The 110,447-nt window shown below is 68.2% G+C and carries 106 protein-coding genes and 5 pseudogenes; 48 read left to right on the plus strand and 63 right to left on the minus strand.

From position 1 onward, the window contains the following. Window positions 1-607 precede the first annotated feature (607 nt). Together A5692_RS20850 and A5692_RS20855 are read right to left on the minus strand one after the other, a co-directional pair. Window positions 608-1,837, minus strand: a complete 1,230-nt coding sequence (locus A5692_RS20850) for a CaiB/BaiF CoA-transferase family protein (protein WP_067928010.1) — start codon at window positions 1,835-1,837, stop codon at window positions 608-610. 69 nt (window positions 1,838-1,906) lie between these two features. Further along, complete coding sequence (locus tag A5692_RS20855) at window positions 1,907-3,049, minus strand: acyl-CoA dehydrogenase family protein (RefSeq protein ID WP_067928013.1); 1,143 nt, start codon at window positions 3,047-3,049, stop codon at window positions 1,907-1,909. 644 nt (window positions 3,050-3,693) lie between these two features. On the opposite strand from A5692_RS20855, the gene A5692_RS20865 reads away from it, so the two are divergent. Further along, window positions 3,694-4,083: an acyl-CoA synthetase gene (locus A5692_RS20865; protein ID WP_231984392.1), complete on the plus strand. Its 390-nt coding sequence runs from the start codon at window positions 3,694-3,696 to the stop codon at window positions 4,081-4,083. Here A5692_RS20865 and A5692_RS20870 read toward each other — a convergent pair. Next, entirely contained in the window at window positions 4,026-4,661 is a 636-nt protein-coding gene (locus tag A5692_RS20870; protein ID WP_369829030.1) for an integrase core domain-containing protein, read from the minus strand. The two genes, A5692_RS20865 and A5692_RS20870, sit on opposite strands and share 58 nt — an antisense overlap. A gap of 243 nt (window positions 4,662-4,904) precedes the next feature. Then, entirely contained in the window at window positions 4,905-5,162 is a 258-nt protein-coding gene (locus A5692_RS20875; RefSeq protein WP_067928021.1) for a hypothetical protein, read from the minus strand. A gap of 319 nt (window positions 5,163-5,481) precedes the next feature. Here A5692_RS20875 and A5692_RS20880 point away from each other — a divergent pair, with 319 nt between their 5' ends. The 5 genes from A5692_RS20880 to A5692_RS20900 all read left to right on the plus strand — a co-directional run bounded on the left by A5692_RS20880 (window position 5,482) and on the right by A5692_RS20900 (window position 12,479). Further along, window positions 5,482-6,666 carry a CaiB/BaiF CoA-transferase family protein gene (locus A5692_RS20880; protein WP_067928024.1) on the plus strand — a complete coding sequence of 395 codons (1,185 nt, stop codon included), beginning with the start codon at window positions 5,482-5,484 and terminating at the stop codon, window positions 6,664-6,666. Between the two features lie 23 nt (window positions 6,667-6,689). Beyond that, window positions 6,690-7,847, plus strand: coding sequence for an acyl-CoA dehydrogenase family protein (locus A5692_RS20885; protein WP_067928027.1), 1,158 nt, complete (start codon window positions 6,690-6,692; stop codon window positions 7,845-7,847). A gap of 44 nt (window positions 7,848-7,891) precedes the next feature. Next, on the plus strand, window positions 7,892-8,689 hold the full coding sequence (locus A5692_RS20890; RefSeq protein ID WP_067928134.1) for a GntR family transcriptional regulator: 798 nt from the start codon (window positions 7,892-7,894) through the stop codon (window positions 8,687-8,689). Between the two features lie 823 nt (window positions 8,690-9,512). Beyond that, a complete protein-coding gene (locus tag A5692_RS20895) occupies window positions 9,513-11,114 on the plus strand; it encodes a GMC family oxidoreductase (protein ID WP_067928136.1) in 1,602 nt (533 codons plus the stop codon). A gap of 582 nt (window positions 11,115-11,696) precedes the next feature. Continuing rightward, window positions 11,697-12,479 carry an SDR family oxidoreductase gene (locus A5692_RS20900; protein WP_067928030.1) on the plus strand — a complete coding sequence of 261 codons (783 nt, stop codon included), beginning with the start codon at window positions 11,697-11,699 and terminating at the stop codon, window positions 12,477-12,479. A 277-nt stretch (window positions 12,480-12,756) separates the two neighbouring features. Here A5692_RS20900 and mftD read toward each other — a convergent pair whose 3' ends face one another. Together mftD and A5692_RS20910 are read right to left on the minus strand one after the other, a co-directional pair. Next, entirely contained in the window at window positions 12,757-13,941 is a 1,185-nt protein-coding gene (gene mftD / locus A5692_RS20905; RefSeq protein WP_067928032.1) for a pre-mycofactocin synthase MftD, read from the minus strand. A gap of 34 nt (window positions 13,942-13,975) precedes the next feature. Beyond that, entirely contained in the window at window positions 13,976-14,788 is an 813-nt protein-coding gene (locus tag A5692_RS20910; protein ID WP_067928035.1) for a mycofactocin-coupled SDR family oxidoreductase, read from the minus strand. 159 nt (window positions 14,789-14,947) lie between these two features. Here A5692_RS20910 and A5692_RS20915 point away from each other — a divergent pair, with 159 nt between their 5' ends. Beyond that, a complete protein-coding gene (locus tag A5692_RS20915) occupies window positions 14,948-15,526 on the plus strand; it encodes a TetR family transcriptional regulator (protein ID WP_082962961.1) in 579 nt (192 codons plus the stop codon). A gap of 453 nt (window positions 15,527-15,979) precedes the next feature. Here the strand turns inward: A5692_RS20915 and A5692_RS20920 are convergent. After that, a pseudogene (locus A5692_RS20920) lies at window positions 15,980-16,774 on the minus strand (mycofactocin-coupled SDR family oxidoreductase). 339 nt (window positions 16,775-17,113) lie between these two features. Between A5692_RS20920 and A5692_RS20925 the strand changes: the two are divergent. The 3 genes from A5692_RS20925 to A5692_RS20935 are packed head-to-tail and all read left to right on the plus strand — an operon-like array spanning window position 17,114 to window position 20,385. Next, window positions 17,114-19,108, plus strand: coding sequence for an SDR family oxidoreductase (locus A5692_RS20925; RefSeq protein WP_067928040.1), 1,995 nt, complete (start codon window positions 17,114-17,116; stop codon window positions 19,106-19,108). 49 nt (window positions 19,109-19,157) lie between these two features. Further along, a complete protein-coding gene (locus tag A5692_RS20930; RefSeq protein WP_197509461.1) occupies window positions 19,158-19,580 on the plus strand; it encodes a VOC family protein in 423 nt (140 codons plus the stop codon). A gap of 49 nt (window positions 19,581-19,629) precedes the next feature. After that, a complete protein-coding gene (locus A5692_RS20935; protein ID WP_068059264.1) occupies window positions 19,630-20,385 on the plus strand; it encodes a 2OG-Fe dioxygenase family protein in 756 nt (251 codons plus the stop codon). A 19-nt stretch (window positions 20,386-20,404) separates the two neighbouring features. On the opposite strand, the gene cmaA1 is transcribed toward A5692_RS20935, so the two are convergent. Then, a complete protein-coding gene (gene cmaA1, locus A5692_RS20940) occupies window positions 20,405-21,292 on the minus strand; it encodes a cyclopropane mycolic acid synthase CmaA1 (RefSeq protein WP_068059475.1) in 888 nt (295 codons plus the stop codon). A 39-nt stretch (window positions 21,293-21,331) separates the two neighbouring features. On the opposite strand from cmaA1, the gene A5692_RS20945 reads away from it, so the two are divergent. The 3 genes and pseudogenes from A5692_RS20945 to A5692_RS28560 form a co-directional block, all read left to right on the plus strand. Then, window positions 21,332-22,381, plus strand: a complete 1,050-nt coding sequence (locus A5692_RS20945; protein ID WP_068059266.1) for a nucleoside hydrolase — start codon at window positions 21,332-21,334, stop codon at window positions 22,379-22,381. Continuing rightward, entirely contained in the window at window positions 22,362-22,820 is a 459-nt protein-coding gene (locus A5692_RS20950; protein WP_068059268.1) for a hypothetical protein, read from the plus strand. The genes A5692_RS20945 and A5692_RS20950 overlap by 20 nt, the downstream gene beginning before the upstream one ends. Window positions 22,821-22,865: 45 nt before the next feature. Further along, window positions 22,866-23,373: pseudogene (locus tag A5692_RS28560) on the plus strand (alpha-hydroxy-acid oxidizing protein); the annotation flags it as partial. On the opposite strand, the gene A5692_RS20955 reads toward A5692_RS28560, so the two are convergent. The 3 genes from A5692_RS20955 to guaA form a co-directional block, all read right to left on the minus strand. Beyond that, complete coding sequence (locus A5692_RS20955; protein ID WP_068059478.1) at window positions 23,372-24,916, minus strand: DNA polymerase Y family protein; 1,545 nt, start codon at window positions 24,914-24,916, stop codon at window positions 23,372-23,374. The pseudogene A5692_RS28560 and the gene A5692_RS20955 overlap by 2 nt on opposite strands. A 38-nt stretch (window positions 24,917-24,954) precedes the next feature. Beyond that, a complete protein-coding gene (locus A5692_RS20960) occupies window positions 24,955-25,644 on the minus strand; it encodes a hypothetical protein (RefSeq protein ID WP_068059270.1) in 690 nt (229 codons plus the stop codon). A 226-nt stretch (window positions 25,645-25,870) separates the two neighbouring features. Beyond that, a complete protein-coding gene (gene guaA, locus A5692_RS20965; RefSeq protein WP_068059272.1) occupies window positions 25,871-27,430 on the minus strand; it encodes a glutamine-hydrolyzing GMP synthase in 1,560 nt (519 codons plus the stop codon). 115 nt (window positions 27,431-27,545) lie between these two features. Here guaA and A5692_RS20970 point away from each other — a divergent pair, with 115 nt between their 5' ends. Together A5692_RS20970 and A5692_RS20975 are read left to right on the plus strand one after the other, a co-directional pair. After that, entirely contained in the window at window positions 27,546-28,286 is a 741-nt protein-coding gene (locus A5692_RS20970; protein ID WP_068059274.1) for a beta-phosphoglucomutase family hydrolase, read from the plus strand. Continuing rightward, the gene (locus tag A5692_RS20975; RefSeq protein ID WP_068059276.1) at window positions 28,283-30,649 is read left to right on the plus strand and encodes a glycoside hydrolase family 65 protein; all 2,367 of its coding nucleotides are present in this window, start codon (window positions 28,283-28,285) and stop codon (window positions 30,647-30,649) included. Before A5692_RS20970 ends, A5692_RS20975 begins: the two co-directional genes overlap by 4 nt. Window positions 30,650-30,652: 3 nt before the next feature. On the opposite strand, the gene A5692_RS20980 is transcribed toward A5692_RS20975, so the two are convergent. Beyond that, the gene (locus A5692_RS20980) at window positions 30,653-31,219 is read right to left on the minus strand and encodes a TetR/AcrR family transcriptional regulator (RefSeq protein ID WP_068059279.1); all 567 of its coding nucleotides are present in this window, start codon (window positions 31,217-31,219) and stop codon (window positions 30,653-30,655) included. 60 nt (window positions 31,220-31,279) lie between these two features. Here A5692_RS20980 and A5692_RS20985 point away from each other — a divergent pair, with 60 nt between their 5' ends. Next, window positions 31,280-32,173 (plus strand): TauD/TfdA family dioxygenase, encoded by an 894-nt coding sequence (locus A5692_RS20985; RefSeq protein ID WP_068059480.1) that lies wholly within the window; start codon window positions 31,280-31,282, stop codon window positions 32,171-32,173. Window positions 32,174-32,285: 112 nt separating this feature from the next. Here A5692_RS20985 and A5692_RS20990 read toward each other — a convergent pair whose 3' ends face one another. The 3 genes from A5692_RS20990 to guaB are packed head-to-tail and all read right to left on the minus strand — an operon-like array spanning window position 32,286 to window position 36,805. Then, complete coding sequence (locus tag A5692_RS20990) at window positions 32,286-34,022, minus strand: GMC oxidoreductase (RefSeq protein WP_068059281.1); 1,737 nt, start codon at window positions 34,020-34,022, stop codon at window positions 32,286-32,288. 49 nt (window positions 34,023-34,071) lie between these two features. Then, complete coding sequence (locus A5692_RS20995; RefSeq protein ID WP_068059283.1) at window positions 34,072-35,199, minus strand: GuaB3 family IMP dehydrogenase-related protein; 1,128 nt, start codon at window positions 35,197-35,199, stop codon at window positions 34,072-34,074. 7 nt (window positions 35,200-35,206) lie between these two features. Next, window positions 35,207-36,805: an IMP dehydrogenase gene (guaB, locus tag A5692_RS21000; protein ID WP_068059285.1), complete on the minus strand. Its 1,599-nt coding sequence runs from the start codon at window positions 36,803-36,805 to the stop codon at window positions 35,207-35,209. A gap of 183 nt (window positions 36,806-36,988) precedes the next feature. On the opposite strand from guaB, the gene A5692_RS21005 reads away from it, so the two are divergent. Then, the gene (locus A5692_RS21005) at window positions 36,989-37,396 is read left to right on the plus strand and encodes a DUF5319 domain-containing protein (RefSeq protein ID WP_046186907.1); all 408 of its coding nucleotides are present in this window, start codon (window positions 36,989-36,991) and stop codon (window positions 37,394-37,396) included. Between the two features lie 15 nt (window positions 37,397-37,411). On the opposite strand, the gene A5692_RS21010 is transcribed toward A5692_RS21005, so the two are convergent. From A5692_RS21010 to A5692_RS21020, 3 genes are all read right to left on the minus strand, one after another. Continuing rightward, window positions 37,412-38,173: an anti-sigma-D factor RsdA gene (locus tag A5692_RS21010; RefSeq protein WP_197514526.1), complete on the minus strand. Its 762-nt coding sequence runs from the start codon at window positions 38,171-38,173 to the stop codon at window positions 37,412-37,414. Beyond that, a complete protein-coding gene (locus A5692_RS21015; protein WP_066945594.1) occupies window positions 38,160-38,735 on the minus strand; it encodes a sigma-70 family RNA polymerase sigma factor in 576 nt (191 codons plus the stop codon). The genes A5692_RS21010 and A5692_RS21015 overlap by 14 nt, the downstream gene beginning before the upstream one ends. Before the next feature lie 90 nt (window positions 38,736-38,825). Continuing rightward, a complete protein-coding gene (locus A5692_RS21020) occupies window positions 38,826-39,653 on the minus strand; it encodes a hypothetical protein (RefSeq protein WP_156766201.1) in 828 nt (275 codons plus the stop codon). A gap of 354 nt (window positions 39,654-40,007) precedes the next feature. Here A5692_RS21020 and whiB3 point away from each other — a divergent pair, with 354 nt between their 5' ends. The 6 genes from whiB3 (at window position 40,008) to A5692_RS21050 (ending at window position 43,799) form a co-directional block, all read left to right on the plus strand. Further along, complete coding sequence (whiB3, locus tag A5692_RS21025; RefSeq protein ID WP_068059292.1) at window positions 40,008-40,316, plus strand: redox-responsive transcriptional regulator WhiB3; 309 nt, start codon at window positions 40,008-40,010, stop codon at window positions 40,314-40,316. 179 nt (window positions 40,317-40,495) lie between these two features. Beyond that, window positions 40,496-41,380 carry a Rieske 2Fe-2S domain-containing protein gene (locus A5692_RS21030; protein ID WP_068059295.1) on the plus strand — a complete coding sequence of 295 codons (885 nt, stop codon included), beginning with the start codon at window positions 40,496-40,498 and terminating at the stop codon, window positions 41,378-41,380. Continuing rightward, window positions 41,377-41,856 (plus strand): hemerythrin domain-containing protein, encoded by a 480-nt coding sequence (locus A5692_RS21035; protein ID WP_068059298.1) that lies wholly within the window; start codon window positions 41,377-41,379, stop codon window positions 41,854-41,856. The genes A5692_RS21030 and A5692_RS21035 overlap by 4 nt, the downstream gene beginning before the upstream one ends. A 37-nt stretch (window positions 41,857-41,893) precedes the next feature. After that, window positions 41,894-42,631 carry a superoxide dismutase family protein gene (locus A5692_RS21040; protein ID WP_068059304.1) on the plus strand — a complete coding sequence of 246 codons (738 nt, stop codon included), beginning with the start codon at window positions 41,894-41,896 and terminating at the stop codon, window positions 42,629-42,631. A 64-nt stretch (window positions 42,632-42,695) separates the two neighbouring features. Next, window positions 42,696-43,097: a hydrogenase gene (locus tag A5692_RS21045; RefSeq protein WP_068059306.1), complete on the plus strand. Its 402-nt coding sequence runs from the start codon at window positions 42,696-42,698 to the stop codon at window positions 43,095-43,097. 51 nt (window positions 43,098-43,148) lie between these two features. Next, window positions 43,149-43,799 (plus strand): DUF1345 domain-containing protein, encoded by a 651-nt coding sequence (locus A5692_RS21050; protein WP_068059483.1) that lies wholly within the window; start codon window positions 43,149-43,151, stop codon window positions 43,797-43,799. A gap of 33 nt (window positions 43,800-43,832) precedes the next feature. On the opposite strand, the gene A5692_RS21055 is transcribed toward A5692_RS21050, so the two are convergent. The 3 genes from A5692_RS21055 to A5692_RS21065 form a co-directional block, all read right to left on the minus strand. Then, a complete protein-coding gene (locus tag A5692_RS21055) occupies window positions 43,833-44,762 on the minus strand; it encodes an LLM class F420-dependent oxidoreductase (RefSeq protein ID WP_068059309.1) in 930 nt (309 codons plus the stop codon). Between the two features lie 107 nt (window positions 44,763-44,869). Continuing rightward, window positions 44,870-45,199 carry a hypothetical protein gene (locus A5692_RS21060; protein ID WP_156766198.1) on the minus strand — a complete coding sequence of 110 codons (330 nt, stop codon included), beginning with the start codon at window positions 45,197-45,199 and terminating at the stop codon, window positions 44,870-44,872. A gap of 235 nt (window positions 45,200-45,434) precedes the next feature. After that, window positions 45,435-46,634 carry a cytochrome P450 gene (locus A5692_RS21065; protein ID WP_068059315.1) on the minus strand — a complete coding sequence of 400 codons (1,200 nt, stop codon included), beginning with the start codon at window positions 46,632-46,634 and terminating at the stop codon, window positions 45,435-45,437. A 299-nt stretch (window positions 46,635-46,933) separates the two neighbouring features. Here A5692_RS21065 and A5692_RS21070 point away from each other — a divergent pair, with 299 nt between their 5' ends. Next, window positions 46,934-47,617 (plus strand): TetR/AcrR family transcriptional regulator, encoded by a 684-nt coding sequence (locus A5692_RS21070; RefSeq protein ID WP_068059318.1) that lies wholly within the window; start codon window positions 46,934-46,936, stop codon window positions 47,615-47,617. Between the two features lie 161 nt (window positions 47,618-47,778). Here A5692_RS21070 and groL read toward each other — a convergent pair whose 3' ends face one another. The 14 genes from groL to glmS form a co-directional block, all read right to left on the minus strand. Beyond that, window positions 47,779-49,410 (minus strand): chaperonin GroEL, encoded by a 1,632-nt coding sequence (gene groL / locus A5692_RS21075; protein WP_068059321.1) that lies wholly within the window; start codon window positions 49,408-49,410, stop codon window positions 47,779-47,781. 88 nt (window positions 49,411-49,498) lie between these two features. Further along, window positions 49,499-49,801: a co-chaperone GroES gene (groES, locus tag A5692_RS21080; protein ID WP_007167930.1), complete on the minus strand. Its 303-nt coding sequence runs from the start codon at window positions 49,799-49,801 to the stop codon at window positions 49,499-49,501. Between the two features lie 200 nt (window positions 49,802-50,001). Continuing rightward, window positions 50,002-51,027 carry a tRNA (adenosine(37)-N6)-threonylcarbamoyltransferase complex transferase subunit TsaD gene (tsaD, locus tag A5692_RS21085; protein WP_068059324.1) on the minus strand — a complete coding sequence of 342 codons (1,026 nt, stop codon included), beginning with the start codon at window positions 51,025-51,027 and terminating at the stop codon, window positions 50,002-50,004. Next, a complete protein-coding gene (rimI, locus tag A5692_RS21090; RefSeq protein WP_068059327.1) occupies window positions 51,024-51,491 on the minus strand; it encodes a ribosomal protein S18-alanine N-acetyltransferase in 468 nt (155 codons plus the stop codon). Before rimI ends, tsaD begins: the two co-directional genes overlap by 4 nt. Beyond that, a complete protein-coding gene (tsaB, locus tag A5692_RS21095; RefSeq protein ID WP_068059487.1) occupies window positions 51,488-52,111 on the minus strand; it encodes a tRNA (adenosine(37)-N6)-threonylcarbamoyltransferase complex dimerization subunit type 1 TsaB in 624 nt (207 codons plus the stop codon). The genes rimI and tsaB overlap by 4 nt, the downstream gene beginning before the upstream one ends. Then, window positions 52,108-52,599, minus strand: a complete 492-nt coding sequence (tsaE, locus tag A5692_RS21100; protein WP_156766202.1) for a tRNA (adenosine(37)-N6)-threonylcarbamoyltransferase complex ATPase subunit type 1 TsaE — start codon at window positions 52,597-52,599, stop codon at window positions 52,108-52,110. The genes tsaB and tsaE overlap by 4 nt, the downstream gene beginning before the upstream one ends. Window positions 52,600-52,621: 22 nt before the next feature. Further along, window positions 52,622-53,677: an alpha/beta fold hydrolase gene (locus A5692_RS21105; protein WP_197514527.1), complete on the minus strand. Its 1,056-nt coding sequence runs from the start codon at window positions 53,675-53,677 to the stop codon at window positions 52,622-52,624. Window positions 53,678-53,729: 52 nt separating this feature from the next. Further along, window positions 53,730-54,905 carry an alanine racemase gene (gene alr, locus A5692_RS21110; protein WP_068059337.1) on the minus strand — a complete coding sequence of 392 codons (1,176 nt, stop codon included), beginning with the start codon at window positions 54,903-54,905 and terminating at the stop codon, window positions 53,730-53,732. A 269-nt stretch (window positions 54,906-55,174) separates the two neighbouring features. Then, window positions 55,175-56,557, minus strand: coding sequence for a glutamate decarboxylase (locus A5692_RS21115; protein WP_068059340.1), 1,383 nt, complete (start codon window positions 56,555-56,557; stop codon window positions 55,175-55,177). Window positions 56,558-56,572: 15 nt separating this feature from the next. After that, complete coding sequence (locus A5692_RS21120; protein ID WP_068059490.1) at window positions 56,573-57,994, minus strand: NAD(P)H-hydrate dehydratase; 1,422 nt, start codon at window positions 57,992-57,994, stop codon at window positions 56,573-56,575. Between the two features lie 45 nt (window positions 57,995-58,039). Beyond that, window positions 58,040-58,717: a rhomboid-like protein gene (locus A5692_RS21125; RefSeq protein WP_068059344.1), complete on the minus strand. Its 678-nt coding sequence runs from the start codon at window positions 58,715-58,717 to the stop codon at window positions 58,040-58,042. Between the two features lie 74 nt (window positions 58,718-58,791). After that, on the minus strand, window positions 58,792-59,664 hold the full coding sequence (locus tag A5692_RS21130; protein WP_068059493.1) for a DUF4436 domain-containing protein: 873 nt from the start codon (window positions 59,662-59,664) through the stop codon (window positions 58,792-58,794). A 264-nt stretch (window positions 59,665-59,928) separates the two neighbouring features. Further along, window positions 59,929-60,819, minus strand: coding sequence for a DUF4436 domain-containing protein (locus A5692_RS21135; RefSeq protein ID WP_068059347.1), 891 nt, complete (start codon window positions 60,817-60,819; stop codon window positions 59,929-59,931). 91 nt (window positions 60,820-60,910) lie between these two features. Beyond that, complete coding sequence (gene glmS, locus A5692_RS21140) at window positions 60,911-62,776, minus strand: glutamine--fructose-6-phosphate transaminase (isomerizing) (protein WP_068059350.1); 1,866 nt, start codon at window positions 62,774-62,776, stop codon at window positions 60,911-60,913. A 65-nt stretch (window positions 62,777-62,841) separates the two neighbouring features. Between glmS and A5692_RS30485 the strand changes: the two are divergent. The 5 genes and pseudogenes from A5692_RS30485 (at window position 62,842) to A5692_RS21165 (ending at window position 66,206) form a co-directional block, all read left to right on the plus strand. After that, window positions 62,842-63,234: pseudogene (locus tag A5692_RS30485) on the plus strand (DUF2510 domain-containing protein). A gap of 418 nt (window positions 63,235-63,652) precedes the next feature. Further along, on the plus strand, window positions 63,653-63,874 hold the full coding sequence (locus A5692_RS21150) for an Rv1535 family protein (RefSeq protein WP_068059354.1): 222 nt from the start codon (window positions 63,653-63,655) through the stop codon (window positions 63,872-63,874). Window positions 63,875-63,897: 23 nt separating this feature from the next. Beyond that, a complete protein-coding gene (locus A5692_RS21155) occupies window positions 63,898-64,737 on the plus strand; it encodes a dienelactone hydrolase family protein (RefSeq protein WP_068059357.1) in 840 nt (279 codons plus the stop codon). Between the two features lie 25 nt (window positions 64,738-64,762). Continuing rightward, window positions 64,763-65,113, plus strand: coding sequence for a nuclear transport factor 2 family protein (locus A5692_RS21160; protein ID WP_068059360.1), 351 nt, complete (start codon window positions 64,763-64,765; stop codon window positions 65,111-65,113). Window positions 65,114-65,162: 49 nt separating this feature from the next. Continuing rightward, window positions 65,163-66,206: an LLM class F420-dependent oxidoreductase gene (locus A5692_RS21165; protein ID WP_068059363.1), complete on the plus strand. Its 1,044-nt coding sequence runs from the start codon at window positions 65,163-65,165 to the stop codon at window positions 66,204-66,206. Window positions 66,207-66,210: 4 nt separating this feature from the next. Here the strand turns inward: A5692_RS21165 and A5692_RS21170 are convergent, their stop codons facing one another. From A5692_RS21170 to eccCa, 9 genes are all read right to left on the minus strand, one after another. Continuing rightward, the gene (locus A5692_RS21170; RefSeq protein WP_068059367.1) at window positions 66,211-67,548 is read right to left on the minus strand and encodes a hypothetical protein; all 1,338 of its coding nucleotides are present in this window, start codon (window positions 67,546-67,548) and stop codon (window positions 66,211-66,213) included. Window positions 67,549-67,550: 2 nt separating this feature from the next. Then, window positions 67,551-67,880 (minus strand): hypothetical protein, encoded by a 330-nt coding sequence (locus A5692_RS21175; protein ID WP_068059370.1) that lies wholly within the window; start codon window positions 67,878-67,880, stop codon window positions 67,551-67,553. A 43-nt stretch (window positions 67,881-67,923) separates the two neighbouring features. Next, complete coding sequence (gene glmM, locus A5692_RS21180; protein WP_068059373.1) at window positions 67,924-69,261, minus strand: phosphoglucosamine mutase; 1,338 nt, start codon at window positions 69,259-69,261, stop codon at window positions 67,924-67,926. 138 nt (window positions 69,262-69,399) lie between these two features. Then, complete coding sequence (gene rpsI / locus A5692_RS21185; protein ID WP_082962962.1) at window positions 69,400-69,888, minus strand: 30S ribosomal protein S9; 489 nt, start codon at window positions 69,886-69,888, stop codon at window positions 69,400-69,402. Further along, the gene (gene rplM / locus A5692_RS21190; protein ID WP_068059376.1) at window positions 69,885-70,328 is read right to left on the minus strand and encodes a 50S ribosomal protein L13; all 444 of its coding nucleotides are present in this window, start codon (window positions 70,326-70,328) and stop codon (window positions 69,885-69,887) included. The genes rpsI and rplM overlap by 4 nt, the downstream gene beginning before the upstream one ends. Before the next feature lie 233 nt (window positions 70,329-70,561). Continuing rightward, a complete protein-coding gene (locus tag A5692_RS21195) occupies window positions 70,562-70,858 on the minus strand; it encodes a WXG100 family type VII secretion target (RefSeq protein WP_068059379.1) in 297 nt (98 codons plus the stop codon). A 16-nt stretch (window positions 70,859-70,874) separates the two neighbouring features. Further along, window positions 70,875-71,192, minus strand: coding sequence for a WXG100 family type VII secretion target (locus A5692_RS21200; RefSeq protein ID WP_068059383.1), 318 nt, complete (start codon window positions 71,190-71,192; stop codon window positions 70,875-70,877). A 49-nt stretch (window positions 71,193-71,241) separates the two neighbouring features. Continuing rightward, window positions 71,242-72,462 (minus strand): type VII secretion-associated protein, encoded by a 1,221-nt coding sequence (locus A5692_RS21205; RefSeq protein WP_068059499.1) that lies wholly within the window; start codon window positions 72,460-72,462, stop codon window positions 71,242-71,244. Further along, a complete protein-coding gene (eccCa, locus tag A5692_RS21210; RefSeq protein WP_068059386.1) occupies window positions 72,459-76,145 on the minus strand; it encodes a type VII secretion protein EccCa in 3,687 nt (1,228 codons plus the stop codon). Before eccCa ends, A5692_RS21205 begins: the two co-directional genes overlap by 4 nt. A 92-nt stretch (window positions 76,146-76,237) precedes the next feature. Between eccCa and eccD the strand changes: the two genes are divergently transcribed. Both eccD and mycP read left to right on the plus strand, forming a co-directional pair. Beyond that, window positions 76,238-77,647 (plus strand): type VII secretion integral membrane protein EccD, encoded by a 1,410-nt coding sequence (eccD, locus tag A5692_RS21215; RefSeq protein WP_068059390.1) that lies wholly within the window; start codon window positions 76,238-76,240, stop codon window positions 77,645-77,647. Beyond that, window positions 77,644-78,945 carry a type VII secretion-associated serine protease mycosin gene (mycP, locus tag A5692_RS21220; RefSeq protein WP_156766199.1) on the plus strand — a complete coding sequence of 434 codons (1,302 nt, stop codon included), beginning with the start codon at window positions 77,644-77,646 and terminating at the stop codon, window positions 78,943-78,945. The genes eccD and mycP overlap by 4 nt, the downstream gene beginning before the upstream one ends. On the opposite strand, the gene eccB is transcribed toward mycP, so the two are convergent. Continuing rightward, window positions 78,910-80,277 (minus strand): type VII secretion protein EccB, encoded by a 1,368-nt coding sequence (eccB, locus tag A5692_RS21225; protein ID WP_068059393.1) that lies wholly within the window; start codon window positions 80,275-80,277, stop codon window positions 78,910-78,912. The genes mycP and eccB overlap by 36 nt on opposite strands. Window positions 80,278-80,396: 119 nt before the next feature. Between eccB and A5692_RS21230 the strand changes: the two genes are divergently transcribed. Then, window positions 80,397-81,254, plus strand: coding sequence for a cutinase family protein (locus A5692_RS21230; protein ID WP_068059396.1), 858 nt, complete (start codon window positions 80,397-80,399; stop codon window positions 81,252-81,254). 57 nt (window positions 81,255-81,311) lie between these two features. Beyond that, the gene (locus tag A5692_RS21235) at window positions 81,312-81,932 is read left to right on the plus strand and encodes a cutinase family protein (protein ID WP_068059506.1); all 621 of its coding nucleotides are present in this window, start codon (window positions 81,312-81,314) and stop codon (window positions 81,930-81,932) included. Here the strand turns inward: A5692_RS21235 and truA are convergent. The 8 genes from truA to infA form a co-directional block, all read right to left on the minus strand. After that, on the minus strand, window positions 81,929-82,789 hold the full coding sequence (gene truA / locus A5692_RS21240; RefSeq protein WP_082962964.1) for a tRNA pseudouridine(38-40) synthase TruA: 861 nt from the start codon (window positions 82,787-82,789) through the stop codon (window positions 81,929-81,931). The two genes, A5692_RS21235 and truA, sit on opposite strands and share 4 nt — an antisense overlap. Then, the gene (rplQ, locus tag A5692_RS21245; RefSeq protein WP_068059398.1) at window positions 82,767-83,417 is read right to left on the minus strand and encodes a 50S ribosomal protein L17; all 651 of its coding nucleotides are present in this window, start codon (window positions 83,415-83,417) and stop codon (window positions 82,767-82,769) included. Before rplQ ends, truA begins: the two co-directional genes overlap by 23 nt. Before the next feature lie 107 nt (window positions 83,418-83,524). Continuing rightward, the gene (locus A5692_RS21250; RefSeq protein WP_068059401.1) at window positions 83,525-84,568 is read right to left on the minus strand and encodes a DNA-directed RNA polymerase subunit alpha; all 1,044 of its coding nucleotides are present in this window, start codon (window positions 84,566-84,568) and stop codon (window positions 83,525-83,527) included. A 78-nt stretch (window positions 84,569-84,646) separates the two neighbouring features. Beyond that, the gene (rpsD, locus tag A5692_RS21255; protein ID WP_068059404.1) at window positions 84,647-85,252 is read right to left on the minus strand and encodes a 30S ribosomal protein S4; all 606 of its coding nucleotides are present in this window, start codon (window positions 85,250-85,252) and stop codon (window positions 84,647-84,649) included. Between the two features lie 9 nt (window positions 85,253-85,261). Beyond that, the gene (rpsK, locus tag A5692_RS21260; RefSeq protein WP_007167901.1) at window positions 85,262-85,678 is read right to left on the minus strand and encodes a 30S ribosomal protein S11; all 417 of its coding nucleotides are present in this window, start codon (window positions 85,676-85,678) and stop codon (window positions 85,262-85,264) included. Between the two features lie 6 nt (window positions 85,679-85,684). Continuing rightward, on the minus strand, window positions 85,685-86,059 hold the full coding sequence (gene rpsM, locus A5692_RS21265; RefSeq protein WP_007167900.1) for a 30S ribosomal protein S13: 375 nt from the start codon (window positions 86,057-86,059) through the stop codon (window positions 85,685-85,687). A gap of 229 nt (window positions 86,060-86,288) precedes the next feature. Further along, a complete protein-coding gene (gene rpmJ, locus A5692_RS28565) occupies window positions 86,289-86,402 on the minus strand; it encodes a 50S ribosomal protein L36 (RefSeq protein ID WP_003879483.1) in 114 nt (37 codons plus the stop codon). Window positions 86,403-86,444: 42 nt separating this feature from the next. Next, on the minus strand, window positions 86,445-86,666 hold the full coding sequence (gene infA / locus A5692_RS21270; RefSeq protein WP_003418601.1) for a translation initiation factor IF-1: 222 nt from the start codon (window positions 86,664-86,666) through the stop codon (window positions 86,445-86,447). A gap of 274 nt (window positions 86,667-86,940) precedes the next feature. Between infA and A5692_RS21275 the strand changes: the two genes are divergently transcribed. From A5692_RS21275 to A5692_RS21315, 9 genes are all read left to right on the plus strand, one after another. Continuing rightward, on the plus strand, window positions 86,941-88,626 hold the full coding sequence (locus tag A5692_RS21275; protein ID WP_068059407.1) for an FAD-dependent oxidoreductase: 1,686 nt from the start codon (window positions 86,941-86,943) through the stop codon (window positions 88,624-88,626). Further along, complete coding sequence (locus A5692_RS21280) at window positions 88,620-90,095, plus strand: ATP-binding protein (RefSeq protein ID WP_082962967.1); 1,476 nt, start codon at window positions 88,620-88,622, stop codon at window positions 90,093-90,095. The genes A5692_RS21275 and A5692_RS21280 overlap by 7 nt, the downstream gene beginning before the upstream one ends. Before the next feature lie 29 nt (window positions 90,096-90,124). Further along, entirely contained in the window at window positions 90,125-90,967 is an 843-nt protein-coding gene (locus tag A5692_RS21285) for an LLM class F420-dependent oxidoreductase (protein ID WP_068059413.1), read from the plus strand. A gap of 32 nt (window positions 90,968-90,999) precedes the next feature. Beyond that, window positions 91,000-91,866, plus strand: coding sequence for an LLM class F420-dependent oxidoreductase (locus A5692_RS21290; protein ID WP_068059416.1), 867 nt, complete (start codon window positions 91,000-91,002; stop codon window positions 91,864-91,866). A 26-nt stretch (window positions 91,867-91,892) separates the two neighbouring features. Beyond that, window positions 91,893-92,888, plus strand: a complete 996-nt coding sequence (gene rfbB, locus A5692_RS21295) for a dTDP-glucose 4,6-dehydratase (protein ID WP_068059419.1) — start codon at window positions 91,893-91,895, stop codon at window positions 92,886-92,888. 1 nt (window position 92,889) lies between these two features. Continuing rightward, the gene (gene rfbC / locus A5692_RS21300; protein WP_068059422.1) at window positions 92,890-93,498 is read left to right on the plus strand and encodes a dTDP-4-dehydrorhamnose 3,5-epimerase; all 609 of its coding nucleotides are present in this window, start codon (window positions 92,890-92,892) and stop codon (window positions 93,496-93,498) included. A gap of 231 nt (window positions 93,499-93,729) precedes the next feature. Beyond that, complete coding sequence (locus A5692_RS21305; protein ID WP_068059425.1) at window positions 93,730-94,914, plus strand: acyltransferase; 1,185 nt, start codon at window positions 93,730-93,732, stop codon at window positions 94,912-94,914. 87 nt (window positions 94,915-95,001) lie between these two features. Further along, window positions 95,002-96,126 (plus strand): acyltransferase, encoded by a 1,125-nt coding sequence (locus tag A5692_RS21310; RefSeq protein WP_068059428.1) that lies wholly within the window; start codon window positions 95,002-95,004, stop codon window positions 96,124-96,126. A 102-nt stretch (window positions 96,127-96,228) separates the two neighbouring features. Beyond that, entirely contained in the window at window positions 96,229-97,344 is a 1,116-nt protein-coding gene (locus A5692_RS21315) for an acyltransferase (RefSeq protein ID WP_068059431.1), read from the plus strand. On the opposite strand, the gene A5692_RS21320 is transcribed toward A5692_RS21315, so the two are convergent. Genes A5692_RS21320 through A5692_RS21350 form a run of 7 tightly spaced genes read right to left on the minus strand, consistent with a single transcriptional unit; the run spans window position 97,301 to window position 102,333 of the window. Beyond that, window positions 97,301-97,693, minus strand: a complete 393-nt coding sequence (locus A5692_RS21320; RefSeq protein WP_068059434.1) for a hypothetical protein — start codon at window positions 97,691-97,693, stop codon at window positions 97,301-97,303. The genes A5692_RS21315 and A5692_RS21320 overlap by 44 nt on opposite strands. Continuing rightward, a complete protein-coding gene (locus A5692_RS21325; protein WP_068059437.1) occupies window positions 97,690-98,613 on the minus strand; it encodes a metallophosphoesterase in 924 nt (307 codons plus the stop codon). The genes A5692_RS21320 and A5692_RS21325 overlap by 4 nt, the downstream gene beginning before the upstream one ends. Continuing rightward, window positions 98,610-99,002 (minus strand): cupredoxin family copper-binding protein, encoded by a 393-nt coding sequence (locus A5692_RS21330; RefSeq protein WP_156766200.1) that lies wholly within the window; start codon window positions 99,000-99,002, stop codon window positions 98,610-98,612. The genes A5692_RS21325 and A5692_RS21330 overlap by 4 nt, the downstream gene beginning before the upstream one ends. A gap of 30 nt (window positions 99,003-99,032) precedes the next feature. Further along, window positions 99,033-99,734, minus strand: coding sequence for a Rieske (2Fe-2S) protein (locus A5692_RS21335; protein ID WP_068059443.1), 702 nt, complete (start codon window positions 99,732-99,734; stop codon window positions 99,033-99,035). After that, on the minus strand, window positions 99,731-100,279 hold the full coding sequence (locus tag A5692_RS21340) for an RNA polymerase sigma factor (RefSeq protein ID WP_068059447.1): 549 nt from the start codon (window positions 100,277-100,279) through the stop codon (window positions 99,731-99,733). The genes A5692_RS21335 and A5692_RS21340 overlap by 4 nt, the downstream gene beginning before the upstream one ends. 45 nt (window positions 100,280-100,324) lie before the next feature. After that, a complete protein-coding gene (locus tag A5692_RS21345) occupies window positions 100,325-101,740 on the minus strand; it encodes an NAD(P)-binding protein (protein ID WP_068059449.1) in 1,416 nt (471 codons plus the stop codon). A 20-nt stretch (window positions 101,741-101,760) separates the two neighbouring features. Beyond that, window positions 101,761-102,333: a TetR/AcrR family transcriptional regulator gene (locus A5692_RS21350; protein WP_068059452.1), complete on the minus strand. Its 573-nt coding sequence runs from the start codon at window positions 102,331-102,333 to the stop codon at window positions 101,761-101,763. Between the two features lie 85 nt (window positions 102,334-102,418). Between A5692_RS21350 and A5692_RS21355 the strand changes: the two genes are divergently transcribed. The 5 genes and pseudogenes from A5692_RS21355 to mmsB form a co-directional block, all read left to right on the plus strand. Next, window positions 102,419-103,297 (plus strand): SDR family oxidoreductase, encoded by an 879-nt coding sequence (locus tag A5692_RS21355; protein ID WP_068059456.1) that lies wholly within the window; start codon window positions 102,419-102,421, stop codon window positions 103,295-103,297. A gap of 15 nt (window positions 103,298-103,312) precedes the next feature. After that, entirely contained in the window at window positions 103,313-103,804 is a 492-nt protein-coding gene (locus A5692_RS21360) for a pyridoxamine 5'-phosphate oxidase family protein (RefSeq protein WP_068059459.1), read from the plus strand. Between the two features lie 73 nt (window positions 103,805-103,877). Continuing rightward, a complete protein-coding gene (locus A5692_RS21365) occupies window positions 103,878-105,398 on the plus strand; it encodes a CoA-acylating methylmalonate-semialdehyde dehydrogenase (RefSeq protein WP_068059462.1) in 1,521 nt (506 codons plus the stop codon). Between the two features lie 4 nt (window positions 105,399-105,402). Next, window positions 105,403-106,572, plus strand: coding sequence for an acyl-CoA dehydrogenase family protein (locus A5692_RS21370; RefSeq protein WP_068059465.1), 1,170 nt, complete (start codon window positions 105,403-105,405; stop codon window positions 106,570-106,572). A gap of 10 nt (window positions 106,573-106,582) precedes the next feature. After that, window positions 106,583-107,462: pseudogene (gene mmsB / locus A5692_RS21375) on the plus strand (3-hydroxyisobutyrate dehydrogenase); the annotation flags it as partial. 40 nt (window positions 107,463-107,502) lie between these two features. Here the strand turns inward: mmsB and A5692_RS21380 are convergent. From A5692_RS21380 to A5692_RS21390, 3 genes are read right to left on the minus strand one after another with little or no spacing between them, the layout of a single operon-like run. Continuing rightward, window positions 107,503-108,009, minus strand: a complete 507-nt coding sequence (locus tag A5692_RS21380; RefSeq protein WP_068059468.1) for a MarR family transcriptional regulator — start codon at window positions 108,007-108,009, stop codon at window positions 107,503-107,505. Window positions 108,010-108,015: 6 nt separating this feature from the next. Continuing rightward, a complete protein-coding gene (locus tag A5692_RS21385; protein WP_068059471.1) occupies window positions 108,016-109,041 on the minus strand; it encodes a histidinol-phosphate transaminase in 1,026 nt (341 codons plus the stop codon). After that, entirely contained in the window at window positions 109,041-110,060 is a 1,020-nt protein-coding gene (locus A5692_RS21390) for a 3-oxoacyl-ACP synthase III family protein (RefSeq protein ID WP_068059472.1), read from the minus strand. Before A5692_RS21390 ends, A5692_RS21385 begins: the two co-directional genes overlap by 1 nt. A gap of 126 nt (window positions 110,061-110,186) precedes the next feature. On the opposite strand from A5692_RS21390, the pseudogene A5692_RS21395 reads away from it, so the two are divergent. After that, a pseudogene (locus tag A5692_RS21395) lies at window positions 110,187-110,447 on the plus strand (SRPBCC family protein); the annotation flags it as partial.

Consider the following 110,447-nt stretch of genomic DNA (forward strand, 5'->3'; position numbering starts at 1 on the left):
ACCCGCCGCCTGTCCGCCGAAGACCCGAGGCATACCGATGTCGGGCGTGATCCCTACGTAGGAATCGCTTGCGACGAATCGGACGTCAAGCAGGTCGATCAAGGAGGCGACAGTCGCGACCACTTAACCGCCCTCTCGCAGCTCGGATTTCCGAGTGGCGTGCGCGACGCCCGTTGCGCGTGTACAAGTCACAACACGCCTCCGAGATGTCCGCCCGCTTGCCCTGCAACCTTTTCACGGACCCCGAATCTACTGCAGAAAATTACGGTATACCGGCGCGGACGAGATAATCCAGCCCTTCCGAACTCGCGTCACCCGGAACTGATCGCCTGCAGCGGCCGATAGCGCAGTTCGCGATGGCAGCAACATGTTTGAGCGTCAAAGGTGGTACCCAGCCTGTCGCCGCCAAGCGTACGCGGGCCTCCATGCGCATCCAGAGATCGAGTGAATACTTTCACGAGGTTGGCGCGTTGCCCATAAGATATATATATATATATATATATATATCTGGCTAGATGCTGGGCATGACGGGGTGACCGCGGTATCAGTAGATTCCAACTCAGGCTAGTACAGCGCGACAACGAACTCTCAGAGGCGAGCGGCCACCTTAAGCGATGACGCCTTCCATCTTGAGCTCGCCGAACGTGACATCGTCAACCCCGATCTCGCGCAAGATGGCGTCGGTGTGTTCGGCGAATTGCGGCGCCCGCTTCGACGGAACAGTCGCAACGTCGAACTGAACCGGATTCGCCACCAGCTTGCGCCGAACACCCTGCGCGTCAACGACTTCGATGATCCCACCGTTGGCGACCAGGTCCTCGTCGTTGGCGAGGTCCCAGCTGTCCTGCCACACCGTCCACGCGCCACTACATCCGTTGAGCCGTCGCTCGCATTCGTCGAGGGGATACCGGCCGATCAACTCCGCGACGATCCGACATGCGGAGTGGATATTCTCGGCGATACCGTCGATTGTCGCAAAGCGCTTGTCCGCGGCGGCTTCCGGGCTGCCCATGCACATGCAGAACTCCGACCAATAGGACAACGGGTCGAGCATTGTCAACTGAATGAACCGGCCGTCGCGCGTGCGGTAGCTCGCGACCAGCGGATTGCCTGCCATGGGCGTGTCGAGTTCCACCTTTGGCAGGTGCCCGCCGCTCATCAGCGCCATGTTGACATCGAACTGCGTCGCCCATGCCCCGACGCCCAGCAGTGACACATCGATCACCGACGGTTGTCCGGACATGCGACGCCGGTAGAGCGCGGCGGCCACGCCGCCCGCGATAGCCAGCCCGCCGATGTTGTCGCCATACGCACCGCACGGCATATAGGTCGGCCGATCGGCGAGGCACGGCGTCGCCCCGTCTGCACTTCCTCCCCTCGCCCAAAATGCGGTGGAGTCATAACCCGGCCGGTCCCTGCCAGGACCACGACCGCCGAATCCACTACCCACCACGTAGATGATGTCGGGATTGATGCTCCGAACATCATCGACATCGATACGCAACTTGGACCGGACAACAGGCAGGTGGTTGGTGAGGACGACGTCGCTGCGCCGGAGCAGCGCCTCCAAGATTGGCCGCGCCAACGGGGATGTCAGACCCAGCCCGATACTCCGCTTACCTCGATTGGGTGCCTCGATGTGGGGTGAGAACTGGCTCGATTGCTCTGACGACTCGCCGTGCGACGCCATGAAAAGCTGACGCTGGGCATCGCCCGTCAGCGGATTCTCCACCTTGATGACGTCAGCACCCCAGTCGGCGAGTATGGCACCTGCCGACGGCACGAAGGTGAACTGCGCTATTTCCAGGACTCGTACGCCCGTCAGGGGTTTATCCATATCGACACCCTCTTGATCTCGATCAACTGGTCGCAGATGTGTAGCGACGTCATGTCGTCTGCTGCGAAGTCAAAGCCCGAGGTCACGCCCGATCAGGTCCTTCATGATCTCGGTCGTCCCCCCGAGGATGGTCTGGATGCGTACGTCCGCGTAGTCGTTGGTCACCCGGTACTCCCTCATGTAGCCGTAGCCGCCGTGAAGCTGCACGCAGCCGTCGACGACCTTCTTCGCAACTTCCGTGCACCACCACTTGGCCTTTGCCGCCTCGACCGCCGATAGGTCGCCCTCGACGACGGCGGCCAAGCATCGGTCGATGTACTGCTCGGAGACTTCGAGTTCGGTATCCATCTCGGCCAGCAAGAATCTGTTGTGCTGGAAGCTGCCGATGGACTGACCGAACGCTTTGCGATCCTTCGCATATTGCAGCGTCTGACGCCAGGTCTCGCGGGCGCCGGCAATCGCGGAGATAGCAATCGACAGTCGCTCAGAGGGAAGGTTGTGCATCAGATGGTAGAACCCGCGGCCTTCTTCGCCCAAGACATTCGCCACGGGCACCCGAACGTTCTCAAAATGCAACTCGGCAGTGTCGTGTGTGTGCAGACCGAGCTTGTCGAGCTTGCGACCGCGGATGAAGCCCGGCATGTCACGCTCCACCACAAGGAGCGAGAACCCCCGGTGGCCGGCAGAGGGATCGGTTCGCGTCACGACGACGACGAGATCTGCGTTGATTCCCGAGGAGATGAAGGTCTTCGACCCGTTCAGGACCCATTCGTCGCCCTCCCGCACCGCGGTGGTGCGGATCCCGGCAAGGTCGCTACCCGCACCCGGCTCGGTCATCGCAATCGCGACGATGGTTTGTCCGCTAACGATTCCCGGCAGCCAACGGCGCTTCTGCTCATCAGTCGCCAAAGACTTGAAATACGGGCCGACAACGTCGTTTTGAAGCGTGAGAGCGGGGACGCGGGTTCCGAACTTCGACAGCTCCTCGTTGATCACCGCGTTGAAGCGGAAGTCGTCGCTGCCGCCACCGCCATACTCCTCAGGCATATTGAAGCCGATCAGACCGTATTTGCCGGCGGCGATGAACGCTGATCGGTCAACGATGCGCCGCATCTCCCATTCGTCGGCGTAAGGCGCGACCTCACGTTCGATGAAGTTCTTAGTCGTCGCACGGAGTTGCTCGTGCTCGGCACTGAAAATGAGACGTCTCATCCGATATCCTCTGCGCTTCGTCAGCGGTCCGTCATGCGGCTGTCGCGTATTTCGTCGGCATGCCCGCCGGCCAGATTTTTGGTTTCTAAACAGATTAGACTAGCGAGTCGAATTTGCCTACGTCCCTGTTCCCTCTTATTCGGCTTCTCGCGATCACAAACCACGCCGACGTGCGGCATGCGATGCTCGTGCCTCTCCGCCAACGTCTCGACGGGTGCGTCGACCGATGATGACGTGCCGAGTTGGAAGGTGGGGCCAGCGTCGCAACTGCGCGGCCGGGCCCGCTCTGCGGGCCAGGATCGTGGCGGCGTGCGCCGACGGTGGCAGCAACGTCGAGGCCGCCGATCACTTGGAGTTGGATCGGAACACGTTTTCCAAGTCGCGCAACCGTTTCGCCGCCAAGCGCCTGGCCTACCAGAGCGTACTGGCCGTCGCTCGACCGATCGTGCTGTTCCTCAAACGCCCAGGTGGACAGTCGCAGGACCGAGCTCGCCTTCGCTTGGCACAATTGCATCATCGACGGATTGCATCGTAGGCATCGATCACCTCACCAATAACCAGATAATTATTTAGTTATATAGAACAACGCCATCCTGTCGCTTATATGATGGGCCCCAGAGGCGCGTACAGGGATGGAGATGGCGATGACGGACTTCGTCGAAGGAACGGCCCAAATACGGACGGACCGCGACAGGTTGGATGAGGACGACCACGACCTGCTGACGTTCGTGGAGGCCGGTGAACGGCTACGAATCGAAATTGCCTCCGTCCAATGCCAGCTTGAACAATGCCGGCGGCTCGGCACTCCGCAAGAGGTTGATTCGGCGCAGAGGCGTCTGGATGCGTTACGCGCAGCCGCTCAACGCAACTCCGCGCAACCCATCAACGACGAGAACTTCGAGAAATTCTTCGGCTACCCGGGTAAGGCGCGGCGGAATGCGTCCGCTGGCGATGAACAGGTGTCTCGGGACATCATTTACATGTGGGGCCTGTTGGTGGGGCTGTTTCCGGGTTTTACTCCGCGTGGTTGGTAGTCGCGGGTGGGATCGAGTGTGAGTTTGCGGATCAGTTGGCCGGTGTCGCGTGCCAGGACGCGGATGTCGAGGTCGTTGATGAGAACGATGACGTGGGTGCCGCGTAGGTGTTTGGACAGTCCGATGTGGTGGAGGCGGCTGCTGTAGCGCACGGTGATGGCGCCGGCGGCGTCGATGGTGTCGTGGCGGACGCGGAAGTGCGGCGGGATGTGGTAGCCGGTGGGGAAGGCTTTGGGTCGGCCGGCGAAGGCCTGGCGTGGGGTGTTGCGGCGTAGGGCTCGGTGGGGTCGGGTGGTGTTGTAGTAGTCGACGAATTCGTTGAGGTGGCTTTGTAATTCGGCGATGGTTGCTGCTGGGGGCAGGGCGGTGAGCCGCTTTTTGAGTGTTTGGTGGAAGCGTTCGACCTTGCCGCAGGTTTGTGGGTGGTAGGGCCGGGAGTTGATGTCCAATTCGCCGAGCAGGATTTGCAGTGCGGTGCGTCCGCCGCGGCGCGGTGTGGCGGTGAAGACCGCACCGTTGTCGGTGAGCAGGGCTGCGGGGGTGCCCCAGGTGGTGAAAGCGTGGGTGAAGGCGTGCACGACGTCGGGGCCGAAGCGGTGGTGCTGGAGTTGCGGCGGTCACGGCCATATTGGTGGCCGCTCGCTCAGTCTCGTCTGCGCGTCGTCGGTGAGGTGCGGCGCGAATTCCGCGCCGTACGCGCGGGTCGCCGCGTTCGACGCGGTTGGCCAGCTCGGCATGCCACGCCGCATACAGCCCACACACGTACCACCGCGTGCGCGGACGGTTCCCGAGAGCCGTTGGGGGCCCCCATATTACGCGTCTCAGCACGGCGCTCGCACCATCGCGCGTTGGCCGCTCGGCGCGACAGAAATCGTCTTCTGCGACCCCCGTTGCGGCAGTCCGGTCTTGATCGCCTTGAGCAGCCGCATGATCGCGGTGTCACACTGCCTGATCTCGGCGGATAACTTGATGCGCGTCTTCGTGTAGCGCGTTCGCGGATACTTGACGGCGCTGGCGGCCAGCTCGGCGTCGACGTCGGCCAGCACCTTGCGGGCTGCCTCACAATGCTCACCGGGCATGATGGTGTCCTATCGCTGAGGTTTCGCTGATGCGTGCGGGCAGGGGAAAGACCAGTCTTGGCCGCGCGTCCTGGCTCCGCGGGCCATCACAGCCGCTTAGCACTCCATCCCACAGCCGCCAGACAAATTGCCAAATAGGGTTAACGTTTATCCTTCGCCGTACCGGAGGTGCAGCTGGGCCTATAACACCAGCTCAGAGGATCCATGCGACGAACTTGAACCGTGGCTGGCCTACCCATTGGCAAATCGAAATTCGGCCAAATGTATATTTGGCCGTACATCGCCAGTAGGCCTTCATCGCCCCAGGAGATCGACGACGTTGCAGGAATCATTGCCATTAGAGGGAACCACCGTGGTCAGCGTTGAGCAGGCCGTCGCCGCGCCATTCGCGACCCGGCAACTGGCGGACCTGGGTGCCCGGGTGATCAAGATCGAGCGGCCCGACGGCGGCGACTTCGCTCGCCACTATGACAAGACGGTGTTGGGCCAATCCAGCTACTTCGTGTGGCTCAACCGGTCCAAGGAGTCCCTTACTATCGACCTCAAATGCGCAGCGGGCCGGGCAATCTTGGAAGCGCTGTTGTCCAAAGCCGATGTGCTGGTGCACAATCTGGGCCCAGGGGCCGCAGGGCGGATCGATCTGGATGCCGACGCGGTGGCCCAACGTCACCCGAACATAATCGTCTGCAGCATTTCGGGTTATGGCGCCGTCGGCCAGGACGCCCAGCGAAAAGCCTACGACCTGCTGGTGCAGGGCGAGTCTGGCCTGCTGTCGCTGACCGGCACGCCGTCATCACCGGCCAAAGTAGGCATTTCCATCGCCGACATCGCCGCCGGAATGTACGCCTTCAGCGGCATCCTGACGGCGTTGCTGCGCCGCGCGAAAACCGGCCAGGCCGGCCCGGTCGAGGTGTCGTTGTTTGACGCCATGGCCGAATGGATGGGTGCGCCAATGTATTACAGCCACTACAGCGGCCGTCAACCGGCCCGCTTTGGCGCCCAGCACGCCACGATCGCCCCATACGGCCCCTATGAAACCGCCGACGGCTCCATACTGCTGGCGGTTCAAAACGAACGCGAATGGGCCAGCTTCTGTCGAATCGTGTTGGCGCTGCCCCAACTAGCGCACGATGAACGCTTCGCGAGCAACTCCGCCAGGGTGGCCCACCGCGACGAGTGCAATGCTATCATCGCCGGCCGATTGTCCAAGCTGAAGACCATCGATGCCCTCGCCCTGCTGGACGAAGCAGCCGTCGCCACCGCATCGATAAACTCGATCGCGGACCTCATCGCGCACCGATCCCTGGCCCAACGGCACCGTTGGGGTGAGGCGGGCACCCCCAACGGCCCGATACACGCACTGTTGCCGCCTGCGACCTTGCCCGGTGTCCCGGTGGTGCTGGGACCCGTGCCAAGCCTAGGCCAGCACACCGATTCAGTCCTCGCCGAATTGGGTTACACCAGTGAACAAATCGTCGACCTGCGCACTTCGCGCACCGTATAAACCCTCGCAAAGAAAGAACCACCATGGCGTCTTTAACCGAAGAAGAGGAACTGCTCATCAAGACCGTGCGGCGCTTCGTCGACCGCGACGTCAAGCCGGTCGTCACCGAACTCGAGCACGCGAACACCTATCCGGAAAAACTTATTGAACAGATGAAGCGGATCGGCATCTATGGTCTCTCCATACCCGAACAATACGGTGGCGCCGAGGTCTCGATGCCCTGCTACGTGCACGTCACCGAAGAACTCGCCCGAGGCTGGATGAGCCTGGCCGGTGCGATGGGCGGGCACACCGTCGTGGCTAAGCTGCTGTTGGATTTCGGCACCGAGGAGCAGAAACAAACGTATTTGCCGCACATGGCAACTGGCGAATTGCGCGCCACCATGGCCCTCACCGAACCCGGCGGTGGGTCCGACCTGCAAGCCATGACGACGACCGCATCACTGCTCGGCGACAACTATGTCATCAATGGAGCCAAGACATGGATCAGCAACGCTCGCCGTGCCGGCCTCATCGCCCTGCTGTGCAAAACAGATCCCCAAGCAAAGCCCCCTCACACGGGCATGTCAATTCTCCTTGTGCAGCACGGGCCCGGCCTCGAAGTCTCCCGCGACCTACCAAAGCTCGGCTACAAAGGCGTCGAGAGCTGTGAGTTGCGCTTCACCGACTACCGGGCCAGCACAGACGCCGTTCTCGGCGGCGCCACCGGCAAAGGGTTCAGTCAAATGATGAAAGGCCTGGAGACGGGCCGCATCCAGGTCGCCGCACGAGCGCTGGGAGTCGGACGCGCGGCTCTTGAGGACGCGCTGGCATACGCCCAAGTGCGCGAGAGCTTCGATAAACCCATCTGGAAACACCAGGCCGTGGGTAACATGCTGGCTGACATGGCCACCAAACTTGCCGCCGCGCGCCAACTCACCTTGCTGGCTGCTGAACGCTTCAACAGCAACCAGCGCTGCGACATGGAAGCGGGAATGGCAAAACTGTTCGCCTCCGAAGCCGCCATGCAGATCGCCTTGGACGCCGTGCGCATCCACGGCGGCTATGGGTATTCCACGGAGTATCCAGTCGAACGCTATTTCCGCGACGCCCCGCTGATGATCGTAGGAGAGGGCACCAACGAGATCCAGCGCAACGTCATTGCCACACAACTCATCGAGCGCGGCGTCGATGCCATCTGATGGATCGACCGCAATCCCGGCAAGCGGCTAATACCCACGAGACGATGACACTCAGCCGATCAGACAGCGGACCGGCGTACCGGCAAGTCGCGCGTGACCTGCGCGCCCAGATCACCTCCGGCCGCTACTCAAACGGCGAGCAATTACCTACAGAATCCGAGCTCTCGCAGTCTTACGGATTGAGCAGGCAAACAATTCGACATGCCTTTTCCGAATTGGTTGCCGAGGGCCTGGTCTACCGAGTCCCTGGCAGAGGCACGTTCGCCGCAGAGGGAAGGGCCGGCCGCTACCTGCGCCAACTGGGTTCAATTGAAGACCTGATGTGTCTGTCCCTAGACACCACCATGCGGGTCGTCAGCCCACTGCAGCGCCGCATCGACATCGAAGCCGCGGGCCGACTGCGCCTCGAATCCGACGCCCAGTACACGATCGTGTTTATACGACTGCACGACGACGTCCCCTTCGTCGTGACAACTGTTCACCTCACTCCCCAGTGCGCCAAACTTCTAGCAGATGTCCCCGAACTGAAAGCCGGCGCTGTCAGCACCGCCACCGTGATCGGATTGCTCGATCCCCGCCTCGACCGGCCTATTGCCCAAGCGGCGCAGTCCATTACCGTGGCGCTGGCTCCTGACCAGGTCGCAGCCGAACTGCGCTGCCCCCTCAGCCATCCCGTCTTGCGGGTGGACCGGCTTTACTCCAACGACCTCGGTGAACCCGTCGAATTATCGATTAGCTATTTTTTGCCCGAGCACTACACCTACCGCGTGACACTACGGCGAGATTCTGTATCGCTGGCAGGTTCGCACACACCCCGCCAACTCCACCACGACGGCACCTAACGACTGGCCTGTTGTAGTAGCGGTAGGTCCGCCGGGAATCCGGCGGCAAGCTCCGCACCTGAGATGTCCGCATGGGCCGGCCTACCACTTCGCGCCGCCCTCTGCCCAATCTCAGGGCCGTCACGATTTCAAACATGCCGCACCCCGCCAGCGTTGCCGATCGGACTCAGACCTCCAGCCGACACAGTGGTCCTTTGAGCGCCGATCCGCACCTGCGGCAAGCAGGCCACAAGCACTGGCCCTAAACAGATAAATATATACACTGTACGGGTTGACTTGAATCTCCGTGGAGGTGACCCTTGGATCCCAGTCCGGACGACGAGGTCAGCTATGAGGTTGAATTCGGGGTCTCCTGGACCAGTTGCCCACTGAGTCCTCAAATCATAGAGTCTCCGAATTATGGCCAGACAAACCGCGATCGGCGGCAGCACGCCGAACACGGTGATGCGCTGAAAGCGATGCGACCGTCGCGGCGAAACATCACGATCGTGCCCTAGCCAGAATCTGGCAGTTGCGCAACTCGGCCGCACACTACCAACCGCCACCCGCGTAGTCGCCCCTGTCATCGGCGAGCGTACTTGCGCAAATGCCTTCGCGTCACGACACTGCCCACGCGCCCCATCACCTGACCTGACCTGACAGAGGCCAACACGTTGGACACGATCCCGATTCGACGCAGCGCCCGATGGCCCAAAAAGGGCCCGCCGCTACCAAATCAGTAAAGAGTGTACTATAAGTGTCACGCCAGTAGCGCTCGCTATTCACACCGCGTACTCGCTCCGCAGCGCAAGAGTCACATCTCACAGAGGAGGACGTGGCCAAAATGAGCCACTTCGACTACATCATCGTCGGTGCCGGTTCGGCGGGATGCGTCCTGGCGAATCGGCTGTCTGCAGATCCCGCTAACCGAGTGCTGCTTGTCGAGGCCGGCCCGCGCGACCGCAGCCCATTGGTGCGGATTCCGAAGGGTTTTGGCAAGCTCGTGGGTCATCCGACGCTTGCCTGGCACTATCCCGTCCGGCCGATCGGCCCGTCCCATCTAGTCGAGCAATGGACGCGCGGCCGCATGCTTGGCGGATCGAGTGCTATCAACGGCATGGTGTACAACCGGGGAGCCGCAGCCGACTATGACACGCTGGTGAATCTCGGCAACCCTGGCTGGGGATGGAACGACATTCTGCCCATCTATCTACAGATGGAAAACCACGGGCTCGGTGCAGCCCCCGCCAGGGGTGTCGGCGGCCCACTCGATGTGTCCATCGACGAACACCTCCCCGCCATCTGTGCCGAATTCATCAGCTCGGCCGCGGGATTGGGGATGACGGTCACCGACGATCTCAACGCCGACGACTCGTGCCGGGTCGGGCCGGCGACTCGGACCATCAAGAACGGACGCCGGATCAGTTCTGCGTGGGCGTTTCTGCGCCCCGCCCGCAAACGCCCCAATCTGACGATCTCGGTGAATACACAAGTCACCGGAGTGGTGTTCGAGGGCGATAAGGCGACTGGCGTCACTGCCGTCAACAAAAGCATGCCGGTCACATTCACTGCCGATCGCGAGGTCATCCTGTGCCTTGGCAGCCTGGCGACGCCAAGGCTGCTGCAGCTGTCCGGGATCGGTGATTCCGCCGAACTGCGACGCCTCAAGATCGACACCATTGTCGACAGCCCCAACGTCGGGCGCCGGATGCGAGAACACCGTTGTTGCGCGGTTCAATACCGGCTCAAGCGCGACGTCGGATACAACCGGAAGTTGGCAACACCGCTGGCACAAGCGCTCAGTGGCATCGAGTATCTCGCCACCCACAAGGGGCCGATGTCTACCTCGGCATACGACGTGCTGGGCTTCTTCAAGACGTCCCCCGATAAAGACCGTCCGGACGCTCAACTGCTCATGGCACCTTTCTCCGCCAAACCGCTCGAGCCCGGACAAGACGTCGGTGTGGAGCGCCAACCGGGCCTACAAGCGATCGGGTTCATCTCTCGGCCCGACAGCGAAGGCTCAGTGACGATCACATCCCGCGATCCCAATGCGCCGATGGACATCGACCCCAACTTCTATGCGACTCGACACGATCGGGACACGATCACGGGCCTGTTCCGCACACTGCGTACCATCTTCGAGCAGTCGCCCATCGCCGACGAGATCGTTGAGGAAACGCGGCCCGGACCTGAAGTGATTTCCGATCAGGAGATCATCGACGCCTCGCTCGATCAGGGCTATTGCGGCTACCACGCCGTAGGCACCTGCGCCATGGGCCCCGCCGACGATGATGTCGTCGACGCGACACTGCGGGTGCGTGGAGTCGACGGTCTGCGCGTCATGGACTGCTCCGTCATGCCGACAATGGTGTCGGGCAATCTGAACGGGCCGGTGATGGCGATGGCCTGGCGGGCTGCAGACCTCATCCTCGCCGACCGCTGAAGCGGCCGGTATCGGAGGAGGCGCTCGCCAAACCCGTCAGCAGCCGCCATCAATCTCCGCCGGAACACTTCGCTCGGCGCGGCGGCTCGCTGCTTGATCCCATTCGGGATACTGATCGTCTCCCAAGTCGGCAGCGACCCGATGCCGCTGGACAGGGCAACGCGCGCCCACTCGGGCGCACACAGACCCGGCTACGTGGCGCGGGCCCCGCACCACCAACGCCGCAAGCTGGCCGACGAGTCGGCAACCGCTAGCCGGGCAAACTAGCCGCCCGGGTTGTGCCGCAAGATCGGTGCCCCGGCCCGTCGAGAGGCACTGCTGGGCCGTTGTTCACAGCCTCCGGCCACCCACGGTGTGCGAGACCAGGCGCCGGCGGCTGAATCGCCTCTTGTTCGGCATCGGCACGAGATCGTCGTCGCAAACCACGCCCCCAAACATCGCACACGCGGCGAGGGTCGACCCCAGGGGCGGTGCACGAGCGCATCGCAATGCGTTATATGGTTTAGATGATATGGGCCACCATGAGTTTTGGAACGCGCCCAGCGACATCGCGCATGGCTTCACCGACACAAGGAGTTCGCATTGACCCAGCCAGTTTTCAGCGGCGCATCGGCCATCGTGACCGGTGGTGCGGGCGGGCTGGGGGAGGCCACCGTTCGACGGCTTCACGCCGACGGTCTCAAGGTTGTCATCGCCGACCTAGCCGACGACAAAGGCCGCAAGCTCGCCGACGAGCTTGGTGAGGGGGCAGTCTTCGTCAACACCGACGTCGCCAACGACGACAGCGTCGCTGGCGCCATCGCTAGGGCCAGCGAACTCGACACGCTCAGGTACGCCGTCATCGCCCACGGCGGCTTCGGTGGTCGCCCCGAGCGGATTGTGGGCCGCGACGGGACACCAGCGGATTTCGAAGCATTTCGCAAGACAATCGACCTCTACCTCGGCGGCACATACAACGTCACTCGGCTGGTCGGATCCGCGATCTCTCAAGCCGAGCCGAACAGCAATGGCGAACGCGGCGCGATCGTCATGACCGCCTCCATCGCCGGCTACGAGGGCCAGATCGGTCAGAGCGCCTACGCCGCCGCCAAGGCCGGCGTCATCGGTCTTACCCTCGCGTTCGCGCGCGACCTCAGCTCCGCGGGCATCCGCGTGAACACCGTAGCGCCAGGCACCATTCTCACACCGATGATGGCGTCGGTCGGCGACGAGGCACTCGCCCGGTTCGCAGCCACCGTGCCATTCCCCAAGCGCCTCGGGCAACCCAACGAGTACGCGCACGCCGCGTCATTTCTGCTGGCAAACACCTACGTCAACGGCGAAGTGCTTCGTCTTGACGGTGCGCAGCGTTTCCAACCCAAATAGGCGGCCCGCCTGTCAGATCACCATGGCGAGGACCCTCATCGTCCTCAACTCGCGGCCACCACTGGCCGGTTGAAACGCAACCCTTGGACTGCAACCCGCACCCCATCGACAATGCACAGCGATCAGGCCTGGGTGGCCGCCCACCGCGGCGCACTGCGAGTGACGCTGCAACCGAGAGCCGGTGCGGCCGAGTCGATTGCGTGCAGTTGCCGTCGTCTGACTTGACTGCCTCCCCGTCGAGGCTGCGTCGACCGACCGTGACCCTGCGACCCGCAGGTCAGGCAGAAACGCCCAGCGCAGACTCGAATCCTGCGGGGACGATGATGTGTTCGCGGTTGACCTCCTGGACCCTGCTGCAGCTCAGCCCCATCAGCGTCGAATCGATGCCCATGCGTAGCAGATCCAGCACGTTCTCCACTCCGGCCTGGCCGTTGGCCGCCAGGCCCCACAGGTAGGCGCGCCCGATCATCACCGCGCGCGCACCCAAGGCGAGTGCTTTGACCACATCACTACCTCGGCGCACGCCGCCGTCGAGAAGGACTTCGACCTCGTGGCCTACCGCGTCTGCGACAGGACCCAGAGCGCGGATCGTCGCCGGCGTTCCGTCGAGGTTGTTCCCACCGTGGTTGGACACCGAGATGGCAGAGGCGCCGATGTCGACAGCCCGCCTGGCGTCGTCGATACGGGTGATTCCCTTGACCATGAACGGTCCATCCCACTGCTCGCGTAGCCATCGAAGGTCATCCCACGTGGGCGGCGGGGTGTTCATCCACTGACCGTAGGCTTCGAAGAAGGTTGGCGCGGGGGCGTTTTTGCCATTGATGTTCGGGACAGTCAGATCCGGGATGGTGACCTTTCCCCCGCGCACCCAGCGCAACGCGTATCGCGGCCGCACCGCAATCTCGGGTGCGAGCTTCATCAGTGCCCTCAGATTGACCCGCTCGGGTATTTCGGGGCTGCCCCAGTCGCGGCCGACGTTGAAAACCCAGTCGGTGGTGACGATCAATCCTGTTGCGCCGGCTTGCTTGGCGCGCACGGCCCTGGCCAGAATCTCATCGCGCGATCCCACCCAATAGAGTTGGAAGAGCGTCTTGTCGTTGGCCGCAACCACCTCCTCGATCGGCTTGGACGCGAAGCTTGAGAGCCCCATGGCGATCCCGCGCGCAGCGGCGGCGCGGGCCACCGCGACCTCGCCGTCGGGATCGACAGCCTGAACTCCGGTGGGGGAGATCAAAACCGGCATGGAAAGGTGTTGATCCAATACCGTCGTGGTTAGATCGCGTTGGGCCTGAACACCGATCACGTGTGGTGCGAATCCGAGTTCGGCGAAGGCTTTTTCGTTGTCATTGACAGTAACGCCAGCCTGGGTTCCGGCGATCAAGGCGGAGTATACCGAGCGCGGCAGTCTGCGTTTCGCGCGGCGCTGAGCTTCGCCGACGGTTTCGAACCATGGATTTGCCATGACTAGAGGTCCTTCTTTGCGGTGGGGTTTGAGATCAGATCTTGGTGGCGCCGTTGTCGACGGTGATCTGCCCGCCGGTCATCGTCCGTGACTCGTCGCTGGCCAGAAATACCACGACATTGGCGATGTCGTCGGGCTCGGAGATTGCCGGATCGAACCAGTACTGTGCCATCGCGGCGGCGTAGGAAGGGTTGTCGGAGAAGATTTTCTGCATTTCGGTCCCGTGTTGACCCATGGCCGTGTTCACTGCCCACGGGTGCACGGTGTTGACCCGAATCCGGTATGGGGCGAGTTCGATGGCGGCAGACTTGGCCAGGCCAACAACCCCGTGTTTGGCGGCGCTGTAGTGGGCCTGCCCCGGTAGGGACTTGATTCCGGCGACCGAGCTGGTGGCGATGATCGATCCACCGTTACCGGCTTCTATCATCGCCGGCGCGGCTGCGCGCAACGTGTTGTAGACCCCGGTCAGATTGATATCGATCATGTCTTGCCACCTTTGTGGGCTCATCTCCCAAAACCGGCCCCAACTAACGATCCCTGCGTTGGCCACGACAATGTCCAATCGCCCGAGTTCTGCAACACCCTCGCGCACAAGGCTTTCCAACGCGGCAAGGTCCCGTACGTCGGCAACCGAATGAACAACCCGCTGACCGGTCTTCTCCACCAGCCGAGCGGTTTCGGCGAGGTCTTCGACAGTGGCTGGCGGGTAGTCGGTCTCGGTGGCCCGGGCGCACACGTCGGTGATGATCACATCGGCGCCCTCCTGGGCGAGCTTGACCGCCTCGGCTCGACCCTGCCCGCGCGCCGCGCCTGTAACGAGAGCGACCTTGCCGACTACCCGGTTCATGGGTGCCTCCTCCTGTTGTCATCTGATGCCTGACGCCTCGACGCCAGGGTTCTTGCATCCGGCCGCGTTGCAGGTCCGCATCCACCAACCGCAGCGACTTCACATTACGCCACCTTGGCAGAAAGTGTCATGATGGCGTAATGTGTGTATCATCACTGCATGATGGAGTTGGGTGACTTACGGCATCGCCGACGACAGGCCACCGAATTAGAGATCTCGACAGTCGCTTTGGCGTTGTTCGCCGCCAACGGCTTCGACAACACCACCGTCGAAGCCGTCGCCGCCGCCGCGGGCGTGTCCGTGCGCACCTTCCATCGGTACTTCCGCACCAAAGCTGACGCGATCGCGCCCATCCTGGACACCATGTGGAGGACCTGCATTCAAGCGTTCGCAGACACCGATCCAGACGCCCCGCTGGTCGAGAACCTCATCGCCGCCTTCGCGCAAGCGGCAGAGGGCGAGTACTCCGAGCGGTATCGCGAGTTTCTCGTCACACTGCCCAACTCACCCGAACTCGAGCCGACCTGGCTGCGTATCCACGCCGACTCTCAACGCGCGTTGCGGCCATTGCTGGCCGCGCGCCTGGGACTTCAGCCAGACTCGCCCACCGCTGATTTCCTGTCATCAGTGGTGATCAGCGCATTCCGGGTTGCGCTGCAGGCGCATCACGACGACTCGAAGATCTCCGAATATATCCTCGCTCGCCAATTCCTATCGGCCTTGCACCCCTACCTGTAAGAGGATCTGGCCGACGGTGACCAGCACGCCAACAGTGCAGCTGTGCGATCTAAGCTGCGGTGGTGAAGTGCGCACGCCCAAGCAGTCGACGCGCGGGCGGGGCAGGCCACCGCCCCTCTCAACCTGAAGTAACAGAAACGCCCCTCTTTCCATGTTCCCCACAGCGTGCCGGGCATGCCGATGGTGTGGATGCTTTGACGCTGCGCGAGATCGGCGACGACCTCAGGCGCTAGCGGATCAGCCGGGCCAGCGCCGCGCGGGGCGGACATCGCCCCATCAGAGGCCGCTACGCACCGCCACACCGTCGCGCGCAACACCGCCGGATCGGGGCCGAACACTCGCTTCGACAATCGATTTCGGGTCATCAAACCGCCATCACCAACACTGCCGATCTGGACACGACGGCATGATGAGACGGATCGTCCGTGTGCCAACATCATTGACGCCGCGACATCACCCGATGACGAAGCCAGCGTCGACGGGCATGGCAGCACCGGTGATGAAACGCCCCGACTCATCGCACAGATACACCATGGCCTCGCTGATGCCCATGGTTCCACAATGCCGACGGGGAGCAGATTCCGCATCGTGTCACCGAACTGGGGATGGCGTGGCCGCGTACTCGGCCTACTGTTCGTTGACGACCATGGGTGTATTGACAGCGCGTTTGCGTAATACCGCATGATGCCGACGGTGCCATGCCATGCTTGGCGGCGGCGTAGCCAGCACCACCATGGCTTATCGTGCTGAACCTGACACCCGCCACCTTCAGCCCGGCGGCCGAGCTCGTGATCACAACGGCTCCGCCATCACCTGACCCAGCATGGTAGGCAGCGCCGCTTCGATGGTCTGGTACACACCGGTGAGCATGACGTCGATGGCATCACGAAATGCCGAGAGTTGTTGTGCCGGTTCGCCGATACTGGGCATGATCCCGGCATTGGCCAAGACGAAGTCCAGCCGTCCCAATTCATCAACTCCCCGATCGACCAGTGCCGTCAAATGATCCCAATCGCGAACGTCGGCCTGTCCGGCCACGATCCGGCGCCCGGTCTTCTCGACCAGCCGGTAGTCTCGTCCAGATCCTCAGGGGTGGCCATCGGATAGACGACACTGGGCAGTTGCGCGCACACGTCAAGTGCGATGATGTCCGCGCCTTCTTCGGCGAAACGCACTGCGTGCGAACGCCCTTGCCCACGTGCCGCTCCCGTGATGAAGGCCACCTTTACCCTCGAAACGCTTGGTCATGTCCTCGCATCCCTTTTGTTGGGCCTGTAGATGGGTGGGGCCGACCGCCCGCATGCTTGTGCGCCGATGGACCCGGTCGGCCTGACAGACGCTGCGCTCTCTCACCCGTCACAAGCCTCAGAACCAGAACGAGTTGGCCGCGCGGTTGTTGTTCGAAGCGCCCGAGGGTAGACCTACCGGCATGGCAACTCCTGTCAGCGCCCGCCCGCAACAGGTTTACAGAGAACTCAATTTAGGATGAGATTAATGCCATCGCTCACCCCATTCATAGGGATAACCTGTGCGCTTGCGATCGCCACTGGGTTGACGGGGCCCCCGACCACCCGCCACGATGGCTCCATGCGGTATGTCGTTACCGGCGGTACCGGGTTTATTGGTCGCCGCGTCGTGGATCGTCTGCTGGAGACCAGGGCCGACGCGCAGGTGTGGGTGCTGGTGCGCCGGCAGTCGCTGGGCCGCTTCGAGCGGCTGGCGGCCGAATGGGGCGAGCGGGCCAAACCGCTGGTCGCCGGGCTACCGGAGCTGGACCTGACCGACCAGACCCTCGCCGAGCTGGGCCCGGTCGACCACGTCGTGCACTGCGCCGCCGTCTACGACATCACCGCCGGCGAGGCCGAGCAGAAGGCCGTCAACGTCGAAGGGACCCTCGCCGTCATCGAGCTGGCGCGGCGCCTGGGCGCGACGCTGCATCACGTGTCCTCGATCGCGGTGGCGGGCGACTTCCCCGGCGAGTACACCGAGGACGACTTCGACGTCGGCCAGCAGCTGCCGACCCCGTACCACCGGACCAAGTTCGAGGCCGAACAGCTGGTGCGCTCGACGCCCGGGCTGCGTTACCGGATCTACCGCCCGGCGGTGGTGGTGGGCGACTCGCGCACCGGCGAGATGGACAAGGTCGACGGGCCGTACTACTTCTTCGGCGTCTTGTCGGCGCTGGCCGGCCTGCCGAAGCTGACGCCCATCCTGCTGCCCGACACCGGCCGCACCAACATCGTGCCGGTCGATTACGTCGCCGACGCGCTCGTCGCGCTCATGCACACCGAGGGGCGCGACGGTCAGGCGTTCCACCTCACCGCGCCCAAAACCGTTGGCCTGCGCGGGATTTACCGCGGCGTCGCCAAGGCGGCCGGCCTGCCCCCGGCCCGCGGGTCGCTGCCCGGCTCGGTGGCCGCCCCGCTGCTGAAGGCGCGCGGGCGCGCCCGGGTGCTGCGCAACATGGCGGCCACCCAGCTGGGGATCCCGGCCGAGGTCTTCGACCTCGTCGACCTCAAGCCCACCTTCGTCAGCGACAAAACCCGGGAAGCCCTGGCGGGCACCGGGATCGAGGTTCCGGAGTTCGCCGGCTACGCGCCACAGCTGTGGCGGTACTGGGCCGAGCACCTCGACCCCGACCGCGCCCGCCGTAACGATCCGCTGCGCGGCCGGCACGTGATCATCACCGGCGCATCCAGCGGGATCGGCCGGGCGGCGGCGATCGCGGTCGCGGAGCGCGGCGCGACGGTCTTCGCGCTGGCCCGCAGCGCCGACGCGCTGGATCAACTGGTCGCCGAGATCCGCGCGGGCGGCGGCGACGCGCACGCGTTCACCTGCGACGTCACCGATTCCACCTCGGTCGAGCACACCATCAAGGACATCCTGGGCCGCTTCGACCACGTCGACTACCTGGTGAACAACGCCGGGCGGTCCATCCGCCGCTCGGTGGTCAACTCGACCGATCGGTTGCACGACTACGAACGGGTGATGGCGGTCAACTACTTCGGCGCGGTGCGGATGGTGCTGGCGCTGCTGCCGCACTGGCGCGAACGCCGTTTCGGCCACGTGGTCAACGTCTCCAGCGCCGGCGTGCAGGCCCGCAACCCGAAGTACAGCTCGTACCTGCCCACCAAGGCGGCGCTGGACGCGTTCGCCGACGTGGTCGGGTCCGAGACGCTGTCCGACCACGTCACGTTCACCAACATCCATATGCCGCTGGTTCGTACGCCGATGATCGCGCCGTCGCACCGGCTCAACCCGGTGCCCGCGATCAGCCCGGAGCACGCGGCCGCGATGGTGGTCCGCGGCCTGGTCGAGAAGCCCGCGCGCATCGACACCCCGCTGGGCACGCTCGCCGAAGTCGGCCACTACTTCGCGCCGCGGACGTCGCGGCGCATCCTGCACCAGCTCTACCTGGGATACCCCGACTCGGCCGCCGCACGCGGCCTGCCCACCGAACCGCCCGCGGCCACCCCGGCGCGGCGCAAGCCGAGGCGGCCGGTCCGCGCGGTCACCGGCGGCATCCGGACACCGCGGGGAGTCAAGCGGCTGGTGCGGTTGGTGCCCGGCGTGCATTGGTAGGCGGGACCGCGTTTGAGTCCCGCCCCCGGGCGCGGGGACAATGGTCGGCATGCACCTCGAGGTCCACGTCGTCCCCGTATCGGACGTTGACCGCGCGAGACAGTTCTACGACAGCCTGGGGTGGCGCTTTGACGGCGACACCACGCCAGGACATGGCGTCCGCGTCGTCCAGTTCACGCCGCCGGGCTCGTCCTGCTCGGTCACGTTCGGCGACGGAATCACCCCGTCGGCGCCCGGCTCGGCCCAGGCGGTGCTGACCGTCTCCGACATCGAAGCGGCCCACGACGACCTCCTCCGCCGCGGCGTCGGCGCGAGCGACATGTGGCACGGCGTGCCGTTCCCGGCCGAAGCACGGCTGCCCGGGCCCGATCCCGAGCACACCAGTTACCAGTCGTACTTCTCCTTCGCCGATCCCGACGGCAACACGTGGCTGGTCCAAGAGGTCACGACGCGGCTGCCCGGCCGAGACTGACACGGCAGCACAACGTTTCGGGCCCACCCGATTGCGGTATTCCGGCGCGATGACCCGGATTCTTTCCCAGACGCGGGCGGACGCCGACCCGGTGGCCGCGGCGACCCGGCTGGTCGCCACGACGGGCGCGGCGGTGATGAGCGCGTTCGACGTGACGCGCAGCCTGGACGCCGGCCGCGAGGAGTGGACCCGGTTCGCGCGGCACTGGCAGCAGCTGGGCCCCGACCCCTATGCCGCGGAGCTGGGTGTGCGGCGGCTGCGTCGGTACGGCCAGTACTCGTTTCGCGATCACGAGCTGCGCCCGATGCCCAGGACCACGTTCGCGCAGCCGGAGAACTCCAATCCCCTCTACATCGGCAGGGACCGCGACTTCGAGCCGCTGACCGACGCGTTCGCCCGGGACCCGTTGCTGCACAAGCTGATCGGGCTGTTAGCCCGGGCGGCGGCGGCCCTCGATGACGTGGCGGACTGGAACGTCAAGGTGCATCCGTTCCGCATCCGGTCGTCGACGGACCCCTCTGGAGTCGACGGCGCCCACCCCACGCCCGAGGGCATGCACCGCGACGGCGTCACCCTGGTCAGCTCGCTGCTGGTCGGGCGGCGCAACGCCATCGGCGGCGAGAGCACGGTGTGCGACCTGGGCGGGCGTCAGTTGCTGGCGACGACGCTGGCCGAGCCGGGCACGCTGATGCTGGGCGACGACCGGCGCACCCTGCACGGGGTCTCCCCGATCCGGCCGATCGACGGCTCGGGCCCCGCGCAGCGCGACGTCCTGGTCATCACCTTCGCCTCGGCGTGGCCGTAAGGGTCGGGTGCACTGGTAGTCACTTCTGCAGCGTGAACTGGTTGACGTCGATGTATCCGATGCGGAACGCGTCGGCGCAACCGGTCAGGTATTTCATGTACCGCTCGTAGACTTCCTCGGACTGCACCGCGATGGCCTCGTCCTTATGGGCCTGCAGCGCGGCGGCCCAGATGTCGAGGGTCTCCGCGTAGTGCGGTTGCAGCGACTGCACGCGGGTCACGGTGAACCCGTTGGCGGTGGCGCGCTCTTGCACCATCGGTATCGACGGCAGCCGCCCACCCGGGAAGATCTCGGTGACAATGAATTTGATGAATCGGGCGAAGGTGAACGAAAGCGGCATCCCACGCTCGGCCATCTCCATCGGGTGCAGCCCGGTGATGGTGTGCAGCAGCATGACCCCGTCGTCGGGCAACAGATCATGCGCCAGGGTGAAGAACGCGTCGTAGCGCTCGTGCCCGAAGTGCTCGAACGCGCCGATGCTGACGATCCGGTCGACCGGCTCGTCGAACTTCTCCCAGCCCTCAAGCAGGATCCGCGCCGAACGAGGGCTCTGCGACTTCGCGATCAGCCGCTCGACGTGATCGGCCTGGTTGCGGCTCAGGGTGAGGCCGACGACGTTGACGTCGTACTTTTCCATCGCGCGCATCATGGTCGCGCCCCAACCGCAGCCGACGTCGAGCAATGTCATGCCCGGTTGCAGCCCAAGTTTGCCGAGGGCGAGATCGATCTTGGCGATCTGCGCTTCTTCCAACGTCATGTCGTCGCGCTCGAAGTAGGCGCAGCTGTAGGTCTGGGTCGGGTCGAGGAACAGCCGGAAGAAGTCGTCCGACAAGTCGTAGTGCGCCTGCACATCGTCGAAGTGCGGCGTTAGGTCCGTCCCCTCGGGGGGCTCCGACGTCGGTGGCATCGTCACAGCCTAATCGCCGGTCTGGGTATCTTGGACACAATGAAGTCGCCCGTTTTCGTCGACGTCGACACCGGCGTCGACGATGCGCTGGCCCTGATGTACCTGTTCGCCAGCCCGGACGCGGACGTGGTCGGCATCGCCTCCACCGGGGGAAACGTTGCGGTGCAACAGGTTTGCGAGAACAACCTGGGCCTGCTGCAGCTGTGTGGCGTCACCGGCGTCCCGGTCTCCAAGGGCTCCGACGAGACCCTGACCGGTCCGATGCGCCTGCCGTCAAAGGTGCACGGCCCCAGGGGTTTGGGCTACGCCGACCTGCCGCCCACCGATGGGCGGCTCACGAGTCACGACTCGGCAACCGCCTGGGTGCGCGCCGCCCATGCCTTCCCCGGCGAGCTCGTTGGCGTGGCGACCGGCCCGCTGACCAATCTGGCGCTGGCGCTGCGCGCCGAACCGGCGCTGCCGACGCTGCTGCGCCGACTGGTCGTCATGGGCGGTTCCTACGACCACCGCGGCAACACCACCGCGGTGGCCGAATGGAACATCAGCGTGGACCCCGAGGCCGCGGCCGAGGTGCTGGCCGCCTGGGACCCCGAAGTCGTTGGGCAAGAGCGCCTTCCGGTGCTGTGCGGTCTGGACCTGACCCGCAAGGTGGCGATGACGCCGGACCACCTGGCCAGGCTGGCGGCCGCCGCCGAATCGAGCACGACGCCGATGAGCGCGGACGACGAGCACGGCACCCGCTCGACGGCGTCCAACCCGCTGATCCGGGTGATCGAGGACGCGATGCGGTTCTACCTGGAGGCCTATCACGAGATCGGCCACGGATACCAGGCGCATCTGCACGATCCGCTGGCCGCCGCCGTGGCGCTGGACCCGGGGCTCGTCGCCACCCGTCCCGCGACGGTGGACATCGAGCTGACGGGCACCCTGACCCGCGCCATGACGGTCACCGACTGGTCGGGCCGGCGGGAACCCAACGCGCTGATCGGCGTGGACGTGGACGCGGCGGCCTTCTTCGACCGGTTCATCGACCGGGTTGGGTCCTTCGCGCGCGGGCTATTCACATCGCATGAAGGTTCGGTTCATTGAAGTCCTGCGCGCCGGCTGGGGCGCCGTGCTGCTGACCGCCCCGTCCGAGGTGCTGGATCACATCCACGGGGTGGAAGTCGACCGCAAGGCGCTCGTCGTCACCCGCATCCTGGGCGCCCGCCATCTCGGCCAGGCGTTGCTCTCAGGCGTCAACCCCGGCCCGGAGGTGCTGGCGGCGGGCGTCTGGGTCGACGCGGTGCACTCGGCCACCGCGCTCGGCCTGGCCGCGGTCGACCGGCGCCGGGCACGCGGCGGGGTGACCGACGCCGCCGTCGCGGCGTCATGGGCCGGCCTGGGCTGGCACCACCTGCGCGCCGGCAAGGCCAGGACCGACGGCGTCCGCGGGCGCGACCGGTTGGCCCGCACGGTCGTGGGCGCGCTGCCCGGCGGCGCCGGGTTGATGGCCCGGGCGGAGGCGGTGCGCGCGGCGCGGCCCTAGGCGACGATTCGTTTGGCCCCCGGGGCGTCGGGTACTGCCACGGTCATGGCCTTCGCCGACTACCAAACCGAGCTGTACGACCAATCGCTGCACAATCAGCCGCAGTACCCGATCAGATTCGATGAGCTGGAGGAAAAGGCGTCGGCGGCGATGCCCCCCGAAAGTGCTGGGGTATGTCGCGGGCGGCGCCGGCGACGAGCACACCCAGCGCGCGAACTGCGAGGCCTTCAAGCGGTGGGGCCTGTATCCGCGCATGGGGATCGCCCCCGAGCAGCGCGACATGTCCATCGAGTTGTTCGGGATGAGGTATCCGTCTCCGATTTTCATGGCGCCCATTGGCGTCATCGGGGTGTGCGACCCGGACGGCCACGGGGACATCGCCTGCGCACGGGCCTCGGTCCGCACGGGCGTCCCCTTCTTCGTGGGGACACTGACGGCCGACCCGATGGAGGACCTCGCCGCCGAGCTGGGCGATACCCCGGCGTTCTTCCAGCTGTACACGCCACCGGACCGGAAGATGGCCACCAGCCTGGTGCACCGCGCGGAGGCGGCTACTCGTAGCTGCCCTCGAGGTACCAGCGCCGCTGGCGGTAGCACAACAGGAACGCCCGCTCGCCCTCCAGCAGTACCTGCGCGCGGGCGGTGCGACCACCCCCTTGACCGCCTGCAGGGCGGTCATCCCACCACCGCTCGTCGACCGGCCACGGCCCGGCCCACCAGTCCAACCGCTCGTCCCGACCGCGCACCGTCAGCCGCACCGGGTCGGCGGAGAACAGCCCCCGGTTGGTCACCCGCACCGGATTCCCTTGGGCGTCAAGCATTTCCACCGGATCATCGAGCAGCACCGCCGGTGACGGCTCGGGTAGCCGGCCGGGCCACGGCACCCCCGGGTCGGCCCGCGGGAGAAGTTCGTCGCCCAGCGGGGTCAACGTGATGCGTTCGGCCGGCCCCCGCCCGCCGGACAGCACCGGCACCCGCACCGCCTCCGGGCCAAGCAGACTCTGCACCCGCACCAGGGCCCGGCGGGCCCGCAACCGGTCCTCTTCACCCAAACCACCCCACAGCGGCAACTGCAGCGCCTCGGCCGACACCACCTCCACCGCCCGCAGCCGCAACCGCGTCACGGCCGCCGTCGGGCGCGGGTTGCGCGCGGTCCGGCTGCTCAACCAGCCGTCCAGTTGCCAGCGCACCCGGTCGGCGGTGGCGTCCTCGGTCAACGGCTCGGCGCACCGCCACACCCGGTCCAGTTCTTCGCCGTTGGCGGTGACGGCGTGGATGGCCAGCCTGGTGCAGCCCACCCCGGCGGCCATCAGCGTCCGATGCAGCGCGTCGGCCAGCGAGCGCCCGGCGAAGGCCGCGGCGTCGACCCGGTCGATCGGGGGGTCGCAGTCCAGCACGGCCTCCAGCTCCTCGGGCGGCTCCCGCCCGGACGGCCCCCGCTCGGGTTCGCCGCGGGCCATCCGGTGCGCGGTCACCCCGTCGGCGCCGAACCGGGACGCCACGTCGGTGGCCGGCAGCGCGGCGAATTGGCCGACGGTGCGAATCCCCAACCGCCACAACAGGTCCGTCAGATCTTCGCGCCCGGGACCGCACAGGCTGGGCTCGGTGGCGAGTTGGCGGATCGACAGCACCGACAGAAACTTCGCGTCACCGCCCGGCGGGACCACCCGGCCCGCCCGCGCGGCGAAGACCGCGGTGGACAGCCGGTCGGCGATCCCGACCTGGCACTCGGCGCCGGCTGCGGCCACCGCGTCGATCAGCCGCTCGGCGGCGGCGGCCTCGGAGCCGAAATAGCGGGCCGCCCCGCGCACCGGCAGCACCAGGAGCCCGGGTCGCAGCACCTCGGCGCGCGGCACCAGGTCGTCCACCGCCGCGATGACCGCTTCGAAGAAGCGGGCGTCACGGTCCGCGTCGGCGGCGCTGACGTGCAGCCGCGGGCACCGGGCCGCGGCCTCCCGGCGCCGCAGGGCCCGCCGCACCCCCGCCGCGCGGGCGGCCGCCGAGCAGGCGATCACCCGGTTGGCCAGCGTGACCGCCACCGGGGCCGTCGCGGGCAGACCGGCGGCGGCCGCCGCGGCGACCGCGGGCCAGTCCATGCACCAGATGGCCAACACCCGGGATGCCACTTCAGAATTCACCCGGCTCGCGCCCGGGCGGTCACCCGTCGTCCCGCACACACCCCGCTGACCTGCAGCCGCACCCGGCTGATCCGGCCGAATCCCGGGCGGCTTCCCGGGGTGATCTCGTAGCCGCAGACCCGGGCCTCCAGTCGCGTGGGCGCCCCCTGCCAGTCACCGTCGGTGACCAACACGGTGCATCCCCTGGCGCGGGCCCGCGCCACCACCGCCCGCGCCCGGGTATGCAGCACCCGGCGCCCGCCCAGGCCGAGGACCACCAGATCCATGCCGTCGACGAGCACCGCGGCCACCTCCACCGGATCGTTGCCGGGATCCGGTATCACGGCGAGGCGGCTGAGGTCCGCACCCATCTCCGCGGCGGCCAGCAGCCCGATGTCCGGCTGGCCGACGATTGCCGCGTTGCCGCCCGCCGCCGTCACCGCGGCCACCATGCCCAGCAGCAGCGACCTGGCACCCGAGAGCACCGCCACCGTCCCCCTGGGCAACGGCGCGGGAAGCGACTCCGCCAGCCACCCCGGCAGCGCCAGCTGGGCTTCCGACTCCGGCAGCAGGTCGTCGGCGGGGGCGGCGGGGCCGGATGCGGGCCCCGGCGCCTTGCCGGTGATCACGGCCATCCGCCGGCGCAGCGATTCCAGCTGCTCAGCACGTGTTTCCTGCCGGTGATCGGGCGCGAAAGCCGCAGTCATGTCAGCCTCCTAGCACCGCTCCCACAACGACTATTTTCGAAAGTATGTTCGACTGAGGGAGAGTAAACACCCGCCCTCCGACAACCGTCAAGAAACGGAAGGGACGCTTTATGCGATCGGTACGGATGGGGTGAATGAGGCGCAAAATGCGGCGAGATTGCCGCTATGGCCGCGGTCGGGGCTCACCCCACAACCGTGGCGGCAATCTCGCCGGCGGGCGCCGAACCTACTCCCACTCGATGGTGCCGGGGGGTTTGCTGGTGATGTCCAGCACCACGCGGTTGACCTCGGCCACCTCGTTGGTGATGCGGGTCGAGATCCGCTCCAGCACCTCGTAGGGCACCCGGGTCCAGTCGGCGGTCATCGCGTCCTCGCTGGACACCGGCCGCAGCACGATCGGGTGTCCGTAGGTGCGGTTGTCGCCCTGCACACCGACCGAGCGGACGTCGGCCAGCAGCACCACCGGACACTGCCAGATCAGCTTGTCCAAGCCGGCGGCGGTGAGTTCCTCGCGCGCGATCGAGTCGGCGCGACGCAGGGTCTCCAGCCGCGCCGCGGTGACCTCGCCGACGATCCTGATGCCCAGGCCGGGGCCCGGGAAGGGCTGGCGCGCAACGATTTCCTCCGGGAGGCCGAGCTCACGCCCGACCGCGCGCACCTCGTCCTTGAACAGCAGCCGCAGCGGCTCGACGAGCTTGAACTTCAAGTCGTCGGGCAGGCCGCCGACGTTGTGGTGGCTCTTGATGTTGGCGGTCCCGCTGCCCCCGCCGGATTCCACCACGTCCGGGTACAGCGTGCCCTGCACCAGGAACTCGACCTCAGACCCGGTGTCGCTCAGGATGTCTCGCACCGCGCCCTCGAACGCGCGGATGAACTGGCGGCCGATGATCTTGCGCTTGCCCTCGGGATTGGTCACCCCCGACAGCGCCCGCAGGAAGGTGTCCGCGGCGTCGACGGTGACCAGGTTGGCGCCGGTGGCCGCCACGAAGTCGCGCTGCACCTGATCACGCTCGCCGGCGCGCAGCAGCCCGTGGTCGACGAAGACACAGGTCAGCCTGTCGCCGATGGCGCGCTGCACCAGCGCGGCGGCGACGGCCGAGTCCACGCCGCCGGACAGCCCGCAGATCGCGTGGCCGTCCCCGATCTGTTCGCGCACCTGCTCGACGAGGGCGCTGGCGATGTTGGCCGGCGTCCACTGGGCGTCGAGGCCGGCGAAGTCGTGCAGGAATCGGCCGAGCACCTGCTGCCCGTGCGGGGTGTGCATGACCTCGGGGTGATACTGCACCCCGGCCAGGCGACGGGCCCGGTTCTCGAAGGCGGCCACCGTCGCACCCGAGGTGCCGGCGACCACGTCGAACCCGTCCGGCGCGACCGTTACCGCGTCACCGTGGCTCATCCACACCGGCTGGACGCTCGGCAGTCCCGAATGTAGTTCGCCGCCAAACACTTTCAGCTCGGTGCGGCCGTACTCACTGGTTCCGGTGTGGGCGACGGTCCCGCCCAGGGCCTGCGCCATGGCCTGGAACCCGTAACAGATGCCGAACACGGGCACACCGAGGTCGAACACCGCGGGATCGAGCTGCGGGGCGCCCGGTTCGTACACGCTGGACGGTCCCCCGGACAGCACCAGCGCCGCCGGCTCGCGGGCCTTGATCTCCTCGATCGAGGCGGTGTGCGGGATGACCTCGGAGTAGACCCGCGCCTCCCGGACGCGCCGGGCGATCAGCTGCGCATATTGGGCGCCGAAGTCGACCACCAACACGGGCCGGGGCGAGGGTGTTTCCACGGCAGCCAGCTTAGTGGCCGCCGTTGTCCGCCCCCCAACGCTGGCGACAGACATGTCGGCATGGTGGAGTGGGTATCGCTTGACTAGTCCGCTCAGACCAGGAAGCGAGGTCCCCATGCTGGGTCTGCCCGAGAAGGTGCACGCCTGTCTGTTCGACCTCGACGGGGTGCTCACCGACACGGCCAGCGTGCACACCAAGGCCTGGAAGGCCATGTTCGACGACTACCTGTCGGAGCGGGCTAAGCGCACCGGGGAAGAATTCGTCCCCTTCGACGCGGCCGCCGACTACCGCAAATACGTGGACGGCAAGAAGCGCGAGGACGGGGTCCGGTCGTTCCTGCAGAGCCGCGGGATCGAGTTGCCCGACGGCAGTCCCGACGACCCGGACGACGCCGAGACGATCTACGGCCTGGGCAATCGCAAGAACGAGATGTTCCAAAAGGTCCTGCGCGAGGACGGCGTCGAGGTCTTCGAGGGGTCCCGCCGATATCTGGAGGCCGTCTCGGCGGCCGGCCTGGGCATCGCGGTGGTGTCCTCGAGCGCCAACACCCGCGACGTCCTCGAGATCACCGGCCTCGACCGGTTCATCCAGAAGCGGGTGGACGGCGTCACGCTGCGCGACGAGCACATCGCCGGCAAGCCTGCGCCCGACTCCTACCTGCGGGGAGCCGAGTTGCTCGGCGTCGGCGCCGACGCCGCGGCCGTGTTCGAGGACGCGATCTCGGGCGTGCAGGCCGGTCACGCCGGAAAGTTCGGCTACGTGGTGGGCGTCGATCGAGTGGGCCAGGCCGACGATCTGCGCCGCAATGGCGCCGACGTGGTGGTCACCGACCTCGCCGAGCTGCTGCAGTCATGATCGACGACGAAGCCTTCCCCGTCGCTCCCTGGCACGTCAGCGAGACCAGGCTCGACCTGAACCTGCTGGCTCAGTCCGAATCGCTGTTCACCCTGTCCAACGGGCACATCGGGCTGCGCGGCAACCTCGACGAGGGCGAGCCCTACGGCCTGCCCGGCACCTACCTGAACTCCTTCTACGAGATCCGGCCGCTGCCCTACGCCGAGGCCGGCTACGGCTACCCGGAAGCCGGCCAGACCATCGTCGACGTCACCAACGGCAAGATCATCCGCCTGCTGGTCGAGGACGAGCCGTTCGATGTCCGCTACGGCGAATTGCTCTCGCACGAGCGGGTTCTCGACATGCGCGCCGGGACGATGACCCGCCTCGCACACTGGCGCTCCCCCGCGGGCAAGGAGATCAAGCTGGTGTCCACCCGGCTGGTGTCGCTGGCCCAGCGCGGCGTGGCCGCCATCGAATACGTCGTGGAGGCGGTCGGCGAGTTCGTTCGCGTGACGGTGCAGTCCGAACTGGTCACCAACGAGGACCAGCCCCAGACCTCGGGTGACCCTCGGGTGTCGGCCATCCTGGAGAGCCCGCTGGTGGCCGTCGACCACGAAAACACCGAAACCGGCGCGCTTCTCATGCACCGCACCCGCAGCAGCGCCCTGATGATGTCGGCCGCGATGGACCACGAGATCGACGTGCCCGGCCGCGTCGAATTCAGCACCGACGCCCGCGACGACCTGGCGCGGACCACGGTGATCTGCGGGCTGCGCGCCGGACAGAAGCTGCGCATCGTCAAGTACCTGGCGTATGGCTGGTCCAGCATGCGATCGCGCCCCGCGCTGCGCGACCAGGCCGCCGCCGCGATCCACAGCGCCCGCTACAGCGGATGGCAGGGCCTGCTGGACGCGCAGCGGAAATACCTCGACGACTTCTGGGACAGCGCCGACGTCGAGGTCGAGGGCGACCCGGAATCGCAGCAAGCGGTGCGGTTCGGGCTTTTTCACCTGTTGCAGGCCAGCGCGCGCGCCGAGCGCCGCGCGATCCCGGCCAAGGGCCTCACCGGGACCGGCTACGACGGTCACGCCTTCTGGGACACCGAGAGTTACGTGCTGCCGGTGCTCACCTACACCGCGCCGCACGCGGTGGCCGACGCCCTGCGGTGGCGGGCGTCCACCCTGGACCTGGCCAGGGATCGGGCGGCCGAGCTCGGCCTCCAGGGCGCCAGCTTCCCGTGGCGGACCATCCGCGGGCAGGAGTGCTCGGCCTACTGGCCCGCCGGCACCGCGGCCTGGCACATCAACGCCGACATCGCCATGGCGTTCGAGCGGTACCGCATCGTCACCGGCGACGAGGAACTCGAAAAGCATTGCGGCCTAGGCGTACTCGTCGAGACCGCCCGGCTCTGGGTTTCCCTCGGCCACCACGACCGGCACGGCGTGTGGCACCTGGACGGCGTCACCGGCCCCGACGAGTACACGGCGATCGTGCGCGACAACGTCTTCACCAACCTGATGGCCGCGCACAACCTGCGCACCGCCGCCGAGGCCTGCAACCGCCACCCCGAGGCGGCGGAGGCGATGGGCGTCACCACCGAGGAGACGGCGTCGTGGCGCGACGCGGCCGACGCCGCCAACATTCCCTACGACGCCGGCCTGGGGGTCCATCAGCAGTGCGAGGGGTTCACCACCCTCGCCGAGTGGGACTTCAAGGAGAACCACGCCTACCCGTTGCTGCTGCACGACCCTTACGTGCGGCTCTACCCCGCTCAGGTGATCAAGCAGGCCGACCTGGTGCTGGCGATGCAGTGGCAGAGCCACGCGTTCACCCCGGAGCAGAAGGCGCGCAACGTCGACTACTACGAGCGGCGCATGGTGCGCGACTCGTCGCTGTCCGCGTGCACCCAGGCGGTGATGTGCGCCGAGGTCGGGCACCTGGAACTGGCGCACGACTACGCCTACGAGGCCGGGCTGATCGACCTGCGCGATCTGCACCACAACACCCGCGACGGCCTGCACATGGCCTCGCTCGCCGGCGCCTGGACGGCGCTCGTGGGCGGCTTCGGCGGCCTGCGCGACGACGAGGGCATCCTGTCGCTGGATCCCGCGTTGCCCGATGGCATCTCGCGACTGCGGTTTCGCCTTCGGTGGCGCGATTTCCGGGTGACCGTCGACGTGAACCATTCCGACGTCACCTACACGGTGCGCGACGGCCCGGGCGGCCAGCTCACCATCCGGCACGCGGGCGAAGAGGTCACCCTGAGCACCGACGCGCCGAAAACCATTGCGCTGCAACCTCGCAAGCCGCTGTTGCCGCCCCCGCAGCAGCCGCCGGGCCGCGAGCCGCTGCACCGCCGCGCGCTCACCCGCAACAAGTGAGCATCAGCCGGGATTGAGGATCCGCCCCACCTCGGCGCCGGCCGCCTGGCGTATCTCGGCGTCCGTCAGCTCCTCGATCCCCGTCGCCGACCGCAGGATCGGCGCGAAGAGCCGCCAACCGAATTGCAGCGCAAGGGCGTTGGCGACGGCCAGCCGCCCTTCTGTCTCGTTGTCGTGAAGCGGCAGCACCCACTCGAGTAGCGCCGCGATGTTGGGGAAGCGCTTCTGCAGCTGCCCCGCCGGATACCCGTCCAGCACGGTGCGGGCCATCACGCGCATCTGCCGGTCGAGGGCACGGTCCAGTTCCTCGGCGGGCGCGCCGGCGTTCAGCAGCGCGGTCAGGGTGGCGCCCAGGTGATCGAGCACCGCGCCGACCAGATTCTCCTTGGTGCCGAAGTGCCGAAACACCAGCCCGTGGTTGACGTTGGACCGAGCGGCGATGTCCCGGATCGACGTCGCGGCGGGGCCGCGCTCGGCGAACAGGTCGGTGGCGGCCTCCAGGATGGCCGCGGCCACTTCGGCCCGTCCGGTGGGCATGTTCGCGCGGCCACTTGCGGGGGCTGTAGTCATGTGTCTACACTACTCGATGTAGTCAGTTGACTACACACCTTTACGCAAGGACTGATGAAAATGATTGGTCAGGTAACCGTCACCAAGCTGGGCAGCCGCATCGGCGCTCGGGTCGACGGGGTGCGCCTCGGGGGCGACCTCGACGACGAGGTGGTCGAAAAGATCCGCCAGGCGCTGTTGGCCCACAAGGTGATCTTCTTCCGCCACCAGCACCACCTCGACGACGAGGCGCAGCTGGCGTTCGCCGGCCTGCTGGGCACCCCCGTCGGCCACCCGGCCGCCGAGCTGCTCGCGGCCAAGAACGCGCCGGTCATCACCCCGATCAACTCCGAGTACGGCAAGGCGAACCGCTGGCACACCGACGTCACGTTCGTGGCCAACTATCCGGCGGCCTCGATCTTGCGCGCCGTCACCCTGCCCCGCTACGGCGGGTCCACCCTGTGGACCAACACCGCGGCGGCGTACGACGACCTGCCCGAACCGCTGACGTGGCTCGTCGACGACCTGTGGGCCCTACACACCAACCGCTATGACTACATCACCCCGCAGGCACTGACCGACGCGCAGCGCGCGTTCCGGCAGGCCTTCGAAAAGCCGGACTTCCGGACCGAACATCCCGTGGTGCGGGTGCACCCGGAGACCGGCGAGCGCACGCTGCTGCTGGGAGATTTCGTGCGCGGGTTCGTCGGCCTGGACAGCTACGAATCGGCCGTGCTCTTCGAAATGCTGCAACGGCGAATCACCATGCCGGAGAACACCATTCGCTGGAACTGGGCGCCGGGCGACGTCGCCATCTGGGACAACCGGGCCACCCAGCACCGGGCCATCGACGACTACGACGACCAGCCCCGGCTGATGCACCGGGTCACCTTGATGGGCGACGTGCCGTTCAACGTGCACCGGCAACGCAGCCGGGTGGTCAGCGGCGCACCGCTCGAGGCGATCGCAAGCTAGGCCTAGCCGAGCGCTGCGGGTCGCCGACCGACCAACCAGCGAGGCGATCGCAAGCTAGGCGTAGCCGAGCGCTGCGGGTCGCCGACCGACCAACCAGCGAGGCGATCGCAAGCTAACCGGCCGAGCTCACCGGGGTGATCGGCAACCAGCGCAGCGCACCCGGCGCGTCAACGGGCACCACCGGGTGCTCGGGCGCGATCGGGTCCATCCGGCGGTACGGCTGCCCCTGCGTCGGGCGCTGATCGGTCTCGCCCTTGTTCGGCCACAGCGACGCGGCCCGTTCGGCCTGCGCGGTGATCGACAGCGACGGGTTGACGCCCAGGTTCGCCGAGATCGCGGCGCCGTCCACGACGAACATCGTGGGGTAGCCGTAGACCCGGTGGTACGGGTCGATCACCCCTTGCTCGGCGCTGTCGCCGATCGCCGCGCCGCCGAGGAAGTGCGCGGTCAGCGGGATGTTGAACAGCTCGCCCCAGGTGCCGCCGGCCACGCCGTCGATCTTCTCGGCGATGCGCCGGGTGACCTTGTTGCCGACCGGGTTCCACGCCGGGTTGGGGTCGCCGTGGCCCTGCTTGCTGGTGTACCACCGGATGCCCAACTTCCCGCGTTTGGTGTAGGTGGTGATCGAGTTGTCCAGGTGCTGCATGACCAGGGCGATCAGGGTGCGCTCGCTCCACTGGTGGACGTTGAGCATCCGCATCATGCGCCGCGGATCCTCGCGGGCCTGGTCCAGCAGCTGCTTCCAGCGCGGCACGTCGGTGCCCTCCGGGCCGGTGCCGTCGGTCATCAGGGTCTGCAACAGGCCCATCGCGTTGGAGCCCTTGCCGTAGCGGCAGGGTTCGACGTGCGTGTCGGCGGTGGGGTGGATCGACGACGTGATGGCCACCCCGTGGGTCAGGTCCAGGTTCGGGTCGACCTCGAGCTTGCCGGCGCCGACGATGGACTCGGAGTTGGTGCGGGTCAGCACGCCCAGCTTCTCGGAGAGACGCGGCAACGTGCCCTTGTCGCGCATCTTGAACAGCAGGTGCTGCGTCCCCCAGGTGCCCGCCGCCAGGATCAGGTGCGTCGCGGTGTAGGTACGCCGGTCCCTGCGCAACCAGCTGCCGGTGCGCACGGTCCGGACCTCCCACGTCCCGTCGGGCCGCTGCTGGAAGCCCTTGACGGTGGTCATCGGGATCACTTGCGCCCCGGCCGATTCGGCGAGGCCGAGGTAGTTCTTCAGCAGCGTGTTCTTGGCGCCGTAGCGGCAGCCCGTCATGCAGCAACCGCACTCCAGGCAGCCGGTGCGCTCCGGTCCCGCGCCGCCGAAGTACGGGTCCGGCACGGTCTTGCCCGGGGTCTTGGCGCCGTCGGGGCCGAAGAACACCCCGACCGGGGTGGACACGAAGGTGTCCCCGCAGCCCATTTCGTCGGCGACCTCCTTCAGGATGCGGTCCGCGTCGGTGAAGGTGGGGTTCGTGACCACCCCGAGCATCCGTTTCGCCTGCTCGTAGTGGGGCATCAACTCGTCGCGCCAGTCGGTAATGTGCGACCACTGCCGGTCTTTGAAGAACGGCTCCGGCGGCACGTAGAGGGTGTTGGCGTAGTTGAGGGAGCCGCCGCCGACGCCGGCGCCGGCCAGGATCATCACGTTCTTGAGCGGGTGGATCCGCTGGATGCCGTAGCAACCCAGCCTCGGCGCCCACAGGAACTTGCGCAGGTCCCAGGACGTCTCCGCGAAATCCTCGTCGGCGAAGCGTCGCCCCGCCTCCAATACGCCTACGCGGTAGCCCTTTTCGGTCAGCCGCAGCGCACTGACGCTGCCCCCGAAACCCGAACCGATGATCAGGACGTCGTAATCCGGCTTCATCGCACCAGTATGGCCTTACTCACAGGTAACAAGCCAGCGGCCCCCGGGCTCAGCTGCCGACCGTCAGCCCCACCTTCTGGAACTCTTTTAGGTCGCAATAGCCCGCCTTGGCCATGGACCGGCGCAGGCCGCCGACCAGGTTCAGGGAACCGAACGGGTCATCGGAGGGCCCGTTGAGCACCCGCTCCAGCGGCGGCCGCTCGCCCAGGGCGATCTGCAGCAACGCCCCGCGCGGCAGCGACGGGTGCGCCGCCGCGGCGGGCCAGAACCAGCCCTCACCGAGCGCTTCGGCGGATTCGGCGAGCGGCGTGCCGAGCACCACCGCGTCGGCCCCGCAGGCGATCGCCTTGGCCAGCTCGCCGGAGGTGTGGATGTCGCCGTCGGCCAGCACGTGCACGTAACGGCCGCCGGTCTCGTCGAGGTACTCGCGCCGCGCGGCCGCGGCGTCGGCGATGGCGGTGGCCATCGGCACGCTGATGCCCAGCACCTCGTCGCTGGTGGTCACACCCCGGGTCGAGCCGTAGCCGACGATCACGCCGGCGGCGCCGGTGCGCATCAGGTGCAGCGCGGTGCGGTGATCGAGCACCCCGCCGGCCACCACCGGGACGTCGAGCTCAGAGATGAAGGTCTTCAGGTTCAGCGGTTCCCCGTCGCTGGCCACCCGCTCGGCGGACACGATGGTGCCCTGGATCACCAGCAGGTCGATGCCGGCCTGCAGCAGCACCGGGGTCAGCGCCTGGGCGTTCTGCGGGCTGACCCGCACCGCCGTGGTCACCCCGGCCTCCCGGATGCGCGCGACCGCGGATCCCAGCAGGTCGGGGTTCAGCGGGGCGGCGTGCAGCTCCTGCAGCAGCCGGATCGACACCGACGGCTCGGGCTCCTTGGTGGCGGCCTCGACCAGCTGGGCGATCTTGCCCTGCACGTCGGCGTGCCGGCCGATCAGCCCCTCCCCGTTGAGGACGCCCAGCCCGCCGAGGCGGCCGAGCTCGATGGCGAACTCCGGGGACACCAGCGCGTCGGTGGGGTGGGCCACCACCGGGATCTCGAACCGGTAGGCGTCCAGCTGCCAGGCCGTCGACACGTCCTGCGACGACCGGGTGCGCCGCGACGGCACGATGCTGACTTCGCTCAGCTCATAGGTGCGACGGGCGTTGCGGCCCATCCCGATCTCGACCATCCCGGCCTCAGCGCGCAAAGTAGTTCGGCGCTTCGACGGTCATCGCGACGTCGTGCGGATGGCTTTCGCGCAGTCCGGCCGAGGTGATCCGGACGAACTGCGCCTGTTGCAGCGCCTCGATGGTCGGCGCGCCCGTGTAGCCCATCGCGGCGCGCAGCCCGCCGGTGAGCTGGTGGATCACCGAGGACAGCGGGCCGCGGAACGGCACCCGGCCCTCGATTCCCTCCGGCACCAGCTTGTCCTCGCTCAAGGCGTCGTCGGCGAAGTAGCGGTCCTTGGAGTACGACTTCGCGCCGCCCCGGCCCTGCATGGCGCCCAGCGATCCCATGCCGCGGTAGCTCTTGAACTGCTTGCCGTTGACGAAGATCAGCTCGCCGGGCGCCTCGGCAGTGCCGGCCAGCAGCGAGCCCAGCATGGCCGTCGAAGCACCGGCGGCCAGCGCCTTGGCGATGTCGCCGGAATACTGCAGCCCGCCGTCGGCGATCACCGGCACGCCCGCCGGCCCGCAGACCGCGACGGCCTCCAGAATCGCCGTGATCTGTGGCGCGCCGACCCCGGCCACCACCCGGGTGGTGCAGATCGAACCCGGCCCCACGCCGACCTTGACCGCATCGGCACCGGCGTCGATCAGCGCCAGGGCCGCGGAGCGGGTGGCGACGTTCCCGCCGATCACCTCGACCTTCTCGCCCACCTCGGCCTTGAGCTTGCCGACCATGTCGAGCACCAGCCGGTTGTGCGCGTGCGCGGTGTCGACGATCAACACGTCGGCCCCCGCGTCGACCAGCATCATCGCCCGGACCCAGGCGTCGCCTCCGACGCCGACGGCGGCGCCCACCAGCAGCCGGCCGTCGCTGTCCTTGGTGGCCAGCGGGTGCTGTTCGGTCTTGACGAAGTCCTTGACGGTGATCAGCCCGGTGAGCCGGCCGTGGCCGTCGACGACGGGCAGCTTCTCGATCTTGTTGCGCCGCAACAGCCCCAGCGCGGCGTCGGCGCTCACCCCCTCCTGGGCGGTGATCAGTGGCGCCTTGGTCATCACCTCGGCGACCTTGCGGGTCTGGTCGACCTCGAACCGCATGTCGCGGTTGGTGATGATGCCGACCAGCGCCCCGGTGTCGTCGACCACCGGCAGGCCGGAGATCCGGAAGCGGGCGCACAGCGCGTCGACCTGGGCCAGGGTGTTGTCCGGGCGGCAGGTGACCGGGTCGGTGACCATGCCGGCCTCCGAGCGCTTCACCATCTCGACCTGGCCGGCCTGTTCGGCCACGGGCAGGTTGCGGTGCAGCACGCCCATGCCGCCCGCCCGGGCCATCGCGATGGCCATCCGCGACTCGGTGACCGTGTCCATCGCCGAGCTGACCAGCGGCACCTTGAGCCTGATCTTCTTAGTGAGCTGGCTGGACGTGTCCGCGGTGGCGGGAACCACATCCGACGCGGCCGGCAGCAGCAAGACGTCGTCGAAGGTGAGGCCCAGCATCGCGACCTTGTGCGGGTTGTCACCCCCGGTGGGCACCGGGTCGTCGATCAGCCCCCCGATGCGTGGATCGCGCACGTAGGGGCTGCCGACGAGGTCGGAGCTGTCTTCCAGGTGGGACATGCCACGGGTCATCGGTGGGGCCCTCCATACGATGCGGCGCGAGAACCCCATCCTATCGGCTCGGCCGCCCCCTCCAACCGCTTGCCGGGGCGCGCCGCGGGGGCCAACCGGCCCAAACCGGCCCAAACCGGCACGGAAACGACGGGCGGCTTGCCTGCTGGCGTTATCCCGGCCCGGCTGCGTAGGCTAGTGTGCGTGCGCGATCACCTCCCACCGGGTTTGCCGCCCGACCCCTTCGCCGACGACCCCTGCGATCCGTCGGCTGCGCTGGAAGCCGTAGAGCCGGGGCAACCCCTGGACGCCCAGGAGCGGATGGCGGTCGAGGCCGACCTGGCCGACCTGGCGGTTTACGAGGCCCTGTTGGCGCACAAGGGCATTCGCGGCCTGGTGGTGTGCTGCGACGAATGCCAGCAGGACCACTATCACGACTGGGACATGCTCCGGGCGAACCTGTTGCAGCTGCTGATCGACGGCACCGTCCGCCCGCACGAGCCGGCCTACGACCCCGAACCGGACGCCTACGTGACGTGGGACTACTGCCGGGGATACGCCGACGCCTCGCTCAACGAGGCCACCTCGGACGCTGACGGCTACCGCCGCTGACGGTTCGGCCCCTCGTCAGGGATCGTTCGGCGCCACCGCCGATGTCTGGCCGTGATGCCGGTGCTTGCTCCACGACTGACTCGGCGACGGCGTCGCTGATGGGCCCGCGGAGGCCCCGGACGCGGACGGCGTAGCGGCCACCGTGGGGATCGGGGTGGTCGGCGTCGACCAGGCCGACGGGGTGTTCGCCGGGGGCGGCAGCGTCGCGTTCGGGTTGCGCGTGGCCACCCGAAGATTCAGCAGGGTCAGCTGGTTGGTCAGCTCCTGTTTGCTGGCCGGGTCGTCGATCGACTGGACCAGGCTGCTCACCTCGGTCAGCTGATTGCGCGCCTGGTCCCACTGGCCTTGATCGATCGATTCCTGCACCTTGGCCAGGTCGGCCCTGGCCGACAGCAGCGCCTGGTGCTTCTCGTTGACCCGCGGCTGGTCGAAGAACATCGCGTGCAGCCCGTACAGCGTGGTCCCGGGGCGGGCCTCGACCACCATCGCGCCGAAGCCGCTCAGCACCAACAGCGCCGCGGCCACCGAGCCGATCGTCGCCATGCCGCGCCGGGCGCGGCGGCGGTCGGCCAACCCGGTGCGCAGGGCGCCGACCGCCTCTTCGGCCGACACCAGCGCGCTGGCCGGCGGCCACCGCAGGTTGTCGCGCCAGTCCTCCAGCAGGGTGGCCATCGCGTCCATGTCGGGGTCACCGACGTGCACCGGCCGCCGCTCGGCGAGCGCGTCGAGAAGCAGGTCGGTGCGGGCGAATTCGTCCAGGGATTCAGGCACAGTCACCTGCCGCGATCATCTCGGACTTCAACCGGGACAGCGCGCGATGCTGGGCCACCCGGACCGCTCCGGTGGTGCTGCCGACGGCGGACGCGGTCTCCTCGGCGGACAGGCCGACGACGACGCGCAGGATCAGGATCTCCCGCTGCTTGGCGGGCAGGATTTCCAGCAGTTCACTCATCCGGCTGACCGAATCGGCCTCGATGGCCCGCTGTTCCGGGCCCGCGTCGGACGACCAACGTTCGGGGATCACCTCGGTCGGGTAGGACAGATCGCGGCCCGCGGCGCGATGGGCGTCCGCGACCTTGTGCGCCGCAATGCCGTACAGGAAGGCGAGGAACGGACGTCCCCGGTCCCGGTAACGCGGCAGCGCCGTGATAGTCGCCAAGCACACCTCCTGTGCCACGTCATCCGCTGACAGGCCACCCCGCTCGACTGTCCCGACCCGCGCGCGGCAATATCGCACGACAATCGGACGGATGGTCTCCAGCACCTCCCGTAGTGCGTTGCTGTCCCCCGCCACGGCCTTGGCCACCACGGCGTCGAGACGATCCCCTTGAATTGTCATCGACGGTGGTATCTCCAACGTTACGAACCGGACACATCGCGGGCTAACCGGGCTAACTAACTAAATGACAATAACGGCCGGGAGGCCATTTCAAGCGGAACGCCACGTCGCACCGGCGCGCCGCACTTGGCCTGCGCAGACATCGCGAATTTCGTGCAGCTGCTGTGTCGAATACGTGACGCTGCCGAGATCAATCAGCAAGCACGCCAACGCCCACCGCAGCGGGACCAGCCCAAGCATGCCCGCGGCGTCCAGGGCCGCCTCCGCCACCGCGCGGGCGCGCTCGACGGCCCCGGCGCTGCACAGGGCGGCAGCCAGCACCACCTCACTCTTGACCGCGTGCCGCGCCGACGGGACGGCCATGGCGCCCGCGAGCCGCACCGCTTCGGTGGCCTCGCGGACGGCGAGGGTTCCGTCGCCGCGGGCCATCGCCAGTTCGGCGGCCACCCACGCGCGGCGCACCGGCTGCCGGTCGGGCACCGGTCCGGCGTCGAGCTCCGTGTCCGCGCGGGACAGCAGTGTTGCCGCGGCCGCGAACCGGCCGACGCCCAACGCGTCGGCCGCCAACCCGATCAGGGCGTCGGCCCGCGCGTCGGCCGCGTCGTCGTCGCTGCCGGCCAACGCCAGGGCGCGCCCATCCCAGCCGCGTGCCACCACGTGCCAACCGAGCTGGCGCAGAAACGATCCCTGTGTGCTGTGGGCCAGGGAGACCAGTCGTCCGGCGGGCGCGCTGCGCCGCAGCACCGCCAGATCGCGGTAGGCGCTACCGTAGCGGCCCTGCCCGCCCGCGGCCACGGCGCGCAGCCACAAGTCCTCCGGCGTGGCCGCGCTCGGCAGCGGCCACGTTCCGGGCTGGTCACCGAAGGCGGCGACCGCCAACTTTCGACCAATCACGAAAGTGTGACGAGTTTCAATCAGCACGATGGGAGTAAACAGTTTGTGCTGTTCGCGTTACCGAGCTGTTAATCACGCTAGGTCCTGTACTAATCGCGGTTGGCCCTTCCTTGGCCTGTGAGCTGGGAAATCTCGTTTCGGTCAAGCGCCTGGTAGCACGGTGCGTGTTTCGCCATCGGGCAGCAGATGAACGCGACGTTAATTCTTTTATAACCATTACATACTTTGTTGGGCTAAGTGGCTATTGACGCAAATTCGCCGTCCGCCCTAACGTCTACGCATGACGGGTAGTCATCGGTGACTCCGCTTCATTTCAGTTGCACAATCGCTTCGCGATCCTGACCTTACTGGGCGTGCCGTGCAGAGAGGGAAACACCAATGCCACAGCCGGAGCAGCTACCTGGACCCAACGCCGACATCTGGAACTGGCAACTGCAGGGCTTGTGCCGTGGCGTTGACTCGTCGATGTTCTTCCACCCGGACGGTGAGCGCGGACGCGCCCGCATGCAGCGTGAGCAGCGCGCCAAGGAGATGTGCCGGCGGTGCCCGGTGATTGAGGCCTGCCGTTCTCACGCGCTCGAAGTCGGTGAGCCCTATGGGGTTTGGGGTGGCCTGTCCGAATCGGAGCGCGACATGCTGCTGAAGGGCGACATCGGTCGCACGCGCGGCATCCGCCGCACGGCCTAGCGGTTTCATCAACCCGCCCGCCGGGGCGGCACTCCTTCTGCACGGCGCGGTTGAACGATTCGCCGTCGCGGTCCGTGTATCAGTCATGGGCTGGGCCGCGACCGGCTGAGTCCGTTTTCGGGCGTTCCGTCGTGTCGGGGACCCCGCGTCGGTTCGCTCACGCGCACAGGAGGGGTGCCGTGAAGCAACTATTACAAGCAGCAGTAACCGCCCTGGAGCAACAGAAATGGCTCGATCGACCGAGCTATCGGCTCGAGCATGGCCTCACACTCCTATTCGCGGCCACCGGCGGATATCGGGACCGGGTGAGCAATGCGCTGCACGGCACCTGGCTCGGCCACCCGCTGCACCCGGCGCTCACGTCGGTGCCGACGGGAGCGGTCACGACGACGGTCGCTATGGATGCGGCCAGCGTGCTGCCGGGGCGCGCCGCTCAACTGCGTGACGCGTCCATGTTCGCGTTGGGCGTCGGACTCGTCGGAAGCCTCGGCGCGGCCGCGACCGGCCTGACCGACTGGCAACACACCCACGAGCAGGCGCGACGGGCCGGCCTTGTGCACGGCTTGCTGAACGGGGTCGCGACGAGCCTGTACGCGCTGTCGTGGTGGGATCGCCGGCACGGGCGCCACGCGCGCGGGATGGCGACCAGCGCGCTGGGTTACGGCCTCACCCTGAGCGGCGGCTACCTGGGTGGCGTCCTGGTGTTCGGGTCGGGCACCGGGGTCGACCGCTCCGGTCATCGGCTGCGTCGGGGGCACTGGACGCCGGTGCTGCCGGCCACGGCCCTCGACGGCCAGCCGCGGCGGGTCGAGGTGGACGGCGTCGGCGTGGTTCTGTACCGCACCGACGACCGGGTGCTGGCCGTCGGCGCGCGCTGCCCTCACCTGGGTGCGCCGATGGACGACGGCTGGATCGATCGCGACCGGATCGTCTGCCCGTGGCATGGCTCCCGCTTCGCCTGCGAATCGGGAGAAGTGCTGCGCGGACCGGCGACGGTGGCGCTGCCGCATTACCCGACACGCATCCGCGAAGGATTCGTCGAGGTGCGCGGGTCGGTGACATGAACGCCTACGACGTGCTTTTCGAACACCACAAGGTCTTGCGGGCGTTCTGCGAGAAAATCACCGCGCTGCCTCCGGACAGCGACGAGCGCCAAGACACCCTCGATGAATTGTTGGTCGAGCTCGACATCCACATGCGGATCGAGGACGACTTGTTCTACCCGGCGGTGTCGGCGGCAAGCGGCCTGGTCGCGATCGCCCACGCGGAGCACCGCCAAGTCTGGGATCAGCTGGCCGTGCTGCTCCGAACCCCCGCGACCGCGCCGCAGTACGAGGACGAGTGGCACTCCTTCGTCACGGTCCTGGACGCCCACGCCAGCGAAGAGGAGCGTGACTTGTGCCCGGCCCCAATAGATTTGAGCGCCGATATGCTCGAAGCACTGGGTGAGCGGATGCGCGAGCGCATGGACCGACTACGTCGTTCCACCGTCAACACGCTCCGCGTCCGCGGCCGAGCGGCGATGCTGAGTTTGCTGTAATCGTTTCGACCGCGACCAATCGGGGTACGACCGGCCCATGAAGAGCAAGGGCGTATCCTTCACGACCGCGGTGCTTGCCGCGACCATTGCACCGTTGGCCGCATGCGCAAATCAGCAGGGTGGCCAGGCCACCAGTTCGACGTCCTCGAGCGCGCCGCCCGGCACGGAGCGGATGACCACGCAGTTGAAGAGCGCCGACGGAAACCAGGTCGGCACCGCCACCATCGATTTCGCGAACGGCTACGCGTCGGTCACCGTGGAGACCGGAGCCAATCAGGTTCTTAGCCCGGGCTTTCACGGGCTGCAAATCCATTCGGTGGGCAAATGCGACGGTGACTTCGAGTCCGCGGGAAGCGTCTACCAGGCGCCGGACCACACGGGTTTTCCGGCCAGCGGCGACCTGACCGCGTTGCAGGTGCGCAACGACGGCTCGGCCAAGCTCGTCACCACCACCAACCTGTTGACGGCATCGGACCTGCGCAGCAGCTCGGGGACCGCGCTCGTCGTGCACCAGACCGCGGACAACCTGAGCACCAGCTCCACCGGTGAATCCGGCAAGCGGGTGGCCTGCGGCGTGTTGGCCGCGGCGTCCGCGACGACGACGTCGTCCACGTCGACAACGACCAGCGTCACGACGATCACGACGACGACCGAAGTGCCGCCGCCGTCCACGAGCACGAGCACCGTCACCGTGACCAGCAGCCCCGGCTACACGTCGACACTGCCAACCACGACCGCGACGACGCCGCCGAGCCTTCCGCCCGGCACCCGCTGACGGCAGGCGGCGCGGATCACGCTAACGGCAGACATGCGCTGCACCGCGCCCCTAGGGTGCTGACATGCAGACGGTGCTGTTCACGCTCGGGCTGGTCCTCTTCCTGATCGGCCTGCTCACCGGATTCGCCGTCACGGCGCTGAAGAATCCGCGCATGGCGCTGTCGAGCCACCTCGAGGCCGTCCTCAACGGCATGTTCCTCGTGCTGATCGGCCTGCTCTGGCCCCACCTCCACCTGAGTTACGCCTGGGGCGTTACGGCCGTCGTGCTGATCGTGTACGCCGCCTACGCGAACTGGCTCGCGACCCTGCTCGCGGCGGCGTGGGGCGCCGGCCGCAGGCTCGCGCCGATCGCGGCGGCCGATCACGAGGCCTCGGCGGCCAAGGAGCGGGTCGTCAGCTTCCTGTTGCTGTCACTGGCCGTGGCGATCATAGTGGGCGTGGTCATCGTCATCGTCGGGATCTGACGGCCTGGGATTTTGGCGCCGGCCGACGAACGCTCGTGCTTAGGTCGGGTGGTGGAAAACCTCGTTCAGTTGTTTCGCGACACGGTCGCGGCCCGGATCGCGGTGGCCGCCCTGCTCGGAGTCGCCGCGGCACTCGCGGTGGGCAACGCGTTGGGGTGGCGATTCGCGCTGATCGGCTGGATCGTCACCGCGGGTGTCTACGTGGTGTGGACGCGGCTGCTGCTGGGCGGTATGGACGCCGATCAGACCTGCAGATACGTGACGAGGGAGGACCCCACTCGGTGGGTGGCCGACGCGGTCATCGTGTCCGCGAGCGTCGCGAGCCTGGGCGGGGTCGGTTACGTGGTGGCCGCTGCATCGCATTCGGGCCCCGAGAAGGTAGCGGCCGCCGTCGTCGGCGTCTTGACCGTTGCGGCGTCCTGGTTCGCCGTACACACCTTGTTCACCGTGCACTACGCGCGCCTCTATTACTCCGACGGGCCAGGGGGAATCAACTTCCACGACCCGGAGCCACCCCGCTTTCGCGACTTTGCCTATGTCGCCTTCACCGTCGGCATGACCTTTCAGGTGTCGGACACCGAGATCGGACTGACATCGATCAGGGCGACGGTGTTGCGCCACGCGTTGCTGTCTTACCTCTTCGGCGCGGTCGTCTTGGCGGTCACCGTCAACTTGATCGCGGGGCTGGGCGCCAAAGCCTGATCATGCCGAGAAGGATGACGCGTAACCGGCACCTCACCGCGCGTCGACGACCGGCTTCAGCGCCTCGCCCACCGCAGTGACGACACCGGGTGTGTAGCGGTGCGTCGGCAGGTTGACGATCACGCCGTCGATGCCCACGTCAATGATCCGGCGCTTGATCTCGTCGGCAATCTGGTCGATGGTGCCGGTGACCGCCCGCCCACCGTGGGCCTCCCCGATGTCGCTGGGCGCGCCGTAACCGTCGTCGACGACGACGGTGAGCAACGAGCTGGTCTCCAGAGTCGAGGGATCGCGGTCGATTTCCGCGCAGCGCTGGCGTAGCACCTCGAGCTTGCCGGGCAGCTGGTCGATGTCGGCGATGATGTTGAGGTGGTCGGCGTAGCGCGCGGCCAGCCGGAACGTCTTCTTCTCCCCGCTGCCACCGAGCATGACCGGGATGTGGTCGCGGTAGCGGGGCTCGTTGATCGCGCTTTCCGTGCGATACCACTTGCCGGTGAAGGTGGGACGCTCGCCGTGCAGCATCGGCACGATGATGTCGAGCGCCTCCTGCAGCTTCTCGAATCGCTCGGTGAACGTGCCGAACTCGAAGCCCAGCTGCTGGTGCTCCAACTCGAACCAGCCCGCCCCGATGCCGAGGATCGCCCGGCCTGCGCTCACGACGTCGAGGGTGGTGATCGCCTTCGCGAGCAGGGTCGGGTTGCGGTAGGTGTTGCCGGTCACCAACGTCGACAGCTGCACCCGCTCCACCGCGGCGGCCAGGGCACCGAGCGCGGTGTAGGCCTCCAGCATGGGCTCGTCGGGCTCGCCGAGGCCCGGTAGCTGGTAGAAGTGGTCCATCAACAGGACGGTGTCGAAGCCGGCGCTTTCGGCCTCGCGGGCCTGGGCTTGGACGGCGGGAAACAGTTCGGCGACTTGTGTGCCGTAGGAGAAGTTGGGAATTTGTAGTCCGAGGCGAATGGTCACGCACGACTGCAACACGGCCGCGCGTCGTTTCCATTCCGACCGTCGGGGCTAAATCAGTTACCTCTGCGCGAATTCGGCGAGCTCGGCACTGACCGCCACGGGATTCGCTAGGGGCACATGAAGCTGATCGGCGGGCAATGCCGGATGGTGATCGCTTCGATCGGCGGGTTGTCGCCGTCCCAGATCGAGGTCGGCCGGCCCTGCATGGTGACGTTGCCCATCCCGTATTGGGTCGGATACCAGGTGTGGCAGACACTCCAATCCCAGTCGATGTACTGGTTCACCACGTAGGGCATCTGCTTCGGGTTGCCCGGGCACCAGCGGTGCGGTTCCATCGTGTCCGCGTGAGCGACGCCCACACCCCACCCGGTTAGCGCGGTACTCCCCGCCAGCACTGCGGAGGCGGTGAGTCGCTTCGTCATGTGGGCAAGCGGCATGATGGCTGTCCTCTCTGGTGTCTTGGTGGAAACCAGTGCACAAGCCCCGCCTGGCTACCGATCCCAACAAACCGAATCCGGGGAATCAACAGCCTTACGTATGCTCGGGCCCGATCCGGCCGTCTGCATCCGGCAGGTGGTACGAGTGCACGCTTATGACTTGGCGCCAAAACAGCCTGCGACTGCGGCCCATCGTCTCGCTACGGGGCCTGGATTCCTTGCCGATGCGTCTGAGCTAGATGAAGGCGGGCATCGATTCCCAGCCTCGGACAGCCGACGCTGATGATAAGTGTGCGTTCTGGGTGTCGATGTCCCATTCGGGGAAGCGCTTGAGGATCTCCTCGAGCGCGATGCGTGCCTCCAGCCGCGCGAGTGCCGCTCCTAGGCAGAAGTGAGCTCCCACGCTGAATGCCAGGTGCTGACGCGGCTGGCGATGGATGTCGAATCGGTCTCCGTCAGGCGGGAATTGGCGATGGTCGCGGCAAGCTGATGCGATCAGCGGCATCATGACGCTGCCTTCGGGCACTGTGTGGCCGTGCCACTCGGTATCACGGGTGGCGTAGCGGGCGAGGTGCGGTACGGGGGCTTCGTAGCGCAGCAGTTCCTCGATCGTCTGTGGAATCAACCGATGATTGGCTGCGATTTCGCGCCGCTGGTCGGGATGGTCGGCGAGAACTTTTCCGGCCCAGCCGAGTAGCCGGGTGGTGGTCTCGTTGCCTGCGGAGGCGACGAGGCTGATGTAAAGCAGGATTTCGTCGCGGGTCAGGGTTCGGCGGACTCCTGTCTCGTCGTCGAATTCGACGTTGAGGAGTTCGGTTGTGATGTCGTCGGAGGGGTGTTCGGCGCGCCAGTCGAGATAGGCGGCAAACACCTCGTCGTAGTGGACGCCTTCCGAGGCCAGTGTCATGGGTTGGCCGGCCTCGGTGAGCAACGAGGCATTTGAGCGTTCCCGGATTTGTTCTTGGTCGTCTTCGGGAATGCCGACCAGCATTCCGATGACTCTCATCGGCATCTGCGCGCCGAGATCGGCGATGAAATCGAAACGCCCAGTGCCGACGAGAGGGTCGAGACATTGTTCGCAAAACGCGCGAATCTTGTCCTCGAGTTCGGCGATCTTGCGGGGGGTGAACATCCGCGCGAGCAATTTACGATGGATGTCATGAACCGGTGGGTCTTCGAAAACGATGATGCCGGGCGGTATTTCGATGTTGGCCTTAATCACTTCGAGGATCATTCCGCGGGCTGAACTGAACGTGCCGGTGTCGACAAGCGCACGACTCACGTCCTGGAAACGACTGAGCGCATAGAAATCGTATTGCTCGTTGTAGTACAGCGGCGACTCCTCGCGCAGCCGCCGGAACATTGGGTAGGGATCGGCGAGAAGTTCCACATCGTAGGGGTCGTACCGAATGTCGTTGACCTCAGTTACGGTCATGGGCCGTCCTTCTGGTGCAGTGGAACCTGCCGCGATTCATTGATGTATCACAGCAGACCTAGCGCCGACTGACAAGACAAATCGAAGCAATATGTTGCGTCATCGTTGACTGTCGCGGATACGCGTGGTGTCGTGAAGAGGAACTCCTGCGCAGCAGTCGCGCACTTGTTCTTGAGATTTCGTACGAACTGGCACGCGTGAAGCGACAAGATATCGTTGAACTCGGCCCCGGCTCGCAATACTTCTAGCGACAGGTTGTCATGTCATACCGAACTGGAGCACCATGATGGGTCTCAACCTTGCGTAGCCATGGATGGTCAGGCCACACGCCGGCCTCCGACGAGGAAGCCGTCAACAGGATTCTGGACGCGGTTGACTCCTTGGTTGCCGAAGGCGGATCGGCCATCCGCGTCAGCGACCTGGCCCGCGTTCTGGGAGTGAGCCGCCAGACCATCTACCGTTACTTTCCTGGGGCTGAAGCGCTTCTGGTCGGCAGCCAGATGCGTTCGGCTAACGGCTTTCTCGATCGATTAGCCGATCACCTGCGTGGGTGGACAAATCCGGCGGCTGCCGTCGTCGAGGGCGTAGCATTCGCGGCCGAGGAGTTCGCCGACGACCCGCTGATGGCGCGGTTCCTAGAGACACGGTTACCGGGTGGCACGTCAGCCTCGTTCACCGCCGGTGCGGCATTTGCTCTCGGACGAGAAATGTTCCGGCGATATGACGTCGGCTGGGCCGCCCATGGCTTCGACGACGCTGCGATGGACGACCTCATCGAACTCGCTGTACGCACACTCCAGTCGGTTCTGCTCGATCCTCCCGTGCGGCCACTCAACCCAGTGGTACTCCGCAGTCTCGTGGGCAGATGGCTTGGACCGGCCGTCCTCTACCACCAGCTGACCCGCGACATCGATGCACTAACCGCTCTCACGCATGCCAGCCAACTGGCTTCCAGCGCTCGCGGATCAGTCAAATTGGCGTGACCAGAGCGCATCCAGCCACCCGGAGCTACCAGCCCCCCACCCGCTACGCTGCCGCCTGTACCCACCGATGAACGGCTCTCGTTTGAGGCCGCGGCGTAGCCATCGACAAAGCGAAGGCCCCCGTTCCGAAGCGGATACGGGGGCCTCGCTGTTCCTACTGACTAGTGGTGGTGGTGATGCCCGTGGCCGTGGCCATGGCCGTGGTCATCGTGGTCGTCGGCGGGCTTGTCGACGACCGCGGTCTCGGTGGTCAGCACCATGCGCGCCACCGACGCGGCGTTGAGCACCGCGGACCGGGTCACCTTGACGGGGTCGATCACGCCGTCTGCGATCAAGTCGCCGTAGGTGAGCTTGTCGGCGTTGAGCCCGTGCCCGGCCGGCAACTCGCTGACCTTGTTCACCGCGACCGCACCGTCCAGGCCGGCGTTGGTGGCGATCCAGTACAGCGGTGCCGCGAGCGCCTCGGCGAACACCGCGACGCCCGCCGCCTGCTCGCCGGTCAGCGACTCGCGCAGCTCCTTCAGCGCGTTGCGCGCGCCGATGAGCGCCGACCCGCCACCCGCGACGATGCCCTCCTCGACGGCGGCCTTGGCGGCCGCGACGGCATCCTCGACGCTCTCCTTGCGTTCCTTGAGCGCCGTCTCGGTGGCGGCGCCCACCTTGATCACGGCCACGCCGCCGGCCAACTTGGCCAGCCGCTCCTGCAACTTCTCGCGGTCCCAGTCGGAATCGCTCTTCTCGATCTCGGCGCGCAGCTGCTTGATCCGGTCGGCGACCGCCTCCTTGGAGCCGCCGCCGTCGACGATGATGGTGTCGTCCTTGCTGACCACCACGCGCCGGGCCGAGCCCAGCACGTCGGTGCCGACCTCGCGCAGCAGCAGGCCGGCGTCGGGGTTGACCACCTGGCCTCCGGTGACCACTGCCAGGTCCTCGAGGAACGCCTTGCGCCGGTCGCCGAAGAACGGCGCCTTCACGGCAACCGCCTTGAGCGTCTTGCGAATCGAGTTGACCACCAGCGTCGCCAGGGCCTCGCCCTCGATGTCCTCGGCGATGATCAGCAGCGGCTTACCGGACTCGGCCACCTTCTCCAGCATGGGCAGCAGGTCGGGCAGCGAGCTGATCTTCTCCTGGTGCAACAGGATCAGCGGGTCGTCCAGCACGGCTTCCTGCGCGTCGAAGTCGGTGACGAAATACGCCGACAGGAAACCCTTGTCGAAACCGATGCCCTCGGTGAACTCGAGCTCGGTGCTCAGCGTCGAGGACTCTTCGACGCTGACCACGCCGTCGGAGCCGACCTTGGTCATCGCCTCGCCGACCAGCTCGCCGAGGTGCTGGTCGCGCGACGACACGGTCGCCACCTGAGCGATGCCGTCCTTGCCGGACACCGGGGTGGCCGCCGCCAGCAGCGCCTCGGACGCGGCGTCGGCCGCCTTGGAGATGCCCACGCCGAGCTCGATCGGGTTGGCGCCCGCCGCAACCAGCCGCAGGCCGCCCTTGACCAGCGCCTGCGCCAGCACGGTCGCGGTCGTGGTGCCGTCACCCGCCACGTCGTTGGTCTTGGTGGCCACCGACTTCACCAGCTGGGCACCCAAGTTCTCGAAAGGGTCTTCCAGGTCGATCTCACGCGCGACGGTCACGCCGTCGTTGGTGACGGCCGGGCCGCCGAATGCCTTGGCCAGCACCACATGTCGGCCGCGTGGCCCCAACGTCACCCGGACCGCGTCGGCGAGCGCGTTGACGCCGGCCTCGATGGCGCGGCGCGCGGTCTCGTCATACTCAATGATCTTGCTCATCAGGCTCCTTTAAGAAGGGCGATAACGCGTGCCGCCCCGGAAATCACCCGCGGTAATGCGCGGGGATCGCCGGGGCGGGCCACGGTGCTTACTTCGATACGACGGCCAGCACGTCGCGCGCCGACAGGATCAGGTACTCCTCGCCGTTGTACTTGATCTCGGTGCCGCCGTACTTGCTGTAGATGACGGTGTCGCCTTCCGAGACGTCAAGCGGGATCCGCTTCTCGCCGTCCTCGTCCCAGCGGCCGGGACCGACTGCGACGACGGTGCCTTCCTGCGGCTTCTCCTTGGCGGTGTCAGGAATGACCAGACCGGACGCGGTCGTGGTCTCGGCCTCGTTGGCCTGCACGAGAATCTTGTCCTCGAGTGGCTTGATGTTCACCTTCGCCACGATTGGAGCCCTCCACTAGTTAGATCGGGTCCGGGGCGGGTGCCCCGGAATTATCAAGGGATTCGGCAGTCGTCCGTGCCCGGGCGCCGTCGTCGCGGGTGCCGGCGCAGGGTTTGGCCGATTGCCACCTAGCACTCTATACACGAGAGTGCTAGCACTCAAGGGCACCCCGCTGCGTAGCGGGTATTCGCTACAAGCGATCAACTCACCTGGGCTTTTACGACCGGCAGGCCCGGGTCACTGGCCGCATCCAGTGGCGAGGGCGGCGCCCCGGCGGCCACCAGGTGCGCGGCGAAGGAGGCGATCATCGCCCCGTTGTCGGTACAGAGCCGCGGCCTCGGAATCCGCAGCGTCAGTCCGGCCGCCGCGCAGCGCTGCTCGGCCAACTCCCGTAGCCGTGAGTTGGCCGCCACTCCCCCGGCGATCAACAGCGTCGAGACGCCGAGCCGGGTCGCCGCGCGCACCGCCTTCGTGGTCAGCACGTCGGCGACGGCCTCCTGGAAACCCGCGGCGACATCGGCGTTCACCGCGTCGGGGTGGCCCTCCAGATAGCGTGCGACGGCCGTTTTGAGGCCGGAGAAGCTGAACGCATACGGGTCGTCCGCGGGGCCGGTCATGCCGCGCGGGAAGGCGATCGCGTCGCGATCGCCGGTGCGGGCCAGGTCGTCGAGCACCCTGCCGCCGGGGTAGCCCAGGCCCAGCAGCCGGGCCACCTTGTCATAGGCCTCGCCGGCGGCGTCGTCGACGGTGCTGCCCAGCTCGCTGATCGGTTCGCCGAGGGAACGCACGTGCAGGAGGTGCGTGTGGCCGCCGGACACCAGTAGCGCCACGCACTCGGGCAGCGGCCCGTGTTCGTAGACGTCGGCGGCCAGGTGGCCGCCCAGGTGGTTCACCGCGTAGAACGGCACCCCCCACGCGGCCGCATACGCCTTGGCCGAGGCCACCCCGACCAGCAGCGCGCCGGCCAGGCCGGGCCCGATGGTGGCGGCGACGATGTCGGGCTTGTCCAGGCCCGCCGCCGCCAGCGCGCGGCGCATGGTGGGGCCGAGGGCCTCCAGATGTGCCCGCGACGCGATCTCGGGGACCACGCCGCCGAAGCGGACGTGTTCGTCGACGCTCGACGCCACCTCGTCGGCCAGCAGCGTCACGGTGCCGTCATCGTCGAGCTGCGCGACGCCGACTCCCGTTTCGTCGCAGGAGCTTTCGATGGCCAGGATGGTTTTCACAGGGCGCCCCGGCGCATGGTGTAGGCGTCGGCGCCGCTGGCACGGTAGTAGCGCCGGCGCAGGCCGATCCGCTCGAATCCGACGCTTTGGTACAGCGCGATGGCCGCCTCGTTGTCGGTGCGGACCTCCAGGAAGACGACGCCCCCGTCGGCGAAGATCAGCAGCTCGTCGAGCAATCGACGGCCGATGCCCCGCCCCTGATAGGCGGCGTCCACGCCGATGGTGTGCACCTCGTACTCGAACGGTGGGGTGCGGCCCAGCCGCGAGATTCCGGCATACCCGACGAGGACGCCGCCGACCCGCGCGCCCACGTAATGGTTGTGGGGGCTGGCCAGTTCCCGGTTGAAGGCCGCAGCGGGCCACGGGTCGTCGCCGTCGAACAGCTGCCTTTCCAGCTCCGCGCAGCGCGACGCGTCGGCGGGGGTCAGCGCACCGAGCGTCACGGGCTCGCTCGGGGCCGTCATCCGCGCGCCGCCATGGGTTTGGCGTCCGGGCGACGCAGGTAGAGCGCCACCAACGGCAACGGGCGTTGCGACCAGTCGGGCACGGCGGCGACGAGGCCGGCCGGTGTGGGGTAGACCGGCCCGCGGTGCGGCAGGCCGAACGGCTCGGCATGCTCCTTGGAGCCGGCCACCGCCTGCGCGCCGCCGGGATCGACGTCGACCGGAGCGTTGACCCCCGGTCCGTCCATGCGGAACCCGTCGCGATAGCGCGCCCAGTAGACCTCGCGCCTGCGGGCGTCGGTGACCACCAGCACCTCGCCGGTGGTGCGCACCCCGATGGCGTCCAGGCTGCACACACCGCGCACCGGGATGCCCAGCGCATGGCCGTAGGCGGCGGCGGTGGCCATCCCGACCCGCAGGCCGGTGAAGGGGCCGGGGCCGCAGCCCACCACGACGGCGTCCAGGTCACCCATCGTCAGCCCGGCGTCCGCGAGGGCGGCCATGACGTTCGGGGTGAGCCGTTCGGCGTGCGCCCGGGCGTCGACGGTGACCCGCTCGGACAGCACGGTCATGTCGTCGCGCCGGACGATCCCGGCGGTCACCGCCGGGGTGGCAGTGTCGAGGGCGAGAACGAGCGTCACGAGCGCACCCACTGCCACGAGGCGATCCGCACGTCCGATCCGCTCAGGCGTTCCAGGCGGATGTCGAGGTGACGCTCGGCAAGCCGTTCGACGATGCCCTCGCCCCACTCCACGACGACGACCGCGTCGTCGAGGTCGGTGTCGAGGTCGAGTGAGTCGAGCTCGCCGAGCAGGTCGGCGCCGTCGGTGTCCAAGAGCCGGTACATGTCGACGTGAATCATCGCCGGTGCGCCGGGCCGCCGCGGCGGGTGCACCCGCGCCAGCACGTACGACGGTGAGGTGACCGGGCCGTCGACGTCCATCGCCGCGGCAATTCCCTTGGCCAGCACGGTCTTTCCCGCGCCGAGCGGTCCGGTGAGCACCACCACGTCCCCCGCGCGCAGTTGCTCGCCAAGGCGCGACCCCAGCGCGACGGTGTCCTCGACGCGGTCCAGGGTGGCCGTGCCCGCGTCTTGCGGCGATCGCAAGCGCGGCGAAGACGGGCGCAGCGGGCCGCCGCCATCAGACCTTTCAGCGACCACGCCGCCGCAGCCTTTCCCGCATCCACCGGGCCGCCAGCGCGGTGCGGCCCGGGGTGGACCGCTTGACCAGGCGGACCAACCCGTCGTTGATCGCGTCGGGCTTGTCCAGCAGCGCGAGGTGGCTGGCGCCGGCGACGATGACCAGTTCGGATTGCGGTAGCGAGGCCGCCATCTTGCGGGAGTATTCGTCCGGGGTCAGCAGGTCGTGATCGCCGCAGGCGATCAGGGTCGGGATGCGCAGCAGGGTCCACAGGCCGGCGGTTTCGTCGTGGGCTTCCAGCGCCTCCAAGAACTCCACCATGGTCGGGATGGGGGTGCCGTTCATCATCCGCTGGGAGAAGGCGTCCAGGCTGCGGCTGACGTGCAGGTCGCTGTAGGAGGCGGCCCGCAGGACGGGGCCGATCAGCGAGCGCGACACGTTGCGGCCGCGGTGCATGAGCTTCGGCGCGGACCGGGCGGTGAACCGGAACGCTTCCAGCGCCGGGTTTTTCAGGATCTCACCCAGCGGGGATCGGGCGACGCCTTCCGCCGCCGACGAAATCAACGCTGCCCCGACGATGCGGTGCCCGTACTGGTCCGGGAACTGGCGCGCGTGCGACAACACCGTCATGCCGCCCATGGAGTGGCCCACCAACACCACCATCCCGCGCGGCGCGACCACCTGCAGCACGCTCTGCAGGTCCTTGCCGAGTTGAGTCAGCGTGTAGGTCTCCGGCGGGGCCTCGTCGGATTGCCCGTGCCCGCGCTGGTCGTAGAAGACCATCCGGACGCTCGGGCCCACGTGCTGGGGCAGCCGGGTGCGCTGGAAGTGGAAGGCGCCCATGCGCAAACAGAACCCGTGGACGAAGACCATGGTCAGCGGGGCGTCGGCGGGCCCGGCCTCGCGGATCGCCAGGGACACCCCGTCGGGGGTGGTGACCACCGAGCCGCGGTCGTCGTCGATCCGGTCGAAATCCTCGTCGGCGTAAGGGTCTTCGGCGCCGTGGGTGCGCTGGATCATGGAGCGGCGGGCCGAGGCTCCGACGATGGTGGCGAGGGCGGTCACGCCCGCGCCACCCGCGAGCCACGTCCTCCCGTTCTGGCGCCCGCGGGTCTTCTCACGGCTCAATGGTTCGCGCCTCGCGGTAGGTCCGGGTGATGCGCCCGCGGGGGCTGGTCACCACTTCGTAGTGGATGGTGCCGAGCAGGTCGGCCCAGTCCTGTGCGGTGGGTTCCCCGCTGCTGCCGGGCCCGAACAGGATCGCCTCGTCGCCCTCGGCCACGTCGGTCGGGCCGGGGCCGAGGTCGACGACGAACTGGTCCATGCAGATCCGGCCGACCCCGGGCCGGCGCTTGCCGTTGATCGACACGTCCAATCGTCCGCCCAGCGAGCGGAAGACGCCGTCCGCGTAGCCGACCGGCAGCAGGGCCAGGTTCGTGTCGCGTTCCGCGGTCCAGGTGTGCCCATACGAAACGCTCTCGCCGGCACGGATCGACTTCACCAGCGCCACAGGGCATTTCACCGTCATCGCCGGCACCAGACCCATGTCCCCGAGCTCGGGCACCGGGCTCAGGCCGTACACGGCGACGCCGGGCCGCACCAGGTCGAAGGCCAGGTCGGGGCGCGACATGGTGGCCGAGGAGTTCGCCAGGTGCGCCACCTCGAACCGCACCCCCTGCTCGCGCGCCTGCGTCAGCATGTCGCTGAAGCGTTGGGCCTGAAGGTCGTTGACGGGGTTGGCGGGCTGATCGGCGAACACCATGTGCGACATCAGGCCGCGCAGCCGAACGGCCTCGTCGGCGACGGCCCGGCGCAGCGCGGTCAGCATCGACGGGTACTGGGCGGGGTGGACGCCGTTGCGGTTGAGCCCGGTGTCGACCTTGACGGTGACCGTGGCGGTTCGGCCCGTCCGGCGCGCCGCGTCCAGCAGCTCGTCGAGCTGACGCTCCGACGACACCGCGATCTCCACGTCGGCCAGCAGCGCCGGCCCGAAGTCGATGCCGGGCGGGTGCAACCAGGCGAGCACGGGCGCGGCGATCCCGTCGGCGCGCAGCGCCAGCGCCTCGGCGACGGTGGCGACGCCCAGCTCGGCCGCGCCACCGGCCAACGCCGCGCGCGCCGCCTGGGTGGCCCCGTGGCCGTAGCCGTCGGCCTTGACGACGGCCATCACCTGCGCGCGGCCGGCGTGCTCGCGCAGCAACCGCACGTTGTGCTCAATGGCGCCCAGGTCCACCACGGCCTCGGCGACCAGGCCCGGGGTCAGGGATATCGGCGTAACGGCCCACCCTTTCATGCCCGCCATTGTCCCAGAACCGGGGGCAGGCGCCGCCCGCTCACGGCCCAGGATTGTCGCAACAGCCACAGCAGCCCCACACGTCCCCGCGCCGGGCCGCATCCTATGCGCCCGCCTCCGAGCGACAAGTCGGCCGCGACGAGCTGGGGACATGTCCCGCTCAAATCGTCTGGTGGCGCCCGAAGTACTTGTGATCTTCGCTATAACCGCCGTAGCCGCTGCCGATCTCGGTGTATCTGGCCAGGAACTCGATGCCCTTGATCGTCGTCCTAGTGCGCGAAGTGCTGGGCGTCGTAATGGCCGCCGGGCTTGAGCTTGTCCAGCGAGGTCAGCGCCGAGACGGCGTCGTCGTGCAGCGCCCGGGCCAGGTCGGCGGAGAGCCCCTCGCGCACCACGATGCGCAGCACCGAGACGTTGGTGGCGTTGTCGGGCATGGTGTAGGCGGGCACCTGCCAGCCGTAGGTGCGCAGCTCGTGCGACACGTCGAATTCGGTGTATCCGCGGTCCCCGGCGAGCCGGAACGCGACCACGGGGATCGCCGAACCGTCCGAGATCAGCTCGCAGTGGTCGCTGACCCGCAGCTGCTCGCCCAGCCACCGCGCCGTCCCGGACAGCGCCTGCATGACCTTGCCGTAGCCGTCGCGGCCCAGCCGCAGGAAGTTGTAGTACTGGCCGACCACCTGATTGCCCGGGCGGGAGAAGTTCAGCGTGAAGGTCGGCATGTCGCCGCCCAGGTAGTTGACCCGGAAAACCAGCTCCTCGGGCAGGTATTCCTTGCTGCGCCACACCACGAATCCGACACCGGGGTAGGTCAGCCCGTACTTGTGACCGCTGACGTTGATCGACACCACCCGGGGCAGCCGGAAGTCCCACTTGAGCTCCGGGTGCAGGAAGGGCACCACGAATCCGCCGCTGGCCGCGTCGACGTGCACCGGCACGTCCACCCCGCCGCCGGCGGCCAACTTGTCCAGCGCACCGCAGATCTCGGTGACCGGTTCCAGTTCACCGGTGTAGGTGGTGCCCAGGATCGCCACCACGCCGATGGTGTCCTCGTCGACGGCGTCCACGACCTGTTCCGGGGTGATGACGTAGCGGCCCTCCTCCATCGGCAGGTAGCGCGGTTCGACGTCGAAGTATCGGCAGAACTTCTCCCACACCACCTGCACGTTGGAGCCCATCACCAGATTGGGCCGCCGGCGTTCCCAGCCTTTCCCGACCTTCGCTCGCCACCGCCACTTCATAGCCAGCCCGCCCAGCATGACCGCCTCGCTGGAGCCGATCGTGGACACCCCGCACGCGCTGTACGGGTCGGCGTCGTTCAGGTCTTCGGCGTGGAACAGGTCGGCCACCATGCACACGCAGCGCTGCTCGATCGCCGCGGTCGCCGGGTACTCGTCCTTGTCGATCATGTTCTTGTCGAACGTCTCGGCCATCAGCCGGCCCGCCTCGGGGTCCATCCATGTGGTGACGAAGGTGGCCAGGTTCAGTCGCGAGCTGCCGTCGAGCATCAACTCGTCGTGGATGAAGCGGTAGGCCGCCTCGGGGTCCATCGACTCGTCGGGCATCCGCAGCGCGGGCACCGGCGAGGTGAACAGGCGGCCCGTGTACGCCGGGGTGATCCCGTGGGCGGGCAGGGAAGGATGTTGGGGCACTGCGGAGAGTCCTTTCTAGAGGGCGGCCAGCGCGGCCCTGATGTGCGGAACCATGCGGGACGACGACGTCGGCGCGTCACCGGGCCCCGGGTCGGCGGCCGACAGCGCCGCCGCCCGGGCGTGGACGAACGCCGCAGCCGCGGCCGCCTCGGCCGCCGGCAGCCCGGAGGCCAGCAGGGCGCCGATCATGCCGGACAGCACGTCGCCGGAGCCCGCGGTGGCGGCCCAGGATTGCCCGGCCGGGTTGAGGTACACCGGCCCGCCCGGATCGGCGATCACGGTGACGTTCCCCTTGAGCAGCACCGTGGCGCCGAAGGTGTCGGCGAGCTTCCGGCACGCGCCCACCCGGTCGTCCCCGGGGGGATTACCCGCCAGGCGGGCGAATTCACCGGCGTGCGGGGTCAGCACCGTGGGCGCGGTGCGGTTGGCGGCCAGCTCGGGGTGCGCCGCCAGGATTGTGAGCCCGTCGGCGTCCACGATCACCGGCAGGTCGGTCTCCAGCGCGAACCACAGCGCGGCCGCCCCGGTGTCGTCGGTGCCCAATCCCGGCCCGACGACCCAGGATTGGACCCGCCCGGCCGACGCCGGGGTCGGTGAGGCGATCACCTCGGGCCAGTGCGCGAGCACCTCGTGGCGCGCGCTGCCCGCGTACCGGACCATCCCGGACGTCGCCGCGACCGCGGCACCGGTGCACAGCACGGCCGCGCCGGGATACGTCGACGAGCCGGCCATCACCCCGGTCACGCCCTGGGTGTACTTGTCGTCGTGGGGCCCGGGCACCGGCCAGCGGGCGGCCACGTCGCCGGCCTCGAAACCCAGCACGTCCGTCTCGGGGAGGTCGAGGCCGATGTCGATCAGCTTCACCCGCCCGCAGTCGGCCAGCGCGTGCACGGGCTTGAGCCCGCCGAAGGTGACGGTCAGGACGGCGTGCACTGCGGGGCCGGTGATGGCGCCGCTCGCGACGTCGATGCCGCTGGGGATGTCGACGGCCACCACCGGGATGCCCGCGTGGTCGACCGCCGCGAACACCTCGGCCGCGACCGGGCGCAGCGGCCCGGAGCCGGAGATGCCCACCACCCCGTCGATGACGAGATCGGTTGTGGGCGAGACGCTTTGCACCACGCGGCCGCCGGCCTTGGTGAACGCCGCCAGTGCCTTGCGGTGGGTGTGCTCCGGGTTGAGCAACACCGCGTCGGCGGCCGCGCCGCGGCGACGCACGAAGGTGGCGGCCCACAGGGCGTCGCCGCCGTTGTCACCCGAGCCGACGACCGCGCACACCCGGCGGCCGGCCACCCCACCGGTGCGGGCGCGCAATTCGGCGATGATCTCGGCGGCGAGGCCGAAGGCCGCGCGCCGCATCAGCGCCCCGTCGGGCAGGCTGGCCAGCAGCGGCGCCTCGGCCTGGCGGATCGCGTCTACGGAGTAGTAGTGCCGCACCACAGCCACATTACGGGTAGGGGCCGCGCAATTGGCCGCTGCCGCTCAGGCCGACACCTCGGGCGAACCGCGCCGCCGCGCCATGGCACGCAGTCGCGCGGGGCTCAGCTGTCGGGGGTCCTGGTGGGGGGTCATCGGGTAAAAACACAGCCCGACGAGGATCGAGGTGAAGTGTCCGATCGCGGTGAAGTTCAGCTCGATGCGGTCCATCGCGATCAACGGGAAGCCGAAGATGACGAACAGCACGCCGAGATAGCCCCAGCGCCAGGGGCGCGCGATGTGATAGGCCAGCACGGCCATCACCCCGACCAGGAAGTAGCTCACGCCGATGTCGCGGGCGTGCACCAGCCGTTCCGACGCGTCGTGCTCCTCGATCGCGAAATACAGCAGGCCCTCGCTGAAATAGGTGGACAGGATGTGCGCGCTCAATCCCACAGTGAGCCAACGCAACTGGCCAAGCCAGTGTTCGGCCGGCGCCAGGAACAACGTGAACAGCAGCAGGTAGGGCGTCAGGTTGGCGCCGTCGATCCACAACAGGCTGGAGAACAACACGTCGAGCGGATCGCGGGCCAGCCCATGGATGTTGGTGGAATGGTGCATCAGCATCGAGTGCAGTTGCCGCTGGGGAAGCCAATGCTGGATGAAGGTGGTGATCACCAGGACGATCAGCCACCCGTAGGTCAACGGCGCGCTGCTGACGTAATGCCAGACCGCGAGCCCCATGCTGCGCAGTCGGGACCGCACCGGTGCATTCGTCACGTCATCACCTTCGCACGCTGGCCGCTGCGTCGCGCCCGTTAGCCGGCAAGCGTGTCAACCGGAACCGGATCTGGAGTCGGCGGCGCAGGGGCTTCGGGCTTCAGATGCCGCCACCAGCAGACGATGTAGATCAGCATCGCGTTGACCAGCGCGACGACCACCCACAGGGTGACGGTCACGTCGATCCACGACCCGATCGGCGGCGTGTCGGGCAGGGCGTTGCGCAGCGGCATCACCGCGAACAGCATCGCCGCGTACCAGGTTGTCATGGGCGGCTGGAACTTTCGCCGGTCACGCAGCGTCTGCACGGCGACGTACAGGCCGATCGTGGCGAGCGCGATGAGCATGGTGAGGAGGACGGCGGCGAAGGCTGCGGTGCTGAGCGATCGACTCAGCACGATCGTGTAGGGCGCGGGCACGCCCGATGCGGCGGCGGTAGCCACGTCCACCTTCCAGCCCGGGAGACGGTCGACGAAGGTGACCGACGCCCGTTGCGGCACCGGGTTGGCGCCGTGGAGAAGATCCACCGTGACGGGCCCCGAGTGGTAGCGGTCGAACGGATAGTCCGACGTGTCGCCCGTGATGGTCAGCGGTACGGGATCGACGCCGGGCACCATGCCCTTGGTCCAGGTGCGCCTGCTGGGTGTCACCGCCGAGTGCACGATGAGGGTGAGATCCTCGTTCAGGCCACCGGTCCGGGGGTCCAGCAGGCCGGCGCCGGGCGCGACGGTCACGTTGCCGATCAGCCCGCCCTTGATCGACTGGAGTTCCTGCAGGTCAATCGTGACGGTGGTGCCGTCGGATGACGGCTGGCCGTTGGTGACCTGACGGGGGCAACCGCACCCGGATGTGGTGTAGAGCCCGACCAAGATCGCGTAGCTGGCGACGAAGAGGGCCACCAGGCCGATCATCAACAGGCGCCCGAAGCGTCTGTTCTGCGCCGAGGGACCGTCCGCGGACAACTTGCCTCCCCTGACTCGCTGACGTCAGTCGATTGCCCGGAAATTGTAAGCCGCGCAACGCGGCGGCGGCCTCCTCGACGGTAACGGACGCGCGCGGCTCGGGGTGTGTCGACGTCGCAGGCCGAGAGCGAAAGCCGTGCCGCCGACGGGCTTTGCTCCAACGGCTGTCGGAAATCGGTTGAAACGACGGGACTTCGACCCGATCACCAGACGTTAGCCCGACGGCGCCGGGACCGGCTCTGCCTGTGGAGTGGCAACGTCTGGTCTTAGATGCCGCCACCAGCAAGCGATGTAGAGCAGCATCGCCAGCGCCAACGCGACGATCACCCAGAGCACGATGGTGACATCGATCCACGCCCCGAACGGCGGCAGGCCGGGAAGCGCGTTGCGCAGCGGCACCACAGCGAAGAGCATCGCCGCGTACCAGGTCGTCATGGGTGGCTGGAACTTGCGCCGGTTACGCACCGTTTGGATCGCCACGAACAGGCCCAGGCCGGCGATCGCGATGAGCACGCCGCAAATGACGATGCCGAACACCGCGGTGCTCAGCGCGCGCCGCACGCTCATTCTGTAGGCGTCGTGGCCCGGGATCTTGGTCGCGGAGACCTTGAAGCCGGGCAGGTGGTCGATAAACGTCACCGGGACGAGTTCGGGCGGCTTCGTCGTGTCGCCGCCGGGGAAGAGTTGCACCTCAATCGGTCCGGAGGCGTAGTTGTCGAACGGCCACCGTTCGACGTGACCCGACACGGTCAGCGGGACCGGGAAGACGCCGGGGAGCATGCCTCTTGTGTAATCGCGTCGACTGGGCTGGACCGAGGATCGGACGCGCACCATGAGATCTTCCTTGAGCCGGTGGGTCACTGGGTCCAGCAGCTCAGGACCTGGCGCGACGGCGAGGTTGACGACAACCGCGCTGTAGTTCGACTGCATCTCGTCCACCGTCAACGTCGCCATGCTGTGGGCGACCGTCTCCGCGTCGTCGCTGAGATTGCCGGCCGCGACTCCTTGGACGGTGCTTTCGTAGAGTTCGAACAACGCGACGTACGTCGCTACGACGAGGACGACAAAACCTGCTATGGCGAATCTGGTGACCGCCGACCGCATGTTGCTCCTACCTCCGTGGAGTGGCTTGTTACCCAAGGCAATCTAACGGAATCGCTCGCGTCTCGCGGCGATACGGCCGAAGCGGCGCCGCCTATTCCACGGTGACGGACTTGGCGAGGTTTCGCGGCTTGTCGACGTCGTAACCTCGGGCCTGGGCAACCGATGCGGCGAACACCTGCAGCGGGATGGTCGACAGCAGCGGCTGCAAAAGGGTTGATACCGATGGGATTTCGATCAGGTGGTCGGCGTAGGGCCGCACCGTGTCGTCGCCTTCCTCGGCGATCACGATGGTGATCGCGCCGCGGGCCTGGATCTCGCGGATGTTGGACAGCAGCTTGGAGTGCAACGTGGCCTGCCCCTTGGGCGAGGGCATGACGACGATGACCGGCAGGTCGTCCTCGATCAGCGCGATGGGGCCGTGCTTGAGCTCGCCGGCGGCGAAGCCCTCGGCGTGCATGTAGGCCAGTTCCTTGAGTTTCAGCGCGCCTTCCAGCGCCACCGGGTAGCCGACGTGGCGGCCCAGGAACAGCACGGTCGAGGACTGGGCGAACCGGTGGGCCAGGGCGGCCACCGGCTCGATCATCGCGAGCACCCGCGCGACCAGGTCCGGCATGGCCTCCAGCTCCCGGTACTCCCGCTCGACCTCGTCGGGGTACTTGGTGCCGCGGGCCTGGGCCAGCGCCAGGCCCACCAGATAGTTGGCGGTGATCTGCGCCAGAAACGTCTTGGTTGAGGCGACGCCGATCTCGGGCCCGGCGCGGGTGTAGAGCACGGCGTCGCATTCGCGCGGGATCTGCGAGCCGTTGGTGTTGCAGATGGCCAGCACCTTGGCCTTCTGCTCCTTGGCGTGGCGGACGGCCTCGAGCGTGTCGGCGGTTTCCCCGGACTGCGAGATGGCGACCACCAGGGTGCTGCGGTCCAGCACCGGGTCGCGGTATCGGAACTCGCTGGCCAGTTCGACCTCGACCGGCAGCCGGGTCCAGTGCTCGATGGCGTATTTCGCAAGTAGCCCGGAGTGATAGGCGGTGCCGCAGGCCACCACGAACACCTTGTCGATCTCGCGCAGCTCCTGGTCGGAGAGCCGCTGCTCGTCGAGCAGGATCCGGCCGTCGACGAAATGCCCCAGCAGGGTGTCGGCCACCGCGGCGGGCTGCTCGGCGATCTCCTTGAGCATGAAGTACTCGTAGCCGCCCTTTTCCGCGGCGGCCAGGTCCCAGTCGATGTGGAACTCGCGGTACTCCACGTCGGGGTTGCCGTGGAAGTCGGTGATCCGGTAGCCGTCGGCGGTGAGCACCACGGCCTGGTCCTGGCCGAGTTCGACGGCGTGGCGGGTGTGCGGGATGAACGCGGCCACGTCGGAGCCGACGAACATCTCGCCGTCGCCGATGCCGAGCACCAGCGGCGTGGAGCGGCGGGCAGCCACGACGGTGCCGGGCTCGTCGGCGTTGGTGAACACCAGGGTGAAGTGACCCTCCAGCCGGCGCAGCACGGCCAGCACCGAGGCGGCGAAGTCGCCGGCGGTCGGCCCGTGCCGGTAGGCCTGCGCCACCAGGTGCACCGCCACCTCGGTGTCGGTGTCGCTGGTGAACTCCACGCCATGGGCCTCCAGCTCGTGGCGCAGGCTCGGGTAGTTCTCGATGATGCCGTTGTGGACGACGGCGATCTTGCCGGCGGCGTCGCGGTGCGGGTGCGCGTTGCGGTCGGTGGGGCGCCCGTGCGTGGCCCAGCGCGTGTGGCCCAGGCCGGTGGTGCCGCCCAGCGACTCCGGCGGCATCTGCGCGACCGCCTCCTCCAGGTTGGCCAGCCGGCCCGCGCGGCGGCACACCGTGAGCGTCCCGGCGCCGTTGACGAGTGCGATCCCCGAGGAGTCGTAGCCCCGGTACTCCATCCGGCGCAGCGCATCCATGACGACCTTGCAGGCAGGCTGCTGCCCGACGTAGCCGACGATTCCGCACATTTGAACCAGGGTAGTGCAGGCGGACCACCGGCCCCGCACTCCGCGGTTAGGTTTAGCCCGCCCACCTGCACGAAAGGCCCGTTTTAACCGACCCCTACCGCCGTTTGGATCTCCGCCTCAGCGAGCACACCGGCGCGGTCATCTTCTGGCAACACCGCACCTACACCTTCACCGGGACCCTCGAGCAATGCGAGGCGGCCTACCGCACCGCTCAGCTGCACAACCTGGGGGCCGGATGTGGAGCGTGGTCTCGCTGCTGGTGATGAACTGGGTCGCGCTGATCTCCAACTGGACCGCCATCCGCCACGTGCGCGACCTGGCCGCGCAGCCGCCCGCCGCCGTCGGCCCGCCCCCGGGGTGGTACGGCGATCCGGCGGGGCCCGGGCTCCGCTTCTGGGACGGGACCCCGATGGACGTCGTGGACTAATCCACCCGGTTTTCCGCCGCACGGCCGCTGACCGTCCTGCTCATGCCGTCTTCATAAACGGTAGAAGCGTTTTTCACCTGATGTATTCGTGGCGTTTTCGTCTGCGTCATCGCCCCAGCAATTCAGCTACTTAACATTCTGCCTATCGGCTACGACTGGCAATCACCGAAGCCAGCAGAAAGGACGGATCGTTGACGCCCGCCTGATCGGTCAGCACCTTGATGATCGTGTGATCTACCAGGATAAATGCGCGCAGCGCAACAGTAATTCTCAGCAATAACCGTTTATGACAGACATCAATGCCGATCGTCCAGCTACCCGGTAATCGCGTTTCTCGCCGCGCCTCTAATTTGGCTCGTTATAAAAAGTCCAGGAACGCTTAAGCCGCCGGATAAGTAATCGTTAATAGATGTTAATCCGAAATTTTGCAGACCTTCAAGGGGAGAATCATGACTGCTGTTCTGTTCGACGATGTGGTGACTCTTTCGGCCGCTCCCGCACCGAGCCTCACGCTGGCTCCGGCGCCCAAGCCGGCGCCCAAGCGGCGGCACCGCGAGCCGATCGGCGGTGGCGACCCGATGGTGGACGCCGCGGCCCGGTTGCTCAGCATCCCGCTGCGCCACGTGTATGCGGTGCTCTGGCGGGTCGGCATGATCGAGGTCAGGGCCTAGCGCCGATGCGCTAACGTCGACGCGTGGCCCGCACCCGCAAGCTCGTCGCAGCACTCAGCCGCCGTGGCCCGCACCGGGTTTTGCGTGGTGACCTGGCCTTCGCCGGTTTACCGGGCGTGGTGTACACCCCGGAGGCGGGGCTGGGGCTGCCCGGGATCGCGTTCGGACACGACTGGCTCACCGGGGCCGCCAACTATTCGGGTCTGCTCGAGCACCTGGCGTCGTGGGGCATCGTGGCCGGCGCCCCCGACACCGAACGCGGCCTGGCCCCGTCCGTCCTCAACTTCGCGTTCGACCTCGGCACCGGGCTGGACATCGTGTCCGGTGTCCGGCTCGGGCCGGGCAAGATCAGCGTGCATCCCGCCAAGCTGGGCGTGGTCGGGCACGGTTTCGGCGGCTCGGCCGCCGTGTTCGCCGCGGCCGGTATGCCCAACAAGCTGGCGGCGGCGGCCGCGTTGTTCCCCGCGGTGACCAGTCCCCCGGCCGAACAGCCGGCCGCGACGCTGAAGCTGCCCGGCTTGATCCTGACCGCGCCGGGGGATCCGCGGTCGCTGAACTCCAACGCGCTGTCGCTGTCGCGGGCGTGGGATGCCGCCACGCTTCGCATCGTCAGCAAGGCCCAGCCCGGCGGGCTGGTGGAGGGCCGGCGGCTGACCAAGGTGTTCGGGCTGGCCGGCCCGCACCGGCGCACCCAGCGAACGGTGCGGGCGCTGCTGACCGGTTACCTGCTCGCCACGCTGGGCGGGGACAAGACGTATCGCGACTTCGCCGATCCGGACGCCCACCTGCCCAAGACGGATCCGTTGGATCCCGATGCGCCGCCGGTCGCCCTGGAAGAGAAGATCGTCGCGCTGTTGAAGTGACGCGGTGACGGGGTAATCGCCCCCTGTGTCGACCGTGCACGCGCTGTATGACCGCTGGATCACCGAGCTGTGGGCCGGGCGGCCCTTCGCGTCCGAGATCGTTACCGACGACTTCGTCGGGCACTGGCCCGGCCGGGATGTGCACGGGCCGGAGGAACTGCAACGGGTCGTCACCGAGACCCGAAAGATGTTCGCGGACTTGACGTTTGCGGTCGAGATCGGTCCCCTGTGCGAGGGTGACCTGGTCGCGGGCCGATGGGTGGGGACGGGCCGCGGCCCGGACGGGCCGGTCTCCTTCGCCGGCAACGACATCCTGCGCCTGTCCGGCGACGGCCGGCGGTTCGCGGAGTACTGGACAGGCACGTCGGCGGGCTGACACTGCCGCGCTCCGCGGCCGACGGTCACCGTCGTGGTATCTGTCGTTGATGCGAATCGGGATCGCCCTGGATTATTCGGGCGGGTTTCATCAGGCCGTGGACCGCGTGATCGAACTCGAGAAGGCCGGCATCGACATCGCCGTGGTGGCCGAGGCGTACGCCTTCGACGCGGTGAGCCAGCTCGGTTACCTGGCCGCCAAGACCAACACCGTCGAGCTGGCGTCCGGGGTGTTTCCCATCTACATCCGCACGCCCTCGCTGCTGGCGATGACGGCCGCGGGGCTGGACTTCGTGTCCGACGGCCGATTCCAGCTGGGGATCGGCACCTCCGGGCCGCAGGTGATCGAGGGCTTCCACGGCGTGGAGTTCGACGCCCCGCTGGGCCGCACTCGCGAGATCGTGGAGATCTGCCGCAAGGTGTGGCGGCGCGAGCGGCTGCGGCACGACGGCAAGCACTACCAGATCCCGTTGCCCCCCGACCGCGGCACCGGCTTGGGCAAGGCCCTGCAGCTGATCAATCACCCCGTGCGCGAACGCATCCCGATCAGTATCGCCGCGCTGGGCCCGAAGAACGTCGAGCTGACCGCCGAGATCGCCGAGGGCTGGCAGCCCGTCTTCTACCTCCCCGACAAGGCCGCGTCGGTGTGGGGCGAGGCGCTGGCGGCCGGGACCGCCAAGCGGGACCCGGCGCTGGGCCCGCTGGACGTCATGGTGCACGCGTCGGTGGCCATCGGCGACGACGTCGACGAACGGCTGGCGTGGGTGAAGCCGCAGCTGGGGCTGTACCTGGGCGGGATGGGCGCCAGGGGCCGCAACTTCTACCACGCCCTGGCGACGCGCTACGGGTTCGGCGAGGTCGCCGACTGCATCCAGGAGCTGTACCTGTCCGGCCGCAAGCGCGAGGCCGTCGACGCGGTGCCCGACGAACTGGTGCGCGGCATGTCGCTGGTCGGCCCCCGCGGGTACGTCGCCGAACGCCTGGCCGCGTTCGCCGAGGCCGGCGTGACGACGCTGCTGCTCAGCCCGCTGGCCACCGACCGCGCCGAATCCGTCCGCTTCGTCGAGAACGTGCTGCAACTGCGCCCCGCCTGAGCCGTCACTGCCCGGCCTGCGGCAGCTGGTCCGCGGCGATCTCGCACGGCGTCTTCCCGTCGGTCGCCGCGGGCCCCGGCTCACCCGCCGCGGGAGCGCCCGCCGGTGCGGGCGCGTCGGGCGGTGGGGCGACCGCCGGTGGCGCCGGGTCTGTCAGCGCCGGCGCATCCGCGGGCGGCGGCGCATCCGCAGGCAGCGGCGCGTCGACAGGCTGAGCCGCCGCGTCAGGCGTGGCCCCTTCGGCGTCGCCGACGTCTTCCGCCTTGGCGGGCTCGTCGTCGGTGTCGTCGGCCCCGAACGGGTCCTCGCCGAAGGGGTCTCCCTCGTCGAAAGGATCGGTGGCTCCGGATCCATCGGCAGCCGAGCCGACCAGCCCACCGACCGCGTCGACGATCCTGCTTGCCAGCCCGAGGAGACCTTCACCCCCGAAGAGCCCACCACCGCCGAGCCCGCCGCCCAATCCCCCCGCGGGTATGCCGGCCGTGTCACCGAGCGTCGATCCCCAGTCCGGCTGCGGTGTGGCGGGAACGGGAGAGGGCGCGACGGTCGTCGCGGTGGGCGCCGGATCCGCCGGCGGGGTGGCGGCAGCGGGCGTGACCGCCGCCGGCGGGGTGGCGGGCGCGGCCGGTCGCACGGGCTGGTAGCCGCACCCGAGGTCCCCCGGAGCTTCAAAGCGGGCGGCCGGCGCGGCGGCCATCCTGTCGGTGACCATGTCATAGGAGGTCGCCACACCGTCGCGCGTCGAGCGCATCGTCGTCAGCCAGTCGTCGCGGATCTCGTTGTCCACGTAAGGGATTACCTGCTCGCGCACCACCCCTTCGGCGGCCGGCCGATCCCCCGCCCCGGTCGTGACCGTCGCGGCCGCGGCCAACCAGGTAGGGCGCAGCGCCTGAGTGCGGTCGTCCACGGCGATGGCGGTCGCGACCTTCGAGTCGACCAGGTACCACAGGTTGTCGCGCAGTGATTCACACCGTTGCGCCGCCGCGCGCAATTCGGTGGTCACCACGCCGGCGGCGTCGCAGTGGCGCTCCAGGAAGCGGACGGCGGCGTCCCCGCCGGGCCCCGTCCACGCCGCGGCCAGCACGGCGACCTGGGCGCGCTGCATGCGCAGCGCTTCGGAGACCGCGTCGCCCGCCGCCCGCAACTCCGCGCAGTCACGGTCGAGGGCACGCAGGTCCAGGCCGTCTTCGGTGCCGTACCAGTCGCGGACCTGCGCGAGATGCGCCGTGAGGTCGGGATGTTGGTAACCGAGGGCATGGCAGGCCCGCACGTAACTCTCGGTGTGCTCGACCGCGGGCAACCCTTCGGCGAGGCGCGCGGCGACGTCCAACCGGTCGGCCATGATCAGGCGATCCGCGCCGCGGCATAGAGTTCGGCGTCCGCGTAGCGTTCGGCGCTGCCCCGAAGGGCGGTGGCGATCTCGACTGACGCGCGCGACCACTGCGCCACCTGGGCGGTCAGCCGCTCCAGTTCGGCGCGCAGCGCGTCACCGCGCGCGGTGTGCGCCCGCCCGGCGCCGGCCCCGCCGAAAGCCAGCCGGCCCAGCTGATCGCTGAGGGCGCGGTCAAGGAGGTCGGCCGCGGCACAGAATTGGTCGGCGACGCGGTGCGTCGCCGGGACGTCGATCTCGGTACGGGCCACGGCGACCGGTCGTATTCCCCTGTCGAATCTCATGCCTAATCCGACGCCCCGGGACGCGCCCGGGTTCCGAGGAGGTTCAGTGCGCTGAGCTGACCGCCTCGGCCACCCGGTTCGCCACGCGCTGCGCGACGTCCGCTTCGGGCGCCTCCACCATCACCCGGATGACGGGCTCGGTTCCGGAGGGACGCAACAGGATTCGGCCGGTGTCGCCGAGTTCGGCCTCGGCGTCGCCGACCGCGGTGCGCACCGCCGGCGCCGCGGCGGCGGTGTCCTTGTCGGCGACGCGGACGTTGATCAGCACCTGTGGCAGCGTCTGCATCGGCGCGGCGAGCTCGGTCAGCGACGAGCCGGTCTGCACCATGCGCGTCATCAGCCGCAGCCCGGTGACGATGCCGTCCCCGGTGGAGCCCAGCGCGGGCATCACGATGTGGCCGGATTGCTCGCCGCCGAGGCTGTAGTCGCCGGCGCGTAGCTCCTCGAGGACGTAGCGGTCGCCGACGCCGGTGGTGCGCACGGTGATCCCGGCGGAGCGCATGGCCAGGTGCAGCCCGAGGTTGCTCATCACGGTGGCCACCAGCGTGTCCGAGGCCAGCTCGCCGGCCTCGCGCATCGCCAGCGCGAGGACCACCATGATCGCGTCGCCGTCGACGAGCTCGCCGTTGGCGTCGATGGCCAGGCAGCGGTCCGCGTCCCCGTCGTGGGCCAGGCCGAGGTCGGCCCGGTGGGCGATGACCGCGGCGCGCAGCGAATCGAGGTGGGTGGAGCCGCAGTTGTCGTTGACGTTGAGCCCGTTGGGCTCGGCGTTGATCGCGATGACCCGTGCGCCGGCCGCGCGGTAGGCGCGCGGCGCTACCGACGACGCGGCGCCGTGGGCGCAGTCGACCACCACGGTCAGGCCGTCGAGCCGCATCGTGCTGGCCTTGCTCAGGTGCCGCAGGTAGCGGTCGTCGGCGTCCTCGGCGTCGATGACCCGGCCGATCCCGGCGCCGACCGGGCGCATCCCGGTCTCGGCGGTGAGCAACGCCTCGATCCGGTCCTCGGTGTCGTCGTCGAGCTTGCGGCCGCCGGGACCGAAGATCTTGATGCCGTTGTCGGGCATCGGGTTGTGCGACGCCGAGATCATCACCCCGAAGTCGGCGTCATACGCGCCGGTCAGGTAGGCCACCGCGGGGGTGGGCAGCACGCCGACCCGCAGCGCGTCGACGCCCTGGCTGGTCAGCCCGGCGATCACGGCGGCCTCCAGCATTTCGCCGCTGGCCCGGGGGTCGCGCCCGATCACGGCGACTCGCCGGCCCGGCCCGCCCGCGCTCGCCAGGTGCCGCGCGGCGGCGGCGCCCAGCTCGAGCGCCAGCTCGGCGGTCAACTCCCGGTTGGCGACCCCACGGACACCATCGGTGCCGAATAGTCGACCCATGCGGACAAACCTCTCACAGTTGACGGTTTAGCACCTAACGTGCCCGTTCTTTTCTGACCGAAACGGGGCACGTTTGGGCGCAGACACGCCGATGAGACGCCTGATGAGGCCCCGTTGCGGCCAGAACGTGATGGTTGATCAGCGCTTGCTGTACTGAGGCGCCTTGCGGGCCTTCTTCAGGCCGTACTTCTTGCGCTCAGTGGCCCGCGGGTCGCGGGTGAGGAAACCGGCCTTCTTCAGCGCGGGCCGGTCCTCGGGCTGCGCCAGGATCAGCGCCCGGGCGATGCCCAGGCGCAGCGCCCCGGCCTGGCCCGACGGGCCGCCGCCGTGCAGCAGGGCGAAGATGTCGAAGCTGTCCACCCGGTCGACGGTGACCAACGGGGCCTTGATGAGCTGCTGGTGCACCTTGTTGGGGAAGTAGTCCTCCAGGCTGCGGCCGTTGAGGTCGAACTTGCCGGTGCCGGGCACCAGGCGCACCCGCACCACGGCCTCCTTGCGGCGGCCGACGGTCTGGATGGGCCGGTCGAAGACGTAGGAGTCGGCGGCCGCGGGGGCGGGCGCCTCGGCCGGGACGTCCGGGGTTTCCGGGGTGGCCGTGGTGTCCAGGGCCTCGGTCGTTTCGGTCACTGGGCCACCTGCTTGATCTCGTACGGAACCGGCTTCTGAGCGGCGTGCGGGTGCTCCGGGCCGGCGTAGACGTGGAGTTTGCGCTGGATCTGCCGGCTGAGCTTGTTCTTGGGCAGCATGCCGACGATCGCCTTCTCGACGACGCGGTCGGGGTGCTTGTCCATCAGCTCGCCGGTCGTGCGCGAGTGCAGGCCGCCGGGATACCCCGAGTGGCGGTAAGCCAGCTTGCTCTGCAGTTTGTCGCCGGAGAGGGCGACCTTGTCGGCGTTGATGACGATGACGAAGTCACCGCCATCGACATTGGGGGCGAACGTCGGCTTGTGCTTGCCGCGCAGCAGGGTGGCTGCCGCGACGGCAAGGCGGCCAAGCACCACGTCCGTGGCATCGATGACGTACCACGACCGCGTGGTGTCACCCGCCTTTGGCGCGTAGGTGGGCACAGCGCTTACCTTTTCTTTCTCGAGGTGGATCCCGGGTCGAGCCGGGTGCCGGTCAGGCGTTGGCGGTGGGTCCAAAAGGAAGGGTTCTCGGCGACCGACATTGACCCGAGGCCCGGCGTACCGCACGCCAACCGAGCAGCTTACCGACGCACGTCCCCGCAGGTCAAAATGACTGTGTGGTCCCAGCGGCTCTCCCCCGCCGGGACCACACAGACGACTATGGGTGCGTGCGGCTACCGACCCCACACCCCGGCCGCCCGCCGATCGGCGTTCGCCACCTCTTCGGCGCCGTCGCGCACCGCGTTTCCGAGGTCGACCAGGATCTCGTTGAGGGCCGTCGCCGACTGATGCCACTTCTGCTGCTCGACCTGGTAGGCGGCCGCCGCCTCGCGGGTCCACAACTGCTGCAACGGGGCGATCTGCGACCTCAGCTCCTCCAGCGCGGCATTGAAACGGGTCGACGTGGTGTGGATTTCCTGACGCACCGAGTATTCGATTTCGCCGAAGTTATAGGACAGCGCCGATTCCACGGGTGAATCCTTTCGACTAGAGGTTTCCGCCGGCGGCGGCGATATGGGTCGCGTGGTCGTGGCCGGCCTCCTGCAGGGTGGCAGCGTTGTGCCGGATGGTCTCGCCGATCGCATGCAGGACGTGGTAAAGCCGCAACGACTCGGCGTTCCAGCGATCCACCACCGCTTTGAACCGCCCTGCGGCGACCCCGCCCCACACCGACGGCGGCACTTCGCTCATGCGGCCGATGAACGTCTGCAGCATGGCCCGGATCTCCTCGTTGCGGGCGTCCGTGGTCCCGGCGACCGACCGCATCAGGTCGAAGTCGGTACTCAGTGTGTTCGGTGTAGCCATACTGAATTCGACCGCGTCGACGCCCCTTCGGTTCCATCCGATCCGGAGTTCATCCGATCGCGTGCGCCGACCGCACCGCCTGCTCGCAGACAGCACGGACGGCCTCTTCCTTGCCCGGCCGGCTCTGGCATCCAAGGCTGATCCGCACCGGCCCGTCCACCAGCACCGTCCACCGCACCTCGTGCCCGGCGCGGACTTCGCGGTACGTCACCGCCGGCCTGCCGGCGCTGGTCCCGGTGGGATCGAAGTCGACGAACGATCCCGCGGGCTCCGCGTCGATGGCGCGTCTCAACCGCTCGGAGGTACCACTCAATGTCTCGCCGGTGACCGGCGACTGCGTGACGTGCAAGGCCACCTCGGGATCCGACGGCGAGGTGATTTGCACTCGCGCCGATCCCGGTCCGGCGGTGATCCGCTGCGTGGGCCACCCCGCGGGCACCGTCACCGCCACCCGGCCTTCGACGAGAAACGTGGTGGGTGGCACGTCCACCGGCGGCGGGGCCGACGCGTCGTGCCGGCCCGCCAGGGCCGGGGCCGCCGCGGCAAGCACCATGGCGGCCGCGCCGAGGCCGCCCAGGGTCCGCCCGCGGCTCGGGGCACGATCGCCTCGACCGGGTGGCCCGGTTGGCTCGCCCAGATCGGTCACCGCCGATCGGGCCAGCCGGGCCAGCCGTTCGTCGTCGACATGCAGCGCCGTCCGTCCGAAGCCGCGCGCGCCGTCGGCGATCGCCGCGGCCAGAGCCGACGCCCCGGGGACCGCGCTCGGCGCGTCGATGAGCACGACGGCCCCGGGCATGGTCGCGAGGGCGCCCAGCACCTCGTCGGCTACGGGACGCGGGGGGCGACGCGGTACGGCGACGACGTGATCGCCGTCGATCACCACCATCCCGCCGGTGATCTCCACGAGCGTCGGCTGGGCATCGGTATGGGCAGCCCGCCTGAGCAACCACGACCGGGGCCGCACGAGCGCGCCGTCGAACACGGTGGCCGCGGCCGCACTCAGGATTCCGATGCGCGATGACGACCACCAGGATGGATGCAGCACGACGCCACCCTTGCCGTCCGTACAGATCGCCGACCGCAGGGCAGCGGTCCACAGCGAAGTCACGGCAACCGGGCGCTCACCCACCAGCGCCACCGGATCGTCTATCGCGCCAAGCGCCGCGCCGACGACCTCGGATGGCGCGCCGTCGACGACCGTTTCTGTGCCGCAACATATTCGACGGATCGTGGCGGGACCGGCCTCGATGACGGCGCGATGCGCCGTCACGGCGCGCTCCACGCAACCTGGACGAGCTGTTCGTCGCCGTCGCGGGTGAGCAGGACACCGCGTCCGGGCGGCAACCGCGCGGGGCGACGGGAGCCGAACGGCACCTCCTCGCCGGGGAGCCCGCTCATCGTCAGCGACATGCAGCCGAGGTCACGCAATCCGGCCAGCAGGGGCTCGAACATCGCGCGCTCGGCGCCGCCGCTACGCCGGCTTATGACCAGATGCAGGCCCAGATCGGTTGCGTAGGGCAGGTATTCGGTGAGCGGCGTCAACGGGTTGCCGGCCGGGGCGGCGACCAGTTCGTAATCGTCGACGACGACATAGATGTCCGGACCGGACCACCAGGACCCGGTTCGCAGCTGCGCCTGGGTCGCGTCGGGCGGGGGCATACGCCGCCGCAGCAGGTCGAGGAGATCGGGCAGTAGAGCGGCCAGCGCGCCGGGTGACACGGCATAGCCGCCGAGATGCTCCGATTCGATGACACCGAGCAGCGAGCGCCGGAAATCGACGATCATGACGCGGGCTTGCGTCGGGCTCTGCGTCCGGACGATCTCGTGGCACAGCGTCCGCAACGTCGCGGTCTTCCCGCACCCTTTGTCGCCGACTACCAGCAGATGGGGCTGCCGGTCGAATTCACACGTCACCGGCTGCAGGCGACCCTCGTCGATGCCCAGGAGGATACGGTCGCCCGCCCGGCCCACGACGGTGTCACGCTCCACCCGCTCCGGAAGCAACGAGATCGGCGGCGCGACGGACTCGCTCGGACGGATCTCGGCCAGCGGCAACGCGATCATCATGTGCGACCCGTCACCGCAAAGACCCCGGCCCGGTTTGCCATGGGGCACATGTTGGGCCGCTTTGCGGTCCAACTCGGAGTCGGCGGGGTCACCCAACCGCATCTCGATGCGGGTGCCGATCTGGTCCCGCAGGGCCGGCCTGATCTCGGCCCACCGCGACGCCGCCAACACGACATGCACGCCGAACGAAAGCCCCTGACTCGCAATGGCCGTGATCGGTGCTTCCAGCGGAGCGAACTCCTCACGCATATTCGCCCAGCCGTCGACGACGAGGAACACATCCCCGAACGGATCGTCGTCGAACGCCTGGTGCTGCACCCGAAGGCGACGGTATTCCGCCATCGAGCCGATTCCGCGGTCGCTGAAGATGGCTTCCCGCGAACGGATGACCGACTCGCATTCGGCAACGATCCGCGCGACGAGACGCGGTTGGGTCCTGCCGGCAACCGCGCCGACATGCGGGATCGTCTGTGTCGACGTCAGCGTTCCGCCACCGAAGTCCAGGCAGTAGAACTGCACCCGGTCCGCGCCGTGAGTGGCCGCCAGCGCCGTGACCAGGGTGCGCAGCGCCGTTGACTTCCCCGATTGGGGTGCGCCGACGACCGCCACATTGCCCGCGGCGCCGCGCAAATCGACCAACAGCGGCGTACGGCGCTGCTCGAAGGGGCGGTCGACGATGCCGAGGGGAACAGTCAGGTCGTGCGGCGCGGGAACCCCGTCGCGAAGCACCGCGTGCAGCGCGGGCGCCGCGTCCAGCGGTGGCAGCCAGACGGGGTGCGCCGGCGGCCCGTGACCGGCCAGCCGGTCCAGGACGGCCCGCAGGACCGTCCGCTCCGACGGCACACCGACCCCTTCGGTGCGGGTGATCTCGCCGACCTTGTCAGTGCCGAACCGCTGCACGGAAGTAGTCGCCACGGGACCGGCGCCCGGTGCGCGGGACGCAGCCGGTCCCGAGACGTACGCCGAGGAGAAGCGGATCAGCTCGCCCACGCTCGTGCGCAGATAGCCCGCCCCCGGTTCGTTTGCCAATTCGTACGCGTCGAGCGTTCCCAGCACCCCGCGTGATTCGTTGGCCGACAGGGTTTTCAGGCAGATCCGGTAGGACAGGTGGGCGTCCAGTCCGCGTAGCCTGCCCTCGTCGAGCCGCTGGCTGGCCAGAAGCAGGTGCATGCCCAGCGACCGGCCGAGCCGCCCGATCGTCACGAACATGTCGGCGAAATCCGGGTGCTGGCTGAGCAACTCGGAGAACTCGTCGACGATGATGAAGAGGGTGGGCAGGGCCGGTGCTGCCACACCCGCCCGGCGCCTGGCTTCATGTGCCGCGACGCTGGCGCAGCCCGATTCGCGCAGCAGCCGTTGCCGGCGATTCATTTCACCTGCCAGGGCGTCGCGCATCCTGGCCACCAGCGGGGCCTCGTCGGCGAGATTGGTGATCACCGCCGCCACGTGCGGAGCCCGCGCGTAGTCGAGAAACGTTGCGCCGCCTTTGAAGTCGATGAGCAGCAGATTCAGCTCAGCCGGAGAGTGGCGGGCCATCATGCCCAGCGCGATCGTGCGCAACAACTCCGACTTGCCCGACCCCGTGGCGCCGACGCAGAGCCCGTGCGGGCCCGTGCCGTCTTCGGCTGCTTCCTTGATATCCAATTCCAGCCGTGCCCCGTCAGCGCTGATTCCGATCGGGACGCGGAGCCGATCGCGGTCGGTTCGGCTCCGCCACAACGCGATAGGATCGAATCGGCTCACGTCACCGATCCCCAACAGGGCCGGCCAGTCCGCGCCGTGCCCGCCAGGAACGGTCGCGCCGGCCCGGTATCTCGCCAGCCGACGTGCGCATACCAGCGCGTCCATGGGCTCCATCCGGTCCGGCCGCGCTGGCTGGCGAGTCTCACCCGACCGGATTATGGTGACCGGCGTCCCGGCGCAACCGCCGCCGAGTTCGACAACGGTCGCGCCCGCGCACGAGACAGTCTGGTCCACGTCGGCGACCAGCACCGCGTGCGCCGGCCGCGCACCGGCGAGCGCGGCTTGCGCCTCCCCCACGCTGCGATAGACCATCCGGACCTCGCCCACCGCGTCGGATGCGGCCGGGTGTTGGTTGTGCGGCAACCATTTCAGCCACTCCCACTCCTGACGGTTCCGCTCGCTGATCACCGCGACGATCAGTAGCTGGTCGGGGGGATGAAAGACGGCGAGTTGGCAGAGCATCGCGCGCAGCAGCCCGCGCGCCGCGACCGCATCACCGTCGATCCTGACGCGCGGACTTCCGCGCAGACCGACGGCGATCGGTGCGACGATCGTGGAATGCGTCGCCAGGAAGCGACGCAATGCGGCCACGGTGACCGGATCACCGGACTCGCCCACCGGTGGTGCCGCCAAGGGGGTGGCGAGCGGCTGCGCTCCGACGCCCACCCGGACCACGCAGAAGTCGGGATCCGCCGGTCGCCGCTCCCACATCCTGGGCCCACCGATCAATGTCCACAGCGCGTCCGGGTCGGGGTGACGCCAGTCCAGCGAGAAACGCTGCGAGGCGGCCGTTTCCACGACGGTAGTGCGCAGCCTACTGAGGTATCCGAGGTAGTCGAGGCGGTCGGCTTGGATGCCACCATTCCGGCGACGCGCACGCCCGGACAGAACTGTTACGAGCGACGACGCCAGCATCATGACGGGGAACGCCAGCAACATGGGAGGGCGGCCGGCACCCGGCCCTGACCGCAAGGCCGCCGCCATGACCCCCACCCCGGCAAGGCCCAGCACGGCCGGCAACAGGAGGGGCAGGAGGCCGGGTGCCGCCAGAGGCGGTGGGTCGGGCGGGGCATCGACGACGAGGTCCGCGGTGGCCACCGCCGGCGGTGGCCACCGCGCCACCGGCACGAAAACTTCGGTCATCCCGTCCTCCCGTTGGACGCACGGTAGGCACCACCGGCAACGACGACAACTCACCTGTGGACAGCGGCATACCCGCAGCCCGAAACCTGGCTATGTTCACGGTATTCCGACCGAAGGGCCCACCTTTGCCTGCAACCGATTCGGGTCTGCGCCGTGTCTCGATCCACTCCGGCGCCGCCGTCGCCGACCTGGCACTCCCGGCCGGGATTCCCGTCGCCGTCCTGACCCCGTCGATCGTGGACCTCCTGGACGCCGGCGACGTCGGCGGCGACGTGACCGCCCGGCGCTATCACCTGTCACTCCCCGGGTCTGCGGCTTTGGACCCGTCGAAGACGCTCGCCCAGAGCGGAATTGCTGACGGCGACGTCCTGCTGCTGAGCCGGCCATCGGCCCCGCCGCCCGCCGCTCGTCACCACGACGTCGTGGAGGCCGTGTCGGAGGCACTGGTGGCGGATCCCAAGGCGGACACGCGTCGTCGACTGGCGGCCCGGCTCGCCGGCGCGATCACCGCGGGCGGCCTGACCGTCGTCGGTGTTCTGGCGCTGGCCCGAAACGCTCCCGGCGCCTACGACGCCCACGCCACGGTGGGGGCGACGACGGCCGCGGCGCTGTTCGCCTTCCTCTCCGCCGCGGTCGCCCACCGGGTCTACCGGGACGCGGTCGCCGGGCTGGCGCTCAGCGCGATCTCCACCGCATTCGCTGGGGTTGCCGGGTTCTTGGCGGTTCCCGGCGCTCCGGGTGTCTGCCATGTCCTGCTGGCCGCCACGGCGGCGGCCGCCGCCTGCGTACTGGCGACGCGATCCGTGGGCCGCTTCGTGGTCGCGGTGACCGCGGCGTCATGCCTCGCGACGGTTGTCGCGGTGGCCGCGTTGGTGGGCGTGCTCACTGCCGCCCCGCCGCACATCATCGGCGCGGCTTCAGCGCTGGTGTCGCTCGGCGCGCTCGGGGCGGCGGCGCGGGTATCGGTCATCTTGGCGGGTTTGTCGCCCCAGCTGACGCCGACCCCGGACGCCGACGGGACCGACGCTGAGGCGCGCCTGGCGGACCAAACGCTCCGCGCCGACGCCTGGTTATCGAGTCTGCTCGCGGGGTTTTCGTCATCAGCGGCCGTCGGTGCCGCCGTCACCGTTGCGGCCGGAGCACCGCGCCTGTCTTGCATGGCGTTCGGCGCCATCACCGGCGCCTTGTTACTGCTGCGGGCGTGCTCCAGTGATAGCAGGCGGATGCCGGCGTTGATCGTGGCCGGGATCGGAGTCGTGGGAACAACATTCGGTGTTGCCGCCTTCAACGCCCCGGGGAACGGGCCATGGCTCGCCGCGGGGACGGCAACGCTGGCGGCCGCGGCGATGTACCTCGGCTTCGTCGCCCCCGCGATATCACTGCCACCGCTTGCCCGACGAAGCGTCCAGGCGATGGAGTGGCTGGCGCTGGCCGCCATGGTCCCGCTGACCTTCTGGATCTGTGGGCTCTATGGCACCGTCCGGGGATTGAATCTCACGTGAGGGCGTCGCGCGGCGCGCGCATCCTGTCGGCGTCGGCACTGGTGGCGGTGGTGGCCACCGGAACGCCACCGGCGCAGGCGATTTCGCCACCCAAGGTCGACGACCAGTGGTTACCGAAGCCCGCCCGCCCGGCCCCGCCGTGGCCTACGGTGCAACGCGAGACGTGCGCCACGATGACGGCGGAATCGGCGCCCGACCGGCCGGCGTTGCTCCCTGACCTGGCGCGGGTATGGCGGCTCACCCGCGGTGCAGGGCAACGTGTCGCGGTCATCGACACCGGCGTTTCGCGTCATCGCCTGCTACCCGAAGTGGTCCCCGGCGGCGACTACGTGTCCACCGGCGACGGCACCCAGGACTGCGACGCGCACGGCACCCTGGTGGCCGGGATCATCGGCGCGACAGAGGATTCGACGGCGCCCGGCCTCAGCGGAATGGCGCCCGAAGCCACCTTGATCAGCATTCGGCAGTCCAGCCCCAGGTTCTCCCCCGCCAAAGATCGGTCCCGCGCCGGCGTCGGTGACGTCGACACCATGGCGAGAGCCGTCCGCACCGCCGCGGACCTCGGCGCATCGGTGATCAACATCTCCTCGGTTGCCTGCGTTCCGATCGCGTCGGCGCTGGATGACCGCGCGCTGGGCGCCGCGCTCGCCTACGCCGTGGACGTCAAGAATGCGGTCGTCGTGGCCGCGGCGGGCAACACCGGTGCGGCTGGGCAGTGCCCACCCCAGCGCCGGGATGCCGGCTGGGACAACGTCACGGTCGTGGTCAGCCCGGCTTGGTACGACGACTATGTGCTGACCGTCGGTTCGGTGGATGCCGCGGGCGCGCCTTCGGCATTCACCCTTGCCGGTCCTTGGGTGGACGTCGCGGCCCCCGGCGAGGCGGTGACGCCGCTCGCCTCGGAACCGGTGTCCGGCACCAGTTACGCCGCACCGGTGGTCAGCGGGCTGGCCGCACTCATCCGGTCCCGGTTCCCGGGGTTGACGGCGCGCCAGGTGATGCAGCGCATCGAATCGACGGCGCATCACCCACCCGGAGGTTGGGATCCGCTCGTCGGCAGCGGCACCGTCGACGCGCTGGCGGCCGTCAGCACCGATGCCGGTACGCCCGCGACCGCGCCGCCACCGGCGCGCGCGCCGATCGCCCCGCCTGCGCCGGTCGCACCACCGGATGCCCACGCGCGGAACACCGCATTGCGCGGCGCCGCCGTCTGCCTCGCGGTACTGGGGATGGCGCTGGCCACCGGGTTGGCCTCGAGTCGACTACGGGCTCGCCGGCAGCGAGTCGCGGGCGATTGAGGCCTTCTCCTTGCTCAGCTCCGGTCCCGCCGGCAGCACCCCCAGGACCGACCAGGGCGCGGGATGCGGCGCGGGCAACCCGAGGGCGCGCGCGGCGTCGTCATCGTGGATTGCGAACCGCACCCCGCTGTCGGTGACCAGGTAGCCTGCGTCGACCCGCACGTAGGCGCTCCGGCCGGGCGGCACATACACGGCGTCCAGCGCGGGGCCGTGGCCGTCGGCCTGTGACAAGGTCAGCGGCGTATGACCGGTTGGCAGCGGGAGCCCGCCGCCTCCGAGGAACGTGACGCCGGATCGCCCTGGGGCCGCCTGCCAGGAGACGCACAACGTGCCGCCGTCGTCCGAGAGTGCCGGTGCCCGGTCGGGGAAACCGGCCACCGGCAGCGAGTCGACGATGGGAGCCGCGCGGATGGCGTCGGGTGCCACCGTGACCACGTTGGCGGTGCCTCGGGAGTTGCCGAAGCGCAGCAGATCGGCAGCCACCTCTCCGATGCGCTGGACGCCCGCGGTCAGCACGGCGTAATACTCGTCACCCCCGGCCCGCATGACGCGCACCACGCTGCCCACCGCAAATCCAGGCATCGCGGCGGCCTCTTCGCCGGCGCCGCGAATCCGGAGCGCCCTGATCGGTGACGTCTCGGGAATCGCGTTCAGCAACGACGGCGAGACGGGCCGCGGCGTACGCCCTTCCAATCGGAGCGCGCGCACCACCGCGGCGTCGGTGACGTCCACCATCGCACGCTGACCGTCGTAGAGGAGGTAGGTCGGCGAACCCCCGGCGGGTGCGACCAGAAGGGCCTGCCCGGAATCCGGGCGGGGGATCGTCGGCTCGTCGGTCCGGCCGACGATCACCGTGGTCGCGCCGGCCCCCGCCGCATCGCAGATCGTCCACGCCGATTCGTCCGCCGCCAACGGCGGGCCTATGAGTTGGGGCGCGCCCGGGATGCCCAGCAGCGGCCCGCGTTTGGCGCGCGCCAGGTCAGCTTCGGGCACCGGCCGGGGGTTGGCAGCCGTCGCCGCGATCAACCGCGCCGACGCCAGGTTCAGCACCGGGTGCCAGGTATCGCCGACCCGCACGTACAGCGCCCCGGACTCTCGTCCCATCACCAGTTGGGTGTCGTCCAGCACCACCCGTGGCCGCAGCAGCGCGACGAGCGCGACTCCCGCGACGGCGATCACCGTGAGCACGCACCCGACCGTCAGCGCCGCCGTCGGCGCACGCGAGCGGGCATAGAGGGTATGGATGTTTCCGCCCAGCAACGCGCACTCGATACGGCGCAGCAGGAATCGGTAGCCGCTGATGTGCAGCCACGTGGTCTGCTGAGCCGGCACCGATCCCCCACCGTGCGTAGTCGTTGCTCACACGCTAAAGCGGCCGGCCGAGGGACCGCTTAGCTGATCCACAGGTCAGCGAACTTTCGAACCGTGCTTAGGGTAGGTAAAGTTACGGCGTGTTTTCTCACCGCATAGGTCGCTGCGCCGGGCTCGGGGCCTCTGCACTGGTCACCGCCGCTGGCCTGCTGTTATCCCCCGCCGCAGCGCCGGTGGCGCGCGCGTTCGACTGCCCGGACGTCGAGGTCATCTTCGCCCGCGGCACCAACGAACCGGCCGGCCTGGGCCGCGTCGGCGACGCGTTGGTGGACTCGCTGCGCCAGCAGACCGGCCTGAACATCCTGCCCTACGGCGTGAACTACGCCGCCAGCAAGCTGCAGCTGCACGGCGGCGACGGCGCCAACGACACCATCGACCGCGTCAAGAAGAGCGTGGAAACGTGCCCCAACACCAAAATCGTGCTGGGCGGCTACTCGCAGGGCGCATCGGTGATGGACATCGTGGCCGGCGTCCCGATCGGCGGCATCAGCTGGGGCAACAAGCTGCCCGAGCAGTACGCCAACAACATCGCGGCCGTCGTCACGTTCGGTGACGTGGCCGACCGCGCCGGCGGCACGCTGCCAACCCAGAGCGCGCTGCTGGGCTCCAAGGCCGCCGACTACTGCAACCCCAACGACCCGATCTGCCACGCCGGGCCCGGTAACGAGTGGAGCGGGCACACCGAGGGCTACGTCCCCGTCTACACCACCCAGGCCGCGGCGTTCGTCGCCCAGAAGCTGGCCGGCTCGAGCCCGTCCAGCCCCGCGTTCGGGCCGCCGCTGGGCCCCGTCCCGAACCAGCCCGGTGCCACGCCGTCACCGGTGTACGGGCAGCAGACCCCGCCCGGATCGCCGCCCTCGATCCACGGCGGAACGGGCCCCGCGCCCGACGCACCCAGCGCGCCCACCACGGTGACTCCGCAAGCACCTCTCGTCTGAATCGTTACCGGCGCGAGACCAACGCGCCCCTAACATCGTGGGGTGCGGCTGATTCCATTGACGCTGGGCGCCGGGCTGCTCGCGGGCGCCGCGATAGTGGTTGCTCCCCAACTGCTTCCGCAGGCCTTCGCCTCCTGCCCCGGCGTTGAGGTGGTGTTCGCCCGCGGGACCGACGAACCGCCCGGTGTCGGCAAGGTCGGCGGCGCCTTCGTCAACTCGCTGCGCCAGCAGACCAGCAAAAGCGTTGGCTCCTACGGGGTGAACTACCCGGCCAACAAGGACTTCCTCGCCGCAGCCGACGGAGCCAACGACGCCAGCAACCACATTCAGCAGATGGCCGGCAACTGCCCCAACACCAAGCTGGTGCTCGGTGGGTACTCGCAGGGCGCCGCCGTCGTCGACATCGTCACGGCCGCACCGCTGCCCGGCCTGGGCTTCCGCCAGCCGCTGCCGCCCGCGGCCGCCGATCACGTCGCGGCCGTGGCCCTGTTCGGGAATCCGTCGAGCCGCGCCGGCGGGCTGATGAACGCCCTGACCCCGGAATTCGCCGGCAAGACCATCGACCTGTGCAACCCGGGCGACCCGATCTGCTCGGGCGGCACCCGGTGGGCGTCACACCTGAGCTACGTGCCCGGATTGACCAACCAGGCCGCGAATTTCGTCGCGAAGAAGGTTTAGCGGGTGCGCAGATCCCGGGTGATCAGGTTGCGCTCCTCCAGCTGGTCATCGGGCGGATAATCGACACCCACCAGCGTCAGACCTTGCGGGGGTGCGGCGGCGAAGTCGCTGGAGCGGCTTGTGGCGGTGAGTAATTCGCGACACCACGACACCGGGCGGCGGTGTTCGCCCACGGCCAGCAGCGCGCCGACCAGAGAGCGCACCATCGACCAGCAGAACGCGTCGGCGCTGACGTGCGCGGTGATCTGGTCATCGTCGCGCGACCAATCGAGGCGCTGCAGGTCGCGAATGGTGGTGGCGTTCTCCCGATACCGGCAGAATGCGGCAAAGTCGTGTAGCCCCAACAGGTCTCGCGATGCGGCGGCCATCGCGTCCACATCGAGGGGACGCGGCCAGGCGGTGACGTAGCGGGCCTGCTGCGGCTGTACGCCGTAGGGCGCGGTCGACAGCCGGTAGACGTAGTGCCGCCGCAGCGCCGAGAACCTTGCGTCGAAACCCGCGGGGGCGCGGGCGATGTCGAGCACCCGAACGTCGTTGGGCAAGAACCGGCCGAGCCGGCGCACCAGCGGCTCGAATTCCGACTCGCCCGCGCGCGACGAGCGCGGGTAGGCGTACCGCAGCGCGTCCGGGGGCACGTCGACGTGGGCCACCTGGCCTGTGGCGTGCACGCCGGCGTCGGTGCGCCCGGCCGCCCGCAGCCGCATCGGCGTGCGGAAGACGGTGGTCAACGCCTCGTCGAGCACTCCGGCGACGGTGCACTGGCCGGACTGGGGCGCCCAGCCCGCGAATTCCGTTCCGTCGTAGGCGATGTCGAGCCGCAGACGGACGGGCTCGCTAACTCTCGTCAGCCTCGTCAGCCTCGGCGGCCTTTTCGGCTTCGGCCCGCGCGGCGACGGCCTTGTCGGCCTTCTCCTCGGCCTTGGCCTGGGCTTCGGTGGCCTCGCCGGCGTCGCCGGTCTCAGCGGCTTCGGCCGTCTCGGTCACCTCGTCGGCCGTCGGGCCGACGGCTTCCTCGGGCTCGACCGCCGCTTGGGGGGCGGCCGCCGCGGCGACGGGCGCGTCCTTGGCTTCGGGGGACTTCTTGGAAGCCTTGACGCGACGCGCCCGGTCCGCCTCGGAGGTCACCGTCTTCTCCCGCACCAGCTCGATGACCGCCATCGGTGCGTTGTCGCCCTTGCGCGGCTCGACCTTGATGATGCGGGTGTAGCCGCCGTTGCGGTCGGCGAAGAACGGCCCGATCTCCGCGAACAGGGCGTGCACCACGTCCTTGTCGCGGATCTTCTTGAGCACCTCTCGGCGGTTGTGCAGCGCGCCCTTCTTCGCATGCGTGATCAGCTTTTCCGCATACGGCCGCAGGGCGCGCGCCTTGGGCTCGGTCGTCTTGATCCGGCCGTGCTCGAACAGCGACGTGGCCAGGTTGGCCAGCAGGGCCTTCTGGTGCGAAGACGACCCGCCGAGGCGGGGGCCCTTGGTGGGCTTGGGCATTGCACTATCTCCTCATCGGGGGCCGGCCCCCGTATCAGGTAGGGCCGGGACGGGCTTCTGTTGTAGGTGTCCGGTTCCTCAGCGGCCGCATCGTCACCGGACGGCCTTTACAGCTGTTCGGTTTCCGCGTAGTCCTGGTCGTCGTAGGCGCCCTCGGTGGACCACGTGCCGGTGGCCACGTCGTAGCCGGCGACCTGCGACGGGTCGAAGCTCGCCGGGCTGTCCTTGAGCGACAGGCCCAGCTGGTGCAGCTTGACCTTCACCTCGTCGATCGACTTCTGACCGAAGTTGCGGATGTCGAGCAGGTCGGACTCGGTGCGACTCACCAGCTCGCCAACGGTGTGCACGCCCTCGCGCTTGAGGCAGTTGTACGACCGCACCGTCAGGTCCAGGTCGTCGATCGGCAGCGCGAACGAGGCGATGTGGTCGGCCTCGGCCGGCGACGGCCCGATCTCGATGCCCTCGGCCTCGACGTTGAGTTCGCGCGCCAGGCCGAACAATTCGACCAGGGTCTTACCGGCGGAAGCCAGCGCGTCACGCGGGGTGATCGAGCTCTTGGTCTCGACGTCCAGGATCAGCTTGTCGAAGTCGGTGCGCTGCTCTACACGGGTCGCGTCGACCTTGTAGGTCACCTTGAGCACCGGCGAGTAGATGGAATCGACCGGAATGCGGCCGATTTCGGCGCCGGAGGCCCGGTTCTGCACCGCCGGCACGTAGCCGCGGCCACGCTCGACGACGAGCTCGACCTCGAGCTTGCCCTTGTCGTTCAGCGTCGCGATGTGCATGTCGGGGTTGTGCACCGTGACACCGGCGGGCGGGACGATGTCACCCGCAGTGACCGCACCCGGGCCCTGCTTGCGCAGGTACATGGTGACCGGCTCGTCCTCCTCCGAGGACACCACGAGGCTCTTGAGGTTGAGGATGATCGCGGTGACGTCTTCCTTCACCCCGGCGACGGTGGTGAACTCGTGCAGCACGCCGTCGATGCGGATGCTGGTGACGGCCGCGCCGGGGATCGACGACAGCAGCGTCCGGCGCAGCGAATTGCCCAGGGTGTAGCCGAATCCGGGCTCCAGGGGCTCGATGACGAACTGCGAGCGGTTGTCGGAGAGGACTTCTTCCGACAGTGTGGGTCGCTGAGAGATCAGCATGGTGTTTCTTCTTCTCCTTCTCGGCACCCGCTATTTGATGCCGTTGAGGTTTCCGGGCCGGGCGGCCCGAAAAGTCCGTTACTTCGAGTAGAACTCGACGATCAGCTGCTCGGTGAGCGGCACGTCGATCTGCGCCCGCTCGGGCAGCTGGTGGATCAGGATGCGCTGACGCTCCCCCACCACCTGCAGCCAGCTGGGGATCGGGCGGTCGCCGGCGGTCTCCCGCGCGATCTGGAACGGCACGGTGTTCAGCGAGCCGTCCCGCACGTCGATGATGTCGTACTGCGACACCCGGTAGCTGGGCACGTTGACGTGCACGCCGTTGACGCTGAAGTGGCCGTGGCTGACCAGCTGGCGGGCCATCCGGCGCGTGCGGGCGAGCCCGGCGCGGTAGACGACGTTGTCCAGCCGGCTTTCCAGGATCTGCAGCAGGTTCTCACCGGTCTTGCCGGAGTGGCGCACGGCCTCCTCGTAGTAACGGCGGAACTGCTTCTCCATGACGCCGTAGGTGAAGCGGGCCTTCTGCTTCTCCTGCAGCTGCTGCAGGTATTCGCTTTCCTTGATCCGCGCGCGACCGTGCTGGCCGGGCGGGTAGGGGCGCTTCTCGAACGCCTGGTCGCCTCCGACAAGGTCGGTGCGCAGCCGGCGCGACTTGCGGGTGATGGGTCCGGTGTAACGAGCCATGATTCTTCCCTAGACCCTTCTGCGCTTCGGCGGACGGCAGCCGTTGTGCGGCTGGGGGGTGACGTCGGATATCGCGCCGACCTCCAGGCCCGCGGCCTGCAGTGAGCGGATCGCCGTCTCCCGGCCCGAGCCCGGGCCCTTGACGAACACGTCGACCTTTTTCACGCCGTGCTCCTGCGCCTTGCGCGCGGCGTTCTCGGCGGCGAGCTGCGCGGCGAACGGGGTCGACTTCCGCGAACCCTTGAACCCGACGTGGCCCGACGACGCCCAGGCGATGACGTTGCCCTGCGGGTCGGTGATGCTCACGATCGTGTTGTTGAACGTGCTCTTGATGTGCGCGGCGCCGTGCGGGATGTTCTTCTTTTCCCGCTTGCGGGTCTTCTGCCCCTTCTTGGGCGCAGAGGCTGCCTTCTTGGCTGGTGGCATGGGCGGTTACCTGGCCTTCTTCTTGCCTGCGATGGTGCGCTTGGGGCCCTTGCGGGTGCGCGCATTGGTCTTGGTCCGCTGGCCGCGCACCGGCAGGCCGCGGCGATGCCGCAGGCCCTGGTAGCAGCCGATCTCGATCTTGCGGCGAATGTCGGCCTGCACCTCGCGGCGCAGGTCACCCTCAACCTTGAGGTTCGCTTCGATGTAGTCACGCAAGTGGGTCAGCTGGTCGTCGGTCAGGTCCCTGGTACGCAGGTCCTTGTCGATTCCGGTAGCTGCCAGGATCTCGTTCGACCGGGTGCGGCCGACGCCGAAGATGTAGGTCAGCGCGATCTCCATCCGCTTGTCGCGCGGCAGATCGACGCCTACTAGTCGAGCCATAGGTGGCGTTTCCTCTTTTTCTAGGCGGAGGTCTTTTCCCAGCCCGTTCCCGCTCCAAATCTGGGGCGGGGCCCGGCCTCCGTCCGGGCGTGGATGAACTGGCCCATCTCTCTAGATGCCAGCCGTTCAGTGGTGCTGGGAGGTCTGCATTCAGTTGTGTTGGGCAGAGCTGCGCTTGATGGGTCGTGCCGACCCGCTGCGCCCGGCTAAGCCGCGCTTGCGATCGCCACTAGCCCTGGCGCTGCTTGTGGCGCGGATCGGAGCAGATCACCATGACCCGCCCATGCCGACGGATCACCCTGCACTTGTCACAGATTGGCTTGACGCTCGGGTTCACCTTCACGGCTGTTCGATCCTGTTCTTCTCGTGATCCAAATTCGGGCTGTTACTTGTACCGGTACACGATGCGGCCCCGGGACAGGTCGTAGGGAGACAGCTCCACCACCACCCGGTCCTCGGGCAGGATGCGGATGTAGTGCTGCCGCATCTTGCCGCTGATGTGGGCGAGCACCTTGTGACCGTTCTCCAGCTCAATGCGGAACATCGCATTGGGCAGGGGCTCGACCACGCGGCCCTCGACCTCTATGGCACCGTCCTTCTTGGCCATATCTGTTCAGCAATCCTCGTCTTTGGTTTCGTATCCTTGATGTGCGCCCATTCCGGCGCAGCATTCGCCCGACTAGAAACGTGAGCCAAGGGCAGGAAATTCCAGGGAATTCCTAAGACAGGGCACGCAAAAAGTCGGCGCGGATGACGCACCGTTGTCCCACGATACCTGGTCAGGGCCCTTACCCAAAATCGCGGACGGCGAAATCGGTTCGGCCGCCCAGCCGCCTCCTCGACCTGCCGCCAGCGCCCTGACGAGGGCATACTTGAACCCGATGACGAGCCCCGCGAGCCCCGCAGCCTCCTCCCTTCAACCTCGCAAGCCGGTCCTGCTGACTGTCGACGACGATCCCTCGGTCTCGCGTGCCGTCGCCCGTGATCTGCGTCGTCAATACGGTGACCGGCACCGGATCGTGCGGGCCGACTCGGGACCCGACGCCCTGGAGACGCTCAAGGAGCTCAAGCTGCGCGGCGAGACGGTCGCGGTGCTGATCGCCGACTACCGGATGCCGCAGATGAGCGGCATCGAATTCCTCGAGCAGGCGATGGACCTGTACCCGGCGGCACGCCGCGTGCTGCTGACCGCCTACGCCGACACCCACGCCGCCATCGACGCGATCAACGTCGTCGACCTGGACCACTACCTGCTCAAGCCGTGGGACCCGCCGCAGGAGAAGTTCTATCCCGTCATCGATGGACTGCTGGACGCCTGGCGGGCGGCGCCGGAACACCCGATCCCGCACACCAAGGTGATCGGGCACCGCTGGTCGGAGCGGTCCTGGCAGGTGCGCGACTTCCTGGCCCGCAACGGGCTGCACTATTCGTGGTTCATGGCCGACGACCCCGACGGCCAGCGGCTGCTCAAGGCCGCCGGCGAGGATGGCCTGCGGCTACCCGTCGTCGTCACCGAACGCGGCGACACCCTGGTCGAACCCACCGACGCGCAGCTGGCCGACACCCTGGGCCTGACCACCACACCGTCCCAGGAGTTCTACGACCTGATCGTCGTCGGCGGCGGGCCCGCGGGCCTGGCCGCCGCCGTGTACGGGGCGTCGGAGGGGCTGCGCACGGTGCTCATCGAACGCACGGCGACGGGCGGTCAGGCGGGCCAGAGCTCACGGATCGAGAACTACCTCGGCTTCCCCGACGGGGTGTCGGGCGGTCAGCTCGCCGACCGGGCGCGGCGGCAGGCCGAGAAGTTCGGGGCCGAGCTGATCACCGCCCGCACCGCCACGGCGCTGGAGGTCAACGGCCCCAAGCGCACGGTGCGGTTCGCCGACGGCGGCTCGATCGACGCGCACGCGGTCATCCTGGCCACCGGCGTCGCCTACCGCCAGCTGCCGGCGGAGGGCTGCAGCGACCTCACCGGCCGCGGCGTCTACTACGGGGCGGCCGTCTCGATCGCGTCGGAATGCGCGGACGAGGAGGTCTACGTCGTCGGCGGGGCCAACTCCGCCGGCCAGGCCGCGATGTACCTGTCCCGGGAGGCCAAGTCGGTGACCATCGTGGTGCGCGGCCCGTCGCTGGACGCCTCGATGTCCTACTACCTGATCCAGCAGATCAAGCAGCGGCCCAACATCACCGTGCGCACCTGCACGGAGGTGCACCGCGCCGTCGGCGACGACCACCTGGAGCGGCTCACCCTGGTCAACAACCGGACCGGGGAAACCCAGGAGGTCACCTGCGCGCGGATGTTCATCTTCATCGGCGCCGCGCCGCGTACCGAGTGGCTGGACGGGGTGCTCGCCCGCGACAGCCACGGCTTCGTCCTCACCGGGCCGGACCTGCGCAACGTGTGCGGCTGGACGCTGGACCGCCCGCCCCACCACCTCGAGACCAGCGTGCCGGGGGTGTTCGCCACGGGCGACGTGCGGGCCGAGTCCGCCAAGCGCGTCGCGGCCGCGGTCGGCGAGGGTTCGATGGCCGTGATGCTGGTGCACCGCTACCTGGCGGAATCGTGACCACGGTTCCGTGCGAGCCCGACGAGCTGCGCAGCCTGTTCCTGTTCGAGGCGCTCACCGACGAGCAGCTGGCCGTGTTGTGCGCCAACGGCCACATCGACAACTATCCACCGGGCCCGATCTGCGTCGAGGGTGAACCGGCGACCTGCCTCTACGTCCTCCTCGACGGCGAGCTGGTGATGTCGAAGCTGTCGGGCGGCCAGGACATCGAGACCAACCGGACCTCGCAGCGCGGAGTGTATTGCGGCGCGTGGCGGGCGTTCACCGGTCAGCCCCAGCATCAGAGCTACGACGCGACGGTGTACGTCACCAAGCCGTCGCGGTTCTTCGTGCTCGACGCGCCCGCGTTCGCCCGGTTCATGAAGGACCAGTTCCCGATGGCCGTCCACCTGCTCGACGGGATGGCGGTCGGGCTCGAGCGGACCCGCCGGATCATCGACAACCGGGAGAAGCTGCTGGCGCTGGGCCAGCTGTCCGCCGGCCTGACGCATCAGCTGAACAACCCCGCCGCGGCCACCGTCCGCGCGGCCTCGGAGCTGCGCCAGCGGGTCGCCGGCATGCGCCAGAAACTCGGGATGCTCGCCGACGGGACCGTCAGCCCGGAGGCGCTGCGGGCGCTGGTGCGCCTGCAGGAGGAGGTCGCCGCCCAGGTCGCCAAGGCGGCGTCGGCGAACCTGACCGCCATCGAGACCGCCGACTGCGAAGACGCCGTCGGCGAATGGCTCGACGGCCACGGCATCGAGGGCGGGTGGGACATCGCGCCCACCTTCGTCGAGGGCGGCATCGACACCGATTGGCTGGAGCGGATCGCCGCGGCCACCGACGAGCTCGGTGCGTCGGCGTCGCTGGAGAAGGCGATCCGGTGGCTGACGTACACCGTCGAGAGCGAGCTCCTGCTGAATCAGATCCTGGAGGCGAGCAAGCGGATTTCGGCGCTGGTCGCCGACGCCAAACAGTATTCGCAGATGGACCGTGCCCCCTTCCAGGTGGCCGACATTCACGAACTGCTGCGCAGCACGCTGGTGATGTTCGCCGACCGGCTGGGCCGGGATGCCGGCATCACGGTGGTCAAGGAGTTGGACCGATCTCTTCCCGAAATCCCTTGCTATCCGGGCGATCTCAACCAGGTCTGGACCAACATCATCGACAATGCGATCGCCGCGATGGGCGATGCGGGCGGCACGCTGACCATCCGCACCTGCCGGGAAGGCGAGAAGATGGCGCGTGTCGAGATCTGCGACACCGGCCCCGGCGTGCCCGAGGACGTGCGCCAGCGCATCTTCGAACCGTTCTTCACCACCAAGCCGGTCGGGGAGGGCACCGGCCTGGGGCTGGACCTGGCCTTCAACATCGTCGCCAAGAAGCATCGCGGGGACCTGCGGGTCGAGTCCAAGCCCGGTGACACCCGATTCATCGTCTTGCTCCCCCTCGAGGCCCCGCCCATCGTGGATATGGAGCCTGCGGAATAGGGCCCCCGCTGCGCCGGTTGGGAACAACCATGACCGATGCAGCGAGCAAGCCCGATCTCGGCCGGTTCGGAGTTTTCGGACGCGGCGTCACGCCCGAGCAAGCCAAAGACATCGAAGCCCTGGGCTACGGGGCCGTCTGGGTGGGCGGATCGCCGCCCGCCGAGCTGGCCTGGGTGGAGCCCCTCCTTGACGCGACGACCACCCTGCAGGTGGCCACCGGCATCGTCAACATCTGGACCGCCGCGGCCGAGCCCGTGGCCGAGTCCTTCCACCGCATCGACAAGGCCTTCCCCGGCCGCTTCCTGCTCGGCATCGGCGTCGGCCATCCCGAGGCGCACACCGAATACCGCAAGCCCTACGACGCACTGGCCGACTACCTTCAGCAGCTCGACGAATACGGCGTGCCCACCAACCGCAGGGTGGTCGCCGCTCTCGGCCCCCGCGTGCTCAAGCTGTCCGCGGAGCGCAGCGCCGGGGCACACCCGTACCTGACCACCCCCGAGCACACCGCTCAGGCGCGCGAGTTGATCGGCCCGTCGGCGTTCTTGGCGCCCGAACACAAGGCAGTGCTGACCACTGACGCCGAGAAGGCCCGTACGGTGGGCCGCAGGGCGCTCGACATCTACTTCCAGCTCGCCAATTACCGCAACAACTGGAAGCGGCTCGGTTTCACCGACGAGGAGGTCACGAAGCCGGGCAGCGACCGCCTGGTCGACGCGGTCGTCGCCTACGGCACGCCGGAGGCGATCGCGGCCCGGTTGAAGGAGCACCTCGACGCGGGCGCCGACCACGTGCCCGTGCAGGTCCTGACGAAGGATGAAAACCTGGTGCCGGCGCTGGCCCAATTGGCGGGGCCGCTCGGCCTGGGCTGACCGTCCGCGACCGTTCTGACAGGGGGACTTCGATGACCGAGGCAGTAGCACTCAAACCCGATCTGGGCCGGTTCGGCGTATGGCTGGGATCGAGGTCCATCACGCCCGGCCTGGCGCGGCGGATCGAATCGCTCGGCTACGGCGCCGCCTGGATCGGCGGATCGCCCGACGCCGACCTGGCCTGGGCGGAGCCGGCCCTGGCCGAGACGACTTCCCTGCAGCTGGCCACCGGGATCGTCAACATCTGGACCGCACCCGCCCCGGCCGTCGCCGAATCCTTCAAGCGCATCGAGAAGGCCTATCCGGGAAGATTTTTGCTGGGGATCGGGGTCGGACATCCCGAGCACACCCAGGAATACGTCAAGCCGTACGACGCGCTGGTCTCCTACCTCGACGAGCTCGACGCCGCGGTGGTGCCGACCAGCCGCCGGGTGCTCGCGGCCCTGGGCCCACGCGTGCTGCGGTTGGCGGCGCAGCGCAGCGCCGGCGCGCACCCGTATCTGACCACCCCCGAACACACCGCCAAGGCGCGCGAGCAGCTGGGCGGGTCGGTGTTCCTGGCGCCGGAACACAAGGTGGTGTTGACCACCGACCCGGACGAGGCGCGCGCGATCGGCCGGCAGATGGTCGAGTTCTACCTCGGCCTGAGCAACTACGTGAACAACTGGCTGCGGCTGGGCTTCACCGAGGCCGACGTCCGCAAGCCGGGCAGCGACAGGCTGATCGACGCGGTCATCGCCCACGGCAGCCCCGAAGCCATCGCGCAGCGACTCCGCGAACACCTCGACGCGGGGGCCGATCACGTGGCTATCCAGGTGCTGGGCGGCGGGGACGAAGACGCGCTGGTGTCGGCGCTTCGCGAATTGGCCGGACCGCTGGGGCTGACTCCCGCTAGCTGACCGACGCGCTCGGTTAGGGTTTGACCATGCGGCTACTGGTCACCGGCGGCGCTGGCTTCATCGGCGTGAATTTCGTGCACAGCACCGTCCGCGAGCACCCCGAGGACTCCGTGACGGTGCTCGACGCGCTGACCTACGCCGGCCGGCGCGAGTCACTGGCCGACGTCGAAGACGCCATCCGGCTGGTGGTCGGCGACATCTGCGACGCCGAGCTCGTCTCGCGGCTGGTCGCCGAGTCCGACGCGGTGGTGCACTTCGCCGCCGAAAGCCACGTGGACAACGCGCTGGACGACCCGGGGCCGTTCCTACACACCAACGTGGTCGGGACGTTCACCATCCTGGAAGCGGTGCGGCGCCACGGTGTCCGGCTGCACCACATTTCGACCGACGAGGTCTACGGTGACCTGGAGCTCGACGACCCCCACCGGTTCACCGAGTCAACCCCCTACAACCCCTCGAGCCCCTACTCGGCGACCAAAGCCGGCGCCGACATGCTGGTCCGGGCCTGGGTGCGGTCGTACGGCGTGCGCGCGACGATCTCGAACTGCTCCAACAACTACGGGCCCTATCAGCACGTCGAGAAGTTCATTCCGCGCCAGATCACCAACGTGCTCACCGGCCGGCGGTGCAAGCTGTACGGCAGCGGCGCCAACGTGCGCGACTGGATCCACGTCGACGACCACAACAGCGCCGTGCGGCGGATCCTGGAAAAGGGCGAGATCGGGCGCACGTACCTGATCAGCTCCGAGGGCGAGCGCGACAACCTCAGCGTGCTGCGCACGCTGCTGAAGATGATGGGCCGCGAACCCGACGACTTCGACCACGTGACCGACCGGGTCGGCCACGACCTGCGCTACGCCATCGACCCGTCGCTGCTGTACGACGAACTGTGTTGGGCGCCAAAGCATACCGACTTCGAGGAGGGCTTGAGCGCCACCATCGACTGGTATCGTGCCAACGAATCGTGGTGGCGCCCTTTGAAGGACGCCGCGGAAGCCCGTTACGAAGAGCGTGGTCAGTAAAATGAAAGTGCGCGAACTCGCCATTCCCGGCGCATGGGAAATCACCCCCGCCATTCACGGCGATTCCCGCGGCCTGTTCTTCGAGTGGCTTACCGACCAGGGGTTCACCGAGTTCGCCGGTCACCGACTGGATGTCCGGCAAGCGAACTGTTCGGTTTCGTCCGCCGGTGTGTTGCGCGGCTTACACTTCGCGCAGTTGCCTCCCAGCCAGGCGAAATATGTGACCTGCGTGCGCGGGTCGGTGTTCGATGTCGTGGTCGACATCCGCGAGGGTTCGCCCACGTTCGGCCAGTGGGATTCGGTGCTGCTCGACGACAAGGACCGCAGGACGATCTACCTCTCCGAAGGCCTGGGGCACGGCTTCCTTGCCCTGCAGGACGATTCGACGGTGATGTATCTGTGTTCGGCCGAATACAACCCGCAGCGCGAGCACACCATTTGCGCAACCGATCCGGCGATCGGGGTCGACTGGCCGCTGGTGAACGGTGCCGCGCCCAGCCTGTCCGAACGCGACGCCGCGGCCCCCAGCCTCGAAGAAGTGCGCGCCGCCGGGCTTTTGCCCAGCTGGGAAGAGACGCAGCGGTTTATTGAGGGGATGAGTAACCGATAAGCGCGCGACCGAGCAATTCCGCCGAACGCGACGGTTGTTATCCCACAACACACTTGGTGACTCATCGCGCGCAGAAATGTATTCAACAGTTGACCAGGTTGATTAGCGGGTAAGGGGTCACCGCATATTTGCCATTGCGCAGTACCTTAGGTACCGTGAACCAGCCCATTTTGGTGCTTGGTCGCGATACGATGACGCCGATAGGCCCTGTGCGGACTACGGGGGAGGCGGATGAAACTCGGGCAGGTCTTCGATCCGCGCAACAATGCACTGAACGCCTGGCGGCTGGCGCTGGCAGGCGAGGTGATCTTTTGGCACACCTTCCCGATCAGGGGCCACTTACCGAACATTCGGGCCGTTCTTCAACTTCTCCTTTGCATAGGTGTGGACGGGTTCTTTGCCATCTCGGGATTTCTCATCACCGCGAGCTGGCTCAGCAACCCACGCCTCCGTGAGTACCTCGCCGCCCGCGCGCTGCGCATCCTGCCCGGCTTCTACGTCTGCCTGCTGGTGACCGCGTTCGTCATCGCCCCACTCAGCGTGGCGATTCAGGGCGGCTCGTTCACCAAGCTCATCACCTCGGGTGCGTCGCTGGACTTCGTGTTGAAGAACAGCGCCGTGGCGCTGGTCAAATTCGATATCGGCGGCACACCCACCGGGGTTCCCAGCGCGGGCGTCTGGAACGCTTCCCTGTGGTCCCTCATCTGGGAAGTGATGTGCTATCTCATCGTGGCCGTCATCGGAGTCGTCGGACTCGCCACCCACCGGTGGGTCTCCCTCGCGTTCCTGGTGGCGGCGACGGGCGGCGCGATGATGCTGCCGGGGCTGAAATTCCCCGACGTAATGACCCAACACGAGGGCGATGTCCGCACCGCGCTGTTCTACCTGGCCTGCCGCGCCGCCATCATGTTCGCGGCGGGCGCGTTTCTATATCAGTGGCGCGACGTGATCCCGGCACGCTGGCCGCTGGTGGCGGTGAGCGCGGTGATCGTGCTGGCGGCCGGCTTCCTGCCCGACTACCGGGTGGTCGCCGCACTTCCGCTGGCCTACGCCGTGGTCGTGTCGGGGGCCCTGATCCGCAACAAGCACCTGAGGTTGCGGACGGACCTGTCCTACGGCATGTACATCTATGCCTACCCGACCCAGCAACTGCTGCTGGTCTGCGGGCTCATCACCCTGAACCCGCTGCTGTTCACCGGTGTTACCGCCGCCGCCACGCTGCCGCTGGCCGCGGCGAGCTGGTTCCTGATCGAGAAGCCGGCGCGGCGCCTCAAACGGCGGTTCAGAAAGAAATTGACCGCCCCACAGGACCAAGACCAAGACCAAGACCTGAGCCAGGAACAACCTGCGATGGCGCGACCCACCCACGAGGTCGCCGAACCCGCGCTGCCCCCGGAAAGACCAACCACCGCCTAGCCGGCAACGGCCAAGTGCCCACGCCGTTGGCCTCCGGCCGATACGATGACGCGGACAGTTCGGTTGGGGGACGACGGTCGGAGACGGATGAAGCTCGGACAGGTATTCGATCCGCGCAGTAATGCCTTGAACGCGTTGCGGTTAGCGCTCGCGTCCGAGGTGATGCTCTTCCACTCGTGGGCCATCACGGGACGCCAGCCGCCTGCCGCGATCAATCAGCTGTTCTTTTCTGTGGGTGTCGACGGCTTCTTCGCGATCTCGGGCTTCCTCATCACCAGGAGTTGGCTCACCGACCCGCGCGTGCGTGACTATCTCACCGCGCGGGCCCTGCGCATCCTGCCCGGCTATTACGTCTGCCTGCTGGCGACGGCGTTCGTGTTCGCGCCCATCAGCGTGCTGATCCAGGGCGGCTCGGCCCTCAAGCTGCTGGGCTCCATCGCGCCGATCGAGTACGTCCTGAAGAACAGCGCCGTGGCCTACCTGAAGCCGGACATCGCCGGCACATTGCGAGACCTGCCCGGTGGACCCACGTGGAACGCTTCGCTGTGGTCCCTCGTCTGGGAATTGCTGTGCTACCTCGCCGTTGTGCTCATCGGCATCGTCGGGCTCGCCAACCGCCGGTGGGTTTCTCCCGTGCTGCTGGTGGTGGCCGTGTGTGCGGCGCTGGCGTTTCCGCCACTGACCTTCCCCGGGGCGTGGACCATCCCCCAGCTCGCGGCGCGTTCGGCCATCATGTTCGCCGCCGGAGCGGTGATGTATCAGTGGCGCGACGTCATTCCCGCCCGCTGGTCGCTGGTCGCGGTGTGCGCGGTCATCGTTGTCGCGGCCGGCTTCCTGCCCGACTACCGCGTCGTCGCCGCACTTCCGCTGGCCTACGTCGTCATCGTGACGGGCGCCCTGCTGCACCACAAGCGGCTGCAGTTGCGCACCGACCTGTCCTACGGCGTGTACATCTACGCGTACCCCACTCAGCAACTGCTGGCCGTCTGCGGGCTCGCGACTTTGCCTCCGTTCGTGTTCTTCGGCGCCAGCGCCCTGGCCACGCTGCCGTTGGCCGCGGCCAGTTGGTTCGCCATCGAAAAGCCCGCGATGTCCCTGAAACGCCGGCTCAAGCAGAAGTGGGGCGCACCCGCGCCCGCAGGCCCCGGCGGCGAACAAGCCGACGACCTCGTCGCCGACCGGCCCGCTCGCCAGGCTCCGGGTGCCGCCTAGGCCCGGGTCACAAGCGGGTCAAATCGCCAAAAATTCGCGCACGCGCGACGGCATGACATAGTATGCCGCGGACGGCTCCGGGGGCGATATGGGCGGAGGCCAATGACCCTGGGGCAAGTGTTCGACACTCGGCAGAATGCGCTCAACGCCTGGCGGCTGACGCTGGCGACCACGGTGATCGTCGGTCACTCATTCATCCTCACTGGCCACCCATGGATGGGCGCGCATTACCTCGCCGACGGCGGGGTCGACGGCTTCTTCGCCGTCTCGGGGTTCCTCATCACCGCGAGCTGGCTGCGCCATCCGCACCTGCGCGATTATTCCGCGGCCCGAGCCCTGCGTATCCTCCCCGGCTACTACGTCTGCCTGGTCGTCACCGCGTTCGTCATCGCGCCGATCGGCGTGGCGATGCAGGGCGGCGCGGCGCTCAAGCTCCTGCTCTCCACCGCGCCGGTCGAGTACGTCGCCATGAACAGCGGGGTGGTCCTGCTCAAGGCCGACGTCGGCGGGACGCCCCAAGGGATCCCCTATCCGGGGAGCTGGAACAGTTCGCTGTGGACGTTGGCCTTCGAGCTGGCGTGTTATGCCGCGGTCGCCGCGATCGGCATGGCCGGGCTTGCCCACCGCCGGTGGGTCTCCCCCGTGATATTGGCGGTGGCGGTTATCGGCGAGGCGTTGTCGCCGCCCATCGCCCCAGACCAGCCGTGGGCGGGTCAGTTCGCCGCGGTGACCGCGCGCTTCGCCGTCATGTTCGCAGCCGGAGCGTTGCTCTACCAATGGCGCGACAAGATCCCCGCCCGCTGGTGGCTCGTCGCGGTGAGCGCGGTCGTCGTCGCGTTGGGCGGCACCCTGCTCCCGCACTACCGGCTGCTGGGTGGGATTCCCCTCGCGTACGCCATCATCGCCTCGGGTGCGCTGCTGCGAAACGAACGCCTCAGGCTCCGCACGGATCTGTCCTATGGCGTGTACATCTACGCCTTCCCGATTCAGCAATTGCTGGTGATCTGTTGGCCCGGCCGGCCGAATGCGGTTGTGCACGCTGCCGTTGCGGCGATGGCCACGCTGCCGTTGGCCGCCCTGAGCTGGTTCCTGATCGAGAAGCCCGCCATGTCGCTCAAGTCCCGGCTGTTGCGAAAGTGGGCGGTCGAAGAGGAAGCCACCGCCGCGGTGGACCTCATTGCTGAAAAGCCGACCGATGAACTTCCCGAGCCCGCCTAGTCGCCAGCTCCCCCACCCACAGCAGCACCGTCACCACTTCGGCGCTCACACTGATCGCCGCGTGCGGCGCCGGCTCCCAGCCGCGCTCCAAAAAGCCATCCAGGCCAACGGTTCTGGACATGAGGAACGCCACCAGGGAGCCACCCGCCACGGCCGCGCCGACCCAGCGCAGCCATCCCGGGCCACCGGCGAGTATCAGCACAGCTATCGCGAACGAGACGCTGGCCTGCACCAGAAACGCAGCGCCGATCTCAGGGATGTGCCGGTAGCCATGGACATAGAGGTAGGCGTGGCCGGCCGCGCTGACCGCCAGTGACACGGCCAGGCCGATGCGAATCAGAAGAGTCATTGCAGTGCCCGCTCTTTCAACGCGAGGGCCGCCTCGCCCCGGGTGTAACTGACCTCGCGGATGCCGAGCGCGTCGCGGAGCTTGCCTGCGGGCAGGGTGACCGGCTTGGGCGCCGGCCCGTCACCGGGCCGCGGCAGCGGGTACGCGGTCGTCGTCCCGCTGTAGAACGTCACGTTGCCTTCTGTCTTGGAAAACAATTGGTGCACATGCCCGTTCAGGCAGGTGACCGACGAGAACCGGCGCAGGTAGCTCAGCGCCTGGGCCGCGTCGTCGGTGCCCCAGCCCCAGTCGGGGTACATCGCGAACAACGGGATGTGGCTGAACACGATGACGGGGGTGTCGCTCGACAGCCGCGCGACGTCCTTCTCGACGAACTCCAATTGGTCGGCACCCAGATGCCCGAGCTTGCGCAGGTTCAGGGTGTTGACGAGTGCGATCACGTGCACGCCTGCGGTGTCGAAGCTGTACCAGCCGTCGCCGACGGATCCCGCACCGAAGGCGCTTCGGTACTTCTGGCCCGCGTCGTCGACCGAGTCGTGCTCCCCGGGCACGGTGAACACGTGTGGCGTCTTCAGGGCGCTCATCATCTGCTTCGCCTGGTCGAACTGTGCGGGGCTGGACAGGTGCGTGAGGTCGCCGGTGTGCACGACGAAATCCGGTGTGTAGCCGAGGTTGTTGACCTGGTCGATCGCGTGGCCGAAGGTGGCGGAGACGTCCGGGTTGGGCGCCCCGGTGAAGCCGAGGTGGCTGTCGCTGATCTGCGCGAACCGCAGCGTGGGCCGGCCCTGCGCGCGCTGCTCGGCCGCGCCCGCGCCGGCGACATGCGAGATCACCTCGCCGCCGATCACGGCGAACCCGACCGCCGCGCCGAACCACGCCGTGTGCCGCATCAACTGACGGCGACTCATGTCGGGGTTCATCGCGTCACCACCACGGTCCCGCGCATCATCGGGTGGATCGAGCAGACGTAGTCGAAAGTCCCGGGGGCGCTGAAGGTGTGGGTGAACGTCGCCCCGGTGCCCATCCCGGGCGAGTGGAACGACCCGTCGCTCGCGGCCACCGTGTGCGGTTCTTCGTCACGGTTGGTCCACGTGACGGTGGTGCCGACAGCGACGGTCAACGTGGCTGGCGCGAACGCGAAGCCGTCGATGTTCACCTGGTCGCCGCTCACCGGCGCTGCCGGCGCGGTGGCGGACGCCGAGCCCATGGACATGCTGGTGCCGGAGCTAACGGCGGGCCGGGAAGCCGAGCAGCCCGCCAGTAGGACGGCGGCGGCCAGCGCGGCCGCCGAGAGTTTTGTAAGCATCATGCCCAGGAATAGGGCGGCGCGTTACACCGCTCAGGCGGGCTGGTCGGGACGCGGGGGCGCGAACACCTCGATGACGCCGTCGACCTCGCGAACCAGCAACGGCGGCAACGGTTTCGGGGCGATCGGCAGCTGATGGGTGAGCACCTGCCCGGTCGGTGAGAAGGACGTCGAGTGGCAGGGGCAGCGCAGCCTGTCGCCGGGCGCGTCGAACCAGAGCCGGCACCCTTGGTGGGTGCACACCCCGGATATGGCCTGGGGCTTGCCGTCGACGCGGCGGACGAAGCCGTTGACCGAACCGAGGTCGAAGGGATGCATGACGCCGTCCGGCACATCCGAGCTGGCGGCCACCCGCTGCCAGGTTCCGGCGTTGGGCTTCAGCGGCGCGTTGTCGGCGGCGGGAACGCCGCCGGATTGGCCGTTGATCACCGCCCGATCGATGGACACCGCGGTCACCGCGGCGGCCGCGGCGGCCGAGGTGCCGACGATGACCTGGCGGCGGGTGCTGTTGTGCGTGCGCGCGGCTTGTGGTCGGGCGTCGGACATCTGCTCGGCGAGGCGGCGGTGCAGGTCGTCGAGGAATTCCTGCCGCGGGGCCTGGTCCCTGCGCCCGGCCGCGCGCAGTTCGATCGCGGTGCGCAGCTGCGCCGCCTCGAAGTCGTCGGGGGCGAACGGCCTGGGCCGCCGGCCCCGCAACAGGTCGTCGACGTATCGGCGCAACCCGCGCGCGTTCATGCCGGTCCCCCCTCGTTGACCTGCGCCGCCAGCCGCAGCGCGCGATGCTGGAGCACCTTGGCATTGGCGACGCTGACCCCAAGCTCCGCGGCCGAGTCTTTGATCGAATGCCCTTGCAGGAAGCGCAATTCCAGGATCTGCCGGTAGCGGTCCGGCAGGTTGTCGAGGACCCGGGCGACACGCTGGGGCGCGGTGCTGATCGCTTCCTCACTCTCCGGTGGTTGTTCGATGTCGTCGATCGAGGTTATCTCCCGGCCCAGGGTCTCCCGCCAATGCGCGGCCAGCACCGTGCGGGCGGTGACCCGCAGGTAGGCGCGCACCTCCCCGACGCTCGCGCTCAGCCGCAGCGGCCGCAGCGCGGCCAGGAAGACTTCGGCGGTGAGGTCCTCGGCGTCGGCCCGGTTGCCGACCCGGGCGAACAGCGTGCGGTATACCCAGGACGCGTTGTCCTGGTATACGGCCTCCCAGTCGGGGTAGCCGTCGTCAAAGCCGCTGTCGGGCACCGCCCGCAGGGGTCGTCTGACCGGTTCGTTTCGTGCCGCCACGTGCCTCCTCCACCCGATGAATACCGAATCGGGTTACACCGGTTATCACGGTGCGGCGAGCGAGGTTTGTTCACTGAGCAGCTCGTCGAGTTTGGTGGCGGTGGCCGCGAAGACCGACTTGGCGATGCCCAGCATCCGCTCCCGCACCCGGGGCTTCGCCGACGCCGGCGGCAGCAGGTGACCGATCAGGTGACCGAACAGGTCCAGGCGCGCGGCGGACATCCACTCCGTGAGGTCGGGGTCTTCGAGCCAGCGCAGCTGGTTGCTGTAGTCGGCCAGCGCCAGGCGCAGCCAGTCGGTGTCGGTGTCGGGATGCGGCAACGGCACGCACAGTTCGTTTTTCGTCGGGTCGTCGTGGTACGCGGCCTCGACGTGGGCGATGAGCGCTGCGCTGAAGACCTGCTGGCATCCGCGCACGCTTTGCAGCGTGATCCGCCCGTCATCGAAAATTGGTGTCGTCGGGCGCTTTTCGGCACCGTCGGCGGTACAGTCGATGTACAGAGCATCGCCCTCGCTCGCCACCGTGCCGCCGTCGAGGACCATCCGGTCCGCCTCGACGCGCAGCAGGTGGCCCAGCCGCACCACGTCGGCGATGCGCCGCAGCTGCTCGAGTTCGAGCCGGGTGACGGTCGCGCACCGATACATGGTCGGGCGGACCGCCGGATCTATCCGCAGCACACCGCCGGATTCCTCGAGCCGCCCGAACAGGTCCTCGACCGACGTGGCGTCGCTGATGGCGCGAAGCTGCGCGATGAAGCTGGTTTTGATCTGGGCGGCGAACAGCCGCCCAGGCTGCATCCTCGCGCGGTCCAGCAGCCAGGAGTCGCGGGGCGCGATCCAGGTCAGCCGGTCGGGCGCGATGCCCTGGCCCAGCAACCACAGGCAGGTGTCGATGCCGGTCTTGCCGGCCCCGACGATCACGTAACGCTCGTGCGCACCGAGTCTCGGCAGGTCGTTCGGGGGCACGCAGGCGACGCCCGGCGCGACCGGGTAGGGCGGCGGCCGCATGGCCGGCACCGTGACGTGCATATAGGTGGCGTCGACGACGCGGCGCGTCGCGCTGACGGTGTAGTCGGTCCCGGCCAGCGTGGTAAACCGGCCTTCGCCGCGGTATTCGCTCATCGGGAAGTAGGTGACCCGCCCGCTCGCCAACAGGTGCCTGCGCAGCACATGGTCGTAGTAGGCACACACCTCGCCGGCGGTGGCCAACTCGTAAAGCCCTTGGTTCCAGCCGATTCGATCGATCGAGTCGCCGCCCAGCTTCATCGAGTTGACGCCGTAGAACGCCGAGGGCTGATGCAACCGCACGAACGGGTACGCCAGGGTCCAGTGCCCGCCCGGCTGGTGGTTGCGGTCGACCAGCACCACCCGCGCGTCGGTCTCCGACACCAGCGTGTCGGCGAACGCCATCCCCATGGCGCCCGCGCCGACCACCAGGTAGTCGGCCTCGATGGTGTGCATACGCCTGAAGGCTAGCGCGCTCAGCCGATCTCGGCGGCCGCCGCGCGAAGGTCGTCCAGGGCTTTGCGCGCCAGTTCGCCCAGGTCTTGGTCGTCATCCGCGGCAAGCCAGGCGGCGAATGCCTCCTTGAACGCGAGGACTCCCATTTCGGCCGCCAGCGTCGCCGCCCGGTCCGCCACCCCCCGCGCGCGCAACGCGTCGGCCACGACCGCGGCGAGGCCGACCTGTTTGAGCGCGTCACGCTCCTGCAGCTCGGTGCTGCTGGCGATGACGGCCTTCACCCGCGAGCCGAGCTCGCGATTGAACGGCGTCACCGGCCCGGCCGCCCGCGCGAGCCCGGCGGCGACCGCGGCGAGCGGGCTGGCATCCGCGGGCGCCGACGCGATCCCGTCGGTCAGCAATTGCGCCAGGGTCTCCTGACCGGCCGCCAGCACCTCCCGCTTGTCGGGGAAATACCGGAAAAAGGTGCTCTTGGTCAGGCCGGCGTGGTCGGCGATCTCGGCGACCGTGGTCCGGTCGTAGCCCTGCTCGGAGAAGAGCTGCAGCGCGGCGGCGACCAGCCGCGCGCGCGCATCCGGTTCCCATCGGGGCATCACGCCATCGTAGGCGATAAGACCTTTATCTCATCACTCTGGTAGCGTGATGGGATACTAGTCCCATCACTCGAAGGAGTTGCTCATGCGGGTTTTCGTCACGGGTGCCACCGGCGGCATCGGCTCGGCCGTCGTCCCCGAGCTCCTCGGCGCGGGCCACCAGGTTCTCGCGCTCGCCCGCTCCGACGCATCGGCACGGGTCGCGCGGTCCATGGGTGCCGACGTGCTGCGCGGCGACCTCGATGACCCGCAGAGCCTGCGTGCGGGCGCCACGGACTGCGACGGGGTCATTCACCTGGCCTTCCTGCACTTCGACGATTTCCAGAAGGCGGTCGCCCAGGAAGCCGGCGCCGTCGAGGCCTTCGGCGCCACGCTCGAGGGGAGCGGCAAGCCGTTCGTCATGGCCTCGGGCACGCCCGTGGTTCCCGGCCGGGTCGCCACCGAACGGGACGCGGCGCCGACCGAGGGGCCCGTCGGCGGGCGCGGCCGCAACGCGGATGCCGCGCTGGGCCTGGCCGCCAAGGGAGTCCGGTCGGCGGTGGTCCGCCTCCCCCGGTCCGTGCACCGGGCGGCCGGGCCATGCGGGTTCGCGTCCCTGCTCGTCGAGGCCGCGCGTCGCACCGGGGTCTCCGGCTACGTGGGTGACGGCAGCCAGCGCTGGCCGGCCGTGCACGTCCTCGACGCCGCGCGCCTGTTCCGCCTCGCTCTCGAACAGGCCTCCCCCGGCACGGTGGCGCACGCCGTGGCCGACGAGGGGGACCCGATGCGCGCGCTCGCGGAAGCGATCGGGCGCGAGCTGGGCATGCCCACCGCGGCGGTGCCGGCGGACCATTTCGGCTTCTTCGGCGTCGCCTTCGGGGCGGATCAGCCGGCCTCCAGCGAGCTGACCCGCGAGAGATTCGGCTGGCAGCCCACCCATCCGAGCCTGCTCGAGGACCTCGAGGCCGGGAACTACCCCGTGTGAGGCTACGGTCGCGGCATGGCCAGCTGGAGAGAGTTCACGGAAGTCGCTCCGCGAATCGCGACCGTCTTCGCCCGCCGCCACGCCGCGACCGGCAACCTGTGCATGCTGGCCACGCTTCGCTCGGACGGATTTCCCCGGATCAGCCCTATCGAGCCGCGGGTCTTCGAGGATCAGCTCTGGATCGTCGGTATGCCGGACACGACCAAATTCCACGACCTGTCTCGCGATCCGCGCTTCTGCTTGCACACCGCCACGGTCGACACCGAGGTGAAAGACGGCGACGCGAAGTTGTTCGGCGTCGTCGAGGACGTCCGGGACGGGGCCTTGCGTCAACGGTTCGCCGAAGCGCTCTACGAAGAGACCAGCTTGGACATTCGAGGGCAGGAGTTCGATCATTTCTATCGGGCCGACGTGATCGGTGGATCTGCGGTCGAGGTGACCGACGGCCACCTGGACATCACGATCTGGAAGCGCGGCGAAGCCGAGCGCGTCGTACGCAAGCACTGAACGCCTTGCCATGCCCGAGCCAAGTTACTAGGATATGCAAGTATTCGCTGAGTAACAACGACTCGAGGCCACCATGACCACACAGATCCCCCACTTCATCGACGGGCAGCGCACCCCGGGCCAGTCCACCCGCACGGCCGACGTCTTCAACCCCAGCACCGGGGAGGTGCAGGCGCAGGTGCCGATGGCCGGCAAGGCCGAGATCGACGCCGCGGTAGCCTCGGCCGTCGAGGCCCAAAAGGGCTGGGCGGCATGGAATCCGCAGCGCCGCGCCCGGGTGATGATGCGCTTCATCGAGCTGGTCAACGAGCACATGGACGAGCTCGCCGAGATGCTGTCCCTCGAGCACGGCAAGACGGTGGCCGACTCACGCGGCGACGTCCAACGCGGCATCGAGGTCATCGAGTTCGCCATCGGCATCCCGCACCTGCTCAAGGGCGACTACACCGAGGGCGCCGGGCCGGGGATCGACGTCTACTCGCTGCGCCAGCCGCTGGGCGTGGTCGCGGGCATCACCCCGTTCAACTTCCCCGCCATGATCCCGCTGTGGAAGGCCGGGCCCGCCCTCGCCTGCGGAAACGCGTTCGTCCTCAAGCCCAGCGAGCGGGACCCGTCGGTTCCGGTGCGGCTGGCCGAGCTCTTCTCGGAGGCGGGCCTGCCGCCGGGCGTGTTCCAGGTCGTGCACGGCGACAAGGAGGCCGTCGACGCCATCCTGCACCACCCCGACATCCAGGCGGTGGGCTTCGTCGGCAGCTCCGACATCGCCCAGTACATCTACGCGACGGCCGCGGCCACCGGCAAGCGGTCGCAGTGCTTCGGTGGCGCCAAGAACCACATGATCGTGATGCCCGATGCGGACCTCGATCAGGCCGTGGACGCCTTGATCGGCGCCGGGTACGGCAGCGCCGGCGAGCGCTGCATGGCGATCAGCGTCGCGGTGCCGGTCGGCGAGCAGACCGCAAATCGGCTGCGCGCCAGGCTCATCGACCGGATCAACAACCTGCGCGTGGGCCACAGCCTCGACCCGAAGGCCGACTACGGTCCGCTGGTCACCGAGGCCGCGCTGGCCCGGGTGCGAAACTACATCGGCCAGGGTGTCGAGGCGGGCGCCGAGCTGGTGATCGACGGCCGCGAACGCGCCAGCGACGACCTCACCTTCGGTGACGCCAACCTCGAGGGCGGATTCTTCCTCGGCCCGACGCTGTTCGACCACGTCACCCCCGCGATGTCCATCTACACCGACGAGATCTTCGGTCCGGTGCTGTGCATCGTGCGCGCCCACGATTACGAAGAGGCCCTGGCCCTGCCGTCGGAGCACGAGTACGGCAACGGCGTGGCGATCTTCACCCGCGACGGCGACGCCGCCCGCGACTTCGTATCCCGGGTGCAGGTGGGCATGGTCGGCGTCAACGTGCCGATCCCGGTTCCGGTGGCCTACCACACGTTCGGCGGCTGGAAGCGCTCCGGCTTCGGCGACCTCAACCAGCACGGCCCGGCGTCGATCCAGTTCTACACCAAGGTCAAGACCGTCACGTCGCGGTGGCCCTCCGGCATCAAGGACGGCGCCGAATTCGTGATTCCCACAATGGATTAGGTACATGTTCACCCTCAACGAAGACGAGCGGGTCATCACCGAGACGGCGGCCGCGTTCGCCGCCAAACGCCTCGCCCCGCACGCCCTGGAATGGGACGCGACCAAGCACTTCGCGACCGACGTGTTGCGCGAGTCCGCCGAGCTCGGCATGGCGGCGATCTACTGCCGCGAGGACGTCGGCGGCAGCGGGCTGCGCCGGCTCGACGGGGTCCGGATCTTCGAGCAACTGGCCATCGCCGACCCGACCACCGCCGCGTTCCTCTCCATTCACAACATGTGCGCGTGGATGATCGACAAGTTCGGCACCGCCGAACAACGCAAGGCCTGGGTGCCGCGGCTGGCCTCGATGGACGTCATCGCCAGCTACTGCCTCACCGAGCCGGGCGCCGGGTCGGACGCCAGCGCGTTGAGCACCCGCGCCGTCCGCGAGGGCGGCGACTATGTGCTCGACGGGGTCAAGCAGTTCATCTCCGGCGCGGGCGCCTCGGACGTCTACGTGGTGATGGCCAGGACCGGCGGCCCCGAAAATCCGGGCCCGCGCGGTATCTCGGCCTTCGTCGTCGAAAAGGGTTCCGCCGGGCTCAGTTTCGGGGCGTTGGAAGAAAAGATGGGCTGGCACGCCCAGCCCACCGCGCAAGTGATCTTCGACGGCGTCCGCGTGCCCGCCGACGCGATGCTGGGCGGCGTGGACGGTGAGGGCACGGGCTTCGGCATCGCGATGAACGGCCTCAACGGCGGGCGGCTCAACATCGCGGCATGCTCGCTGGGTGGCGCCCAGTCCGCCTTCGACAAGGCGGCGGCCTACGTCCGCGAACGCGAGGCGTTCGGTAAGGCCCTGCTCGACGAGCCCACCGTCCGGTTCACCCTGGCCGACATGGCCACCGGTCTGGAAACCTCGCGAATGATGTTGTGGCGGGCCGCCGATGCGTTGGACAACGACGACCCCGACAAGGTCGAGCTGTGCGCGATGGCCAAGCGCTACGTCACCGACACCTGCTTCGAGGTGGCCGACAAGGCCCTGCAGCTGCACGGCGGTTATGGCTACCTGCGGGAGTACGGCCTCGAGAAGATCGTGCGGGATCTGCGGGTGCACCGAATCCTGGAAGGCACGAACGAAATCATGCGCGTGGTCATCGGTAGGGCCGAGGCCGCACGGGCGCGTGCGGGCGCGTAGAAAGGCGACCATGACGAGCATCGCTTTCCTCGGTCTGGGCAACATGGGCGGGCCGATGTCGGCGAACCTGGTGGCCGCGGGCCACACGGTGCGCGGGTTCGACCCGGTGCCCGCGGCGGTGGCCGCCGCGGGCGGCGCCGGGGTCACGACGTTCGACACCGCGACCGACGCGGTGACGGGGGCCGACGTGGTGATCACCATGCTGCCCAACGGCGACCTGGTGAAGCGCTGCTACGCCGACGTGCTGCCGACCGCCCAGTCGGGCGCGCTGTTCATCGACAGCTCCACGATCTCGGTCAACGACGCCCGCGAGGTGCACGCGCTCGCGGAATCGCACGGGGTGTCGCAGCTGGACGCGCCGGTCTCCGGTGGCGTGAAGGGCGCCGTGGCCGGGACGCTGGCGTTCATGGTGGGCGGTGACGAGGCCGCCCTCGAACGCGCCCGGCCGGTACTGGAGCCCATGGCGGGCAAGGTCATTCACTGCGGCGCGGCCGGGGCCGGGCAGGCCGCCAAGGTGTGCAACAACATGGTGCTGGCGGTGCAGCAGATCGCCATCGGCGAGGCGTTCGTCCTGGCCGAGAAGCTCGGGCTGTCCGCGCAGTCCCTCTTCGACGTCATCACCGGGGCGACCGGAAATTGCTGGGCCGTGCACACCAACTGCCCGGTGCCGGGGCCGGTCCCGACCTCGCCGGCCAACAACGACTTCAAGCCGGGTTTCGCGACCGCGTTGATGAACAAGGACCTGGGTCTGGCCATGGACGCGGTGAACTCGACCGGGTCGACGGCACCGCTGGGCCGGCACGCCGCCGAAATCTACGCCAAGTTCGCGACCGACCACGCGGACAAGGACTTCAGCGCGGTCATCGAAATGCTGCGCGAGAGCTGACGCGGGCCGCAGCGCGCCGAACGACCGGCTTTTCTCGTGGCGGCCTAGAAGTCGCCGGCGTCGCGGCGCAGCGTCTCGATCGACGAAACCAGCGCCTGCGCTTCGCTTTCGGACATCCCGATGTCGGCGAACACCTGCTCGTTGAGCGTGACCGTGGCGTCCTCGACCGTCGAGCGGCCCAGGTCGGTGATCTGCACCAACGTGGTGCGGCCGTCGGTGGGATGGGGTACCCGTTGCACCAGTCCATCAGCTTCCAGCCGGCGGATCGCGTGCGTCACGCTCGTGACGTGAACCTGCAGCCGGTCGGATGCCTTGGTGATCGGCAGCGCGCCGGTGCGGCTGAACGCCAGCAGCCGCAGCAACTCGTACCGGGAGAAGCTCAGGTCGTAGGGGCGCAACGCCGTCTCGACGCGGGCCAGCAGGATCTGATGGGCGCGCATCACCGATGTCACAGCGACCATGCCCGGCGCCACATCGGACCAACCGGAGCGCTCCCAGTTGTCGCGCGCCGCGGCGATCGGATCACGCTTGCGCGGTCGTGAGGCAGCCACGCCCCTTCATACCGCACTCGGCGCGCGAGCGTGGCCTTTCCCCACCGCCGACAGCACCGCCAGCGTCGACGCGCGGTGCCCGACGGTGATCCGCGCACCGCCGTCCGGGTAGCACCGCACCCGTAAACCGCCTTCGGCGAAAACCTCATGCCACGGCGCGCCCCGACAATCCGTTTTCGGAAGCAGGTACAGGAAGTTCGCGTGCGCGTCCGTCGTGTCGACCCCGATCGCGCTCAGGCGCATTCGCAGATAGCAGCGTTCGGCGTTGATCAACCGGACCCGGTGCAGCAGTTGGTCTTCCGCACCGTACGACGCGGCAACCGCGACCAAACTGGTGATCGCGGCGCCGAACGGCTGCTGCTGGGACCACAGTGTCCGGGCCAGCTCCGGCGACGCCACCGCGTAACCTATGCGCAGCCCCGCCAGGCCGTAGGCCTTGGAGAAGGTCCGCACCACCACGACATTGGGAAAGCGGGCGATCAAAGCCGAAACGGCGATTCGGTGCTCGGGCGCGGTGAACTCGACATATGCCTCATCGAGCAGGACGACGGTGTCACGCGACACGCGGCGCAGGAACGCCGAAACGGCGGCAGCGGACTCCAGCGTCCCGGTGGGGTTGTGCGGCCGGCACAGCACCACCACCCGGGCATCGACGGCGGCGCGGGCCAGCCCGTCGAGGTCGTGGTGACCGTGCTCGTCCAGCGGAACCGTCCGCGTCCTCAGCCGCGCCATCCGCGCGAGGATCGGGTAACCGTCGAAGGTGGGTGTCGCCATCGCCATCGTGTCGCCCGGAACGGTCAGGGCCTGCAGGGCCAGCAGCGCGACGCCCGTCGCGCCGGCGCCCGGCACCACCCGGTCGGGGGGCACCCCGATGTGGTCGGCGATCACGCCGCGCAGCCGTTCGGGCAGGAATTCCGGGTAGCGGTGGGCCGTCTGGACGGACCGCATCAGCGCCGATCGCACCTGGGGCAGCGGCGGGAACGGGTTCTCGTTGAGCGACAACCCAAGCGGATCCCCCGCGTCGGGCTGCATCAGTCTCGCCCGCCCCAGCGCACCGCCGCCGCACCGGCGAAGTCGCCGGCATGGGCGAAGGCCGCCATCATGACGACGTCGCCGACCCCGAGCCGGCCGTCGGATATCGCGCGGTCGAGGTTGATCGGGATCCCGGCGCCGAACAGGTTGCCGCATTCGTCAAAGGTGTCTCGATGCCGCTCGGGGGGCAATTCGAGCGCCTCACGCCAGTTGCGCAGGAACACCCGGTTGGGCTGGTTGGTGACCAGCAGGTCGAGGTCCTTGGCGGGCAACCCGATTCGGTCGCACACCGCCAACGCCACCTCGGGGACCTGCCGATTGCCGCGGGCCAGCACCTTGGTGATCTTGCTTTCGGTGAAGCCGATGCTGCCCTCCCCGGGCCCGGCCTGCCACCACTTACGCGGCGGGTCGTAGGACAGCGTCATCTCGCCGGCGTACTCACCGTAGGTGCGGCACTCGACGTCCAGGATCGGCGACCGGTCACCCAGCGCGACCAGGCCGACGGCCGCGCCGTCCCCGGGCACCGCGGACTGCGCCTTGCGCCGGATGGTCGGCTGATCGAAGAACTGGCCCGCCGCGTTTTGCACGATGGCGATCAGGGCGGTATGCCCGTCGCCGCCGGCCAGCAGTTTGCGAGCCACGTTGAGCGCCAACACGAACGCCGCGCAGCCACCGTTGTTCAGGTCGAGCACCCAGGACGGTCGCATGCCCAGCCGGTGGGCGATGCCGCCGCCCTGGCCGTAGAACGCCATGTCCGGCACCTGGGTGTGGGTGATCAGCACGTCCGCGCCCTCGACCGCATCGTGGCCGTGCCGCTCGATCAGGCCCTGCGCCGCGCGTTCGATCATGTCGATGGAACTCTCGTCGCGCGCGACGTGGTGGCGAAACTTCGGGGCGCGGAACATGACGTTCTCGCGCAGGTCGTCGGATTCGGCGAATTGGGCGTAGTAGTCGGCGCCGATCGGCTCGCCGGGCAGATAGGTGGATACGTCGATCAGGCTGACGCTGGGTTGGCTCATGTTGCTACCTCATCCATTTCGGCGTCACCGGAAGGCCGTTGCCGTGCCGGTATTCGGCGATCGTCTTGAGGTTCTGCAGCTCCAGCGCATGCCCGGCACCGAACATGTCCCAGAAGTCGCCCACCCACACCGGCCGCTGCGGCGGCGCGGACCGTCGACTACCACTGCGCGTGGGATCAGGGCAAGCATCTGTGGATGGTCTACCTCATGCGCGTCGTCGACGCCCAGGTGGTCTTGGACAAGCCGGGATCGGTTGTGCTGTGGACGAACTGCCACCACCCGTTCTACGACCACAACCCGTATCCGGAGGCCGCGCCGCCGCAGCGGCCGGTGTGGGTGGGCGACTTCTGGGACATGTTCGGTGCCGGGCATGCGCTGGAGCTGCAG

The organism is Mycobacterium sp. E342 (genome assembly GCF_001667665.1).
GTDB lineage: Bacteria > Actinomycetota > Actinomycetes > Mycobacteriales > Mycobacteriaceae > Mycobacterium.

Coding starts and splice junctions, on each gene's coding strand:
- A5692_RS20850 (WP_067928010.1), bottom strand. CDS start 1,837: ATGGATAAACCCCTGACGGGCGTACGAGTCCTGGAAATAGCGCAGTTC.
- A5692_RS20855 (WP_067928013.1), bottom strand. CDS start 3,049: ATGAGACGTCTCATTTTCAGTGCCGAGCACGAGCAACTCCGTGCGACG.
- A5692_RS20865 (WP_231984392.1), top strand. CDS start 3,694: ATGACGGACTTCGTCGAAGGAACGGCCCAAATACGGACGGACCGCGAC.
- A5692_RS20875 (WP_067928021.1), bottom strand. CDS start 5,162: ATGCCCGGTGAGCATTGTGAGGCAGCCCGCAAGGTGCTGGCCGACGTC.
- A5692_RS20885 (WP_067928027.1), top strand. CDS start 6,690: ATGGCGTCTTTAACCGAAGAAGAGGAACTGCTCATCAAGACCGTGCGG.
- A5692_RS20890 (WP_067928134.1), top strand. CDS start 7,892: ATGACACTCAGCCGATCAGACAGCGGACCGGCGTACCGGCAAGTCGCG.
- A5692_RS20895 (WP_067928136.1), top strand. CDS start 9,513: ATGAGCCACTTCGACTACATCATCGTCGGTGCCGGTTCGGCGGGATGC.
- mftD (WP_067928032.1), bottom strand. CDS start 13,941: ATGGCAAATCCATGGTTCGAAACCGTCGGCGAAGCTCAGCGCCGCGCG.
- A5692_RS20910 (WP_067928035.1), bottom strand. CDS start 14,788: ATGAACCGGGTAGTCGGCAAGGTCGCTCTCGTTACAGGCGCGGCGCGC.
- A5692_RS20915 (WP_082962961.1), top strand. CDS start 14,948: ATGATGGAGTTGGGTGACTTACGGCATCGCCGACGACAGGCCACCGAA.
- A5692_RS20925 (WP_067928040.1), top strand. CDS start 17,114: ATGCGGTATGTCGTTACCGGCGGTACCGGGTTTATTGGTCGCCGCGTC.
- A5692_RS20930 (WP_197509461.1), top strand. CDS start 19,158: ATGCACCTCGAGGTCCACGTCGTCCCCGTATCGGACGTTGACCGCGCG.
- A5692_RS20935 (WP_068059264.1), top strand. CDS start 19,630: ATGACCCGGATTCTTTCCCAGACGCGGGCGGACGCCGACCCGGTGGCC.
- cmaA1 (WP_068059475.1), bottom strand. CDS start 21,292: ATGCCACCGACGTCGGAGCCCCCCGAGGGGACGGACCTAACGCCGCAC.
- A5692_RS20945 (WP_068059266.1), top strand. CDS start 21,332: ATGAAGTCGCCCGTTTTCGTCGACGTCGACACCGGCGTCGACGATGCG.
- A5692_RS20950 (WP_068059268.1), top strand. CDS start 22,362: ATGAAGGTTCGGTTCATTGAAGTCCTGCGCGCCGGCTGGGGCGCCGTG.
- A5692_RS20955 (WP_068059478.1), bottom strand. CDS start 24,916: ATGGACTGGCCCGCGGTCGCCGCGGCGGCCGCCGCCGGTCTGCCCGCG.
- A5692_RS20960 (WP_068059270.1), bottom strand. CDS start 25,644: ATGACTGCGGCTTTCGCGCCCGATCACCGGCAGGAAACACGTGCTGAG.
- A5692_RS20970 (WP_068059274.1), top strand. CDS start 27,546: ATGCTGGGTCTGCCCGAGAAGGTGCACGCCTGTCTGTTCGACCTCGAC.
- A5692_RS20975 (WP_068059276.1), top strand. CDS start 28,283: ATGATCGACGACGAAGCCTTCCCCGTCGCTCCCTGGCACGTCAGCGAG.
- A5692_RS20980 (WP_068059279.1), bottom strand. CDS start 31,219: ATGACTACAGCCCCCGCAAGTGGCCGCGCGAACATGCCCACCGGACGG.
- A5692_RS20985 (WP_068059480.1), top strand. CDS start 31,280: ATGATTGGTCAGGTAACCGTCACCAAGCTGGGCAGCCGCATCGGCGCT.
- A5692_RS20990 (WP_068059281.1), bottom strand. CDS start 34,022: ATGAAGCCGGATTACGACGTCCTGATCATCGGTTCGGGTTTCGGGGGC.
- A5692_RS20995 (WP_068059283.1), bottom strand. CDS start 35,199: ATGGTCGAGATCGGGATGGGCCGCAACGCCCGTCGCACCTATGAGCTG.
- guaB (WP_068059285.1), bottom strand. CDS start 36,805: ATGACCCGTGGCATGTCCCACCTGGAAGACAGCTCCGACCTCGTCGGC.
- A5692_RS21015 (WP_066945594.1), bottom strand. CDS start 38,735: ATGACAATTCAAGGGGATCGTCTCGACGCCGTGGTGGCCAAGGCCGTG.
- whiB3 (WP_068059292.1), top strand. CDS start 40,008: ATGCCACAGCCGGAGCAGCTACCTGGACCCAACGCCGACATCTGGAAC.
- A5692_RS21035 (WP_068059298.1), top strand. CDS start 41,377: ATGAACGCCTACGACGTGCTTTTCGAACACCACAAGGTCTTGCGGGCG.
- A5692_RS21040 (WP_068059304.1), top strand. CDS start 41,894: ATGAAGAGCAAGGGCGTATCCTTCACGACCGCGGTGCTTGCCGCGACC.
- A5692_RS21045 (WP_068059306.1), top strand. CDS start 42,696: ATGCAGACGGTGCTGTTCACGCTCGGGCTGGTCCTCTTCCTGATCGGC.
- A5692_RS21060 (WP_156766198.1), bottom strand. CDS start 45,199: ATGCCGCTTGCCCACATGACGAAGCGACTCACCGCCTCCGCAGTGCTG.
- A5692_RS21065 (WP_068059315.1), bottom strand. CDS start 46,634: ATGACCGTAACTGAGGTCAACGACATTCGGTACGACCCCTACGATGTG.
- groL (WP_068059321.1), bottom strand. CDS start 49,410: ATGAGCAAGATCATTGAGTATGACGAGACCGCGCGCCGCGCCATCGAG.
- rimI (WP_068059327.1), bottom strand. CDS start 51,491: ATGACGGCCCCGAGCGAGCCCGTGACGCTCGGTGCGCTGACCCCCGCC.
- alr (WP_068059337.1), bottom strand. CDS start 54,905: ATGAAAGGGTGGGCCGTTACGCCGATATCCCTGACCCCGGGCCTGGTC.
- A5692_RS21125 (WP_068059344.1), bottom strand. CDS start 58,717: ATGGGGCTCGCGGTCTGGCATTACGTCAGCAGCGCGCCGTTGACCTAC.
- A5692_RS21130 (WP_068059493.1), bottom strand. CDS start 59,664: ATGATCGGCCTGGTGGCCCTCTTCGTCGCCAGCTACGCGATCTTGGTC.
- A5692_RS21135 (WP_068059347.1), bottom strand. CDS start 60,819: ATGCGGTCGGCGGTCACCAGATTCGCCATAGCAGGTTTTGTCGTCCTC.
- glmS (WP_068059350.1), bottom strand. CDS start 62,776: ATGTGCGGAATCGTCGGCTACGTCGGGCAGCAGCCTGCCTGCAAGGTC.
- A5692_RS21150 (WP_068059354.1), top strand. CDS start 63,653: ATGACTGCTGTTCTGTTCGACGATGTGGTGACTCTTTCGGCCGCTCCC.
- A5692_RS21165 (WP_068059363.1), top strand. CDS start 65,163: ATGCGAATCGGGATCGCCCTGGATTATTCGGGCGGGTTTCATCAGGCC.
- A5692_RS21170 (WP_068059367.1), bottom strand. CDS start 67,548: ATGGCCGACCGGTTGGACGTCGCCGCGCGCCTCGCCGAAGGGTTGCCC.
- A5692_RS21175 (WP_068059370.1), bottom strand. CDS start 67,880: ATGAGATTCGACAGGGGAATACGACCGGTCGCCGTGGCCCGTACCGAG.
- glmM (WP_068059373.1), bottom strand. CDS start 69,261: ATGGGTCGACTATTCGGCACCGATGGTGTCCGTGGGGTCGCCAACCGG.
- A5692_RS21200 (WP_068059383.1), bottom strand. CDS start 71,192: ATGGCTACACCGAACACACTGAGTACCGACTTCGACCTGATGCGGTCG.
- eccCa (WP_068059386.1), bottom strand. CDS start 76,145: ATGACCGAAGTTTTCGTGCCGGTGGCGCGGTGGCCACCGCCGGCGGTG.
- eccD (WP_068059390.1), top strand. CDS start 76,238: ATGTTCACGGTATTCCGACCGAAGGGCCCACCTTTGCCTGCAACCGAT.
- rplQ (WP_068059398.1), bottom strand. CDS start 83,417: ATGCCCAAGCCCACCAAGGGCCCCCGCCTCGGCGGGTCGTCTTCGCAC.
- A5692_RS21250 (WP_068059401.1), bottom strand. CDS start 84,568: ATGCTGATCTCTCAGCGACCCACACTGTCGGAAGAAGTCCTCTCCGAC.
- rpsD (WP_068059404.1), bottom strand. CDS start 85,252: ATGGCTCGTTACACCGGACCCATCACCCGCAAGTCGCGCCGGCTGCGC.
- rpsK (WP_007167901.1), bottom strand. CDS start 85,678: ATGCCACCAGCCAAGAAGGCAGCCTCTGCGCCCAAGAAGGGGCAGAAG.
- rpsM (WP_007167900.1), bottom strand. CDS start 86,059: ATGGCTCGACTAGTAGGCGTCGATCTGCCGCGCGACAAGCGGATGGAG.
- infA (WP_003418601.1), bottom strand. CDS start 86,666: ATGGCCAAGAAGGACGGTGCCATAGAGGTCGAGGGCCGCGTGGTCGAG.
- A5692_RS21275 (WP_068059407.1), top strand. CDS start 86,941: ATGACGAGCCCCGCGAGCCCCGCAGCCTCCTCCCTTCAACCTCGCAAG.
- A5692_RS21285 (WP_068059413.1), top strand. CDS start 90,125: ATGACCGATGCAGCGAGCAAGCCCGATCTCGGCCGGTTCGGAGTTTTC.
- A5692_RS21290 (WP_068059416.1), top strand. CDS start 91,000: ATGACCGAGGCAGTAGCACTCAAACCCGATCTGGGCCGGTTCGGCGTA.
- rfbB (WP_068059419.1), top strand. CDS start 91,893: ATGCGGCTACTGGTCACCGGCGGCGCTGGCTTCATCGGCGTGAATTTC.
- rfbC (WP_068059422.1), top strand. CDS start 92,890: ATGAAAGTGCGCGAACTCGCCATTCCCGGCGCATGGGAAATCACCCCC.
- A5692_RS21305 (WP_068059425.1), top strand. CDS start 93,730: ATGAAACTCGGGCAGGTCTTCGATCCGCGCAACAATGCACTGAACGCC.
- A5692_RS21310 (WP_068059428.1), top strand. CDS start 95,002: ATGAAGCTCGGACAGGTATTCGATCCGCGCAGTAATGCCTTGAACGCG.
- A5692_RS21315 (WP_068059431.1), top strand. CDS start 96,229: ATGACCCTGGGGCAAGTGTTCGACACTCGGCAGAATGCGCTCAACGCC.
- A5692_RS21320 (WP_068059434.1), bottom strand. CDS start 97,693: ATGACTCTTCTGATTCGCATCGGCCTGGCCGTGTCACTGGCGGTCAGC.
- A5692_RS21325 (WP_068059437.1), bottom strand. CDS start 98,613: ATGAACCCCGACATGAGTCGCCGTCAGTTGATGCGGCACACGGCGTGG.
- A5692_RS21330 (WP_156766200.1), bottom strand. CDS start 99,002: ATGATGCTTACAAAACTCTCGGCGGCCGCGCTGGCCGCCGCCGTCCTA.
- A5692_RS21335 (WP_068059443.1), bottom strand. CDS start 99,734: ATGAACGCGCGCGGGTTGCGCCGATACGTCGACGACCTGTTGCGGGGC.
- A5692_RS21345 (WP_068059449.1), bottom strand. CDS start 101,740: ATGCACACCATCGAGGCCGACTACCTGGTGGTCGGCGCGGGCGCCATG.
- A5692_RS21350 (WP_068059452.1), bottom strand. CDS start 102,333: ATGCCCCGATGGGAACCGGATGCGCGCGCGCGGCTGGTCGCCGCCGCG.
- A5692_RS21355 (WP_068059456.1), top strand. CDS start 102,419: ATGCGGGTTTTCGTCACGGGTGCCACCGGCGGCATCGGCTCGGCCGTC.
- A5692_RS21360 (WP_068059459.1), top strand. CDS start 103,313: ATGGCCAGCTGGAGAGAGTTCACGGAAGTCGCTCCGCGAATCGCGACC.
- A5692_RS21365 (WP_068059462.1), top strand. CDS start 103,878: ATGACCACACAGATCCCCCACTTCATCGACGGGCAGCGCACCCCGGGC.
- A5692_RS21370 (WP_068059465.1), top strand. CDS start 105,403: ATGTTCACCCTCAACGAAGACGAGCGGGTCATCACCGAGACGGCGGCC.
- A5692_RS21385 (WP_068059471.1), bottom strand. CDS start 109,041: ATGCAGCCCGACGCGGGGGATCCGCTTGGGTTGTCGCTCAACGAGAAC.
- A5692_RS21390 (WP_068059472.1), bottom strand. CDS start 110,060: ATGAGCCAACCCAGCGTCAGCCTGATCGACGTATCCACCTATCTGCCC.